Origin of the sequence: Sphingosinicella sp. LHD-64 (genome assembly GCF_031157375.1) — a bacterium.
Taxonomy (GTDB): Bacteria; Pseudomonadota; Alphaproteobacteria; order Sphingomonadales; family Sphingomonadaceae; genus Allosphingosinicella.
Genome location: NZ_JAVIFV010000003.1, coordinates 1 through 114194 on the forward strand (window position 1 = coordinate 1; position 114194 = coordinate 114194).

Annotated in this window: 105 protein-coding genes, 1 tRNA gene and 2 pseudogenes (1 of these 108 running past the window's edge); 62 read left to right on the plus strand and 46 right to left on the minus strand. The window is 65.0% G+C overall.

Annotated features, from left to right (window positions below):
* Positions 1–325: 325 nt before the first annotated feature.
* The 6 genes from RCO27_RS07920 to RCO27_RS07945 all read left to right on the plus strand — a co-directional run bounded on the left by RCO27_RS07920 (position 326) and on the right by RCO27_RS07945 (position 6222).
* Complete coding sequence (locus RCO27_RS07920) at positions 326–799, plus strand: Rrf2 family transcriptional regulator (protein ID WP_309002136.1); 474 nt, start codon at positions 326–328, stop codon at positions 797–799.
* Complete coding sequence (locus tag RCO27_RS07925; protein ID WP_309002137.1) at positions 796–1479, plus strand: class I SAM-dependent methyltransferase; 684 nt, start codon at positions 796–798, stop codon at positions 1477–1479. Before RCO27_RS07920 ends, RCO27_RS07925 begins: the two co-directional genes overlap by 4 nt.
* A 91-nt stretch (positions 1480–1570) precedes the next feature.
* A complete protein-coding gene (locus RCO27_RS07930; RefSeq protein ID WP_309002138.1) occupies positions 1571–1858 on the plus strand; it encodes a zf-TFIIB domain-containing protein in 288 nt (95 codons plus the stop codon).
* Between the two features lie 139 nt (positions 1859–1997).
* Positions 1998–2444: a preQ(1) synthase gene (queF, locus tag RCO27_RS07935; RefSeq protein WP_309002139.1), complete on the plus strand. Its 447-nt coding sequence runs from the start codon at positions 1998–2000 to the stop codon at positions 2442–2444.
* On the plus strand, positions 2437–3489 hold the full coding sequence (locus tag RCO27_RS07940) for a 2-dehydropantoate 2-reductase (protein WP_309002140.1): 1053 nt from the start codon (positions 2437–2439) through the stop codon (positions 3487–3489). Before queF ends, RCO27_RS07940 begins: the two co-directional genes overlap by 8 nt.
* A gap of 78 nt (positions 3490–3567) precedes the next feature.
* Positions 3568–6222 (plus strand): M1 family metallopeptidase, encoded by a 2655-nt coding sequence (locus RCO27_RS07945; RefSeq protein WP_309002141.1) that lies wholly within the window; start codon positions 3568–3570, stop codon positions 6220–6222.
* 105 nt (positions 6223–6327) lie between these two features.
* Here the strand turns inward: RCO27_RS07945 and RCO27_RS07950 are convergent, their stop codons facing one another.
* From RCO27_RS07950 to hflK, 6 genes are all read right to left on the minus strand, one after another.
* Entirely contained in the window at positions 6328–7833 is a 1506-nt protein-coding gene (locus RCO27_RS07950) for a hypothetical protein (protein WP_309002142.1), read from the minus strand.
* A 219-nt stretch (positions 7834–8052) separates the two neighbouring features.
* Positions 8053–10023, minus strand: a complete 1971-nt coding sequence (locus tag RCO27_RS07955; RefSeq protein WP_309002143.1) for an OPT family oligopeptide transporter — start codon at positions 10021–10023, stop codon at positions 8053–8055.
* Position 10024: 1 nt separating this feature from the next.
* Entirely contained in the window at positions 10025–11569 is a 1545-nt protein-coding gene (locus tag RCO27_RS07960; RefSeq protein WP_309002144.1) for a helicase HerA-like domain-containing protein, read from the minus strand.
* Positions 11570–11719: 150 nt separating this feature from the next.
* Positions 11720–13309, minus strand: coding sequence for a Do family serine endopeptidase (locus RCO27_RS07965; protein WP_309002145.1), 1590 nt, complete (start codon positions 13307–13309; stop codon positions 11720–11722).
* A gap of 119 nt (positions 13310–13428) precedes the next feature.
* Positions 13429–14292 (minus strand): protease modulator HflC, encoded by an 864-nt coding sequence (locus RCO27_RS07970; RefSeq protein WP_309002146.1) that lies wholly within the window; start codon positions 14290–14292, stop codon positions 13429–13431.
* Positions 14289–15386 (minus strand): FtsH protease activity modulator HflK, encoded by a 1098-nt coding sequence (hflK, locus tag RCO27_RS07975; RefSeq protein ID WP_309002147.1) that lies wholly within the window; start codon positions 15384–15386, stop codon positions 14289–14291. The genes RCO27_RS07970 and hflK overlap by 4 nt, the downstream gene beginning before the upstream one ends.
* Before the next feature lie 70 nt (positions 15387–15456).
* On the opposite strand from hflK, the gene RCO27_RS07980 reads away from it, so the two are divergent.
* On the plus strand, positions 15457–16452 hold the full coding sequence (locus tag RCO27_RS07980) for an Mrp/NBP35 family ATP-binding protein (RefSeq protein WP_309002148.1): 996 nt from the start codon (positions 15457–15459) through the stop codon (positions 16450–16452).
* A gap of 21 nt (positions 16453–16473) precedes the next feature.
* Positions 16474–16902, plus strand: coding sequence for a CoA-binding protein (locus RCO27_RS07985; protein WP_309002149.1), 429 nt, complete (start codon positions 16474–16476; stop codon positions 16900–16902).
* On the opposite strand, the gene RCO27_RS07990 is transcribed toward RCO27_RS07985, so the two are convergent.
* From RCO27_RS07990 to ubiA, 5 genes are all read right to left on the minus strand, one after another.
* A complete protein-coding gene (locus tag RCO27_RS07990) occupies positions 16899–17066 on the minus strand; it encodes a Flp family type IVb pilin (RefSeq protein WP_309002150.1) in 168 nt (55 codons plus the stop codon). The two genes, RCO27_RS07985 and RCO27_RS07990, sit on opposite strands and share 4 nt — an antisense overlap.
* A 46-nt stretch (positions 17067–17112) precedes the next feature.
* Complete coding sequence (locus RCO27_RS07995) at positions 17113–18090, minus strand: aspartyl protease family protein (RefSeq protein ID WP_309002151.1); 978 nt, start codon at positions 18088–18090, stop codon at positions 17113–17115.
* 100 nt (positions 18091–18190) lie between these two features.
* Positions 18191–18952, minus strand: coding sequence for a 3'(2'),5'-bisphosphate nucleotidase CysQ (locus RCO27_RS08000; protein WP_309002152.1), 762 nt, complete (start codon positions 18950–18952; stop codon positions 18191–18193).
* Positions 18945–20291, minus strand: a complete 1347-nt coding sequence (locus RCO27_RS08005) for a TldD/PmbA family protein (protein WP_309002153.1) — start codon at positions 20289–20291, stop codon at positions 18945–18947. Before RCO27_RS08005 ends, RCO27_RS08000 begins: the two co-directional genes overlap by 8 nt.
* 37 nt (positions 20292–20328) lie before the next feature.
* The gene (gene ubiA, locus RCO27_RS08010) at positions 20329–21267 is read right to left on the minus strand and encodes a 4-hydroxybenzoate octaprenyltransferase (protein ID WP_374990372.1); all 939 of its coding nucleotides are present in this window, start codon (positions 21265–21267) and stop codon (positions 20329–20331) included.
* Positions 21268–21284: 17 nt separating this feature from the next.
* Between ubiA and RCO27_RS08015 the strand changes: the two genes are divergently transcribed.
* From RCO27_RS08015 to RCO27_RS08025, 3 genes are all read left to right on the plus strand, one after another.
* A complete protein-coding gene (locus RCO27_RS08015; protein WP_309002155.1) occupies positions 21285–22055 on the plus strand; it encodes a 16S rRNA (uracil(1498)-N(3))-methyltransferase in 771 nt (256 codons plus the stop codon).
* 25 nt (positions 22056–22080) lie between these two features.
* On the plus strand, positions 22081–23049 hold the full coding sequence (gene pip / locus RCO27_RS08020; protein ID WP_309002156.1) for a prolyl aminopeptidase: 969 nt from the start codon (positions 22081–22083) through the stop codon (positions 23047–23049).
* 92 nt (positions 23050–23141) lie between these two features.
* On the plus strand, positions 23142–23885 hold the full coding sequence (locus RCO27_RS08025; protein WP_309002157.1) for a hypothetical protein: 744 nt from the start codon (positions 23142–23144) through the stop codon (positions 23883–23885).
* Between the two features lie 4 nt (positions 23886–23889).
* Here the strand turns inward: RCO27_RS08025 and RCO27_RS08030 are convergent, their stop codons facing one another.
* Entirely contained in the window at positions 23890–24543 is a 654-nt protein-coding gene (locus RCO27_RS08030) for an extensin family protein (protein ID WP_309002158.1), read from the minus strand.
* Positions 24544–24691: 148 nt separating this feature from the next.
* On the opposite strand from RCO27_RS08030, the gene RCO27_RS08035 reads away from it, so the two are divergent.
* The 6 genes from RCO27_RS08035 to RCO27_RS08060 all read left to right on the plus strand — a co-directional run bounded on the left by RCO27_RS08035 (position 24692) and on the right by RCO27_RS08060 (position 29638).
* Complete coding sequence (locus RCO27_RS08035; protein ID WP_309002159.1) at positions 24692–25855, plus strand: phosphoserine transaminase; 1164 nt, start codon at positions 24692–24694, stop codon at positions 25853–25855.
* A 102-nt stretch (positions 25856–25957) separates the two neighbouring features.
* Positions 25958–27535, plus strand: a complete 1578-nt coding sequence (serA, locus tag RCO27_RS08040; RefSeq protein WP_309002160.1) for a phosphoglycerate dehydrogenase — start codon at positions 25958–25960, stop codon at positions 27533–27535.
* 136 nt (positions 27536–27671) lie between these two features.
* Positions 27672–28217 carry a hypothetical protein gene (locus RCO27_RS08045; protein ID WP_309002161.1) on the plus strand — a complete coding sequence of 182 codons (546 nt, stop codon included), beginning with the start codon at positions 27672–27674 and terminating at the stop codon, positions 28215–28217.
* Positions 28218–28302: 85 nt separating this feature from the next.
* Positions 28303–28593: a DUF1778 domain-containing protein gene (locus tag RCO27_RS08050; protein ID WP_309002162.1), complete on the plus strand. Its 291-nt coding sequence runs from the start codon at positions 28303–28305 to the stop codon at positions 28591–28593.
* A 3-nt stretch (positions 28594–28596) separates the two neighbouring features.
* Complete coding sequence (locus RCO27_RS08055; protein ID WP_309002163.1) at positions 28597–29106, plus strand: GNAT family N-acetyltransferase; 510 nt, start codon at positions 28597–28599, stop codon at positions 29104–29106.
* Between the two features lie 97 nt (positions 29107–29203).
* Positions 29204–29638, plus strand: a complete 435-nt coding sequence (locus tag RCO27_RS08060; RefSeq protein WP_309002164.1) for a hypothetical protein — start codon at positions 29204–29206, stop codon at positions 29636–29638.
* Here the strand turns inward: RCO27_RS08060 and RCO27_RS08065 are convergent.
* The 3 genes from RCO27_RS08065 to RCO27_RS08075 are packed head-to-tail and all read right to left on the minus strand — an operon-like array spanning position 29604 to position 31830.
* Positions 29604–30077 (minus strand): CHRD domain-containing protein, encoded by a 474-nt coding sequence (locus tag RCO27_RS08065; RefSeq protein WP_309002165.1) that lies wholly within the window; start codon positions 30075–30077, stop codon positions 29604–29606. The genes RCO27_RS08060 and RCO27_RS08065 overlap by 35 nt on opposite strands.
* Positions 30074–30955 (minus strand): NAD(+) diphosphatase, encoded by an 882-nt coding sequence (nudC, locus tag RCO27_RS08070; protein ID WP_309002166.1) that lies wholly within the window; start codon positions 30953–30955, stop codon positions 30074–30076. The genes RCO27_RS08065 and nudC overlap by 4 nt, the downstream gene beginning before the upstream one ends.
* Before the next feature lie 29 nt (positions 30956–30984).
* Positions 30985–31830 carry an alpha/beta hydrolase gene (locus RCO27_RS08075; protein ID WP_309002167.1) on the minus strand — a complete coding sequence of 282 codons (846 nt, stop codon included), beginning with the start codon at positions 31828–31830 and terminating at the stop codon, positions 30985–30987.
* Between the two features lie 678 nt (positions 31831–32508).
* On the opposite strand from RCO27_RS08075, the gene RCO27_RS08080 reads away from it, so the two are divergent.
* The 10 genes from RCO27_RS08080 (at position 32509) to RCO27_RS08125 (ending at position 41471) form a co-directional block, all read left to right on the plus strand.
* The gene (locus tag RCO27_RS08080) at positions 32509–33129 is read left to right on the plus strand and encodes a TetR/AcrR family transcriptional regulator (protein ID WP_309002168.1); all 621 of its coding nucleotides are present in this window, start codon (positions 32509–32511) and stop codon (positions 33127–33129) included.
* A complete protein-coding gene (locus RCO27_RS08085; RefSeq protein WP_309002169.1) occupies positions 33126–34610 on the plus strand; it encodes an AMP-binding protein in 1485 nt (494 codons plus the stop codon). Before RCO27_RS08080 ends, RCO27_RS08085 begins: the two co-directional genes overlap by 4 nt.
* A 66-nt stretch (positions 34611–34676) precedes the next feature.
* Positions 34677–35630, plus strand: coding sequence for a 2OG-Fe(II) oxygenase (locus tag RCO27_RS08090; RefSeq protein WP_309002170.1), 954 nt, complete (start codon positions 34677–34679; stop codon positions 35628–35630).
* Positions 35627–36376: an NUDIX domain-containing protein gene (locus RCO27_RS08095; RefSeq protein WP_309002171.1), complete on the plus strand. Its 750-nt coding sequence runs from the start codon at positions 35627–35629 to the stop codon at positions 36374–36376. Before RCO27_RS08090 ends, RCO27_RS08095 begins: the two co-directional genes overlap by 4 nt.
* 2 nt (positions 36377–36378) lie before the next feature.
* Positions 36379–37107: an extensin family protein gene (locus RCO27_RS08100; protein WP_309002172.1), complete on the plus strand. Its 729-nt coding sequence runs from the start codon at positions 36379–36381 to the stop codon at positions 37105–37107.
* Positions 37108–37240: 133 nt separating this feature from the next.
* Positions 37241–38035, plus strand: a complete 795-nt coding sequence (locus RCO27_RS08105; protein WP_309002173.1) for an AraC family transcriptional regulator — start codon at positions 37241–37243, stop codon at positions 38033–38035.
* Positions 38036–38187: 152 nt separating this feature from the next.
* Entirely contained in the window at positions 38188–39324 is a 1137-nt protein-coding gene (locus RCO27_RS08110) for an alpha/beta hydrolase (RefSeq protein WP_309002174.1), read from the plus strand.
* 115 nt (positions 39325–39439) lie between these two features.
* Positions 39440–39931, plus strand: a complete 492-nt coding sequence (locus RCO27_RS08115) for a DUF2165 family protein (protein WP_309002175.1) — start codon at positions 39440–39442, stop codon at positions 39929–39931.
* A gap of 236 nt (positions 39932–40167) precedes the next feature.
* The gene (locus RCO27_RS08120) at positions 40168–41283 is read left to right on the plus strand and encodes a hypothetical protein (RefSeq protein WP_374990373.1); all 1116 of its coding nucleotides are present in this window, start codon (positions 40168–40170) and stop codon (positions 41281–41283) included.
* Complete coding sequence (locus tag RCO27_RS08125) at positions 41280–41471, plus strand: hypothetical protein (protein ID WP_309002176.1); 192 nt, start codon at positions 41280–41282, stop codon at positions 41469–41471. Before RCO27_RS08120 ends, RCO27_RS08125 begins: the two co-directional genes overlap by 4 nt.
* Positions 41472–41729: 258 nt before the next feature.
* Here the strand turns inward: RCO27_RS08125 and RCO27_RS08130 are convergent, their stop codons facing one another.
* Complete coding sequence (locus RCO27_RS08130) at positions 41730–42773, minus strand: rod shape-determining protein (protein WP_309002177.1); 1044 nt, start codon at positions 42771–42773, stop codon at positions 41730–41732.
* Positions 42774–42943: 170 nt separating this feature from the next.
* Positions 42944–43156: a hypothetical protein gene (locus tag RCO27_RS08135; protein ID WP_309002178.1), complete on the minus strand. Its 213-nt coding sequence runs from the start codon at positions 43154–43156 to the stop codon at positions 42944–42946.
* Positions 43157–43700: 544 nt separating this feature from the next.
* Here RCO27_RS08135 and RCO27_RS08140 point away from each other — a divergent pair.
* Positions 43701–43937 carry a hypothetical protein gene (locus RCO27_RS08140; protein WP_309002179.1) on the plus strand — a complete coding sequence of 79 codons (237 nt, stop codon included), beginning with the start codon at positions 43701–43703 and terminating at the stop codon, positions 43935–43937.
* Positions 43938–44245: 308 nt separating this feature from the next.
* On the opposite strand, the pseudogene RCO27_RS08145 reads toward RCO27_RS08140, so the two are convergent.
* Both RCO27_RS08145 and RCO27_RS08150 read right to left on the minus strand, forming a co-directional pair.
* Positions 44246–45202: pseudogene (locus tag RCO27_RS08145) on the minus strand (PQQ-dependent sugar dehydrogenase); the annotation flags it as partial.
* 457 nt (positions 45203–45659) lie between these two features.
* Positions 45660–46496: a LytTR family DNA-binding domain-containing protein gene (locus RCO27_RS08150; RefSeq protein WP_309002180.1), complete on the minus strand. Its 837-nt coding sequence runs from the start codon at positions 46494–46496 to the stop codon at positions 45660–45662.
* Positions 46497–46665: 169 nt separating this feature from the next.
* Between RCO27_RS08150 and RCO27_RS08155 the strand changes: the two genes are divergently transcribed.
* Entirely contained in the window at positions 46666–48681 is a 2016-nt protein-coding gene (locus tag RCO27_RS08155; protein WP_309002181.1) for an amidohydrolase family protein, read from the plus strand.
* Between the two features lie 411 nt (positions 48682–49092).
* Here RCO27_RS08155 and RCO27_RS08160 read toward each other — a convergent pair whose 3' ends face one another.
* On the minus strand, positions 49093–50700 hold the full coding sequence (locus RCO27_RS08160; RefSeq protein ID WP_309002182.1) for a ferredoxin reductase family protein: 1608 nt from the start codon (positions 50698–50700) through the stop codon (positions 49093–49095).
* Positions 50701–51089: 389 nt separating this feature from the next.
* Here RCO27_RS08160 and RCO27_RS08165 point away from each other — a divergent pair, with 389 nt between their 5' ends.
* The 5 genes from RCO27_RS08165 to RCO27_RS08185 all read left to right on the plus strand — a co-directional run bounded on the left by RCO27_RS08165 (position 51090) and on the right by RCO27_RS08185 (position 55678).
* Positions 51090–51473, plus strand: a complete 384-nt coding sequence (locus RCO27_RS08165) for a VOC family protein (protein ID WP_309002183.1) — start codon at positions 51090–51092, stop codon at positions 51471–51473.
* Positions 51470–52651: an ankyrin repeat domain-containing protein gene (locus RCO27_RS08170; protein WP_309002184.1), complete on the plus strand. Its 1182-nt coding sequence runs from the start codon at positions 51470–51472 to the stop codon at positions 52649–52651. The genes RCO27_RS08165 and RCO27_RS08170 overlap by 4 nt, the downstream gene beginning before the upstream one ends.
* Positions 52652–52868: 217 nt before the next feature.
* Entirely contained in the window at positions 52869–53171 is a 303-nt protein-coding gene (locus RCO27_RS08175) for a hypothetical protein (RefSeq protein WP_309002185.1), read from the plus strand.
* A 148-nt stretch (positions 53172–53319) separates the two neighbouring features.
* Complete coding sequence (locus tag RCO27_RS08180; protein WP_309002186.1) at positions 53320–53649, plus strand: DUF3060 domain-containing protein; 330 nt, start codon at positions 53320–53322, stop codon at positions 53647–53649.
* 301 nt (positions 53650–53950) lie between these two features.
* A complete protein-coding gene (locus RCO27_RS08185) occupies positions 53951–55678 on the plus strand; it encodes an FAD-binding oxidoreductase (protein ID WP_309002187.1) in 1728 nt (575 codons plus the stop codon).
* 150 nt (positions 55679–55828) lie between these two features.
* Here RCO27_RS08185 and RCO27_RS08190 read toward each other — a convergent pair whose 3' ends face one another.
* A complete protein-coding gene (locus RCO27_RS08190; protein ID WP_309002188.1) occupies positions 55829–58927 on the minus strand; it encodes a TonB-dependent receptor domain-containing protein in 3099 nt (1032 codons plus the stop codon).
* 552 nt (positions 58928–59479) lie between these two features.
* Here RCO27_RS08190 and RCO27_RS08195 point away from each other — a divergent pair.
* Complete coding sequence (locus tag RCO27_RS08195) at positions 59480–60760, plus strand: hypothetical protein (RefSeq protein ID WP_309002189.1); 1281 nt, start codon at positions 59480–59482, stop codon at positions 60758–60760.
* 169 nt (positions 60761–60929) lie between these two features.
* Here the strand turns inward: RCO27_RS08195 and RCO27_RS08200 are convergent, their stop codons facing one another.
* Positions 60930–61058, minus strand: a complete 129-nt coding sequence (locus tag RCO27_RS08200; protein ID WP_309002190.1) for a hypothetical protein — start codon at positions 61056–61058, stop codon at positions 60930–60932.
* Positions 61059–61234: 176 nt separating this feature from the next.
* Entirely contained in the window at positions 61235–61636 is a 402-nt protein-coding gene (locus tag RCO27_RS08205) for a VOC family protein (RefSeq protein WP_309002191.1), read from the minus strand.
* A gap of 173 nt (positions 61637–61809) precedes the next feature.
* On the opposite strand from RCO27_RS08205, the gene RCO27_RS08210 reads away from it, so the two are divergent.
* Together RCO27_RS08210 and RCO27_RS08215 are read left to right on the plus strand one after the other, a co-directional pair.
* Positions 61810–63042: a heparan-alpha-glucosaminide N-acetyltransferase domain-containing protein gene (locus RCO27_RS08210; protein WP_309002192.1), complete on the plus strand. Its 1233-nt coding sequence runs from the start codon at positions 61810–61812 to the stop codon at positions 63040–63042.
* A 140-nt stretch (positions 63043–63182) separates the two neighbouring features.
* Positions 63183–63512, plus strand: coding sequence for a metalloregulator ArsR/SmtB family transcription factor (locus RCO27_RS08215; RefSeq protein ID WP_309002193.1), 330 nt, complete (start codon positions 63183–63185; stop codon positions 63510–63512).
* A gap of 122 nt (positions 63513–63634) precedes the next feature.
* Here RCO27_RS08215 and RCO27_RS08220 read toward each other — a convergent pair whose 3' ends face one another.
* The 6 genes from RCO27_RS08220 to RCO27_RS08245 form a co-directional block, all read right to left on the minus strand.
* Positions 63635–65041 (minus strand): ankyrin repeat domain-containing protein, encoded by a 1407-nt coding sequence (locus RCO27_RS08220; RefSeq protein ID WP_309002194.1) that lies wholly within the window; start codon positions 65039–65041, stop codon positions 63635–63637.
* Between the two features lie 651 nt (positions 65042–65692).
* The gene (locus RCO27_RS08225; protein ID WP_309002195.1) at positions 65693–66121 is read right to left on the minus strand and encodes a VOC family protein; all 429 of its coding nucleotides are present in this window, start codon (positions 66119–66121) and stop codon (positions 65693–65695) included.
* 175 nt (positions 66122–66296) lie between these two features.
* A complete protein-coding gene (locus tag RCO27_RS08230) occupies positions 66297–66479 on the minus strand; it encodes a hypothetical protein (protein WP_309002196.1) in 183 nt (60 codons plus the stop codon).
* Positions 66480–66811: 332 nt separating this feature from the next.
* Complete coding sequence (locus tag RCO27_RS08235; RefSeq protein ID WP_309002197.1) at positions 66812–67312, minus strand: SRPBCC domain-containing protein; 501 nt, start codon at positions 67310–67312, stop codon at positions 66812–66814.
* Entirely contained in the window at positions 67302–67643 is a 342-nt protein-coding gene (locus RCO27_RS08240) for a metalloregulator ArsR/SmtB family transcription factor (protein WP_309002198.1), read from the minus strand. The genes RCO27_RS08235 and RCO27_RS08240 overlap by 11 nt, the downstream gene beginning before the upstream one ends.
* 86 nt (positions 67644–67729) lie before the next feature.
* On the minus strand, positions 67730–68290 hold the full coding sequence (locus tag RCO27_RS08245) for a dihydrofolate reductase family protein (RefSeq protein WP_309002199.1): 561 nt from the start codon (positions 68288–68290) through the stop codon (positions 67730–67732).
* Positions 68291–68743: 453 nt separating this feature from the next.
* Between RCO27_RS08245 and RCO27_RS08250 the strand changes: the two genes are divergently transcribed.
* The 4 genes from RCO27_RS08250 to RCO27_RS08265 all read left to right on the plus strand — a co-directional run bounded on the left by RCO27_RS08250 (position 68744) and on the right by RCO27_RS08265 (position 71602).
* Positions 68744–68977 (plus strand): hypothetical protein, encoded by a 234-nt coding sequence (locus RCO27_RS08250; RefSeq protein WP_309002200.1) that lies wholly within the window; start codon positions 68744–68746, stop codon positions 68975–68977.
* Positions 68978–69342: 365 nt separating this feature from the next.
* Complete coding sequence (locus tag RCO27_RS08255) at positions 69343–70275, plus strand: flavodoxin family protein (RefSeq protein ID WP_309002201.1); 933 nt, start codon at positions 69343–69345, stop codon at positions 70273–70275.
* Between the two features lie 112 nt (positions 70276–70387).
* Positions 70388–70759, plus strand: a complete 372-nt coding sequence (locus RCO27_RS08260; RefSeq protein WP_309002202.1) for a hypothetical protein — start codon at positions 70388–70390, stop codon at positions 70757–70759.
* Positions 70760–70963: 204 nt separating this feature from the next.
* A complete protein-coding gene (locus RCO27_RS08265; RefSeq protein WP_309002203.1) occupies positions 70964–71602 on the plus strand; it encodes a methyltransferase domain-containing protein in 639 nt (212 codons plus the stop codon).
* A 179-nt stretch (positions 71603–71781) separates the two neighbouring features.
* Here RCO27_RS08265 and RCO27_RS08270 read toward each other — a convergent pair whose 3' ends face one another.
* A complete protein-coding gene (locus RCO27_RS08270) occupies positions 71782–72852 on the minus strand; it encodes a serine hydrolase domain-containing protein (RefSeq protein ID WP_309002204.1) in 1071 nt (356 codons plus the stop codon).
* A gap of 86 nt (positions 72853–72938) precedes the next feature.
* Here RCO27_RS08270 and RCO27_RS08275 point away from each other — a divergent pair, with 86 nt between their 5' ends.
* Entirely contained in the window at positions 72939–74534 is a 1596-nt protein-coding gene (locus RCO27_RS08275) for a LytTR family DNA-binding domain-containing protein (protein ID WP_309002205.1), read from the plus strand.
* Positions 74535–74594: 60 nt separating this feature from the next.
* On the opposite strand, the gene RCO27_RS08280 is transcribed toward RCO27_RS08275, so the two are convergent.
* The 4 genes from RCO27_RS08280 to RCO27_RS08295 form a co-directional block, all read right to left on the minus strand.
* Positions 74595–75470: an alpha/beta fold hydrolase gene (locus RCO27_RS08280; protein ID WP_309002206.1), complete on the minus strand. Its 876-nt coding sequence runs from the start codon at positions 75468–75470 to the stop codon at positions 74595–74597.
* 165 nt (positions 75471–75635) lie between these two features.
* The gene (locus RCO27_RS08285; RefSeq protein WP_309002207.1) at positions 75636–78893 is read right to left on the minus strand and encodes a TonB-dependent receptor; all 3258 of its coding nucleotides are present in this window, start codon (positions 78891–78893) and stop codon (positions 75636–75638) included.
* A gap of 147 nt (positions 78894–79040) precedes the next feature.
* Positions 79041–80096 carry a FecR domain-containing protein gene (locus RCO27_RS08290; protein WP_309002208.1) on the minus strand — a complete coding sequence of 352 codons (1056 nt, stop codon included), beginning with the start codon at positions 80094–80096 and terminating at the stop codon, positions 79041–79043.
* A 32-nt stretch (positions 80097–80128) separates the two neighbouring features.
* The gene (locus tag RCO27_RS08295; RefSeq protein ID WP_309003187.1) at positions 80129–80659 is read right to left on the minus strand and encodes an RNA polymerase sigma factor; all 531 of its coding nucleotides are present in this window, start codon (positions 80657–80659) and stop codon (positions 80129–80131) included.
* Between the two features lie 233 nt (positions 80660–80892).
* Here RCO27_RS08295 and RCO27_RS08300 point away from each other — a divergent pair, with 233 nt between their 5' ends.
* The 6 genes from RCO27_RS08300 to RCO27_RS08325 all read left to right on the plus strand — a co-directional run bounded on the left by RCO27_RS08300 (position 80893) and on the right by RCO27_RS08325 (position 88240).
* The gene (locus tag RCO27_RS08300; RefSeq protein WP_309002209.1) at positions 80893–82938 is read left to right on the plus strand and encodes a M13 family metallopeptidase; all 2046 of its coding nucleotides are present in this window, start codon (positions 80893–80895) and stop codon (positions 82936–82938) included.
* Positions 82939–83072: 134 nt separating this feature from the next.
* Positions 83073–84080 carry a beta-propeller fold lactonase family protein gene (locus tag RCO27_RS08305; protein ID WP_309002210.1) on the plus strand — a complete coding sequence of 336 codons (1008 nt, stop codon included), beginning with the start codon at positions 83073–83075 and terminating at the stop codon, positions 84078–84080.
* A gap of 130 nt (positions 84081–84210) precedes the next feature.
* Positions 84211–85665 (plus strand): amidohydrolase family protein, encoded by a 1455-nt coding sequence (locus RCO27_RS08310; RefSeq protein ID WP_309002211.1) that lies wholly within the window; start codon positions 84211–84213, stop codon positions 85663–85665.
* Positions 85652–86170 carry a hypothetical protein gene (locus RCO27_RS08315; RefSeq protein WP_309002212.1) on the plus strand — a complete coding sequence of 173 codons (519 nt, stop codon included), beginning with the start codon at positions 85652–85654 and terminating at the stop codon, positions 86168–86170. The genes RCO27_RS08310 and RCO27_RS08315 overlap by 14 nt, the downstream gene beginning before the upstream one ends.
* A gap of 40 nt (positions 86171–86210) precedes the next feature.
* Entirely contained in the window at positions 86211–87113 is a 903-nt protein-coding gene (gene bla, locus RCO27_RS08320) for a class A beta-lactamase (protein ID WP_309002213.1), read from the plus strand.
* A 200-nt stretch (positions 87114–87313) separates the two neighbouring features.
* On the plus strand, positions 87314–88240 hold the full coding sequence (locus RCO27_RS08325) for an NAD(P)/FAD-dependent oxidoreductase (protein ID WP_309002214.1): 927 nt from the start codon (positions 87314–87316) through the stop codon (positions 88238–88240).
* Positions 88241–88320: 80 nt separating this feature from the next.
* Here the strand turns inward: RCO27_RS08325 and RCO27_RS08330 are convergent.
* From RCO27_RS08330 to RCO27_RS08345, 4 genes and pseudogenes are all read right to left on the minus strand, one after another.
* Positions 88321–89463, minus strand: a pseudogene (locus tag RCO27_RS08330) (phospholipase D-like domain-containing protein); the annotation flags it as partial.
* A 137-nt stretch (positions 89464–89600) separates the two neighbouring features.
* Positions 89601–92036: a TonB-dependent receptor gene (locus RCO27_RS08335; protein ID WP_309002215.1), complete on the minus strand. Its 2436-nt coding sequence runs from the start codon at positions 92034–92036 to the stop codon at positions 89601–89603.
* A gap of 246 nt (positions 92037–92282) precedes the next feature.
* Positions 92283–93293 carry a FecR domain-containing protein gene (locus RCO27_RS08340; protein ID WP_309002216.1) on the minus strand — a complete coding sequence of 337 codons (1011 nt, stop codon included), beginning with the start codon at positions 93291–93293 and terminating at the stop codon, positions 92283–92285.
* Positions 93290–93823 (minus strand): sigma-70 family RNA polymerase sigma factor, encoded by a 534-nt coding sequence (locus RCO27_RS08345; protein WP_309002217.1) that lies wholly within the window; start codon positions 93821–93823, stop codon positions 93290–93292. The genes RCO27_RS08340 and RCO27_RS08345 overlap by 4 nt, the downstream gene beginning before the upstream one ends.
* 628 nt (positions 93824–94451) lie before the next feature.
* On the opposite strand from RCO27_RS08345, the gene RCO27_RS08350 reads away from it, so the two are divergent.
* Complete coding sequence (locus RCO27_RS08350; protein WP_309002218.1) at positions 94452–95864, plus strand: hypothetical protein; 1413 nt, start codon at positions 94452–94454, stop codon at positions 95862–95864.
* A 127-nt stretch (positions 95865–95991) separates the two neighbouring features.
* The gene (locus RCO27_RS08355; RefSeq protein ID WP_309002219.1) at positions 95992–96363 is read left to right on the plus strand and encodes a hypothetical protein; all 372 of its coding nucleotides are present in this window, start codon (positions 95992–95994) and stop codon (positions 96361–96363) included.
* Between the two features lie 405 nt (positions 96364–96768).
* Here RCO27_RS08355 and RCO27_RS08360 read toward each other — a convergent pair.
* Both RCO27_RS08360 and recJ read right to left on the minus strand, forming a co-directional pair.
* Positions 96769–96843 (minus strand) — tRNA-Glu (locus tag RCO27_RS08360).
* 41 nt (positions 96844–96884) lie between these two features.
* The gene (gene recJ / locus RCO27_RS08365) at positions 96885–98657 is read right to left on the minus strand and encodes a single-stranded-DNA-specific exonuclease RecJ (protein WP_309002220.1); all 1773 of its coding nucleotides are present in this window, start codon (positions 98655–98657) and stop codon (positions 96885–96887) included.
* A 137-nt stretch (positions 98658–98794) separates the two neighbouring features.
* On the opposite strand from recJ, the gene RCO27_RS08370 reads away from it, so the two are divergent.
* Positions 98795–99190 (plus strand): hypothetical protein, encoded by a 396-nt coding sequence (locus RCO27_RS08370; protein ID WP_309002221.1) that lies wholly within the window; start codon positions 98795–98797, stop codon positions 99188–99190.
* Positions 99191–99206: 16 nt separating this feature from the next.
* Here the strand turns inward: RCO27_RS08370 and glpX are convergent, their stop codons facing one another.
* Positions 99207–100190, minus strand: a complete 984-nt coding sequence (glpX, locus tag RCO27_RS08375; protein WP_309003188.1) for a class II fructose-bisphosphatase — start codon at positions 100188–100190, stop codon at positions 99207–99209.
* Positions 100191–100471: 281 nt separating this feature from the next.
* Here glpX and RCO27_RS08380 point away from each other — a divergent pair, with 281 nt between their 5' ends.
* Together RCO27_RS08380 and RCO27_RS08385 are read left to right on the plus strand one after the other, a co-directional pair.
* A complete protein-coding gene (locus RCO27_RS08380) occupies positions 100472–100630 on the plus strand; it encodes a hypothetical protein (RefSeq protein ID WP_309002222.1) in 159 nt (52 codons plus the stop codon).
* Between the two features lie 89 nt (positions 100631–100719).
* The gene (locus RCO27_RS08385; RefSeq protein ID WP_309002223.1) at positions 100720–101193 is read left to right on the plus strand and encodes a peptidylprolyl isomerase; all 474 of its coding nucleotides are present in this window, start codon (positions 100720–100722) and stop codon (positions 101191–101193) included.
* A 56-nt stretch (positions 101194–101249) separates the two neighbouring features.
* On the opposite strand, the gene RCO27_RS08390 is transcribed toward RCO27_RS08385, so the two are convergent.
* The 4 genes from RCO27_RS08390 to RCO27_RS08405 all read right to left on the minus strand — a co-directional run bounded on the left by RCO27_RS08390 (position 101250) and on the right by RCO27_RS08405 (position 105322).
* Entirely contained in the window at positions 101250–102011 is a 762-nt protein-coding gene (locus tag RCO27_RS08390) for an SDR family NAD(P)-dependent oxidoreductase (RefSeq protein ID WP_309002224.1), read from the minus strand.
* 104 nt (positions 102012–102115) lie between these two features.
* Positions 102116–102892, minus strand: a complete 777-nt coding sequence (locus RCO27_RS08395) for an SDR family oxidoreductase (RefSeq protein WP_309002225.1) — start codon at positions 102890–102892, stop codon at positions 102116–102118.
* Between the two features lie 96 nt (positions 102893–102988).
* Positions 102989–104074, minus strand: a complete 1086-nt coding sequence (locus tag RCO27_RS08400; protein ID WP_309002226.1) for a Zn-dependent alcohol dehydrogenase — start codon at positions 104072–104074, stop codon at positions 102989–102991.
* Between the two features lie 3 nt (positions 104075–104077).
* On the minus strand, positions 104078–105322 hold the full coding sequence (locus RCO27_RS08405) for an acyl-CoA dehydrogenase family protein (RefSeq protein ID WP_309002227.1): 1245 nt from the start codon (positions 105320–105322) through the stop codon (positions 104078–104080).
* A gap of 232 nt (positions 105323–105554) precedes the next feature.
* Between RCO27_RS08405 and RCO27_RS08410 the strand changes: the two genes are divergently transcribed.
* The 8 genes from RCO27_RS08410 to RCO27_RS08445 all read left to right on the plus strand — a co-directional run bounded on the left by RCO27_RS08410 (position 105555) and on the right by RCO27_RS08445 (position 111864).
* Complete coding sequence (locus tag RCO27_RS08410) at positions 105555–105800, plus strand: hypothetical protein (protein WP_309002228.1); 246 nt, start codon at positions 105555–105557, stop codon at positions 105798–105800.
* Between the two features lie 106 nt (positions 105801–105906).
* Positions 105907–106908: an N-acetyl-gamma-glutamyl-phosphate reductase gene (gene argC / locus RCO27_RS08415; protein ID WP_309002229.1), complete on the plus strand. Its 1002-nt coding sequence runs from the start codon at positions 105907–105909 to the stop codon at positions 106906–106908.
* On the plus strand, positions 106905–108068 hold the full coding sequence (gene argJ / locus RCO27_RS08420; protein ID WP_309002230.1) for a bifunctional glutamate N-acetyltransferase/amino-acid acetyltransferase ArgJ: 1164 nt from the start codon (positions 106905–106907) through the stop codon (positions 108066–108068). The genes argC and argJ overlap by 4 nt, the downstream gene beginning before the upstream one ends.
* On the plus strand, positions 108065–108199 hold the full coding sequence (locus RCO27_RS08425) for a hypothetical protein (protein WP_309002231.1): 135 nt from the start codon (positions 108065–108067) through the stop codon (positions 108197–108199). The genes argJ and RCO27_RS08425 overlap by 4 nt, the downstream gene beginning before the upstream one ends.
* A complete protein-coding gene (argB, locus tag RCO27_RS08430; protein ID WP_309002232.1) occupies positions 108196–109068 on the plus strand; it encodes an acetylglutamate kinase in 873 nt (290 codons plus the stop codon). Before RCO27_RS08425 ends, argB begins: the two co-directional genes overlap by 4 nt.
* Positions 109065–109931 carry an ornithine carbamoyltransferase gene (argF, locus tag RCO27_RS08435; protein ID WP_309002233.1) on the plus strand — a complete coding sequence of 289 codons (867 nt, stop codon included), beginning with the start codon at positions 109065–109067 and terminating at the stop codon, positions 109929–109931. The genes argB and argF overlap by 4 nt, the downstream gene beginning before the upstream one ends.
* A 121-nt stretch (positions 109932–110052) precedes the next feature.
* Positions 110053–110535 carry an arginine repressor gene (argR, locus tag RCO27_RS08440; RefSeq protein ID WP_309002234.1) on the plus strand — a complete coding sequence of 161 codons (483 nt, stop codon included), beginning with the start codon at positions 110053–110055 and terminating at the stop codon, positions 110533–110535.
* Positions 110536–110637: 102 nt separating this feature from the next.
* A complete protein-coding gene (locus RCO27_RS08445; protein ID WP_309002235.1) occupies positions 110638–111864 on the plus strand; it encodes an argininosuccinate synthase in 1227 nt (408 codons plus the stop codon).
* Here RCO27_RS08445 and RCO27_RS08450 read toward each other — a convergent pair.
* Positions 111821–113368 carry an MFS transporter gene (locus RCO27_RS08450; RefSeq protein WP_309002236.1) on the minus strand — a complete coding sequence of 516 codons (1548 nt, stop codon included), beginning with the start codon at positions 113366–113368 and terminating at the stop codon, positions 111821–111823. The genes RCO27_RS08445 and RCO27_RS08450 overlap by 44 nt on opposite strands.
* A 116-nt stretch (positions 113369–113484) precedes the next feature.
* On the opposite strand from RCO27_RS08450, the gene RCO27_RS08455 reads away from it, so the two are divergent.
* Positions 113485–114194, plus strand: the 5' portion of a protein-coding gene (locus tag RCO27_RS08455) for a LysR family transcriptional regulator (protein WP_309002237.1). It continues 172 nt past the right edge of the window; only the first 710 of its 882 coding nucleotides appear in the window; it begins with the start codon at positions 113485–113487; its stop codon lies off the right edge, out of view.

Sequence of the window (114194 nt, forward strand, 5' to 3'; positions counted from 1 at the left end):
GGGGAGAGGGTTGGGGTGAGGGGGTTCTGCCTCCGAGAATGGTCCCAAATGCCCGACACCCTCACCCTGCCCTCTCCCTCAAGGGAGAGGGTACAAAACTGAATGTCGATCCGTCCTAGGGGTGGGTGCGAGCGCAGCGAGCCTCTGATCTCCAAAGGAGCGCCCTCGGCGCTACCCACCCCAGACCCCTTCCTTCCAGGGAGGGGAGTAACGTCCGCAATGGTCGAAAGCAGACTCCCTCGATTGTTGGATACAAATAGGACTTCGTCTGATCGCCGCGACTCGGGGCTTGACGATCGACAGAACATGTAACATGTAAAGTTACATGAAAAGAGACAGCCGATTGTCCGGCGTGCTCCACGTGCTGTTGCACATGGCCGAGCACAAGGGCCCGATGACGTCCGAGGTGCTCGCACAGGCGATGTGCACCAATCCGGTGGTGATCCGGCGGATCATGGCCGGCCTGCGGGACCGGGGTTACGTCCGCTCGGAGAAAGGCCATGGCGGCGGCTGGACGATCGCCCGCGATCTTTCGACCGTGACGCTGCGCGACGTCTACGAGGCGCTCGGCCGTCCGCCGCTGCTTGCCATGGGCAATCGCACCGAGGCGCCCGGCTGCCTCGTCGAGCAGGCCGTGAATGCGGCGCTCGGCGAGACGTTCGAGGCGGCGGAGACGCTGCTGCTGTCACGCCTCGGCGAGATCACGCTGGCCGAACTCGGCGCCGATTTCCATCGCCGCCTCAGCGCGCGAGGGGGTCGCGAGAACCTGGACGCAATCCATCCGGCGCCTGCGGCATGAGCGCGTTCCTCGCCCATTTCTCCGATCCCGACGCCGTCGCCCGCTATGCCGAGGGCCCGCCGCGATACGTGCCGGGCCTCGCCGATCTGCACCGGATGACCGCCATCCTGCTCGGCGAGCGTGCACCGGCCGATGCACGGGTCCTCGTTCTCGGCGCCGGCGGCGGGCTCGAGCTGAGGGCTCTCGCCGAAGCCCGTCCGGGCTGGACGTTCGACGGCGTCGATCCGGCCGCCGAAATGCTGAAGCTGGCCGAGCGAACGCTCGGGCCGATGGCCCCGCGCGCCACGCTGCACGAAGGGTATATCGACTGTGCGCCGGACGGACCATTCGACGCGGCCGTCTGCCTGCTGACCTTGCATTTCCTGGGGCGGGAGGAACGCCTGCGTACGGAACGCGAGATCCGCCAGCGGCTCAGACCTAGAGCGCCTTTCGTGATGGCCCATTCGAGCTTCCCGCAGGACCCCGCCGAACGGGATGTCTGGCTGTCGCGCTATGCGGCCTTCGCCATCGCCTCGGGTGCCGATCCGGATCAGGCCCGGGGCGCCCGCACGGCGGTCGCGGCGCATCTGAACCTGCTCGATCCCGAAGAAGACGAAGCGGTTCTCCGCGATGCCGGTTTCACCGGCGTCCGTCTCTTTTATGCCGCGTTCACGTGGCGCGGCTGGATCGCCTGCGCCTGATCCCGCCCGCCTCACGGCATCGCTCATGCGCCCTGGCGCCGGACCCAGCGTTCGGCTTGACACCTCTCCTCTCCCTCTCCACATCCACCTCATGGCCAACGAACCGATGCTGTGCCCGATCGACCGCTCGCCGCTCACCATGTCGGAGCGGCAGGGAATCGAGATCGATTATTGCCCCACTTGCCGGGGCGTCTGGCTGGACCGCGGCGAGCTCGACAAAATCATCGAGCGCAGCGCCGCCGCGCCGCCTCCGTCACAGCCGGAGCCGCGTCACAGCCGCGAACCCTATCGCGACCATGACGACCGCCGCCACTACGGCGACCACGGCCGCGGCTATCCGAAGCGGCGCAAGTCGTTCCTCGAGGAATTGTTCGACTAGGACTTCGGCGGCTTCCGCTTCTCGTCATTCCGGCGAAAGCCGGAATCTCACTGCCTGTCGGACAAGAGAAGAGGGATTCCAGCTTTCGCTGGAATGACGGTGTTTCTTTTCCCCGGCCACACGCTCTAAGTAGGCGGCCATGGCACTCACCCATCTCGGCCAGACCAGCGCCCTTCCGGCCTCGCCGGACGAGGCGGTGCTCGACTATGTCCCGAACCCGCGGCCCGGGCGGCCGTATCTGGTGCGCTTCACCGCGCCGGAATTCACCTCGCTGTGCCCGGTCACCGGCCAGCCCGATTTCGCCCATCTCGTCATCGACTATGCGCCCGGCGGGACGATCGTGGAATCCAAGTCGCTGAAGCTGTTCCTCGCTTCGTTCCGCAATCATGCCGGCTTCCACGAGGCCGTCACGGTGGGGATCGCCGAGCGGCTGACGCAAGAGATGCAGCCGTTGTGGCTGCGGATCGGCGGCTACTGGTACCCGCGCGGCGGCATCCCGATCGACGTGTTCTGGCAGTCGGGCGCCGCGCCCGAGGGCCTGTGGATTCCCGACCAGGGCGTCGCGCCCTATCGCGGACGTGGCTGAGCTTCCCGACAACCCCAGAATCGTCATCCACGGCGCCGGTTCGATCGGCTGCTGGATCGGCGGCGCGTGGTTGGCGTCGGGGCTGGATATCACGCTGCTCGGCAGACCGTCGGTCCGCGACGAGATCGCCGCCAACGGCCTGACCCTCACCGACAGCGAGAAGCGGCGGATCGAGCTGAGGCCCGACGAGGTCGAGGTCGGCGTCCATCCGAAGCTGCTGCGACAGGCGGACGTCATCGTCCTCGCGGTCAAGAGCACCGGCACGGCGGTGGCGGCGAAGGAGATCGCGAAGCACGGCCGCAAGGGCGCCACCGTGATCAGCTTCCAGAACGGCGTCAGCAATGTCGAGACGCTGAAGGCCGCCCTTCCCGGCTTCACCGTGCTGCACGGCATGGTCCCGTTCAATGTCGCCCACATGGGCAATGGCCGCTGGCACAAGGGCGTGGCAGGCACGCTCTGGGCCGAGGATCATCCGGTGACCCGCGTGCTCGCCGAACGGATCGGCGCGAAGCCGGGCGGCCTCACCCTGTCCGGCAACATGACCGGCGTCGCCTGGGGCAAGCTGCTGGTCAATCTCAACAATGCGGTGAACGCACTCTCCGGCCGGCCGCTGCTCGAAGAACTCGGCAACCGCGACTATCGCCGGGTCTGGGCGGCAGCGCAGGTCGAGGGGCTGGAGCTGCTGAAGGCGGCCGGAATCGAGCCGGCCAAGATCGGCCCCTTCCCGCCCCATCTCTTCCCGCACATCGTCGCCGCGCCCGACTGGCTGTTCAACTCGACGGTACTGAAGCTCTACAAGATCGACGCCGATGCCCGCTCCTCCATGGCTGACGATTTCGCCGCCGGCCGCGCGACCGAGATCGAGTACCTGAATGGCGAGGTGGTCAGCCTCGCCCGCCGGCTCGGGCGCGAGGCGCCGGTCAACGCAGCGATCGTCGATCTGGTCCGGCAGGCGGAGGCCGGCGTGGAGCGCGCCTGGGACGGCGCGGCGCTGCGCCGGCAGGTCCTCGCCGGCCATCGGGGAGCCGCAGGTTTCGGCTATTGAGCGCGCCTGCGAATTGACAGCCGCGCGGGTCGGGCGCATCGCCGCCCTACCACAGCCATACACCAGTGAGTCCCGCCCATGCGCCTGCTGCCGATCGTCTCCGCTCTTGCCCTCGCTACCGCCATCGCGCTTCCGGTCTACGCGACGGCGCAGACCGTCGCGCCGGCGGCGGAACGATCGGACAGCCGGCCGGAAATCCCGACCCAGCTGCCGCGCACCGCCCGCCCGCTTCACTATGCGATCAACGTCGTGCCGGATGCCGCGAACCTGCGCTTCACCGCGACCGCGAGAATCGACATCGAGATATTGCAGCCGACTGACACGATCACGGTCAACGCGGTGAACCTCACCTTCAATTCGGTCCGGATCGACGCGCTCGGCCGCCCGCCCTCGGCCACCGTCACCACCGACGAGGCGGCGCAGACCGCCACCTTCCGTTTCCCGCAGGCCCTGCCCGCCGGCCGCCATCGCCTCGCCATCGACTATGCCGGCCGGATCGAGACCCAGGCCGCCGGCCTGTTCGCGCTCGACTATCAGGATGGCGAGACGCAGAAGCGCGCGCTCTTCACCCAGTTCGAGGCGCCGGACGCACGCCGATTCTTCCCCGGCTGGGACGAGCCCAATTTCCGCACGCCCTACGACCTCACCGTCACCGTGCCGGCCGGCCAGACTGCCGTCAGCAATATGCCTGAGGCGCGGCGGCAGGCGCGGCCGGACGGCAGCGCGGTCGTCACCTTCCAGACCACCCCGGCGATGTCGAGCTACCTGCTCTTCCTCGGCATGGGCGAGTTCGACCGGATCACCACCCAGGCCGGCGGCGCCGAAATCGGCATCGTTACCCGCCGCGGTGCCGGCGAGCAGGGCCGCTGGGCGCTGGAGAGCGCGGCGCGCATCCTGCCCTGGTACAACGACTATTTCGGCACGCCCTATCCTCTGCCGAAGCTCGATAATATCGCCGGGCCGGGCACCAGCCAGTTCTTCAGCGCAATGGAGAATTGGGGGGCTATCTTCAGCTTCGAGAACATCCTGCTGGTCGATCCGGCGATCACCACCGAGAGCCGCCGCCAGGCGATCTTCGAGGTCGCCGCGCACGAAATGGCGCATCAATGGTTCGGCGATCTCGTCACCATGGCCTGGTGGGACGATCTCTGGCTGAACGAGGGCTTCGCCTCGTGGATGGCGACCAAGGCGACGGCGGCGCTGCATCCCGAATGGGAGCCTTTGCTCGGCCGCATCGACGGGCGCGAATCCGCGATCCAGCTCGATTCGCTGAGGACCACCCATCCGGTCGTCCAGCACATCACCACCGTCGAGCAGATGAGCCAGGCGTTCGACGCCATCACCTACCAGAAGGGTGAGGCCGTCATCACCATGCTCGAGGACTATGTCGGCGACGAAGGCTGGCGCAACGGCGTGCGTGCCTACGTCGCGCAGCACCGGCTCGGCAACACCCAGAGCGACGACCTCTGGGAAGCGATCGAGCGTGCCGCCAACCGCCCGGTTACCGCGATTGCGCACGATTTCATCATGCAGCCCGGCGTGCCGCTGATCCGCGTCGAAGGCGGCCAGTGCACCGGCGGCCGGACGCAGTTGGCGCTGACGCAGGGGCAATTCAGCCGCGACAACCGGGAAGGCCAGTCCCTTCGCTGGCGCGTGCCCGTGATCGCGGCGGCAGGCGGCGAGGAGCTGCGCACCCTGGTCGAAGGCGGATCGGCGAACGCGACCGTGCCGGGCTGCGGCCCGCTCGTCGTCAACTATGGCCAGGCGGGCTATTACCGGACGCTCTACAGCGCCGATCTGCTGGGTCGGCTGGTCCGCGATTTCCGGCAGCTGCGCCCGATCGACCAGATCGGCCTGCTCGCGGACAATTGGGGCCTCGGCCTCGCCGGCTACCAGTCGGCATCGGTCGCGCTGGATATGGCCGATGCAGCCGCGCCGGACGCCAATGGCCGGGTCTGGCTGCGCGTCGCCGGCATCCTCGCCTCGATCGACGGCATGTACGAGGGCGATGCGGCGCACCAGGCGCTGGTCTCGCGCTATGCCACGGCGAGGCTCGGGCCGGTGCTGGAACGTCTCGGTTGGAGCGCTCGGCCCAACGAATCGGCCAATGACGCGGTGTTGCGCGACGAGCTGATCGGCACGCTCGGCCTGCTTCGCGACCCGGAGGTCGTTTCCGAGGCCAACCGCCGCTTCGCCGCCAACGATTCGTCGGTCACAGCCGGGCCGCTGCGCCAGACCCTGCTTTCGATCGTCGCCTACAATGCCGACGCGGCGACCTGGGATCGGTTGCGCGTCATGGCACGGGACGAACGCAACCCGCTGGTCAAGGGTCAGCTCTACCAGCTGCTCGGCGGCGCGCAGGACGAAGCGCTCGCCCGCCGCGCGCTGGAGCTGGCGCTGACCGAAGAGCCGGGCGCGACCAATGCCAGCCAGATCATCTCGTCGGTCGCGACGGTCCATCCGGATCTCGCCTTCGATTTCGCCCTCGCCAACCGGGAGCGGGTCGAGACCCTGGTCGATGCCTCCTCGCGCTCGCGCTATCTCGCCGGCCTCGCCTCACGCTCGGCCGATCCGGCGATGGTGCAGAAGCTCGGCGCCTATGCCGACCAGCATCTGACGCCGCAATCGCGCGCACCGGCCGACCGCGCCATCGCCTCGATCCAGGATCGCGTGCGGGTGCGCCGCGAGCGGCTGCCCGATATCACCCGCTGGTTCGAGGCGCGGCGGGGCTGAGGCTCATCCCGCCGTCACTGCGAGCGCCGCAGGCGCACGGCAATCCAGACGAGGTGAGTCTGGATCGCCGCGGCGCTACGCGCCTCGCGATGACGGATGTATTTTTCAATCGACCAGGATCAGCTCGCCAGCGGCGGTGAACGCATATTCGAAGTAGAACCATTTCTTGGTGTCGGACTTCGATTCGATCTTGAAGGCGGCGATCAGCCGGTCGCCGTCGGTCTTCACGTAGATCGCGCCATAGACCTCGATATTGGTGCGGGCGAGCTGCCTGACCTTCGCCTTGAGGTCCTCGCGGGCGGTCTCGGTCGCGCCGGCGGCGACCCGGTCGATGCCGTTCAGGACCGAATCGACCAGCGTCTTTTCCTCACGCTCGCGGGCCGAGCGCTGGAGCTCGGTCGAGAGCAGCACCGGCGAGGCGCCGCGCCCGAACTTTCCCAGCCGGCCGAGCAGATCCGGGCGCGGATGGACATGGCCTTCGTCGTCGCCCGAGGAGATGATGAAGCAGGCCGGGTTGACCGTTTCCAGGAAGGCGTCGGTCACCTTCTCCGAGCCGTGATGGCAGACCTTCATCACGTCGGAGCGGAAACGCTTGCCCGCCTCGGCGATCATCAGCCGGTATTCGGCGGTGCCGGGGAACGGAAAGGCGCTAAGCCCGGCATAATGCTGGAGCAGGAAGCGCTCGGCCCGGTCGTTGAGATCGCCGCCGAAGAAGATGCTGAACTGGCCGTAGACCAGGCGCAGCAGGATCGAATGACCGTTCTTGGTCTCGCCATAGTCGCCGATCTTGCGCAGCCGGGGCTTGCCGGCGCCGTTGCGCTCGACGACCGGCCCCAGGACCTCGACCGTATAGCCGCGCGCGTCCGACGGCGCGAAGCCGGGCATGTAGGACTTGCCGGCCTCGACGGTTCCGTGCCCGGTCGAGAGCATCCGGTAGGATTTGACCTTCGGGTTCTTGATCGCCGCGTTCAGGACCTTGGGATATTTGAACGCGCCGATCGCGGCTGGATTGCTGAAGATTGCCTCGATCGCCGCATCGTCCTCGGGCAGGCCGGCGAGATATTTCTGGCTGCTGCCCGGATCGGAGACGAGGCCGCCGAGCTTCGGCCATTCGCCGGCGACCGGCCGTTCGACCAGGCCGTTATGATAGATCGCGCGAAAGCCGATATTGGGATTGGCGAAGACCGGTAGGAAACCGAGATAATGGTCCTGGTCCGGATGGGTGATCACCGCCGCCTCGAAATTGAACGGGCGATAGGTGCGGAAGCGGCCGCGCAGGAAGCGCTCCATATTGTCGTCCTCGCCCGCGTCGATGACGATGATGCGCTCGTTCGCGCCGGTCTCGGGCGTGATCAGGACCGCGCCGTCGCCCTGCCCCACATCGACGAAGATGATCTCGAGCGGCCGCCGCTCGATCGTCTGGGCCTTGGGGATGAACAGCTCGCGCTTCTTCACCGGATCGCGGCGCGCCCAGATGACCTTCAGCCAGCCATCCGGCTCCTCGCTCTCGACGTCGAGGAAATCGCCCCACAGGACCTGCCGGACCTTCTTCTCCCGGTCGGCTTCATACAGGAAAATGTTTCTGCCAAGCCCGACGAACCGCGTCGCCATCCGCCCCTCTCCCGCCAGAGGACCAAGTGGTTTGTAGCATAACGTCGTTCGACAACGGACTCTTTACTTGTCCGTTACAAAGCAACCTCACCCCCGTCGTGCGAGGAGCGAAGCGACGAAGCAATCCAGCCCGCTTCGGAGGCCGAACTGGATTGCTTCGCGGAGTTCATCCTGAGCGACGCCGCAGGCGGCGTCGAAGTGCTCGCAATGACGGCCTGATTAAGCGGCGATCTTTTTCGTCCGGGCATAAAGCCAGGCGATCAGGCCGATGAAGGCGAGGAGGCCGATCCAGGTCGCCACGCCTTCGAACCCTTCGCCGACGACGGCGAGCGGCGCATCGCTGCCCGACCCGGCGACGATGCCGGCGAAGGCGACGCCGAACAGGCTTTCGCCGACGATGAGGCCGGTCGCCGCAAGGACGCCCATGCGCTTGGCGAATTCGGGGCTGCGGGCGCGGTCCGCCCAGCGCTCATAGGCATAGCCGATGAACGCACCGACGGGGACGAGCACGGTCAGCGCCATGGGGAGATAAATGCCCATGCCGACCGCAAGCGGCGGCAAGCGCATCTTGCCGAGCTTGCCCAGTATCTCGTCGAGGATGATGACAACGACACCGATCACCGCGCCGTAGAAGATCAGATCCCACCTTATGTCGCCGCCGAGCACGCCCATGGCGAGCGAGGAGATCAGCGCCGCCTGCGGGGCCGCGAGCGCGTTGGGGCCGGCGCCGGGCACGCCCTGGAAGCCGAAGGCGGTGTTGAGCAGGTCCAGCACCGGTGCGATCACCAGGCTGCCGAAGATCACGCCGATCACCAGCGCGACCTGCTGCTTCCACGGCGTCGCGCCGACCAACTGGCCGGTCTTGAGGTCCTGCAGGTTGTCGTTGGAGATGGTTGCGATCGAGAAGACCAAAGCGGTCACGAACAGGGCATAGGCCGCCAGCGCGCGCGAGGTCTCGGGCCCGCCGTCATGGCCGTAGAACAACGCAAGCAGCACCGCCGCGCCGAGCACGGCGAGGATGCCGACACCGGAGACCGGGCTGTTCGAGGCGCCGATCAGGCCGGCCATATAGCCGCAGACCGAGGCGATGATCGCGCCGATGATGAGGACGTAGACCAAGGTCAGCCCGATCACCAGCGGTGCGTCGGGCGCGATCGGGCCGTCGCCGATGAACAGCCAGAGCAGCAGCGCGATCGGCAGGAACGAGAGCAGGATCGTGCCGGCGACGATGCGGATCGAAAGGTCCCGATCGGTGAGCGCCAGCACCTCGCCGCCGGCGCGCGCCCGGGCCGAGGCCATGGCGGAGCGGATGCCGCCGACGATCGGGCCGATGATCTTGAGCAGGGTCCAGACCGCCGCGACGCCGATCGTGCCGGCGCCGACGAAGCGCACCTGATTGCGGAACACCTCGCCCACCACGGCGCCGACGTCCGCCCCTACGCCCTGCGCCGCGGTCAGGGCCGGCATCAGGCCGACCCAGGCGATCAGCATGCCGAACAGCATGGCGAGACCGACCGAGACCCCGACGAGATGGCCGACGCCGATCAGCGCCATCGACAGGCTGGTCGAGGCGCCGCTCGCGCCCGCACCGACCCGAAACGCCGTGGCGATCTCCGACACCGCGAGCTTCATCGCGGCGAGGATGGCGAAGCCGGCGGAGACGAGCGAACCGGCGAGGATCGTGGCGAGGCCCCTGGCATTCTCCTCGGCGCCCGCGGCCGAGCCGAAGCCGACCTTCAGCACCTCCGCGGCGGCGACGCCTTCCGGATAGGGCAGGTCCGACCCCGTCACGAGCGCGCGCCGCAGGGGTATCGAGAACATCACGCCCAATGTGCCGCCGATCGCGCAGACCGCGACCGTGGTCCAGTAGTTGAAGCCCTGCCACCAGCCGATCATGATGAGGCCCGGCAGCACGAAGATGATCGCCGCCAGCGTGCCCGCCGCGCTCGCGATCGTCTGGACGATGTTGTTTTCGAGGATGTTCGAATTGGCGACGAAGCGCAGCAGCGCCATCGAGATGACGGCGGCCGGGATCGAGGTCGCGAAGGTCAGGCCGACCTTGAGGCCGAGATAGACGTTCGCGGCGGTGAAGATCAAAGTGATCGCGCCACCCAGGATGACCGCGCGCAGGGTGAATTCGCGCATCTCGCCTGCGCGACCCATGGGCGCCCCGATTGCCGTGTCGCTCATTCTACCTCCCCCGGAACAGGCCGCCGAGCAGGCCCCGCACCAGCGAGGTCGCGACCCGGTTCACCACCTGGCGCTGCACCGTGCGCCCGACCTGGTTCATCATCTGCTCGCCGAAGGACGGATTGCGGCGACGCTCGCGCTCGGCCCGCTCCACCTCGCGCCGCTGCCGGTCCGCTTCCTTCTGCGCCGCGGCCTGTGCCTTGGCGGCATCCTCCGCCGCCTGCGCCTCGGCCGCCGCGCTCGCGGCCTGCTCGGCGCGTCCCTTCAATATTTCGTGCGCGCTCTCGCGATCGACGGTCGCATCATATTTGGTGCCGACCGGAGACGTGGAACGAATGATGTTGCGTTCCTCGGCCGTCAGCGGCCCCAGCCGCGAGCAGGGCGGACGGATCAGGGTCCGCTCGACCGGAGTCGGTGCGCCCTTCTCATCGAGCACGGAGACCAACGCCTCGCCGGTCTTCAATTCTGTGATGACGGTCTGCACGTTCACGTTCGGGTTGGTCCGGAAGGTCTCGGCCGCCGCCTTGATCGCCCGCTCGTCCTTGGGCGTGAAGGCGCGCAGCGCATGCTGGACGCGGTTGCCGAGCTGGCCGGCGACGTCCTCCGGAATATCGATCGGATTCTGCGTGACGAAATAGACGCCGACGCCCTTGGACCGGATCAACCGGACGACCTGCTCGATCTTGTCGGTCAGAGCCTTGGGGGCATCGTCGAACAGGAGATGGGCCTCGTCGAAGAAGAAGACGAGCTTCGGCTTCTCCGGGTCGCCCACTTCGGGCAGGTCCTCGAACAGCTCGGACAGGAGCCAGAGCAGGAAGGTCGCGTAGAGCCGCGGGCTCTGCATCAGCCTGTCGGCGGCGAGGATGCTGACCATGCCGCGGCCCGTCTCGTCGACGCGCATGAAATCGGCGATTTCGAGCGCCGGCTCGCCGAAGAACATCTCGGCGCCCTGGCTTTCGAGCTGGAGCAGCTGGCGCTGGATCGCGCCCACCGTCGGCCTGGTCACGTTGCCGTAGGTCGCGGCGATCTCGCTCGCCTTGTCCGCACAGAAGGCCAGCATCGATTGGAGATCGTCGAGATTGAGCAGCAGCAGGCCCTGCTCGTCGGCAATCCGGAAGGCGATCGAGAGAACGCCTTCCTGCGTCTCGTTCAATCCCATCAGCCGGGCGAGCAGCAGCGACCCCATCTCCGTCACGGTGGTGCGGATCGGATGCCCTTGCTGACCGTACAAATCCCAGAAGATCACGGGATTGTCGGCATAGGCATAGCCGGCGAGCCCGATTTCCTGGGCGCGCGACACCAGCTTGTCGTGATTGGGCGCGGTCGGGGAGCCCGCCATCGCCATCCCGGCGAGATCGCCCTTCACGTCGGCCATGAACACCGGCACGCCGGCCTTCGAGAAGCCTTCCGCCAGACCCTGCAGCGTCACCGTCTTGCCGGTGCCGGTCGCGCCCGCGATCAGGCCGTGCCGGTTGGCGAGCTTGAGCAACAGGCTCTGCGGCCCGCCGCCGCCTGCTCCCAGGAAGATGCGGTCGGTTTGCTCCATCGGACTACCCCTCCCTGTTCACCGGCTCGCCGGCGGCTCGACGGTACACTCTCTCACACCGTCATTGCGAGGAGCAAAGCGACGAAGCAATCCAGTTCTGCCGTCGAGGCCGCACTGGATTGCTTCGCTACGCTCGCAAAGACGGTGTCCCTACTGTCGCGCCCGCGCCAGCTCCACGCCGATATAGATGGGCGGCGCGTTGCCGCGGCGGACGAGCAGCAGCACCGTGTCGCGGCCCGTGCGGCGCGCGGCGGCAACGATGCTGTTCACCTGCTCCGCCGTCGTCGTCGCCTGCTGGTTGACCGACAGAACGAGGTCGCCGGGCTGGAGGCCCTTCTGGCCGGCATCGCTGTTCGGATCGACCGCGGTGACCACCAGGCCGCGCACGCTTGGATCGGTGATCTGGAGCCGGCGGGCGGTGGCCGGGGTGAGCGGCTGCAGGGTGAGGCCCAGGCTCGCCCGCGCCGTTTCCTGACCCGCGACGGGCTGGTCGGCGCCCGGCTTGCCTGCCGCGTCGGCGCTGTCCTCTTCCGGCTCGGCGCCACCAAGCCGCGCCAGTTCCTCCTCGGTCGGCCGCTCGGCAATGGTGACGTTGGCGGTACGACGCTGGCCCTCGCGGATATATTCGAAGGGCACGCGCGCGCCGACCTGCTGCTGGGCGACGAGATAGCCGAGCGTCTGGTCCTGCGTTACCGGCTGGCCGGCCACGGCGACGATGACGTCGCCCTGGCGCAGGCCGGCCCGTTCGGCCGGGCCGCCCGGCGTGATGCTGCGGATCAGGGTGCCGCGATTGCGCTCGATGCCGAGCGCAGAGGCGACGCCTTCGTCCACGTCCTGCATCGCGATGCCGATATAGCCGCGCCGGACGCGCTCGCCGCGGCGCAGCTGCTCGACGATCGGCCGCACCTGCTCGGCGGGGATGGCGAAGCCGATGCCGACATTGCCGCCGGTCGGCGAGATGAGCGCGGTGTTGATGCCGATCACGTTGCCGCCCAGATCGAACATCGGGCCGCCCGAATTGCCCGAATTGATCGAGGCGTCGGTCTGGATGTAGCGGTCGTAGAGGCCGGCACCGATATTGCGGTGGAGCGCCGAGACGATGCCGGCGGTGACGGTGCCGCCGAGGCCGAACGGATTGCCGATCGCGACCACCCAGTCGCCGACCCGGGTGCGGGTCGAATCGCCGAAGCGGACGAAGGGCAGCGGCTGACGTGGATTGACCTTCAGGACCGCGATGTCGGCGACCTGGTCGCGCCCGACCACCTCTGCCTCATATTCGGTGCGATCGGACAGCGTCACGGTGATCTGCTCGACCACCGCGTCGGGCCGCGCCGGCGCGACGACGTGGTTGTTGGTGACGATATAGCCGTCGGCGGAGATGATGAAGCCGGAGCCGAGCGACCCACCCCGCTGGGTGACGGTGCCGTCGCCCTGCCCTTGGCCCTGGCCCTGACCCTGGCCGCCGTCGGGAACCGGCGCGCCGAAGCGGCGGAAGAATTCCTCGAAGCCCGGCGGCAGGCGGCGCTGCTGGACCTGCACGCTCTGTCGGGTCGAGATGTTGACCACGGCCGGCTGGAGCCGCTCGACCATGTCGGCGAAGCCCGGTGCGCCATTGGGCCTGGGAACGGTGATGGCGCCCGGCTCGTTCTGCGCCGTTTGTGCGCCCACCGGATTGAGAGTGAGGGTCGCGGCGGCACCGCCCAAAAGCACGGCGGCGGTGATCCCGTAAACGTAACGCACGCGTCTGATCCTTCCTTAACTGTCGTCAGGCGACCGCCGGGCCCGCGGCGGCTGCCCTGGCCGGCACGCTAGAATGGCCGGCTGAACGCCAATTGAATGACTGCGACAAATGTCGCGCATCAGCGCTGTCCCCGGAACTGGCGCAGATATTCGTTGTCGGGCGACAGGATGATGCTGGTGCGTCCGCGCGGATTCTCGGCGGTGCCGCCGCCCGAGAGGCTCGTGTCGTAGGACTGCATCGCCCGGTAGAAATCATAGAAGGCCGGATCCTGGTTGAACGCCTGGGCATAGGTCGCCGCCGCTTCGGCATCGGCCTCGGCCCGGATGATCTGCGCCTGTTTCAGACCCTGCGCCTGGATCGAGCGTGCCTCCTGCTCGCGCGCGGTGCGCATCCGCTGATAAGCCGAATCGAGCGGGGTGCCGTCCGGCAGGTCGGCGCGCTTGATCCGCACGTCGACGATCTGCGCGCCATATTGGGTGGCCACCCGGTTCAGGGCGTTCTGGATATTGTCCATCATCTGGCCGCGTTCGGGGCTGAGGAGAGCGGCGAACGGACGGCGGCCCAGCTCGTTCCGCAGCGCCGAGCCGAGGATCGGCCTGAGCGCATCGCTGACCCGCTCCTCGGTCCGCGCCGCCTTGTACATCTGCAGCGGGTCGACGATCCGGTAGCGCGCATAGGCATCGACCTGGAGCCGGAGCTGGTCGGTCGAGAGCACCTGCTGGTTCTCCATGTCGATCGAGAGGATGCGTTTGTCGATCCAGACAATCTGCTCGAAGAACGGCAGGCGCGCGGCAAGGCCGGCGCCGCTGGCGCCGAACGTGTCACCGGGGCGGTAGCGGTTCAGGATGCGCTGCGGTTCGCCGAAGCGCACGATCACCGCCTGCTTGGTTTCCGGGACGATCGCGAAGGTGCTGCCGACGATGATCAGCAGGATGATCGCGATGAAGGTCAGCGCGATCGGGTTGCGGACATAGGTGTTCATCGCGCCTGGGCTCCCTGCTGGGGCTGGGCCTCGGGCTGCGGCTCGGCCGGCCGGCGGCGGTTGACTTCGGGGAGCGGGAGATAGGGCGTCACGCCCGGCGCCTCGACGATCGTCGTGTCGACGCGGGAGAGCACCCGCTCCATCGTCTCGTAGTACATGCGTCGGCGGGTCACCTCCGGCGCGGCACGATATTCGGCATAGACCTTCTCGAACGCCGCCGCGTCGCCCTGCGCCTTGGCGGTGATCTGCAGCGCATAGGCACGGGCATCGTTCATGTAGCTCTGCGCCTGCTGCTGCGCGGCCGAGACCTGCAGGAACGCCTCGTTGACCGCCGAGGGCGGGGCCGACTGGCTGATCGCGACGCCCTGGATGCGCACGCCCGCGCCATAATCGTCGAGCAGCTGCTGCATGTTCTGCTCGACATTGGTCTCGATCTGCGAGCGGCCGGCGCCGATTGCGTCGTCGAGGCTGACTCTGGCGACGACGGCGCGCATCGAGCTTTCGGCGACGTCGCGGATCGTGTCTTCGGGCTGGGCGATCTGGAACAGGAAGAGCTGCGGGTTCTTGATGTTCCAGCGCACCGAATAGGCGAGATCGATGACATTCTGGTCGCCGGTGAGAATGAGGTTTTCGCTGCCGGTACTGGAGGGGACGGAGGTGGTGCGGATGTTCTCCACATCCACCTTCTGCACCGCGCCGAACGGCGCCGGCCAGGAAAAGCCGATGCCGGGCTGGAGCGTGCGCGTGTAGTAGCCGAAGGTGGTGACGACGCCGCGCTCCTGCGGGCCGATGCGGTGGACGCTGGTGAAGATCACCCACAGGACGAGGAAGGCGATCAGGCCGTAAAGCCAGTAGGGCCTCCCGTCGGCACCGGGGAAACGGCCGCCGATCCGCTCGCGGCTCTTCTTCAGGAAATCGTCGAGCGAGGTGACCTCGCCCGCGGCGGAGGGCTTGCGCTTGCGCGGCCCCTGCCCCCAGGGATTGCGCGGGCCGCCGCCCGAGCCTCCTCCCGAACCGCCATCGTCGCCGCCACCGCCGCCGCCCCAGGGGCCGCCGCGATTGTCACTCAAAACCCATCCGAACCATCGTGTCATGGCGCCTTTATAGGTGGCGTTTTGCGGAAAAACAGTGCCAAGCCGCGGATCATTGCCTACGGACACGCCCATGACCGACGACAATGACCGGATTGCCCCTGCCCTTGCCGGCATCGCCGATCCCTCCGGGCGGGGAAGTCTCGCCGAGAGCGGGCGCATCGCAATGACCCGCCTCAAGGAGGGCAAGGCGACGGTCGTACTCGATGCGACCGGTCTCTCCGCTGATCAGCGTGCGCAGCTGGAACGGCAGGTCCGCGCAGCGATGATCGCCGTCGAAGGCGTCGAGGACACGCGGGTCGCGATGACCGCCGAGCGGCTGGAGCGCATGATCGTGGCGATCGGGAGCGGCAAGGGCGGCGTGGGCAAATCGACGGTCTCGGCCAACATCGCCGTGGCGCTGGCGCGAATGGGCAAGAAGGTCGGCCTGGTCGACGCCGATATCTATGGCCCCTCGCAACCCCGGATCATGGGCCAGGCGGGCCGGCCGGAAATGATCGACGAGCAGATCGTCCCGCTCCCCGCGCATGGTGTGCGCATGCTCTCGATGGGTCAGCTGATCGAGCCGGGCACCGCGGTCGCCTGGCGCGGACCGATGACGGCAAGCGCCTTCGCCAACCTGATGGACGCGGACTGGGGCGATTGCGAGATCCTGATCGTCGACCTGCCGCCCGGCACCGGCGACATCCAGATGTCGCTGATCCAGAAGTGGAAGCCGGCGGGCGCTGTGATCGTCTCGACCCCGCAGGACCTGTCGCTGATGGACGCGACGCGCGCGATCGACATGTTCCGCAAGATGGACGTCGAGGTGATCGGCCTCGTCGAGAACATGGCCGGCTATGCCTGCCCGCATTGCGGCGAGGTCAGCGACCCGTTCGGGACGGGCGGCGCCGAGGCAGCGGCCGGCGTGATGAGCGTCCCCTTCCTTGGCCGCATCCCGCTCATTATCTCGATCCGGCGCGAGTCCGACGCCGGCCGGCCGCCCGCGGCGGGCGACGGCGACGAGGCCGCCCTGTTCCGCGAGCTCGCCCAGAAGCTGCTGGAGCAGCTGAACCGGAAGGCTAGCTAGCCGCCGATCAAGGAGACGACCATGCCGCTCACCCGCGACGAGGACATTTACGCGCTGCTCGCCAATACCCGCACGATCGCGATGATCGGCGCTTCCGACGGTCCCGATCGGCCGAGCCATCGCGTCATGGCCTTCCTGCAGGGGCAGGGCTACCGCGTGCTGCCGGTCAATCCGCAGATCACCGGCGAGCATGTCCACGGCGAATATGTCTGGCGCGAGCTGTCCCAGATCGGTGAGCCGATCGACCTCGTCGACATCTTCCGCCGCCCGGGAGCGGCGGGCGAAGCGGTGGACGAAGCGATCGCCGCCGGCGCGAAGGCGGTGTGGATGCAGTTGGGCGTCATCAATGAGGAGGCGGCCGCCCGCGCCGAGGCCGCCGGCCTCAAGGTCGTGATGGACCGCTGCCCGGCGATCGAGATTCCCCGCCTCGGCGTGCCCGCGGTCGGCTAGGCGCCGCGCATCGCGTTGGTCGCGGTCGTGAAGATGTCGACCAGCGACAGGCCGAGGCTCTGAAACGCGATGATGCAGGCGAGCGAGATCAGGGCCGCGATCAGGCCATATTCGATCGCCGTCGCCCCGCTTTCATCATTCGAAATCCATCGCAGTGCACGCATCCCGGCCTCCCGGCCGACATGATCGCCGCCAAGCGTTGCCGTCCTCTTAACGGCGGGCGCGACCAGGCGCAGCGGCCGCGAATCGTCTCGGCGGCGGCGCGCTCGACGATTCCGGCATCAGCAGGCGCACGCGGCGATTGGCGAAATCGACGGAGACCCGGTCGAACAGGCGCAGGGCATCCATGCCAAGCAGGATGGCCGGGCGGTTGGTGAGCCGCAGCTGGCGGAACACATGTGCATCGGCGAACGCGACCGGCAGGTGCTCGATGGTGAGGCCGCCGAGCTGGACGCGCTGTGCGACCGCCGCATCAGCCCTGAGCTCGCCGCCGGTGACGCTGACCAGGCCGACCGGCACGGTTGGCCCGAGCCGCCCCCGCCGCTCGAGACGCCGGCGCAGCGCATCGTTGCCGATCGTGAATTGCGCGCCGGTGTCGACGATCACATAGACCCGCTGGCCGTCGACGGACGCATCGACCAGGATGAGCCGGCCGAAACGATTGCGCGCGGTGATCACGATCGTGTCCCCGTCCCATCGCTCGTCCCGCCGGCGCGAGGGCGTGACCGTCATCTCCTTCCGCTCGAAATCGAACACGACCCGCTGCGACTGGAGGCTGTCGACGCCCAGCATGCCGACGGCGCCGAGATTGGTCTGCGCCAGCGCAGGCGCATGGATGTCCCGCATCCGCCGCGATCCGACCTGGAGCTCGTCCAGCACGACGGTGGGGATCCGACTGGCCTCGGTCATGCTGTGCACCATCGCCGGGCGGCCAGGGCCGAGCCGCAGCGTCTGGGCAAGCTCGCGCGAGATCACCGTGCGTTCAGAGCCGGTGTCGATGACGAACGGGAACGGCCCCTGCCCTCCGATGCTGACCGGCACCGTCAGACGCGACGCGGCGTCGTCGCTGGTGCCGAGGGTCTCCGCCGTCTGCTGGTCGGGCAAAGGTGAAGGCGGCGACGGGGGCGCCTGCCCCCAAAGAGGTGCCGCCAGGGCCAGCAGGCCGCCCACAAGCAGGATCGCGCGCACGTTCCCGACTCCCTCTCCGCATTGTTTCGCCGGCAAAAATACCGCGAAACGGGACAAAGGGGAAACGCTTCGACGAATGGCGCCCGGCGTTCTGCGAACGTCAGACCACGGCCAGCGCGCGCTCCCGCAGCCGCTCGACCGCGGCGGCATGGATGCCCGGCGTCGAGATCAGCACGCCGAACGCCTCGCCCGAGGCGGTGTTGAAGGCGAGCGGCTGGCCAAGCGCGCCGGTGACGGTGGCGCCCGCCTCCTCGGCGATCAGGGCGGCGGCGGCGATGTCCCATTCGAAGCCCCAGCGCAGGGTGGCGAGCAGATCGGCCTCGCCGGCCGCGACCATGGCGATGCGCAGCGCGATCGAATTGGGCTTGGCGACCGGCACGAGGTCGCGGTCGACCTTGGGCAGCGAATCGGCCGGCACCCGGGCGCCGGTCAGCTCGGTGCGGGCGCTGACGCGGAGCCGTGCGCCGTTGCGCCAGCTCCCCTGTCCGCGCGAGGCGGTCCACAATTCCTTGCGCAGCGGCGCCGCCAGCGCGCCGAGCACGGGCACGCGGTCCTCGATCAAAGCCACCGACACGCACCAGCCGGGACGGCTGCGGACATAGTCGCGCGTCCCGTCGATCGGATCGACCACCCAGAGCCGCCGCCGCTCGATCCGGTCGGAGAGGTCCACAGTCTCCTCAGAAAGCCAGCCCGCTTCGGAATCAAGCGCGTTCAACTGGTCGCGCAAGAAGGCGTCCACCTCGAGATCGACGTCGCAGACCGGCTGGCCGGGCACCTTCTCCCAGCGGCGGAAATCGGTGCCGAAGCGGGCGGCGGCGATCTTGCCGGCCGCCTCGACGATCTCGGCAACCTCCTCAAGCACCGGCGACGGTCATCCCTTCGATGCGCAGGGTGGGAACATTGATCGTGCGGCGATGTTCCAGGTCGTTCGCCACAGCAAGGTTTCGATACATGTCGATGAGGTTGCCGGCGATGGTGATCTCCGCCACCGGCGTGGTGATCTCGCCATTCTCGATCAGAAAGCCGGAGGCGCCGCGGCTGTAGTCGCCAGTCACCGCATTGACGCCGCTGCCGATCATCTCGGTGACGTAGAGGCCGCGGCCGATGTCGGCGATCAGCTCGGCCGGGCTGAGGCTGCCCGGCTCCAGATGGACGTTGGTCGCGCCCGCGCCCGGCGGGCCACCGACGCCGCGCGAGGCGTGGCCGGTCACTTCCAGGCCCAGCTGGCGCGCCGAGGCTGCGGTCATCAGCCAGCCGGTGACGCGGCCGCCGTCGACCAGCCGGCGCGGTGCGGTCGCCACGCCTTCGCCGTCGAACGGCTTCGACCTGAGGCCGCGCGGCCGGTGCGGATCGTCGACGATGACGATATGCTCGGGAAAGAGCGTCTCGTCCTCGCGGCCGATCAGGAAGCTGTGCCGGCGGGCGATCGCCGGGCCGTTCATCGCGCCGACCAGACTGCCGACCAGCCCGCCCCCCACGCGCGGATCGAACACGACGGGCATCGTACCGCTGGAAAGGCGGCCGGGATTGAGCCGCTTCACCGTCCGCTCGCCGGCCAGCCGCCCGACCTCCTCCGGCGAATCGAGATCCGCATAATGGCGTGCGCTGTGGCTGGCCTGGTCGCGCTGCATGTCGCCGCCGGTGCCGGCGAGCACGCTCGCCCAGATCCCGTAGCCGCTGGCCGAATAGGCGCGGGCGAAGCCGGCACTGGTCGCGAGCGCGATCACGGTGCGTCCGGCGCTCACCCCGCCGCCCTCGCTGTTGGTGACGCCGGGAACGGCGCGGGCCGCGTCCTCCACCGCCAGCGCGCCTTCCTTCAGCTCGGCCGGAGACGGGTCGGTGCCGTCGTCGGAATCGATCGCGGGCAGATCGCCGCGCAACAGGCGCTCCGCCGGCGCGAGCCCGGCATAGGGGTCCTCCGGCGCCTGGCGCGCCATCGCCGCGGCGCGCTCGACCAGCGCGCCCAGCGCGTCGCCCGAAAGATCGGATGAGGAGACGCTCGCCGAACGCGTTCCGATGAAGACCCGAAGGCCGATTTCCTCGCCCTCCGAACGCGTCACATCCTCGAGCGCGCCGAGACGGACCTGCACGTTGGTGGATGCGTCACCGAAATAGAGCACGTCGGCGGCATCGGCCCCCGCCTTGATCGCGGCATCGACGAGCGCGGCGGCGCGCGCCTCGGCTTCCTTCACACTGAGCATCAGGAGCACCTAGGACCGTACGTCCCAAAAGCAAGCCTCAAGCCGTTCCGACCACGAAGCAGGCGGCGAACATGAGCAGCCCTGCGAAGCGGTTGGCGCGGAACTTGGCGAGCGCGTCGGCGCCGTCGTCGGGCTTCAATGCCGCGACCTGCCAGACGAGATGCAATGCGATCGGCAGCAGTGCGAGCAGCGCAAACCATTCGATCCGCACCTCGCGGACGGCGGCAGCCCACAGGGCGAGCGCGAAGGCGTAGCACAGGATGACTCCGGCCCGCGCATGCCGCCCCAGCGCGCGCGCCGAGGACTTCACCCCAACCAAGGCATCGTCCTCCTTGTCCTGCAGCGCGTAGATCGTGTCGTAGCCGATCACCCAGAAGATCGACCCGGCATAGAGCAACAGCGCCGGTGCTTCGATCCGCCCGGTCACAGCCGGCCAGCCAACCAGAGCCGCCCAGGAAAAGACGAGGCCGAGCCAGGCCTGCGGCCACCAGGTGATCCGTTTCATGAAGGGATAGGCAGCGACCAAAGCGAGGCTGCCCAGCGACAGGACCTGGGCAAGCGGATCGAGCTGGAGCAGCACGACGAGCCCGATCAGGCTCATCGCCACGAGCAACGCCCAGGCGCTTTTGAGCGACACCCGGCCGCGCGCCAGCGGGCGCAGGCGCGTGCGCTCCACCTGCCGGTCGAGATCGCGGTCGACGATGTCGTTGTACACGCAGCCCGCGCTGCGCATCGCCCAGGCGCCGAGCCCGAGCCAGGCGACCAGCGCCCAGCCCTGCACGCCGCGCCCGGCGCCCTCGCCGCCGGCCAGCGCCACGCTCCACGCCCCAGGCCAGAACAGCAGCCAGGCCCCGATCGGCCGGTCGAGCCGGATCAGCGAGGCGAACGGCCGGATGCGCGCCGGCAGCGCGCCGATCAGGCCGCGTTGCTCGCTATCGGGGACGATGTCGTTTTCGGTTGCGGACACGGCCCCCACTTGCCGTAGGTAGCGCAATGCCCGCAACCCCCGCCTGGCCGCCGGCAAGCCTGCCGCGTCTGTTCGTCGAGACCGACCTTGCCGAAGGCCTGACGCTGACCCTGGACGGCACGGCTGCGAACTATCTCGCCAATGTCCTGCGGCTCGGCCCGGGTGCGCAGGCGAAACTGTTCGACGACCGGACCGGCGAATGGCTCGCCGAGATCGTCGAGGCCGGCCGCAAGCGCGTGACGCTCAGCGTCGCCGCGAAGCTCGGCGAACGCGAGACGGTGCCCGATCTCTGGCTGCTGTTCGCGCCGCTGAAGCGCGGGCGGATCGACTGGTTGGTCGAGAAGGCGACCGAGCTCGGCGTCGACCGGCTCGTGCCGGTGATCACCGAGCGGACCGTCGTCGACCGGCTCAACCTGGAGCGCCTGCGCGCCCACGCGATCGAGGCGGCCGAGCAGTGCGAGCGCACCGCGCTCCCGGCGCTGATGCCGCCGCGCAAGCTCCGCGAGATATTGAAGGACTGGCCCGCGGACCGCGCGCTCTATTTCGCCGATGAGGGCGGCGGGACGCCGCTCAGTGCGGCCGCAACGCCAGGCCCGGCAGCGATCCTGATCGGCCCGGAAGGCGGCTTCACCGATCCCGAACGCGCTGCGATCCGCGCGCTGCCACAGGCCCGCGCCGTCGGCCTCGGCCCGCGCATCCTGCGCGCCGAAACCGCCGCGCTCGCCGCGATCGCGCTGTGGATGGGCGCGGCCGGCGACCACGGGCTTCCCCCGCGCCGGACGGCGTGCAAGGATTAGCCAAACCGACAAGGAGGACGCCCGCATGGCCGATGCGCCGACTGCCCCACGCCGCACGCTCTATCCGCCGATCGAGCCCTATCGCACCGGCCGGCTCGACGTCGGCGACGGCCACAGCCTCTACTGGGAACAATGCGGCAACCCGGACGGCAAGCCGGTCGTCTTCCTCCATGGCGGCCCGGGCGCGGGGATCAGCACCGATCATCGCCGGCAGTTCGACCCGGCTCGCTACAACATCCTGCTGTTCGACCAGCGCGGCTGCGGCCAGTCGACGCCACACGCCAGCCTCGAGGCGAACACGACTTGGCATCTCGTCGAGGATATCGAGCGCCTGCGCGAGATCGCCGACGTCGAGCGGTGGATGGTCTATGGCGGCTCCTGGGGCTCCACCCTTGCGCTCGCCTACGCCCAGACCCATCCCGACCGCACCACCGAGTTGGTGCTGCGCGGCATCTTCACCTTCCGCCAGAGCGAGCTCGACTGGCTCTATCGCCAGGGCGCCAACGAAATCTTCCCCGACAAATGGGACGAGTTCCTCGAACTGATCCCGGAAGCCGAGCGGGACGATCTCGTCGCCGCTTATCATCGCCGCCTGACCGGCGACGATCCCGCGGCGCAGCTCGCCGCGGCCAAGGCCTGGAGCAAGTGGGAGGGCGAGACGGTCACCCTACTGCCCAATCCGCATTTCATCGAGGAGTTCACCGAAGACCGGTTCGCGATCGCGATCGCGCGGATCGAGAACCACTATATGATCAACAAGGGCTGGCTGGCGGAAGGCCAGCTCATCGCCGATGCGGGAAAGCTCAAAGGCATACCGGGCGTGATCATCCAAGGGCGCTACGATTGCTGCACGCCGCCCGCCACCGCCTGGGATCTCAAGAAGGCCTGGCCGGAGGTGGAGCTCAATTTCGTCCCCGATGGCGGCCATCTCTACAACGAGCCCGGCGTGCTGGACGGCCTGATCCGCGCCACCGACAGGTTCGCGGGACGCTGATCCTTCCGACATGTGTCGGGCTGGCGTGGCGGCCGGCCGTTCCCTACGATCCCGGGCATATCGATTCCTGGGCTCAATCGGGGGAAACTCGCATGCGTCTCGCTCTTGCCGCCTTGGCCGCACTGGCCGCACTCGCCCTTCACGCCGCGCCGGCGCTCGCCCAGTCCGGCGAGCCGATCCTGTCCGCGCAGGGCAGCCTGACCGGCTGCGATCCCGCCCGCGGCGACCATCAGGTGCGGCTCGAATCCGGGCGGCGCTATTATCTGCGCGCGGCCTCGGAGGATTTCGACACCGTTCTCAGGCTCTACCGCAGCGGACAGGGCGACGTGATCCAGGAGAATGACGATTCGGAGGGCAGCACCAATTCCCGCATCGCCTTTGCCCCGTCGGGGACCGGCGACTATTGCCTGCGCGTGACCGCCTATGGCGGCGGCGGCGGCGCGGGCAACTACACCGTCACCGCGGAAATGGCCCCGCCCCTGCCCGACGCGCGCAGCCGCCCGACCCGGATGGTCCGCGCCACCCAGCGCATCTACGAGGGCGATCTCGGCGGCGGCGCGGGCGAGGACGGCGGGTCCGAGCATGACTATGCGATCACCCTGCGCGCCGGCGAGGCCGTGCTGATCAGCGCCGAATCCGAGGCCTTCGATCCGGTCGTCCGCGTCTACCGCGCCGACCAGCGCGAGGGCGATCCGCTCGCCACCGACGACGACAGCGGCGCCGGCTTCAACGCCCTGCTCGCGTTCGCGCCCGAGGAGGCCGGAGACTATATCGTCCGCGTCGCCTCGTTCAGCAGCGACCGCGGCGGCGCCTACACATTGCGCGTCACGGAGTAGGCGCTCACCGGCAATAGGGCCCGCGGCCCATGTCGAAGTGCATGTGATTGTAGTGGAAGCGGTTGGCGTCGGGGCCGAGCGTGATGTTGAAGCGCCGGCACCCGGCCTCGTGGATCGTGCGCAGGAACTGGCGCACGTCGCCATCGTCGCCGTCCCAGCCCGCCTCGACCGTCACCCGCCGACCGTCGGCGAGAACGAAGCCCGACACGTCGACCGCATTGGCGAAGGCATGTTCGGACAGCCGCGCCCCCGCCTGCCCGTTGACCCCGCGGCAGGCATAGGTGCCGAACGTCTCGATCCGGACGACGCGCGAATCGAGGAAGCGGCTGGCGGCGGGCTGCACCGCCTCGCGCGTCCAGCGGGCGAACTGGCGCGCGAGCGGGCAGGTCATCGCTTCGAGATTGGTCGTCGGCGTGCCGATGTCGAGCAGCTGCACCGCGCCGATCGCCGAGCAGCCGCCGGAATAGCGCCGGTCCTCGAGCAGACGGAACTCGACCCGCTCGTCCCTGAGCTCGGAAAGGCATTGCCGGGTCGTGGCGCTTGGCGGCTCTTCCCTTGGCGGACGCTCGGGGCGCGGACGTTGCTGGGGCGGCGGTTCGCTGCGCGGAATGCATCCCGCGAGCGCCAGCATCAACGCCAGGATGAGCCCCCGCCGCATGATGGAATCCTGATTCGGCCATGCGTCCGGGTCAATATCGACGAGTCGAAACGCTCCCCGCTTGCGGCGGACCGAACTCTCCCCTAGGGCCGTCGACGGGCCACGCCGCCCCAACGCGGTGCGGGCTCTCTGGAAGGAGAGTCATGACATGACTGACGTGAAGACCGACACCACAGGTGCGCCTGCGCGCCTGGAAAAACCCCGGGAGCGCCCCGCGCGTCCCTATTTCTCCTCCGGCCCCTGCGCGAAGCCGCCGGGCTGGTCACCTGAAAAGCTCGCCACTGGCAGCCTCGGGCGCTCGCACCGCTCGAAGCTCGGCAAGGCGCGCCTCCAGCATTGCATCGATCTGATGCGCGAGACGCTGCACCTGCCGGCGACGCACCGGATCGGCATCGTCCCGGGCTCCGATACGGGCGCCTTCGAGATGGCGATGTGGACGATGCTCGGCGCCCGCCCGGTGACCGCGCTCGCCTGGGAAAGCTTCGGTGAAGGTTGGATCACCGACGCGGCCAAGCAGCTCAAGCTCGACCCGACCGTCATCCGCGCCGATTACGGCCAACTCCCCGACCTCGAGCAGGTCGACTGGTCGAACGACGTCCTGTTCACCTGGAACGGCACCACCTCGGGCGTGCGCGTCCCCGACGGCGACTGGATCCCCGACGATCGCCAGGGCCTGAGCTTCGCCGACGCGACCTCGGCCGTGTTCGCCTATGATCTGCCGTGGGACAAGATCGACGTCGCCACCTTCTCCTGGCAAAAGGTGCTGGGCGGCGAAGGCGCGCATGGCGTGCTGATCCTCGGCCCGCGCGCCGTCGAGCGGCTGCAGAGCCACACGCCCGCTTGGCCGCTTCCGAAGGTCTTCCGCCTGATGTCCAGGGGCGCGCTTGCCGAGGGCGTGTTCAAGGGCGAGACGATCAACACCCCCTCGATGCTCGCGGTCGAGGATGCGATCTTCGCGCTCGAATGGGCACGGATGCACGGCAGCCTCTACGGCCTCATCGCCCGCAGCGATGCCAATGCGGCAGCGCTCGATGCGATCGTCGAAAGCCGCACGTGGCTCGGCCACCTCGCCGCCGATCCGGCCAGCCGCTCGAAGACCAGCGTCTGCCTCACCGTCGAGGGGGCCGACGAAGCGCTGATCAAGAAGATGGCGGCGCTGCTCGAGGCGGAGGATGCCGCCTACGACGTCGCCGGCTATCGCGATGCTCCGCCGGGTCTCAGGATCTGGTGCGGCGCCACCGTCGACACCGCCGACATCGAGGCGCTCGGCCCTTGGCTCGACTGGGCCTACGAAACCGCGAAGTCGTCCTGACCCAAATCGTCACCCCGGCGCAGGCCGGGGTCCCGGCGCGGAAACGCGCTGCTTCCTTCACCCCACGAGATCCCGGCTTTCGCTGGGATGACGGAGTAGAAAATGCCCAAAGTCCTGATCTCCGACCAGATGGACCCCAATGCCGCCGAAATCTTCCGCGCCAACGGCGTCGAGGTCGACGAGAAGCCCGGCCTCAGCAAGGACGAGCTGAAGGCGATCATCGGTCAGTATGACGGCCTCGCCATCCGCTCGGCCACCAAGGTCACCGCCGACGTGCTGGAAGCGGCGACCAACCTGAAGGTCGTCGGCCGTGCCGGCATCGGCGTCGACAATGTCGACATCCCCGCCGCCACGGCACGCGGCGTGGTCGTCATGAACACCCCGTTCGGCAACTCGATCACCACCGCCGAACACGCGATCGCGCTGATGTTCGCCCTCGCCCGCGAGCTGCCGCAAGCCGACGCCTCCACCCAGGCCGGCAAGTGGGAGAAGAACCGCTTCATGGGCGTCGAGCTGACCTCGAAGACGCTCGGCCTGATCGGTTGCGGCAATATCGGCTCGATCGTGGCGGACCGGGCGCTCGGTCTCAAGATGAAGGTGATCGCCTACGATCCCTTCCTCACGCCGGAGCGTGCCGTCGATCTCGGCGTCGAGAAGGTCGAGCTCGACCAGCTCCTCGCCCGCGCCGACTTCATCACGCTTCACACCCCGCTCACGGATCAGACCCGGAACGTCCTCAGCCGCGAGAATCTGGCGAAGGCCAAGAAGGGCGTGCGCATCATCAACTGCGCGCGCGGCGGCCTGATCGATGAGGCGGCACTCCAGGACGCGCTGGAGAGCGGCCAGGTCGGCGGCGCGGCGCTCGATGTGTTCGTCGAAGAGCCGGCGAAGGCCAACCCCCTGTTCGGCGCGCCGAACCTGGTCGCTACGCCCCATCTCGGCGCCTCGACGACCGAGGCGCAGGTCAATGTCGCCATCCAGGTCGCCGAGCAGATGAGCGACTATCTGGTGCGCGGCGGCGTCACCAACGCACTCAACATGCCGTCGCTCAGCGCCGAGGAGGCGCCAAAGCTGAAGCCCTATATGGAGCTGGCCGAGAAGCTCGGTTCGTTGCTCGGTCAGGTCGAGGGTGATCATGTCCAGAAGGTCTCGATCGAGGTCGAGGGCGCCGCGGCGGAGCTCAACCAGAAACCGATCACCGCGGCCGTGCTCGCCGGCCTGATGAGCGTCTATTCCGACACGGTGAACATGGTGAACGCGCCGTTCCTGGCGAAAGAGCGCGGCCTCGACGTGCGCGAGGTGCGCCACGCGTACGAGGGCGACTATCACACCCTGCTGCGCGTCACGGCCGCGACCTCCAACGGGCCGCGCACCGTTGCCGGCACCCTGTTCGGCAATGCGTCCCCACGCCTCGTCGACATGTTCGGCGTCGCGGTCGAGGCCGATCTTGCCGGCGAGATGATCTACTTCGTCAACGAGGACAAGCCGGGCTTCATCGGGCGCCTCGGCACCGCATTGGGCGAGGCTGAGGTCAACATCGCGACCTTCCACCTGGGGCGTCGCGACGTGGGCGGCGAGGCGGTGGCCCTGGTTTCGGTCGACGGCCATATCGGCGGCCCACTCGTGGAGACGCTCAATGCGCTGCCGGGGGTCAAGCGGGTCACGCCGCTTCGGTTCTGAATCGAACCCGCCGACGATGCTTCGCGTAGCGACAAGAGGCGGCAGAAGGTCCTGACGAGGGCCGCGCCTTCGGTTTTCGGACCGGATGCGCTATGAGCTTACTCGGATCCTCGTGAAGTCCGCAGAAAGGATTCCGATGATCGTCGTGCAGATCATCCTCTCGATCCTGACGCTCTGGCTGCTCTACCATTTGATGGTTTGGGCGATCCCGATCGTGACGGCGCTGGCCCTCGGTTATCTCGCGCTCCAGAGCGGCTCGGGCTGGCTCGCCGCGATCGGCGTAGGGTTCCTCGGCGCGGCACTGGCACTGGGCATCATCCATCTCGGCATGGCTTGTCGATCGCTGTGGATCAGGCTGCCGATTATGTTGGCTTTCATTGGCCCCGCCGCCTGGGGCGGTGCGATCGCCGTCCATTCGATGTCGATCCAGACCGGCGCGCAGGGGCAGATTTGGCCGATCGTTGCAGGCGCGTTCGGCGGCCTTGTTTTCGGCGTACTGGCCTTCATCCGGCTGATCGGAATGACCGGCAACTCGGCTGCACCTGCGCGGTCTGTTGCGATGGCGCCGAAGAGCGAGCAGCAACCGCCGGAGCCGAAGGTAGTCTATTATCATCCGATCCAGCCTGTCAGACCTCGACTCGCCGATGCGCGGAGCGAGAACGGTCCGACCATTGATCTCTAATGCCGGCGGCGGCTTACCCAGGATCTCAGAATAGATTGAAATGCACGGCGTTATGCCGTACATTGGCAGAACTAGGAGCGCAGCCATGCCTGCAGCCTCGAATCGTCGGAAGCCAGACCGTGAAATCAAGCGCGAGCGGATCGAATTGCGCGTTAGCGCCTCGGCCAAGGAGCTGATCCAGCGGGCGACTGTCGTAACCGGTCTGACTGCCGGTGACCTCGCTTATGAAGGCGCCCGCCGGGTGCTGGACGAGCATGAGCGGATGGCGCTGACCGGCGCGGATAGGCAAGCCTTTCTCGACGCGCTGACAAATCCGCCCGAGCCGCCTGAGAAGCTCATAGCCGCCCTGCGCCGCCACCGCGACCTCGTGGGCTGAAACTTGGCCATCGTCTTCGAGGCGCTTGGCAAGCAACATGATCGTTCGACCTTCTCGTGCGGGCAGGCCGACCTCGATGACTGGTTCCGCCGTAGAGCCGGCCAGGATGAGCGTCGCAACGTCGCGCGCGTATTCGTCGCGGTGGACTCGGATCTGGGTGTTGTCGGGTTTTACAGCTTGAGCGCCTTCAAGCTGGAAATCGGCGATCTGCCTAAAGAAATTGCCCGAAAGCTTCCCCGATATGATGATGGCTTTCCGGCCGCGCTAGTCGGACGCTTGGCTCGCGACTTGCGTATGCACGGCAAAGGTCTTGGCGAGCTTCTGGTGGCCGATGCGATACGACGTATTCTCGGTGCCGCTCGAGCGCTGGCGGTGCTCGCCATCATAGTCGACGCCAAAGACGAGCGGGCGTCGACCTTCTACGAAGGGCTTGGCTTCCGTCGCTTCCCGTTGCGGCCGAGCCGGCTGTTCCTGTTGGCGTCATCCGCAATGAGCGCGTTGGCAACAATGTAAGTGCTCGTTAGCACGACGATTTGACAGACGAACTCTGCTAGGCTGCATTGAAACCCTGCATGTGTGTTGCTATCATAACACACGAAGGAGAGCGGGCATGGCGAAGGCGAAGCTGAAGATCCCGAAGGAAGTGGCGGGGGTCAGGCTCCCCAAGGAGCTGCGCAGGGAAGCCAAGCGGGCGCTGAAGCTCGCCGACTCGCCGACGGTGCGGGAGCTGGCGGTGGCCGGCCTCACGATCGCTGCGCAGGCGGTGCTCGACAAGGCCCGCACCCGGCGCACGCGATCGGACTCTGCCTCGTCCCGACCTGCCGCTGCGGCGCGGCCGGCCGACCTCGACATCCTCGAGCTCGGCGACATGCTGCGAGCCGCGGCGATGGAGGGCGCGCGCCGCTTCCTGGAGGGCTTCGACGAAGGTCAGGCCGTGCGTCCGGCGGCCGCGGCATCGCCTGGTGTGGCGCCCAAGCCGAAAGCCAGGGCCAGGCCGAAATCGAAAAAGGCTACCGCTCGCCGCCCCGCCGGCGTGACGGGCTGACCATCGCACCCCCACGCAGCTGGCCGCGGATCGCGCCCTGCGGGTGCGGCCCGGTGTGGATGTTCACGTAGAAATTGTGGCTCTGCGTTGCGATCTCGCGCGCGAGCTGGGGCTCGACCGTCACGCAGCCCTGACTGCGGCCGGCCGCATCGGGTGTGGTGATGGTGACCACGGGCGGCCCGGCAACGCCCGCTGCGCCGCGGTGGATATGGGCGGCGGTCGCCGGGTCGATCTGGCGCGCATAGACGTTCCAGCAGACCTGGTTCTCGCTCGGGTCGACCCTGATCTCGGCCGTGCCGGTGCCGTCCGGATCGCCGGGACCAGGCACTTCCTGCAGGCCGGTCAGCGTTACCTGCAGTTCCGTCGGCCTGTTTTCCGGTCGCGTCGCGCACCCGTTCAGCGCCAGAATCGCGATCGCCGCGGCCCAGATCGTCTTCATCGCCGTCCTCCCTCGATGTCCGCCTCAATCCAGCGCGTCAGCAGCGTATTGGCAATGGCAAAAGGTGGCGGCGCCTGGAACGGCGCATCCGGTTCAGCCGCCAGCGCCGCCTCAACCCCCGCACGATCCACCCAGATCGCATCCTCGAGTTCGTTGGTGTCCAGGGTCAATGTGTCCGATCCCGCCCGCGCGAGGCAGGCGATCATCAGCGAGCCCGGAAAGGGCCAGGGCTGGCTGGCGACATAACGCACATCGGACACGGCGATCCCCGCTTCCTCCATCAGCTCGCGGGCCACCGCCTCCTCGATCGATTCCGCCGGCTCGACGAAGCCCGAGAGCGCCGAATAGCGCCGCGGCGGATAGCCCGGTCCCCGCGCCACCAGCACGCGATCCCCATGCTCGGCCAGCATGATGACGACCGGATCGACGCGCGGGAAATGCTCCATCCCGCACTTCGGACACAGCCGCCCCCAGCCGGCGCGGAAGCTGCGGGTCTCCGTCCCGCAGACGCCACAATAGACGTGCCGATTGTGCCATTCGTTGAGGCTGCGCGCCGCGGCCCAGATCGCCGCATCCTTCGGGCTCATCGAGGCGAGCAGCCGGAACACGCCCCAGGCGCGCTGGCCGAGCGCGGTCGTCCGGATCAGCGGCGCGAAGCGCGGTGCCCCGTCTTCGAGGCCGAGGAAAATGGTGCCCTCGTCCTCCCCGGCCAACGCCGACCAGGCAAGCGCGCCGGAATCGTCGAGGACGGGATCGAGCTCGGCGAGACTGAGCAGCCGTGCTTCGGCGTGGAGGCGGAGCACGGCCAGTTCCTGTTCGTCGAGGCGCAGATGGTCGGCGCGGTCCAGCCCCGCTCCGGTGAACCCCGGCTCCGCCACGCACCACGCTCCTTCAACGCCGACCCGACTCAGCGCCGCTCTATGGACCCGAAAACCTCCTGGGCAAAGGCGTCGGTGAGCGCCGTCGCGCGATGCCCCGGCGTGCCCCACTCGCGGAAGATCTGCGCATGTGTGCCTTCGACGGCCGCCACTTCGGCCTGCGTGCCCGCGCGCCGAAGCGCCGTGCCAAGCGCCTGCGACTGCGCGCCGGAATCATCGGGCCGGCTGGCGATGTGGAGGATCAGGAAGCGCTGTGCATTGGGCGCCGCGGCATGGGCGATCGGAGAGACCTGGTGCTGGGCGGCTGGGTCGTCGCCGAAGGCATTGGTGTAGAGCCTGCGCAGGAACTGTCCCGACTGCGCCATCTGCCGAGGCACGTCATAGCCCGCGCCGTCGAGCGCCGCCACGCCGCCGATCGCGGACAACGGGATGCGGTGCGCGGCGAGATAGGCGGGGTCGCTGCCCGCCAGAGCGACGAGATGCGCGCCCGCGCTGTGACCGATGAGCAGGATGCGTCGGGGGTCGACGCCCGGTTCGCGCATCACCCGCGCCAGCGCGGCCGCCACATCCCCGGCCTGCTGGGCGACGGTGGCATCCGGCACCAGCCGATAGTTCGCGGCCGCAAAGGCGAAACCCCGCCCGCGGACATAGGCGGCCATATGCGCCGCCATCCGCTTGTCGCCGCGCCGCCAGCCGCCGCCATGGACGAACAGGACCAGCGGCGCCTCCCGGCCGGCGGCGGGCGTGAAATCCAGCCGCTGCCGCGGATGAGGCCCGTACGCGATCTCCGCCGTGCGCGGCGGCGTTCCGTCCGACTGTCCGAACGCGGGCATCATAAGAATGATCAGCAGCGCGAACAGCCCGATGAGCCGCATTGGCAAACTCCACGTATCTTTCGCGCCTAACGCACCATCCTTCACGTTCCTTCGACCCGCCGACCCGGCCGAGCCAGCCTGTCCGAAAGCGATCACCTGTTCGGAATCGGCCAACCACGCCTTGGCGGATTTCGCCGAATTTTAGCAGGCCGGATTCGGCCTTACTTACGGTTGGAATCGGAAAACCTATGTTTTCCGCCGTTTTCTGCATTTGGCACGCCCTCTGCTCAACTGTTTGGCATGACCGCCGGATGGTCCAGCGGCCAGATTGAAGGGAGACTTACAATGACTTTCGCGTTCGCCAGCATGCAGAACATCGCCGCTTCGGTCTTCGGTGCCCTGATCGTCAGCGCCCTGTTCATCTCCGCCGCGGGTTCGGTTCCGATCGCCTGATCGGGCCGTCCCGCCCTTTTCCGGGGCGGGCATCGCCAAGACGAAGATCACGAACAGCCGTTCGATTGCAAAATAGGATTTCTTCTGGTTCATGCTTCCCGATGGAAGCGACAGGATCCCCGAATGCCGGCGCGCTGCGCCAGACCTTCGAAGCCCGAAGTTTCAGCCCCGGTTTTTTGCTCCAGGGAAGCTGAAACTTATGAAACTTCCGCCGAACCTTCCGCGCCCAGGCGGGCCCTTGCGGAAAGTTGAAACGAGGTTCAGGTTCATGCCCGGGAGAGGGACATGAACGATCTGGGGCAAGCCGCGGTCTCTGCCGACAAGGCGCCGCGCACCGAGCGGGGACGACGCACCGTCCGCAAGTTGCTCGAAGCCGCCGCGCGCGAATTCGGCGAGCGCGGCTTTCACGAGGCGGCGATCACCGGCATCACCGGCCGCGCCGGCGTCGCGCTCGGCACCTTCTACACCTATTTCGAGAGCAAGGAGGAGCTGTTCCGTGCGCTCGTCCGCGACATGAGCCATGCGACCCGCAGCCATGTCGCCGAGGCCGTCGCCGGCGCCCCTGATCGCCTCGCCGCCGAACGGCGCGGCCTTGCCGCCTTCATCGCCTTCACCCGCAAGCATCCCGAGCTCTACCGGATCGTCGAGGAGGCGCAGTTCGTCGCCGACGACGTCTATCGCGAGCATTACCGCTCCTTCGTCGAGGGCTACCGCCAGGGCCTCGCCACCGCCAGCGCGCGCGGCGAGATCGTCGAAGGGCCGGACGAGCTGCGCGCCTGGGCGCTGATCGGCATGAGCGTCTTCCTCGGCATGCGCTACGCGATCTGGGGCAAGGACATGCCGCCCGAAGCGGTCGCCGACCATGCCATCGACCTCGTCTCGGAGGGCCTGAGGAAGCGGCCATGATCCCCGACATGCCCGATCTCCTCGCCAGGCGGGCCGCGCTCAGCCCGCGCGCCATCGCGCTCGAGGAGGCGGCGACCGGCCGGACCTTGAGCTATGCCGAACTGGACGCGCGGGCCACGCAGGCCGCCGCGATGCTGGCGACGCAAGGGGTCGGCGAGCGCGACCGGGTCGCGATCCTCTGCCGCAGCCGCATCGCCTTCTTCGAGCTCTTGTTCGCCTGCGCCAGGCTCGGCGCAGTGCTGGTGCCCCTGAACTGGCGGATGCCGCCTGCCGAGCTCGACGGCCTGCTCGCCGACTGCGCGCCCCGGCTCCTGCTCTACGGCGCGAGCGACGCCGATACCGTCGCCCGCCTCGCCGCGCCGCCGCCCGCCATCGGTCTCGACGACGGCTATGAAACGGCGCTCGCCGCCGCCCCTCCGTTCCGCGCCCGCCTGCTCTGGCCGGCAGCGGCGACCTGGTATCTGCTCTACACCTCCGGCACGACCGGCCGGCCGAAGGGCGTCATCTACACCTACCGGATGGCGCTCGCGAACTACGTCAACATCGGCTCGGCGACCGGCCTCAATGCCGCCGACACGACGGTGAGCTTCCTCCCCAATTTCCACACCGCCGGGATCAACCTCCACGCCCTGCCGACATTGATCGCGGGCGGGCGCGTGATCCTGCTGGAGGGGTTCGAGGCCGAGGCGCTGGTCGGCCTGATCGAGGCGCGTCGGCTCGACACCGTTTTCGCGGTGCCTACCGTCTATCAGGCCTTGCTCGACCATCCCCGCTTTGCCGCCGCCCCGCTGGATCGCGTGCGGCATTGGGGCTGCGGCGGCGCGCCGCTCCCCGACGCCTTGGTCGAACGCTACCGCGAGCTCGGCGTCCGGGTCTGCAACGGCATGGGCATGACCGAGACCGGGCCGACCGCCTTCCTCGTCGATCCGGCCGACGCCTGGGCGAAGATCGGCTCGGTCGGCAAGCCGCAGCTCCTGTGCAGCGCCCGCATCGTCGACGCCCAGGGCCGCGACGTTCCCGACGGCGAGGTCGGCGACCTGCTCTTCGCCGGCCCCGGCGTCACCCCGGGCTACTGGCGCAACGAGGAGGCGACCCGCGCCGCCTTCACCGCCGACGGCTGGCTGCGCTCCGGCGACCTCGCCCGCCGCGACGCCGACGGCTTCTTCTACATCGCCGGGCGCCGGAAGGAGATGTTCATCTCGGGCGGCGAGAACGTCTATCCCGTCGAGGTCGAGAATGTGCTGGCGGCGCACCCGGCGGTGATCGACGCCGCCGTCCTCTCCTGCCCCGATCCCAGATGGGGCGAGGTCGGCCGCGCCTTCGTCCAGCTCGCCCCCGACCGCCGCGTCGGCGATGCCGAGCTCTCCGCCCACTGCCGCTCGCGCCTCGCCCCCTACAAGGTGCCGGTGAGCTTCGAGTTCGTCGCCGAATTCCCGCGCACGCCAGGCGGCAAGATCCGGAAGCACCTGCTGCAAGGATGAGGCTGCCCGCCGCGCGGTTTGCACCAGCTTGCCGGGCGGTTTGGGAGCACCTAGGGAGGCGCCACCATGACGGTGCTCGTCCGCGCGCAGCAATTGTTCGATGAAGGCCGCCAGGCGGACGCGATCGCGCTTGTCGAGCACGCCGCGGCGGCTGGCGATTCGGAAGCGCTGTTCGCGCTCGCCAACTGGCGGATGTTCGCCCTCTATGGGGAACGCGACCTGCCCGCTGCCCACGCGGCATTGGCGCGCGCCGCGGGTTCCGGCCACGTCGATTCGATCCGCGTCCGCGCCTTCCTCATCGCCAACGGCACCGGCTGCGCGCGCGATCCGGATCTGGCGCTCTCCCTTCTGGCCGGGATCGCGTCCTCGGATTCCCACGCCGCGTTGCAGGTCCAGTTCCTGCCGCAAATGATGGCGCCGGACCTCGTCCGCGCAGCGCCGCGTGAACGCCTCTCCGAGGATCCCTTCGTCGAGCTGGTCCGCGGCCTGCTGACCCCCGAGGAGCGTAGCTACGTCAGGACGATCATCGCGCCGAACCTGAGACCTTCCTGGGTGATCAATCCCGCAACGGGCGAGCGGATCCCGCACCCGGTCCGGACATCCTGGGGCACCAGTTTCGGCCCCACCCAGGAAGATCTGGTCATCCACGCACTCAACTGCCGGATCGCCGATGCAACCGGTACGGCTGTCGAAATGGGCGAGCCCCTGCATATCCTTCGCTATCAACCCGGCCAGGAATACCGGCCGCATATCGACGCGCTCCCCGGCGTCGACAATCAGCGCATCCGAACCGCGCTGGTCTATCTCAATGACGACTATCGTGGCGGCGAAACGACCTTCCCGGAACTCGGCCTCACCGTCCGAGGACAGGCCGGCGACGCGCTGATCTTCCACAACGTGACGTGGGACGGACGCCCGGACCCGCGCACGCTCCACGCCGGGCTTCCCGTGGCCGAAGGGGAGAAATGGCTGGCGACCCGCTGGATCCGGCAAGCGCCCTATCACCCCTGGGCCGTATGAGCGACCTGCCCGAACCCATTCCTGCCGCCACGCTCGTGCTGATGCGCGAACGGCCCGGCGGCCCGCCCGAGCTGCTGATGACCGAACGGACCGGCACCATGGCCTTCGCCGCCGGCGCCCTCGTCTTCCCCGGCGGACGGATCGATCCGGCGGATCACGCAGCCGCCGCAGCCTGGCCGCACCTGCCCGACGCCGCGGCACGCATCGCCGCGATCCGCGAGACGATCGAGGAGACCGGCCTCGCCCCCGGCGTCACGCCCGCGCCCGACGACATCCCGGCGCTCCGGGTGGCACTCGCGCGCGACGAGGATCTCGGCCCGTTGCTCGCCCGCCGCGGCCTCGCGCTCGATCTCGATGCCCTTACCCCCTTCGCCCGCTGGTGCCCCAATTTCCGCGAGGCCCGCCGCTTTGACACCCTTTTCTTTCTCGCCGAAGCGCCCGCCTGCGCGCCCGAGCCCGAGGTCGCCGCCGAGGAGGCGGTGCGCGCGCTGTGGGCGAGTGCCGCCGACATCCTCGCCGAGATCGCCGCCGGCCGCGCCCATGCCATCTTCCCGACCCGACGCAACCTCGAGCGGCTCGCCCGATACGGCTCGATCGCCGAGGCCCGCGCCGACGCCGCCCGCCATCCGGTCGAGAAGATAGTCCCCTGGGTCGAGGACCGCGGCGGCGTGCCGTGGCTGCGCATCGCCGACGGACTCGGCTATCCAGTGACCGGCGAATTGCTGGAGACCGCACGGCGGCGCTGACCATGAAGCGCCTCCGCCGCACCGTCGTGACCCTGATCGTGCTGGCGGCGCTCGCGCTTGGCGCCCTCCTCCTCTACGGCCATGCCCGCCGGCACCCCGAGGACATGCCGTGGACGGCGCTTGATCTGACCCAACCGGTGGGCGCCTTCACTGGCCGCAAGCTCGCCGGCCTGGTCGACGACGCACCCCGCTGCCGCGCTTTGCTCCGCCGGGCCGGCGTCACCTTCACCGCGCTCCCCGCTCGCCGCGATGGCCCGCAATGCGGTTATGACAGCGCCGTCCGGCTCACCGGCGGCGCGCAGGACATCGCGTATCGCCCCGCCGGGCTCGGCACCGAATGCGCCGTCGCCGCCGGCCAGGTCCTGTGGGAATGGCATGTCGTCCAGCCCGCCGCGCGCCGCCATTTCGGCCGCGGCGTCGCCCGCGTCGAGCATTTCGGCAGCTACAATTGCCGCCGCATGTACGGTCGCGACGAGGGCAACTGGAGCGAGCATGCCCGCGCCAATGCAGTCGACATCGCGGCCTTCGTGCTCGACGACGGCACCCGCATCCGCATCGTCGACGACTGGGAGGGAGGCGGCCCCCGCGCCCGATTCCTCCGGGAGGTCCGCGACGGCGCCTGCGACCTCTTCGCCACCGTGCTCTCGCCCGACTACAACGCGGCCCACCGCGACCATCTCCACCTCGACCAGGCGGATCGTGGCACGCTCGGTTGGCGCGCATGCCGATAGGGAAGGACAGGCTCGCCCACTCAGATTCTGGCGCCTCATGAGCGCAAGTTGAAGCGGTGTCGCCACGCTGGTAGGCTCGTCGGAACCGGGCCATCATGGCCTGTTCTGCACACCTGTACCCAAGCGCGAACGGATGCGACAGGCAGCTTCCTCGGTTCGTTTTTCCAAGCCGACCGCCCTTCCCGGGATCGAGTTGGTGTCGGTCGCATATCCAGAGCGTGCCTTTCCGCCCCATTCGCATCCGGAATTCGTCATCGGCGTCGTCATCGGGGGCGCGGAGACGCTCCAGGTCGGCCGGCAGGTCAGCCTGGCACCATCCGGCACCACGCTGCTGCTTCACCCCGATGAGGTCCATGCCAATTCGAGCATCGGCCCCGAACCCCTTCGCTACCGTGTCATGTATGTGCCGCGCGAAACGATGTCGGCCTGGCTCCCCGAGACACTGACCTTTCCCTCCCCGGTCAGCCGGGCCCCCTCCCTGTTCGACGCTGTCCTGAGATCGCATCGGATCCTGGACCGGCCGAATGACCGCCTCACGCAGGAAGCCGCGTTCGCGGCGCTGCTGGACGAGCTCGCGAAAGGCGCGGACCTTGCCGAAAGAACATCGGATGGGAAGACGCATTGCGGCGTCGCACGGGTCCGGGACTTTATCGACGAATGCTCCGCGGGCGACTTCAGCCTGGACGATCTCGCCGCGCTCGCCGGATTGAGCCGCTTCCACTTTCTCCGCATCTTCAAGCAGGCCACCGGACTCACGCCCGTCGCCTACCGCAATCAGCGCCGCGTCGAGGCGGCGCGCCGGCTGCTGCGTGGCGGTCTCCCGATCGCAGAAATCGCGCTCGCGACCGGCTTCGCGGATCAAAGCCACCTGACCAGGCAGTTTCAACGTCTGGTGGGAACCTCGCCCGCGCGCTACCGGCAGCAATAACGTTCAAGCCGATCCGCGCGTCTCCGGGCTACGGACGAGATATGAAGCGCCTATCGATTGCCCTGGCATGTGCGACCTTTGTGCCGTTCACCCCCCTTCTCGCCTGCGAGCCTGGTCTCTATCGGTCGCCCGACGGTTCGGCCCGGGTTGCCGTGACGAGGCCGGCGGACCGGCTCCGCTACACCTTTGCCGACGGCCGGAGAGGCGAGGTCGGTGCCGCGGAAAGTCCGCTGCGGTGCGATCGCGATCAACTGGTTGGCGCGGGCGACAGGTCGGCGCCTTGGGTGCGCGTCGCTTTGAATCTCACCGAGACCCAGTTCACCAGCCATGGTCAGAGCCTGCACGGGGTCCTCATCGAGCCTCCCGGCGCTACAGCCGCGTCCCCGCTTGTCGTCCTGGTGCACGGGTCGGAGCGGACCTCTCCGACGACCGGATCCTATCCCTATATCCTGGCCGCCCTCGGGCTGCGCGTCTTCGCCTACGACAAACGCGGGACCGGTCAGTCCGAGGGTGAGTACACCCAGAATTTCGAGCTGCTCGCGGACGACGCGGCCGCAGCCTTTGCCGAGGCACGGCGCCTCGCGGCCGGACGGTTCACCGAGATCGGCTATTTCGGAGGAAGCCAGGGAGGCTGGGTCGCACCGCTCGCCGCCACGCGCAGCGACCCGCAGTTCGTGGCCGTGGGCTTCGGGCTTATGGCCAGTCCGATCGAGGAGGATCGCGATCAGGTCCTGACCGAACTGCGCGGCCAGGGGGCAAGCGCGCAGGTGCTGGCGGCTGCACGGGAGGTGACGGATGCCACCGCGACCCTCGTCCGGTCGCATTTCACCGAGGGGTTCGACGCGCTTGCGGCCGTCAAGGCCCGCTATGGCGACAGCAGCTGGTTCCGATCGATCCGCGGCGAATATACGGGCGGCATTCTCGCCTCGTCGGAGGCCGATCTCCGGCGGATCGGCCGCGCCCGTTTCGACAATCTCGAGCTCATCTGGGACTATGACGCGATGGCGGCCCTGCCCCGCGTTCGCGCCCGGCAGCTTTGGATCCTGGCGGAGGAGGATCGCGAAGCGCCGCCCTCAGTGACGCTGGAACGCCTGTCCCGGGTCAGGCGCGATGGCGCCGATCTCGAAATCTACAGCTTCCCCGGCACCGACCATGGCATGGTCGAATATACGCGGGCGCCCGATGGCTCCCGGTCCTATGGCCGGATCACCGACGGATATTTCCGCCTGCTCGCGGACTGGATCGCGGGGCGGATCTCGGGGAGGTACGGACGGGCGCGGCAGCGATGACGCCGTGATTACCGTGCGAAGATCGGACACGCGCCGATAGCAATAACGTTCAAGCCCGTATGGCCATCTTCATCTATGGGCGACACATCGTCGCGCCGAACGAGGAGGTTGAGCCATGCTCGAACCGCTCCTGCTGTCGAAGCTGGTGTTGATTGGCGGGCTTGCCGTCTGGCTCAGCATCATCGTCCTCAACAACGCGCGCAACTTTGCCGGCGGGGCGGCCGCCATCGGTCTCATGATGAGCATGCGACTGTTCGAGGAGCCGCCGGCGATCGAGACACCGCTGCTCTCCCGGCGCGTGACCTCGCCGTCCTGGCACAAGGCGATCCTCGGCCTGGTGCTCGCGATCGAGATCGTCGTCGCCCTGGCCCTGTGGGCGGCGGCCTACGCCTTGCTGAGTGCTCTCAATGGCTCCATCGCCGCCGCCGAGGCGGCGAACGGCGCCACTTTTGCGCTTACGGGTTTCCTGATGCTCATCTTCGTCATGGCGTGGGGAGGCGCCTGGTTCGCCTATTATGTCAAACAGGAGAACGCCCAGATCACCCATTTCGTACTGCTGTGCGTGGGCCTCGCCGCCATCATCGTCGTCAATCTGCCCGTCGGTTGACATCGAACGAGGCCAGCGAAACACACCGATCGCCCGCATCGCTCGGACGCCAGGTCCCGAAAAAGACTGGTGACCCCTACGGGAATCGAACCCGTGTTTCAGCCGTGAAAGCGGACCCTTTGAACAACAATGGACACCCATGGAACATTGATTTTTCAGTGACTTAGCGGTAGATTTGCCATCAAGGTACGGGCACGTTTGTGGCCGCATGTTTAATACGTATTGAATACGTTTCGGTGCTTTTGATGGCAGGAGTCACGAAAGAATTTCGAATTCACGAGCGCAGCGTTCGCGCGCGCCTGACGCCGCGTCAATACCCCTATTGGCGCACGATTTCCGAAGGGTGCCACCTCGGCTACTACCGTGGAACCCGGCGCGGGACGTGGATCGCTCGCTATCGAGAAGCGGGATCTGCGGGTCCGGCGGTTCGCAAATCAATCGGCGATGCCGACGACGGCTGCGAGGCGAACGGTTCGACCATTCTGAACTGGAAGCAGGCGCTGGATGCAGCGACCAGTTGGTTCGCGCTCCAGGAAGCCGGCGGAGACGGCGATCTTGATCCAAACATGACCGTTGCAGACGCGGTTATCGCCTATATCGAAATGCGCGATGCTCGGGAGACCGCGCGGGTCGGCAGAAAAGCTCGATCCACCGCATCGTTCAAGCTGAACTCGCATGTCTTGGCCGACCAAAAACTTAGCGGCGTGAAGCTATGCGATCTGAACGAGGCGCACTTGCGCAGCTGGCAGCGGAGGCTTTCCTGCGCGAGGGGTTCGAGCAAGCTGCGCGTGCTCTCCGAGCTCAAAGCTGCACTCAATGACATCTATGCCGAACATCGTAAGGCGCTTCCGCGAGATTTCCCCGTCACGGTAAAGTTCGGTTGTCGCCCCGTTTTCGCGGATGACGCAGCGAGCGAATCCGTCGCGAGGAGCAATCAAGTTCTGCCGGACGAGAGGATCAGGAAGATACTCGCGGCAGTGCAAGATCAAGATTCTGACGGAGACAACTCGATTCTCGCGATCCTTCTCGCGGCGACGGGCGCGCGCTTCTCGCAGGTCGTCAGAATGTTCGTGCGCGATGTTGAACTTGACCGGAACTGCGTATTCGTCCCGCCGTCAAGGAAGGGGCGCGGAAAGAAGATTGGACCGCACATTCGTGTGCAGGTGGGTGAAGATGTAGTGGCGGCGCTTCGCTCCCACGTTGAGAACAGGGGTCCGAACGAGCCGCTGCTGCTGCGCTGGCGATATCGGCAGGTCTCGCCGACAAAATGGATACGCGTTTCTCGCGCGCCCTGGAAAACCCCGTCGGAAATGCAACGGTGGTGGCCGAAGCAGCCGGGGTTCCAGGCGTGATCCCCTATGCGTTGCGCCATAGCTCCATCGTCCGCGCGATCAGGGCAAGCATCCCGATCCGACTCGTTGCCGCCCTGCATGACACATCCGTGGCGATAATCGAGAAGCACTATTCACGCTGGATTACCGAGAGCCTTGACGACATCGCCGCGCGAGCGATCGTGCCCCTCCTCGCCAAAGCCGCCTGATTTGCGCGCGGAGTAAGTCGAGGCCTCGGCCACAAGTTACGCAATAGAAACATAGGTGATGGATTGATTTCGCTGAAGCCTGGGCGGCGGCACCTCCCTTTGCATTGGTGGCCGCAAACGAACGGATCTCGGCGCCGGCGGAGCTTTCGAGCGACGTCCGGACCAGCCGGCCCGCGAAGCGCCGGAGCTGCGCCGGCATCCGGACCACGACTAGACTGCCTTAGCCGTCGCGTGGGTCGCGGCTTCGGAATGTGGCCGTCACGCGGTGGTCAGCACACCGCGATAGACTGGGTCCTCAAGGGCGCGCCCAGCGCCGAGGGCCACGCAGGTCAGGGGATCGTCGGCGACCACCACCGGCAGGCCGGTTTCATCGGATAACACCTTGTCGATATCCCGCAGAAGCGCGCCGCCACCTGTCAGAACGATGCCATTGTCGACAATATCGGCAGCGAGTTCCGGCAAAGTATTCTCCAGCGCGGTTCGCACGGTCTCCACGTTGCGGGCGACCGGCTCGCTGATCGCCTCGGCGATCTGCGCTTGGGTGATCGCAATCTCCTTGGGCACGCCATTGACGAGGTCACGGCCCTTGATGTGGACGGTGAGCCCTTCTCCGTCGGCCGGGATTCGCGCCGTGCCGACTTCCTTCTTGATCCGCTCGGCGGTCGCTTCGCCGATCAGCAGGTTATGGTTCCGCCGGATCGAGGAGCTGATCGCATCGTCCATCTTGTCGCCGCCGACGCGCACGGAATTGCTGTAGGCCAGTCCGCGCAGGGAGAGGACCGCGACCTCGGTGCCGCCGCCGCCGATATCCACGATCATGCCGCCGATCGGTTCGGTCACCGGCATCCCGGCGCCGATCGCGGCCGCCATCGGCTCCTCGATCAGCCACACCTGCGCTGCGCCGGCATTGGAGGCGGCGTCGCGGATGGCCCGGCGCTCGACCGAGGTGGAACGCGACGGCACGCAGATCACGATCTCCGGCCAGCGCGGCAGGCGACTGGTTCCGCCATGTGCCTTGCGGATGAAATATTTGATCATCTGCTCAGCGACATCGATGTCGGCGATCACGCCGTCGCGCAGCGGCCGGACGGTCTCGATACTGTCGGGCGTCTTGCCCATCATCAGCTTGGCGCCGTCACCCACGGCTTTCACGCGCTTCACGCCGTTGATCGTCTCGAGCGCGACCACCGACGCCTCGTTGAGCACGATGCCGCTGCCCCGCACGTAGACGACCGTGTTCGCCGTGCCGAGGTCGATCGCCAGATCCCGCGACGTCAATTTGAACAGGCGGCTGAAGACCATGTTGGCGGGATATCCTGGCGGCATCGGTGCAACAGCGCCGCGCCCGCGCTCGGACGCCGGAGGGGAGGCACCAGGGGGGTCGTCCTGTGAGCCGTCTGTGGGGCCAAGTCAATTGACCGGCAACGATGGCGTGCACCCATACCGGACGCGAAGCCTCTCCACGGACCGGGCTAGGTGCTCCAGATCCCGTCCCCCGTGCGGGTCGCGACAAGACCGATTTCATTGAACAACTGAAGAACCGCCTTACCACCGCCGGCACGCTGGGCGGCTTCGTCAGCGCGCTCCTTGGCGCTGGCAAGGCCGATGCCTTCGATCATCAACTTCTCGGGTGCGTCCTGCCTCGATTTCGCCTTGGTATGGAATTTCACCAGATAGTAGGACATCAGCTCCCAACATTGGGTTCGAGGATTGAAGAGCACAGGCTTGGGCGTCAGAGATTAAGATCTGCTCCGAAGCAAATCGTGACGCGCCTCAGCAAACCAAAGCTGGCGGCCAATTTGATCTGGCCATCCGGCCTCCAATGTCGCTTCGGGTCAGTGACCGCGATTAAGATCGCTATGTCGTCGCGCACCTGCTAGATACAGGAAATCACCTGCGCCCCCGCAAGCCGCCCGTGACTGAGAGACGCTCCGTGCTCCCGCTTGCTCGGAGGATGTGACACTTCATGGAAAAGATCTACCGGATCGGCCGCCGGCGCAAAGCGGCAGCTTCAGAGGCGAGGCTCGCCCACCATGTCGCGTATCTCAAGAACAGCCACTGGGATGCGGTCCACTTCGTTACCCATGGCACCAAATGCAGCGGGGAGATGATCAAGAGCCCGGCCTGTCGCGACGGTGCGGCCGGTCTCGATCTGAACCGTGCACCCACGCGGCGCAGATGCCCTGCGTCAGCGTCTTATCGTTTCAACACGCTTGTCGGAGAACCTGGATGTCGCGTGCGCTCAACATCAACGCCGCAGAAGGCGATATCGTCGTCACCTGCGAAAAATTCGGCATCCAGATCAGCATGATCGAACGCCTGCACTCGGGCGGAACCCGGATTGTTCTCAACAACGCCACGGATACCGCGTCGATCGCGAAAGCCTATGGCCCGAAGCTCCTGACCGGCCCCGTCACGCGCATGCAGACGCGCCTGAATCGCGGATATCGCGGGGCCAGCGGGTAAAGCTCGTCGGTCCGAAATACGTATGACCGGACTTGGTCGCTGGCAACTCCGCTCCGCCATATAGACGCGCCTTCTGAACTGCCGCACAGGGAGCAGGCGGGTGAGCCGGTATTCGCATGAACGTCTGTTATCCGGCGCGGGTCGTTCGAAATATGCCAGTCCGCTCTCGGCCAAAATCGGATCCGCTGGGTCACGCGAAACTACTAAGACCGAGAATAGGCGGAGAAGGGCGGCCCAGGCGCCAACTGAGACGATTACAGCTTTTCCTACGCGGATTCTCACCGCCCGTTCCATTCACACACAGCCGATTAATGTTGAGTTTGGCGCGCCAAGCGCAAAATTCGGCCGTCTTGTTCGTCAGTCAATAGATAGAGCGTGCCATCGGGCGCCTGCTTTACATTACGCAGCCGCACCGGCGTATCAGTCATAAGATACTCGACGCCAACAATCTGCCCGCCTTCGAGATCAGCCCGCATCAGGTTTCCACCCGCCAGTCCGGCTATGATCAGGTCACCCCTCCATTCGGGGAATGCCGGTCCGGTATCGACCGTGAGACCTGTCGGGGCGACCGTCCGATCGGCCCATGACCACACAGGCGCGGTATAGACTGTGTTGGGAAGAGTCTGCGCGGGTCGATACTCGGCATTGCGGTAGCGGCCACTGGTCTGCACCGGCCAGCCATAATTGGCGCCCGGGATGAGAAGGTTGATTTCGTCGCCGCTGGTCGGACCGTGTTCGGTCAGCCAGATGCGTCCGCTGTCCGGATTTTGGGCAAGTCCTTGCGATGCACGAATGCCCATCGCATAAAGTCCAGGCACACCTTCGGGCCCGAAACTGGGATTGCCGGGAGCCGGCTCTCCCTCCAACGTGAATCGATAGACCTTGCCATGCCGGCTGGACGGATCTTGGGCGACCGGCAACGGCGGGTTGTCCCACTCATGAAAATGGCGCTCGCCGACCGTCATATAGATATGACGGTCGCGGCCGATCAGGAGGCCGCCACCATAATGATAGCGCTCGGCAGTGTAGGGCGTTGCGTCGAAGAGGGTGGTAACGTCCACCAGCCGATCGTCGACAAGCCGCGCGGTCGCGAGGCGCGTCGTGGTGCCGCCTGAACCCCGGGCAGTGTAGGTGAAGTAGAGCGTTCGATTTCGCGAGAAGTCAGGATGAAGCACCACGTCGAACAGGCCGCTGTTGTCGCTGGCGGTTTGTCGGACATTGTCGAGATCCGCCGGCAAGCCGCTAACCGGAAATTTCGTTCCGTCGCTGGTGACCCGAACAAGGCCCCATCCTTTTCAGTGACGAGGAAGTCACCCGTCGGCAGGAATGCCAACGACCAGGGATGGCGAAGCCCGGACGCGACTGTGACCGTTTCTATCGGCGTGGACGAAGGCGCAGTTGACGCCAAGGCAAGGGCAAGCAGAATCATTCTCTACTCCTTCCGCGCGGAGGGCGCTGATGCGGCCCCCAATTACCTTGAGACAATCACGTCCAACACTGTATCGCCGTTTTGCGACAGTGAATGCCTCGATCCGACTAGGTCAAGGCAAGATGGGCATTCAGTCATGTCGAAGACGTGCCGGTGCGGCCACAGCGGCAATCCGCTAGCATATCAATCGACCGAAATGACGGCCGCGCCCACCTGAAGACGTCGCAGTCTAATGGCGCCACTCTACATCTCAGCAGCAATTCTGTCCGTTGCGACTGGAACGCTTGCCATCCTCAGCCGGACTCACCTCCTGAGGCCTCAGCGGCGAGCTTTTGCCGTACAACCTTCCCCATCGGCCGACTAACTCGCGCCTCAAGTCCTGTCCTCAGACGAACCCGCCACGCGGAGCCGGCTCGCTGAATGCCTTCGATCGCGGCCAGTCGCACGATCGCCGAGCGATGGACCTGCAAGTATCGGTCATTGGGAAGGCCTGCCGCCAGGTCCTTCAGTCTGCCTCGCACGAGATAATGCTTTCCCGGGACGTGCAGGCGCACATAATCACGCTCGGCCTCGAACAGGAGCACCTCGTCGAGCGGAACCTTGACCCGCCATCGTCCCTCGCCCGACCAGAATGTCGCGGAGTCTGGAAAGGGGGCGCTCGGGGGATCCTGGCACGGCGCGGCGCTCCGCGTTTCGCCGAACAGCAACAGACATAGCGCGGCCCATAGCGCGAACGTCCAATCGGCCCCTTGCAGCCCGGTGAGAACGACCTCGAAATCGAGCGGCCCCCATAATGGGCGGTAAAGGTGAAAGACACAGAGCCTGACGATAAGGTGGGCAAGATAGGCGCAGGCGCTCACCCCGAGCGCGATGCCGATCCGTTCGGCAAGCGGCCTCGAACGGGCGCGCCAAAGAAAAGGCGCCATCGCGAGGCATAGCAAGAAGCCCGCCGTGCATGTCACGATGCGGCGCAGGATCCGTTCCGACGGATGGTCGATCGGATTGGTCAGCAAGCCAAAATTCAGGCTCGCATAGGCTGTGACCCAGATGGCCAGTCCGCCGAGAATCAGCCAGCGCAGGTTCGCACCGGCGCCAGCGTCATATTCTCTCCAGATAATGCGTGAGATCATATCTACCGCCCGTCGAATTTTCTCTACCGGCCGTCGCCAAGCCAGTGGCGCGGAACCTAGCTTTCGGTCCTGTCATTCACGCGCCGACAGGGCCGGGTTGTCATGAAACAAGCAATGGAAACGAAACGCAATTCGATTTCGCGGCAACGGTACAGACGGGGAGCGGGAGATGACACACGTGATGCGATTGATCGGCCGGATGGGGCATATTTGCATGGCACTCGCGTTTCTCGTCGCAGGCCAGGTCAGTTGGGCTGCTGATTATGTCGTCCTGGCCTCAGGCGTGCCCAGTGGCGAGATGTCGGTGACGGTAACGCCGACGCACCGCGAGATCAGCTATCGCTTCAATGATCGGGGGCGTGGGCCGGACTTGCGCTCGCGCGTGGCATTGGACACGGATCTGATTCCGGCAAATCTCAGCGTGAACGGCGTCGACTACTACAAGCTGGAGGTGGCCGAGCGCTTCGAGCAGGGACAAGCCTCCGCAACATGGCGCGCGACGAACGACAGCGGCAGCTCGTCCACGCGCGGTTTCTATCTTGCCCGCGACTACGCGCCGGAGCATCTCGCCATCCTGGCACGCGCGCTGCTGCGAGCGCCCGGTCGAAGGCTTTCCCTGCTGCCGGCGGGTGAAGCGCGGCTTGAACCGGTGATGGAACGGACGTTCCTGTTGAGCGGAGCTCCGCGACGAGCCCGTCTCTTCCTCATCACCGGCATTGACCTTGAACCCAGCCCGATCTGGCTCGACGATCAGGGCGAATTGCTTCTGGATGGCAGCAGCTGGTTTGTCACGGTTCGACGCGATGCCGTGGAGCTGGCGAGCGAGATCGTGCGTGTTCAGACAGAGGCCCTGGAAGCACGTGATCTCGCCCGGTCCCCGGCGCTGATGCGCCGGCCACTGGGCCCCATCCTGTTTCGCAACGTCTCTCTTTACGATGCGGAAAATCGGCGCATGCGGGCGCACATGACCGTCGTCGTGCGCGGGCAGCGCATCGAGACGGTCGCGCGCGACGGAGAAATCACGGCGCCGGCAGATGCGATCATCATCGAGGGCGCCGGCCGGACCTTGTTGCCCGGCTTCTGGGACATGCACACCCATATCACCTCGAACCGCGAGGGATTGCTGCATCTGGCGGCAGGCGTCACCTCGGTGCGCGATCTTGGCAACAGCATGGAGGAGACTCTGCAACGCCAGCGCCGGTTCGACGCGCTGGATCTTGCCGGCCCACGGATGACGCTGGCCGGCTTTATCGACGGCCCCGGTCCGCTCGCGGGGCCGATCCGGGTCTATGCGGCCAACGCCGAGGAGCTGCGTGCTGCGATGCGCAACTATGCGGATCACGGCTATCGTCACATCAAGCTCTACTCCTCATTGGATCCGGCACTCATCCCGGTGGCCGTCGAGGAAGCTCGCCGCCTCGGCCTGAGGCTCAGCGGGCACGTGCCGGCGAACATGACGATGCGCCAGGTGGTCGAAGCCGGCTTCGACGAAGTCCATCATCTGAACTTCACAGCGCTGAATTTCATGGGGCCGGACATCAACGAGCGAACGAACGGGATCAGCCGGATCACTGCGATCGCGGAACATGCCTGGGAGCTTGATCCCGGGTCTCCGCAGGTTGGCGAGTTCATCCGGTTCCTGAGAGCGCGGCGAACGGTTGTCGACCCGACGATGAACCTCTACGAAAGTCACCTCCTCGGTCGACAAGGCCGGCCCGATCCGGCCTTGGCAGCTGTGATCGACCGTTTGCCGCCGGTGGTCCAGCGCGCGTCACGCAGCGCCGGACTCGCGCAGAATGAGGCGGAGGTGCAACGCAATGCGGCTTCCTTCCAAACCATGCTCGGCCTGCTGAGGGCGCTATTCGATAGCGGCGTTCCGCTGGTGGCCGGGACCGATGCAATGGCGGGGTTCACCTATCATCGCGAACTTGAGCTCTATGAAATGGCCGGAATTCCTCCCCCGGACGTGCTCCATATTGCAACCCTGGGCGCAGCCCGGATTGCAGGAAGGGACGTAGAGCTTGGCTCGATCGCGCCGGGCAAACTGGCGGACCTCGTACTCGTGGTGGGCGCACCCGCGGAGAGGATCAGCGATGTGCGTAATGTCGCCCTGGTGATGCGCGACGGGGTGCTCTTTGATCCGGCAGTTCTGCTGAGTGACTTTGGGATCGGAAGCGGGAATTGACGACGCTGCCGGCCCGGACGATCAGGGTTGCATCAGCCGATAGAAAATGCCGCCTAGAAAGAACCAGATCTGGCCTTCTGATGCGGACGCATGGTATCCCGGTGCGGCCTATTCCCGTGCGACGTTGTCCTGGCAAATACGGCGTCAGTAATCGCACTCCTCTTTTTTGGCGCTGTTTATGTCTGGCGAGGAAAGTCCGCTTTCGGCCAATTTTTCGCCTGCCTGGCGCGAGGTCGCGAAGGCTGATGGGGGTGGGGAGCGGACATTAGCGGTGCGCGTCGAAGAGCCTCCGCTGAGCATCGTTTATGAAGCGCTCATCCCAATCCACCTCCCGCATTGAAAAAGGGAAGAACTCGCGGAGCGGCCCTGAGACGTGGGATTCTAAAGCGCCACATCAGATCATCGCCTTTGCTAGATAAATTCGCTTCGGATCAGGATGAAGGCTACTGAAAGCCCCACCAGGATCAGCGCGGCCGCAACCGCGCGCTTCATCACCGGAGCGCGGGTTTCGTCGGTGCGGATGGTGAAGTCTTCGAAATGGATGTGCTTGGAGCTAACATCGAGAGACCGCAATTGCGCGCCGATCTCAGCCATAAAGAGCGGCGGTCCGCATAGTAGGAAGTCGGTCTCGGCGATGTCGACCCCGCCGAGTTGCAGGGTTTCGACAGAGAGGTGGCCGACATTTGGACGGACGCGAAAGTTGGGATTGCGCCTTGCAATCTCGGACAGCTCGGCCAGGAATGCGGCCTCGCCCTCGTCGCCGATGGCATAATGCAAATCGACGTCGTAGGTCCGATCTTCGGTTTCGTCCAAATGCCTCGCCATCGCGAGGAACGGAGTGATGCCGATGCCACCGGCGATCCAGTGCTGCCTCCGATTTCGGATCGCCAGATGACTGAAACCGCCGAATGGCCCTTCCACGCGCACCACAGCGCCTGGTGGAAGGCAGGGCACGGTGCGCGTGAAATCCCCGAGCGACTTGATACCGAACCGAAGGTGGTCGTCGCCCGGACCGGAGGAGATCGAGAACGGATGCGGCCGGCCGGCCATGCCCTGCAGTCGTATATCGAGGAACACGAACTGACCCGGTGCGAAGCTCGGCATCTTGCCAATGGGCCGAAGGCTGAGTTCGGCAACGCTCCCGGTCACCGCGCGCACCGCTTCAATCGCGAACACGTGTTCGTGTCTGCGATAGAGTTTCAGGATCGTGCGCCAGAACAGGGCTGCTGCGCCGAGCAGCACATAAGCCCCCAAGATCGGGTTCAGTCCATTGATGAGCCCATGCAGGCCGCCAATGAAGAAGGGGAGTGCCAGCCATTGATGGGAGAGCCGCCAGGTCTCGTATCTCCACCGGGCAAAGAACGTAATTCCGAGCAAGGTGACAAGCAGGCCGAGCGCGACCATTCCAAGGAGGTTCTGCCAAACCGAGATGTTGAACAGGAAGCGCGCGGTCGCGGTCCAGGATTCCGGCGCATATCTGAGCGCCATCTTCAGTGGATGGAGCACCAGCAGGATCAGGGCCAGACCGCCGACCAGATGATGGACGCGATATTGCTGATCGAGCGGGATCATCCATCGCTCGATGAGCTTCCACCTGGCGACGAGCACCAGATTGAGCGCGAACAGCGCCAGACCCATGGTGGCCAGGCCACGCCCCTTGAGGTCGAGTGCCCGGCCAAGATCACGGAAATTGTCCAGCAGCGCCGGTATGATGAAATAGGGCAGGAACACAGGCAAGGCAGCCAAAGCCAGCATCAGATAGAGGCCGAAATTGCGGCTACGGGGTGAAGCCAGCTTCGGTATTGCTATGCTGAGCCTCGGCCGCTGGGTTTTGCGGACCTGCTCCACGTTTTGCATGAGGGCGGCCCAGCTTGGCGCACCATATTGAGCCGCGAGCTTCCGTTGGGCGGCATTGAGCGCCAAGTCCTCGTTCTTCGCCAGACGCTTGGCCTGCTTGCGCAGGTGCTCGCTTGATGGGCGCCGCGGGAGCTGGCGGTGCGGACTTGGTTCCTCAGACATCGCTGTTTGTTCGCCCTTCTGCAGGTCTCGTCCTGGCGATCCGCAACGCCGGCAAGGCTAACACAAGAGTCCGAAGTGTCCGAAAGCGCTTGCCTGCGACCTCATTCTCAACGATATGCCTTATTAAGGCAAGGCTTGCGTTATGCAGTTTCGGCGTGTTGGTTGATGGCTTGAAGGCTGATCTTGTGATTCAGAAGAACGTGCGTTGCTTCGTTTCCTCCCGCCGCCGCCCAGGATAACCACCGGTCCCAACCGGTTGGCTTCGAGTGGTGTGTGGTGAGGCGGGGTCGAGGAAGTCGAAGCGTTCGTCAACGCAGGGAGTTGGCTGGCCCCGGATTCTGACATATGGCGCAGACGCCTGCGAAGGTTGCGAGTGAGGTAGTCCTGACATGCAATTTCCTTCCATTTGTCCAGAAGTCCCTGTTGTCAGATTGGCGCCAGCGCTTGTCTATTATCGAGACCAGCTCGGTTTCACAGTGGACTGGTCAGACGAGGAGCTTGGCCTCGCCGGGCTTTCGCGTGATGAGTCGCGGATATTTCTGAGCGCGATCGAATACCGATCTGCCTTGGGCAATCGGAGACCGATTGTTCTATGGTTGAATCTGCCCAACCGTACCGAGGTCGACGCGCTCTACAAACAATGGGCGGACGCGGGAGTGAGCATCTCGAGCTCTCCGGAGGCAAAGCCTTACAGTCTCTACGAATTTTTTGCGCGAGACATGGACGGGAATGTTTTTCGTGTGTTCTACGACTTCGGCTGGGAGGAGAAGTGATCCGTCGATTCCGGAGAAACGGCATCTTCGCAGCTGCCCGCAGCGGGGATGTCGAACGCCTGCGCGATATGCTACGCCGCGATCCCATGCTGGTCCGGGCGCGGGACGCGGCCGGCGCCACGGCGCTTCACCTCGCCATTGCCTCACCGCCAGCCGTGCGGTTGCTGCTCGAATTCGGGGCAGAACCGAATGCTCGCGACGAGAGCGACAATGCACTCCCTCTTCACTACGCAGCGAGCGGTGGAAATCTCGAGACCGTCAGGGCGCTGCTCGACGCCGGCTCCGATGTGCAGGGCGAAGGCGACATTCATGCGCTGGAGGTCATTGGCTGGGCGACCTGCTTCGACGAGCCCCGGCGCGAGATCGTGGACCTCCTGGTCGCGCGCGGCGCTGGGCACCACGTCTTCTCGGCGATCGCCTTGGCCGACCCCGAACTGCTGCGAGAGGTCGTCGCGCATGATCCTGGCACCCTCCAGAGGCGACTGGCGCCGTCTGAGCAGGAGCAGACGGCGCTCCATTATGTGATCGCGCCACCCGATGGTCTGGTCGGCGGCCGGTTCAGGACCGGCGGCCACTACGATCTGCTTGAGCTCTTGATCGAACTCGGCGCGGATCCCAACGCCGCCGACGCCAAAGGCCGAACGCCGCTCGTCCTGGCGACCTTGCGCGGCGACCGGCAGGCCATGCGGATCCTGCATGACGCCGGCGTCAGGCTCCCACCGCCCCCGGAGACTCCGGCGGAGGCGCCTTCCTCCTTCGGCGCTTCGGTCGGCCCCGTGACCCCCATGCTCGCGGCGACGGACATGGACACGACCCTCGCCTGGTATCGCGCTTTGGGTTTCGAACTGGCCGGCAGCCACGGCGGCGTCGGCCGGATCGATTGGGCATTCCTGCGCTTCGGGGAAGCGGAGATCATGATCTCGGCCGTAGATCCTGGAGGCGCAGACGCCCCGTCTCCCATGAGCCTGTGGATCCGCACCGAACGCATCGATGACCTGTACGCCCTGCTGAGGCGCCGTCAGCTGGAATGCGGGCAGGCCTTTCTCGCCGGCCGATCCGATGAAAGGCCCGACATCGCGTTCGCGCAGGATCTCCACACCGCCTTCTACGGGCAACGGGAGTTTTGCGTGCGCGACCCGGACGGCGTCGCGATCAATTTCTACCAGCCGATCCCCTAGCCGCGGAACGGGTGCATCCGCGCCTTTGCGGTAGGCGGCAGTGCTTGCAAATAAAGTAGCAATATTATAAAGTGTATTCTTAATTTATTTGTCTTCGATACGTGGATACTCCTCCACGATCCTGGCCAGCCGTCTGCCGCTCGGGGCACCGGTGTGGCAACGACCCGCTGGGGCGCTACGCTCATGTCCCGGCGGGCATGATGGAAAGGCGAGTCAAATGAACGTGCATCTGGTTCACCGCCACCGCGCGCCGCTGAGCATCGCCGCGGCGCTTTCCTGCCTTCTTGCAGCCTCGTCGCCAGCAATCGGCGCGCAAAGCGGGATGCTCTTCGAGGGCGCGGGCTTTGGCCCCACGATCGAGGTTGCCGTGCAAAGCGCATTCTGGGACGCCGAGGCGTCCGCCAGCGCTTATCAACTCTTCACGTGCCGGCTCGTCGGCGAGCCTCGGATATTCCCCGGCCCAAACCCAACGCGCAATCGCAACTTCCGCGCGCAGGTGACAGTCGCGTGTACGCCTTGACGGCAGAGTGCGAGCAGGCTGCTCCCCAATACGGACATGAAAACAGCTTCATCGGCCCCGGCGAAACAAGGTCCTGGATCGCTTGAGAACAGAGCAATCATCCCATGAAAACCATGTTCATGAGAGCATCTCGATGCGTGGATGCCTCTTGGCGATCTTGGCGAGCTGCCTCCTGGTCTCGAGCGCCGGCGTTGCGGCGCAGGCCCGGTTTACAGGCTCGAACCGCCAGGCAATTCTGGATTGCCGGGGCGGGACGATCGAGGTCGTTGGTGCTCGCAACGACCTCGGCGTCCGGGGCCCGTGTCGAAAGGTATCCGTGACCGGCGCCGGCAATATCGTGGTGATCGAACGCGTGTTGTCCATCGAAGTATCGGGCGCGATGAATCGCGTGACCTGGCGCGAACGAATGGATGGACGTTCGCCGCGTATCTCCAGAACCGGCGTCGGAAATACGGTGGCCCGGGTACCTTCTCGATGACCGGACGAGACCGGCGGGTGCGTTGTCCAGCCGCCGCCACCCGACCTGGGAATCCGGCAGAACCGTTTCCTCGCTCCATCCGGCATCCGACCAGACGCGTCGCGCTGGGCTCATCGAAGCTGGATGTCAGAATGTCCGGTATTCCGCCCCCGGTGAGATCGTCCACTGCACGTGATGGGCGCCGGGGTGGGTGAAATAGGATGATCCGGTCGCCGGGAGGTGGGAGGTCCAGCGGCTCCTCAGAATCGAGACGGCGCCACCGGTCGCCGCAAAGATATCGCACCAATCAAGGAGACGTCTTTTGCGAAGAAGGACCATCATCAAGTCGGTGGCCGGTGCGGGTGCAGCGATCGTTACGCAGCCGGCATTGGCGTTGAACGCCCTCCTCGCGCCGGATTGGTCGGCTCTCACGGCGCAGCTTGGCGATAGGTTGATCCGCATCCGCTCGCCCCTGGTGGACTGCGCGCGGGCAGGTGGTGAAGGCGCCGAAGCGCTGTTCGAGCGCATCAATAACCCCTATTATTTGGGCGACGAACCAGGCCTCACGCAGACACTGGGATGGACCGGCGCGTGGACATCGCAGCCCAGCGACTTTGCCGTTACCGCCGAAAGCGCTGCGGATATCGCCGCGGCCGTCGATTTTGCCCGACGGCACGGCATGCGTCTCGTCGTCAAGGGCGGGGGTCACAGTTATTTCGGCAACTCCAACGGGGCCGGTTCACTTCTCGTCTGGACCCGGCGCATGCGCGCCATCGAACTGCATGACGATTTCGTGGGTCAGGGATGCCCGGCCAATCCCTCACCCATCCCGGCGGTGTCGGTGGGCGCGGGCGCGATCTGGGGACAGGTCTATGACGCGGTCGCCGTGCAAGCCGGCCGCTATGTTCAGGGCGGCGGCTGCCTGACGGTTGGCGTTGCAGGCTTCGTCCTGGGCGGCGGCTTCGGTAGTCTCTCCAAGGCATTCGGCACCGGGGCGGCCAATCTTCTCGAAGCGGAGGTGGTGACGGCCGACGGCCAAGTGCGCATCGCCAATGCCTGCCACGAACCCGAACTCTTCTTCGCATTGAGGGGTGGTGGCGGCGGCAGCTTTGGCGTCGTGACACGGCTTACGCTACGCACGCATGAGCTTCCCGCGACGATCGGCGCCGTGCTGTCCTCGATAACGGCGCGCTCGGATGCAGCCTGGCGTGCTCTGGTGGGCAGAATCATCGCCTTTTACGCCGAAGCCCTGTTCAATCCGGCCTGGGGGGAACAGATACGCTTCAGCCCCGGACGGCAGCTGTCGGTCTCGATGATGTTTCACGGTCTTGGGCGCGACGAGGCGCAAGCCGTCTGGGCGCCGTTCCTGGCCTGGATCGGGGAGCGGGGAGATGATTACGAGATGGCCGGGGAGCCGGTGATCATTGCTGCAACCGGCCGCCAGTTCTGGGATCCGGCCTATCTGGAAACCTTGCCCGGGATCGTCCTCCCCGATGATCGGCCGGATGCGCCGTCATCCAACGTCTTTTGGGCTGCCAATCTCGGTGAGGCGGGTCAGACCCTGCACGCTTATCAGTCCGCCTGGTTGCCTGCCCGGCTACTGGGGGTGGATCAGCAAATTGCCCTCGTTGATGCGCTCGTTGCGGCTTCCTCGATCTGGGGCGTGGCGCTGCACACGAACAAGGGTCTGGCCGGTGGAACTCCTTTTGCACTCGCCCGGACACGGGAAACGGCGACCAATCCAGCAGTGCTGAACGCGTTCGCATTGCTCATCTGCGCGGCGGATGCGCCACCGGCTTGGCCCGGCATTCCCGGTCACGAGCCGGACCTCGAGACCGGACGACGCCGAGCGGCGCGCGTTACCGAGGCGATGGCACCGATCCGCCGGCTCGTGCCCGATGCCGGGGCATATGTGTCCGAGTCCGACTATTTCGAGAGAGACTGGAAACGGGCATATTGGGGAGAGCATTACCGCCGCCTATCGGCGGCAAAGCGGCGATATGATCCATCGAACCTGTTCAGGGTCCACAATGGCGTCGAGCAATCATGACATGTGACTTGTGGCTAACCTCATGAAAAGATGAGTCAGGATTCATTTCCGGTGATGTCTCACGTGCCCGTCCGCGTGCCGGCAGCCATCGAGCGGATCCCCGTCAGCGAGGGTGAAGGCATGCCTCCCGAAAGCTCTTCGACCGTTTTCCTAGAAACGGTAGTCCAGGCTGACGGTGAAACGCCGGCCCAGCATGTCGTAAATGCCGAAGGCCTGAGTGCTGAGCGGGAAAGGTGCCAACTGGTCGGTCAAGTTGCTGACCGTGAAGCGGAAGAAGGTTTCGTCCTTGATTCTCCAGCGGAACGATGTGTTCAAGATCAGAACGTCCTCGACTTTGAGGATGTCGAGCGAGTCCGCCGTATTGAGATTGTTGAGTTTCGCTTCGCCGGTATAGTTTGCCTGCAGATCGATGCCGAAATCATTATAGCTGAAGCCGATATTGAACTGGCCGGCGTGGCGGGGCGACGCCAGCTCGCCCTGGTTCGGGTCGATCGTCACCGCATTGTTCGATAAGCGCAGGCGATGCGTGTAGAAATACAGCGCAGAAAGATCGATGCGGCCGCCATTGAGACCGAGGCCATCGAGTGGGAAGTTATAGTTGACCTCCGCGGTCAGGCCTTTGAACTCGATGAACGCCCCGTTGACGAATATCCCCCGCAGGCCTGGATTGGCGGGATCATTGACAAGCTGGCCGTTATTGGGGCCGCCGCGCACGCGCGTGAACAGGGTACAGAAGGTATTGCCATTGTCCGGATCGTTGAGATCGAAGTCCGGATTGTCATAGCAGCCTTCCGCGATATTCGCCGGCGTCAGCGCGGCGATGTTTCCGGTGATCCGGATACGGTTCCAGTCGACGGCCGCCCGGAAGCGCGGGATGAAGGAAGGTTGCAGCACCACACCGAACGTATAGGCGCGGCCCTCTTCATTCTCGAGATTGGGATCGCCGCCAGTCACCACCGGGATAGTCGCTACGCGCGCCTGGGAATCGAACGTCGTTGCGCCGTTCACGATCCCGTAGGATTGATAAAATGCGTCGCAGTTCCGGCGACGAACGGTCGGATTTGGTCCCTGCGCGATATTGGCGCGGTCACAAGGGTCAGGGAAGAAATTGAAAGCCGGAGACAGCGGCGTGAAGAGTTCGGTCACGGACGGCGCGCGAAGCGAGCGCGTATAGTTGCCGCGAAACTGGATGTCTCGGACGGGCGAGAGGCGCCCCCCTACCGTGTAAGCGGTGAAGCCGCCGTTCACCGTATTGTGTACGTAGCGGGCCTTGCCTTCCATCTGGGCGGAGTAAATTAGCGGGATGTCATTCTGCGGCGACACCAACGGAATTAGAAGTTCGCCAAAGACTTCATCCGTGTTGAACGAGCCCTCATTCGCACCGATGGGAACCGAACGGCCCCGCCCGAGCCGCTGGAACTCGTCGGGTTCGAACCCGCCAAATTCGTAACGATGCTCGTAGCCAACAGCTACCCCGACTGGTCCGGCACCCCACAGATCGAACAGGTTGCTGCTTGCATTGACGTTGTAGACCTGTTGCCGCAGCGTCGAAATCGCACGCGTACGGTCCGTTACATATTCGAGTGCGGCCGCGCTGGCGCGACCTCGTCCGAATACGTCAAGCGGGACGCATTGTGGATCCACGACAGGGTTGATGCCGCCCGGTGCGACATTGCGCGCCGGAGTAGGATCGCAAACGATCTGGCCTTGCGCATTGGTCCGCACGTTGATCGCGTTCACGAAATTCTGCTGATTGAGAGCGGTTGCATCGAAATAGCCTTTGCTCTCGCCGATATTCGCAGTCGCTTCCCAGAACACGCCGGCGCCTGCAATGTCGAAGTTGCCTTCCAGCCCGACAACACCGCGATAGACGTCGGTACGCGAGCTGGAGTTGTTGACGACCAGATCGGTCGAAGCCCGCGACAGGCGAAAGTCGGTAACGCCCAATGCGGCGAGCTGTGTCCGGGCCTGCGGGCTGAGCCGCGGGTCGGTTGCCGAGAATGTCAGCACCTGGCTCACACCGCCGAACAGCGTTGCGTTGAAAATCGGCTGATCGGAGAGCTCTGTTGCATAAGCCCGATACAACGTGCCTTCGACGAAGAGGCGGACGTTGTCCGTGACGTCGTAGCGGGCGGTAAGGAATGCTGTGTAGCGCTCGAGATCCGCCGTCAGTTGCTGGGCCCCGGCTATGCTGAAGCCGTCGCCGCCGCTGCCGTTCTGCGTTCCGAACGGAAAGCCAGGATTGTAGGGAATGAGGTTTCCATTCGTATCGAACTGCAGGCGCGTATTGCCGCCCGGCCCAAAACCGTTCGGAACTCCTGCGGCATTGTTGAAGGCGCCTGTCAGCGGATACAAAAGACCGCCCTCGGTGAGCGAGAAAATGCGCGTGTCCCTGATGAAGACGGAATTGGGAATACCGTCGGTCGCGCCACCATTGCATGGAACATCGGGACTGACGCGCCCGTCTGTTGCCGGGGTGCGGCCGGGAATGTTTGCCTGGGCCGACCCGCAGATCGGATTGGTGCCGGTTTGGAGGAAGTCGCGAAACATCGGCCGCTCGACGCCGAGCACGCCCTCCGCGCGGTCGTAGCTCAGCGCCAGCGTGACATTGCCCTGACCGCCGCCGAAGTTCACGCCGCCCAGCAGCGACGCGTTGACACGAAAATTGTCACCCCGCTCGGTAATGCCGCTGGTGACCGAGGCGTGCAGGCCTTCGAAGTCCGTCTTGAAGATGACGTTGACGGTTCCCGCGATCGCATCGGAGCCGTAAGTCGGGGCGCCCCCGATCGCGATATTCTCGATCCGGTCCACCAGTTCGGATGGAAAAATGTTGAGGTCGACCTGAAGGCCCGGTGCCCCGCTGCCGAAGATAGAGGGCACGTTCGTCGATACGAAGCGGCGGCCATTGAGCAGGGTCAAGGTACGCGCGGAGCCGAGGCCGAAACGGCTCACGAAATTCTGACCTACGCTGAAAGCGGGCTGTCCGCCCTCTGGCGTGACGCCGACGCCGAAGCTCGGAATTTCGTTCAAGGCGTCGGCCACATTGGTGAGGCCGCGCGTTTCCAGATACTCGTCGGAGACGACCACCGCCGGTTCAAGCGTATCGAATCCGGCGCGGCGAATACGTGAACCGGTGATAACGATTGTACCTTCCCCCTCCTCGGCATCGGCCGCTTCGATCGGTGCGTCCTCATTTTCGGAATTTTGTGCGTGAACGGGCGCCGCAAACGCGGCGAGACCCAGAAGCATGGCTGGGCGCACTGCGCTCGATCTGAGCAAGCGGTGAAATTTCATGAACTTACCCCCTGTTTAAGCGCTCGACAAGATTCTAAACTACTAACTTTCTAAGTAATATACTTTATATTTGAAAATGCAAGCGCCTCCGGAATCTTGGCAGTTGCGATCAGGGGGCTGGGTCAGGGAGCTCCCTCTGCTTGCGGCGGGAGAGCAGTCGGCGGAGTGTACTAGCTCGTATGGCGTGGGGCCCGCCCACGAGTTGAAGGTGTTGATCCTTGGATGCGAGCCGCCCTTTTCGCTTCTGGCCTTTTGCTACGAGCCAGTCGCGGACCGACGGATGCGCGATGCGGCCTACCTTCTGTGCGAGATCGTAGCTTGTGGGAGACGCACGCGTTTGAGCTTGACCTATCTCACATTCGAATGTGGTCCGGATCAATTTCTGCGAGCGGCATCCGACAGTTGGGGACACAATAACGCTCATAAAGGCAAAGCTTGTCTTGATTATTTAAGATTTTGCCTTATCAATTTCTGAATTGACCTATGTCACCGACACGGAGGAATGTCATGAAAAGGCGGATTCTCAGGTGCTGGGCCTTCGCCTCTCTGCTCGGCTTGGTCGCGACCCCGCTTGCCGGACAGGATGCAAGATGGTCGATCGCCGGCACCGCGTCCGTCGAGAGCTCAGGCTATGACAACCCTTATGTGCTCCTCGCTGAACCTGGGGTACAGCAGATCGCCGAGCAGGCATTGACCGGACCGCTTGTGCGCGCACAAATCGACCGGCTCCTCAGTGGAACCGGAATCACGCTTCGACACCTGACCCAGGCTGATGTCATTCGTCCGCTGGACGGCAACCGCTTCGCACTCTCCTTCACGGTCATCACCGCTGCGGACAAGCGTTTGATCCGATCGGTCGCAGATCCTGCCGGTAGACAACTGGCGGCCGCGATCGTCGCGCACCGTGCGCGATTCGACGCCATCTTGTCGCGCTATGACCTGCCGAGGGTTCGACGCGACCTCGTCGCCATGGCGATCATCGGCTGCGTGATCCTTGATTGGGACGGTCTCGATATCACGGCGCGGCTTGGCTATCGCCGTCCGCCCGAACCGAAGCCAAATGGCGACATATTCGCCATGACGATGATGGAGAACGGACCGGGCCTATCCGTTCGCGGCCTCTATTGGGGCAGCCACAACACGGTTGTCGCAGATGGCGCGATCACCATGACCACGTTCGGCGATCACGAAAACCCGGAGCGCTACGCTTTCCCCGACCTTACCGGGCGCATCTCGGCCACGCGGCTGGCCTCGCTCGTGCCGCGCCATACTGCCAGCATGCTTGCACAGGTTCTGCGTGAGGCGCTGGCACGCCATCAGGAACATGCCGCGCGCATCATGACGAGGCTTCGGCAAGGACCACAGAGCGAGGCGACCCTATCGGCTGCGACATCGGCAACGAGCGAAGAGATCCGCACCACGCTCCGGCTTCTCGAGGCCATCCGCTACGTCGAACGAGATGGCGACCGCTATCTGGCTCGGGTTCCTGTCTTTACCGTCGAGCACGATCGCGAGATGCTGACCGAGGCGCGTGCGCTGGGCGCCGAGATCGTGCAGGAATGGCTCCGGCAGGAATATCCGACGACAAGAGCGCAGCTTGTCGGTCTCTCCGCCGTCAGAGCGGGCGTTCCCTTCGAGATTATGTTCACACAGCTCTGGCACGACCTGTTTGGCTGGACAAACTATCATCTGGCCGGCGAAGGATTCTTCTACGATCCCTACGGACCGAACGCAGATTTCGTCGGTTTCATGCCCTTTGTTGCCGAGACGGAGCTTGGTCTGCTGTAGCGTGCGCCGTTCCGGCCCTCGGACGAACCACCCTCTTGTCCCGACAATGGCTCGCGCCCAACGGGATCTGCCCTGCCGGCCAACGCCCGCGCACCTTGGTCGTCAAAGGCTCCGATCAGCCGCAAATGGCCGTCGCCAATCTTGTCAGTCAGCACCGGCGACGCGACGATCACATCGCCACCCGGACGTCGACGATGTGCCTCGGGCTGCACGGGGAAAAAGGACCCAGCGCTTCGGCACTCGTCGCGGTGCGTACGACATCCATCACCGGATCGGTGCCGGCTCCTCCATCGTCCATATCAGGGGCGCCCAGCGATAAGAGATTCAGGACCACCATCTCTAATGGTAGACGCAGGCGGTCACTAGAAGATCCTTTGGTTGACACTTATCAACCTATTACTTTATAATATATTTACTTTCGTCCTATAAGACTTGCTGGCATGCGCGGACAGGAATTCCCTGTCGTCGGCGCGCCTACGCCTGGTGTTGGAAGCACAGCACGTATCCGTCCGGATCTTGGAGATAGAGTTGCCGCATCCCATAGTTGCGGGTCGTCGGCGGGGACACCGCAAGGCCCCGGCCCGCAAGACTGGAGTAGGCCGCATCGACATCGGCGCAGTAGAAGAAGAGTCCGGTATCACGGTGCGCAGCGCACCGGACCGGATCAGGCTCGGCCGGACGCTCGCCGGTCTCATAGGCGCTGTTCAGCATGAGATCTGCAGGTCCAAGCCGCAGCAGCCCCCAGTCGAAATCGTCGCCGTCGCCGGAGCTGGCGACGACTTCGAAACCAAGCAGGTCGCGATAGAAGGCCAGCGATGTCGGCATGTCGAACACCTGAATCAGCGGCGTCATGTTCTGGATTTCCACGTGTACCATCACCTCCTTTCGGCCCTCGTGAAGCGATTTCTACCGGACACTCGATCCCCGAGCTATTGAAAGCATTTACTTTATAAGATAATCACTGATACCGGCGCAAGTCGAGGCCGCCCATAGCCGCCGATTTGGCACCAGGGGGAAGCCTTGTACTTCTGCGGGAGCGGAAAAGGGAGATGATGGAACTGGTCGAACAACCGTTGCAGGATCAGCGGCCTCCTCCAGACTCGGGCAAAGCGCCGGCATCGGTCGTTCCCATTCCCATGTATGCGGCCCGAGACATCTCGCTCGACGTGTCGCGGGGGCTGATCATTGCCCTGATGGCCCTTGATCACGTCCGTATCTTCTTCAGCGCGGCACAATTTGATCCCGTTGATCTTGATCAAACGACGGCCGGCTACTTTCTCACCCGCTGGGTGACGCATCTCTGCGCTCCCGGTTTCTTCTTCATCGTCGGTCTCGGCGCCTGGCTGATCGGGCGTAAGCACGGCCGGCTCAAGCTGGCCGGGTTCCTCGCCCTCAGGGGGCTCTGGCTGGTCGTGCTCGAATTCGCCTTATTCGGCTTTGCTTGGTCCTTTCATCCCGGTTGGACCTGGTTTGGCGTCATCTGGGGCCTCGGTGCGGGCATGATCCTCCTGTCAGTCCTGCTGCTCGTCCCGCGCCCGGCCCTGCTCGCAGGCGCCGCACTGTTCATCCTGCTGCACAATGCGTTCAGCATTCCGAGCGGAGGCGCGCTCGCCCAGATCCTCTATACCGGAGGCTGGGCGCAATTGCCGCTGTTCGGTGGAGAGGTGATTCTTTATCCAATTCTGCCCTGGGCGGCGCTGATGATGCTTGGCTATGCCATAGGTCCGTGGCTGATGCCGGCCGGTCAATCCGCGGCCAAACCCCTGGCCTTCGCCGGCGCGATCGCGCTCTTGCTGTTCGTCCTGGTGCGCCTCGCCGGTTACGGACAATCCCCGGGAGGAGGATTTGAAGGCCAGCCCGACCTCGGCTGGACGATTCTCAGCTTCCTCAATGTTCAGAAATACCCCCCGTCACTGCAATTCGCGCTTGTGACGCTCGGCCTGCTATTGCTGTTTCAGGCCTGGACTGCAGGGCGACAGGCCGTCACCGGCCCCCTCAGCCTCCTTGCCACATACGGGCGCGTGCCGTTCTTCTTCTATGCCTTCCACCTTTTCCTGATCCACGGCGCGGCGCTGCTCGTCGCTTGGCTTCTCGGCTGGCCGATCTCCTATCTGTTCTGGACGGGCGAGGGCCCGAATCTCGTGCCACCAGAGGGGTTCGGCTTTGTGCTCGTCGGCGTCTGGCTGACCTGGCTGGCGGTGCTTGTGGTGCTTTACCCCGCGTGTCGTTGGTTTGGGAAGGTGAAATCAGGTTCCGGCCATATCTGGCTGCGCTTCCTATAAGGCTCGGCGATCGGGTTCGTGGATCACGGCTGGCGAGCGCGGGCGCGACAAACATCATGTTTGCGCGCGACCTTTGGAGTCGATCGCGGTCCGGTGCGATCACATTGACTTGCTAAAGAACGGGCTTTAGGTGAATGGCTATGCAAGCTTTCGCCGCGCTCGCCGATGAGACCCGTCGACATATTGTCGAGATCCTCGCGAAGGGCGAACGACCGGCTGGCGAGATCGCCAGCCAATTCGACATGACTGCCCAGGCGGTCTCCCAGCATCTGAAAGTCCTCAAGGAAGCTGGGATCGTGCAGTATCGCGCGGAGGCCACCAAGCGGCTATATATGTTGGACCAGCGCGGCCTCGCCGAGGTCGACGAGTGGATGAGTCGGGTGCGCGAATTCTGGACGGGCAGACTCGACAGCTTCGAGCGAGAATATCGCGAGCAAAGAAAGAAGAAGCGCAGTCCGAAGAAATCCTAGGCTCCCGGACGATGCCGCCATTTCCGTGCGCACAGCCCTGACACCGGACATGATGGCGCTCGGAAAAGAGAACAACTGACCCCACCGGCCGAACCCTTCGAAACTGGCGGCTCTGCAGCATCCTAATCGGTGCTCGAGAGGCCGGCGAGGCGTGCCCGACTGATAGGCTTGCCTTCATGGATGGCCCACTCCAGAGGCGTGCAGTTCCACATCTGGTCGCGTATGTCGGGTTGCGCTCCGCGAGTGAGGAGAAGGTCAATCAGCGCCGTATCGTCCAGCAGTGCGGCCTGATGCAGCGGCGTGCTGTGCGCGTGCACGGGCATGAAGCGGTTTGGATCGGCGCCGGCGTCGAGGGCTACGCGCGCGGTGTCCGGTCGTCCATTGATGACCGCCTGGGCTAACGCCATCTGGATCTCGTCGAGCGACGCCGTAGCCAGCCGCCGCTTTAGTGCCTCGCAGTCGCCAAGCGCCGCTGCGATCGCAACCGTCAGCGGCGCGCCAGCGGCCAGCAAGGCCCGTATCGGATCGATTTCGCGGTGGGCGAGGGCCATGGCGATTGAGCGATCGGAAGGCCTTGCTCCCGCCGCCAACAGAAGACGCATTAGCGGAAGCTGCTGGCCGTGCTCGCGCGCCGAGGCGCCGGTCATCACCAGTTCCAGCGCATATTGGAGATCTTCCGGTTCGACGCCACGCTTCAGCATTGCGTTCGCGATCTGAATTATGTTGGACGGCATTCTTTGCACCAACCGCGGATTGTTGGCGATGAACCAGAAGAGTTTAGGATCCTTAAAATATTGGGGCCGCGCCGCCTGCCGGTAACAGTCCGGCTCAACGGCGCGCATGCGCAGCAGCTGAGGCGCGGCGTCGAGGTGCCGCGCAAGTTCCGCCACCTCGCCGGCCTGAATAGCGGCAACCGCCGCGCGGAAGGCCGGATCGACGATAACCGGTCGATTCAGCAGGATCGCGATCGCGTCGCGATCGGGGGCCGAGCCGTTTCGAGCGGCGTCGAGCGAAGACCAGCCGCGGCTGTCTTCCTCCCATTCGATTCCGCCATGCGCGATCAGCAGCTCGACCAATTGCAGCGGGCCGCGGGCCGCAGCGGCGTGCAAGGGAGTGGAGCCCGGGACACCCCTACGCGCATTGGCCCCCGCTGCGAGCAGAGCTTCGCAGATTGCCAACCGCGTCCCGGGCGGCGCATCGGCAACGCAGGCAAGCCAGAGCGGCGAAGCTTCATCCTCCGCATCGCCATCGGGCGCGCTTGTTTTTCCCAGCAGATCTCGCACGGCAGCGACGTCGCCAGTCTCGGCTGCGCGGGCAAGGCGCGACCTCGCCTTCGGGGAATGCGAGCCCATCGCTGCGACCCGACGCATGAGCTCGGCCCATGAGCTTTCACCATATTCTGCGGCGAGAAGACGTTGTGCGATCGAAAGCTGCAGACCCCGCTCACGAGCCAGACGCTTGGCTTGCTTGCGAAGATGCTCCTGAGAGGGGCGCGGCGGAAGCGTGCGACGCGCCCGCGGATCAGCCATGAGACGGCTCCGCTGCGTGCGCCTGGGTCTTCTTCACCCTGTCTTCCGGCACAACAGTGAGGAGGAGCCGAACCATGTCACCCACAGCCAACAACTCGACCGTCACAACGAACCGCCTTGGCTTCAAAGCCTGATGACTCCAGCTGAAGACCAACAGACGCGGCGGCCTGAGGTCGCACAGCTTACCGCGGCAGGTTCCAGACAGCGGCGCTCTTAGCCCACAGGTCAGGAAACGCTCGATCTGGTCCGCACTGGTGAGGAAGGCCCACACTTCCTCCGGACGACCGGGTAGCCAGCGTTCAATAAGAAGGCTGGCTTCGGCAGCAGCGAAAGGCGTCCGCCTGACAGCCGCCGTGTTTTGGTTGGGAGGAAACTCAACATCGGATCCGCGGCGCGCGCCGCCGTACGTTGACATAGCCGGTACCTTTCCGTCGGCGCCCGGCGTCCGCTGACGGGCAGGAAAGGTCGGCGACCTCCAATCGATCTTGCAAGGTGGGCTAGGCCCTTCCCGCGGACGGGCGGCCGCCAGTCGGCCAGACATGCATGCTACGACCGTCTCGCCAATCAGGTCAAGCGGTCACGACGCCCTCCAGAAACCTCGAAACAAGGCCGCAGGGTGCCGCGATGCAGATTGCCCACATCGCCGGACGCCTACCAATGAGCTGGTCCACAGGGATCAATTGCTGCCGTCAGCTCGGTCCCTTCCTGGACAAAGCAGAGTGAGTTTCCGAACGGATCGGAGACGTAAAAGCTTCGCTCGCCCCACGCCCGGTTCTGGATTTCGCCCGGGTTTCCCACCTGCGGATCCACCTGCGTCGAAAACGCCGCGCCCAGCAGGCAGCATCTTCGATAGACGTCAACAAGATCGGGAACCGAGAAATAGAGCGGCTCGCTCGACGGCAGCGGTCGAGACGCGTCGCCGTCCGCGAGCGCATCGTAACACGCCAGTATGACCCCGCCGCAGTCATAGTAGAGCCGGCCTGGGGAGACGCGCCGCCCGACCTGATCGGTGACGCCGGAGTAAAAAGTGTGTGCAACACCGATATCAGTGACCGGCAGAACCACACGGAAGACCTTCATCGCGATTTCCTACCGGATAGCCTGTCCTGGATCTTGCGTCAGCCGATCGAGGGGCGGTCGACATCGCCCCTCTCACTCCAGTCGATTTTCCGCAGCCAAGGTACGGCGTCCGGTGCCGGGTGCGCACCTGCGCAGTCGTCCGCACGATGCCACCCTTCGTTTCCCAACGCCTGACCTATGTCTTGCGGCGCACGGTCCTCACAGCGAGCGCCCATGCGACGATCAGCAGCAGGATACCCAGCAGTGAGGCGCCGGGCGCATCGTCGGTCTCCCCGATGTAGATGCCGGTGGCGGCAATGGCTATGCCGATGGCGACTAAACCGAGGGCGATAGCTGCGTTCCTGGCAGAGAGGGTCATTGATGCCTTCCATTCAGATCAATCAGTCTGCCTCGGGAGGATCATAAATATCATACCTTATAAAGTAAAGTGCTTCGGTTGATGGCGAGCTGGCGCCCGCGAAAACTACTCGAGCACGAAAACCGCGGACGGCAACCAACGCGCTCTCCATGCGAGTCCATCCTCACCCAGCCCTGTCCCACAAGGGGATTGAAGAGCGCGCTTTCCACCCGTAGCGAGCGCCTAAACTAGGCCAGTCACTCGGTTGGAGATGCGGCTTAGCGCCGGCATTAAGGTCGGCCGCCGCGAGAAGGTGCGCTTCTCCATCTGCTCAAACTCGCCGACGATTCCTGCTAATTGATCAGTCCAAACCGTATATTCAGCTTCTCTAGCTGTTGCGCAAAACCAACCGCGGACAATTTAGTCGTCAGTCGATCATGGTGGGCGTCGATCGTGACTCTCATCTTCGCCCGGTCGCCCTGCTGAACAAACTCAACGGTGATCGAATGGGGATGGGGCGCTACGCCGGGAATGAAATCGATCATGTGTCGAATGACAAGACGCCTAAGTGGAATCAGCTCAACGAACTCTGCTTGCGTAAAAGTTGATGCCTCCCGCCCAAGCTGGTTCATTGAGGCAATGAGCGCGGGATCGTCGGTGTACATGTCGTAGCGCAGCACGCCGCCGATCCGTGGATCGATAGTTTCGACATGAACCTTGAAGCCATGGGATCCCCACCAGGATTCGAAACCTGCCTTTGTGGTCCATAAATCCCAGAGCTCTTCTACACGCGCTTGATAAGTACGCTCGAAGGTGAGCGAGCTCTGCCCGCGAATCCGCCCGCTATTCATCATTGAAGCGCTGCGAGCATGGCGGAATCTGGTTTGCGTTGAGCGCTGCTTCGAAGCGCTCCAGCCGTTTCTCCCACCAGAGTCGAAATCCCCGAATCCATTCTTCAAGTTCCCGGAAGCGTTCTGCTCGAAGTGAATAAAGGCGGCGCTGTTGATCTGGCCGCATTGTTACAAACCCTGCATCGTGCAATATCCGAAGGTGTCGTGACACACCTGACTGGTGCACGCCAGCGATCTCGACGATTTCATTAACCTGTCGTTCGCCGGTTCGTAACGCTTCCACGATCCGTCGACGAGTAGGGTCGGCAAGCATCTGAAATGCATCGTTACTCATCTGCCGTGCGATGCTCCAACAATATTGCCTCTCGGTTCGTTCGTAAGGTTGACGTTTTAGAGAGACTGACTGCAGCTTCCCCAGGCTCAGCCGCAGATCATATAGCTCAGGTAGGCGAAGCCGCTTCTAAACCGGCGTTCGTCGATCAGCTTCAGATTCTGACGGGCTCCCTCTGGAAGAAGCTTTTTGCCGCCGCCGACGATAACGGGTGCAAAGAAGAAGCGATACTCATCAACAAGCCCGGCCCGGATAGCCTGCGACGCCAAGTTGGCGCCGCCGATGGCGATGTCATGCGGCGACGCTGCCTTCATCTGCCGGATCACAACGACATTGAAATCGCGCTCGACCCGGGTTCGCTTCGTCGAAGGCTTGTCCAACGTGGATGAGATTACGATCTTGTCCGCTGCCTGCCACGTTTTGGCAAAAGCACCCATGTTCGCTGATTGCTCAGCCAACGAAGGGTCGGTCTCCCAGCCGATCATTATGTCGTACATGCGGCGCCCGTAGAGATAGGTTCGTATCGAGCGCTCCTGCTCGTTGATGAACGCAAAAACCTCGTCGTCTGGTTCGGCCCAATCGAATTTGCCGCTCTTGTCGGCGATGTAGCCGTCAAGCGAGGCGAGGTAGGAATAGATCAGTTTTGCCATTCTGACCTCCGCGTATATGCATTGACATAAATATACATAGTTGCGCATATCTTTGTCAGGGTTCCGCCGTGGATCCCAGATGATCGTCAATACCGGACCGAACCTCGAGGAAAGGATGACCACGTCCGCTGAACCTCAAATGCGGGCCGGACCGCGCGCCATATCGAGGCGACGCTTCGTTGGAACTATGAGGGCTGCCGCCATGGTGGCTAACGGGTTGGTCCGTACAGAGGTCCTGGCGGCGCCGGCCTTCTCGATCCCGTTCCGGTTTCATGCACCGCAGTCGGCGCTCGATCATCTCCAAGATCGACTCGCCCACGCCCGCTGGCCGGAGCTGGAGACGACGGGGCAAAAGGTGAAATGCGCCATGCCGATAGCTGCAGCTATGGGTCGATAACGGACGGGCAGAAACCGACCCATTGCGGCGCTCAGCTGTGATGCGATCATCTTGACATGGATAAGCATGAAACGTGGAGCAGATTAGAAGTACTGTTGACCTCGGCACTCGAAGCCGAACAACATCACCTTCCGGCACAAGACACTGAGACCGTTCGAGAATATATTGAGAATCGGGAATACGGCTTGGCATATGAGCATCTTAGTGACACGCTGGTAGCTAAGCGCGTTCTGGTCACCGAGAAAACAAATCTAGCCTTACAAACGGCAGCTACCCTCATGAACCTTTAGATCCGCTTTCCACCCATAGCGGAAGTCGACGCCGCTACCTGACAACCGTAGCTTTTCGCCGATCTGACCTGAAAAGCCGCCGTTGGGCTATCGGCCAATTTCGGCATTCAGTCGGGCGGTTGGCACCGGGGAACCGATGCCACTTCAAGGGGAGCGCTGGCAAGTTCAGCCGGAAGCGCACCTTTGCAGGATTTTTCGCTGCGGAACGCGAGCCTCGATCGCCCATTAGCGAACAATGAGCAGCGCAACGTCTAATGTCCGATAAAGCACCGGCGCCGCGGGAGGGCATGCCAAGCGTCAAGCTGGACGAGGCCGAGTTCAAGTGTCGCTTCAGAGCCCAGTTCACCGACCCAGCCTTCGACTGCTTGTCAGAGGAACTTGAGTGCATCGCCCACGCGGCCTGGGACGGTTATGCCAATGAGCGCAAGTCGCCGCGCACCGAGAAAGCGGGGCACGGCTATGCCGACCCCGATTACGACCTCGCGACCGACTGGATAGCGGCTCATGACGCGATCCGCCAGGCGCAGGCCGAGCATGAGGACCCGTCGCAGCCGCCTTGCATCCTGATCGTCAACGGCTCCTCGCGCTCCGAGCATACGTGTCCCGGCGAAATGTCGAAGAGCTGGCGGCTGCTGGAGATCGCGTCGGAGATTTGCGGGGTCGAGGGCGTGAAAGTGAAGACACTTAATCTCTCCCGCCTCGCCGCCGAATACGGCAAGCATATCCATCCCTGCAAAGCCTGCTTCTCCACCGCCGCAGCGCTCTGCCACTGGCCCTGCTTCTGCTATCCGAACCATTCGCTCGGCCAGACGCAGGACATGATGAACGAGATCTACCCGCTCTGGGTCCGAGCGCACGGCATCATGCTGATCACACCCGTCAACTGGTATGCCACCTCGTCGCCGATGAAGCTGATGATCGATCGGCTGGTCTGCGCCGATGGCGGCAATCCCGATCCGACCTCAACGCAGGGCAAGGATGCGCGGAAGGCAAAGCAGCTGAAGCTCGATGGCTGGCCCTATCCCCGCCATCTGGAAGGGCGCCTGTTCTCGATCGTCGTCCACGGCGATGTCGAAGGCGCCGAGAATGTCCGACGCAGCTCGCCGACTGGCTGCGCTTCATGCATCTCGTTCCGGCCGGCGTCCCCGTCGAGCTCGACCGTTATATCGGTTATTGGGAGCCCTATACGACCAATCACGAGGCGCTCGACAAGGACGAGAAGCTCCAGGACGAGGTCCGCAACGCCGCACGCACTCTGCTCGAAGCGGTGCAGGCCCGGCGCGCCGGACGGCTGGTAAGCGCCGGGATCGACCTCAAGCAGCCCCGTCAGAAATAATCGAACCGGATAAACTGTCCGTCTATCTTCTTAGCGTCCGTTCGAGGCCGGAGAAGGCCGCACGCTCCGGATCGATGGCGCTTGAGATTCGCGACCGGCAGCTTTTCGGTGGCTTCATTCGAGAGCTGACGTTCCCATTTCGGCCACTTCTCGAGCAAGTATCGGCGAATGACAGTTTTCCTCATATGCATGCCCGCCGCCTGACCGGCCAACGCTCGTCGAGCGAGAAGAAAATTGCTTGTGCAGAACACGAAGGTGTCGTCATACTGCAGCTAAGGGCGGTAGCTACTCTATCCGACCAAGGACTCTACGGCCTTACGCCCATATTCACGACAGGGCTTCGCGCGTTGATCCCGGCTAGCTCGTGCGACGAGGCGCGCGCACGGCGCCTGAGCGTTCAGCGCATCAGTCCGGCCGCCTTCAGTGCCTTCTCGATCACCGCCTGAACCCCGTTCGCCGACTCCAGCCACGCCCGCGCCGCCGGCCGCGGCCGCTCGGGACCGGACTTGGGGATATCCGACAGCAGATTGTTACGACCGTAAGCGCGTTCCAATAGACTGTAACCCCAGAGACTCCCGTCCCGAGGTAACGAAATTGCCGGTTTCTTGGACATCCCTTGCCCGTCGCATATGCTGGGGTCTGGAGGGCACATGAGCCTCGCAAGCGACGCCCGCTTTTGGGATAGATCTTCCCGTCGATATGCCGAGTCCGCGATCGTGGACCCGGACGGATATGAGCGCACGCTCGAATGTACTCGCGCCCTTCTGGGATCCGAAGCAAGCCTGCTGGAACTGGGTTGCGGTACTGGGACTACGGCGCTGAGACTTGCAGGGGACGTACGGCGCTACCTGGCGACGGACATTTCTGCCGGAATGATCGCGATCGCCGAAGGAAAGATCGAGGTCAAGTCGATACCCACCCTGTCCTTTCGCGTTGCCACCGCTGAAGAGTTGGTCCGCGAAGAAACGCGGTTCGATGCCGTTCTGGGCTTCAATTATCTGCATCTGGTGCGCAATGTGAAGAGTACGCTGCGCAGCATTCACGTCCTGCTAGAGGACGGAGGCCTATTCATTTCCAAAACGCCTTGTCTGGGAGATATGAATCCTTTGATCCGGCTGCTCGTGCTGCCCGCAATGCAAGCCGTTGGCAAAGCGCCTCATGCCAGCTCTTTCGGAGCATCCACGCTGGAGCAACAGATCCTCGAGGCCGGTTTCGACATCGTGCTCATTGAAAGCCACGCCAGCAAGGGCGCCGACAAACGCCCCTACATCGTCGCTCGCAAGCGATGATAGAAATTTCAGCGCCCGGCCGATTCAATTTTTGCCTCGGTTACGAGCCGCGCCAGCTGACCCACATCCTGTTCCGGTTCGCTCACCTAATACCCTCGACGCTCGGACTTTTCATTGCCGCTGAACTTCTGGCAATAGTTCTATATTTTGATAGATTTCGCCACATGCCTTCTGTTTTGCTACCCTAGACGAAGCAGCGCTTCCGCGAACTCGTCCATCGTTCGCTGCAACATCGCAGTATTGTTCAGTATTACGACCTCCCCTTGCCCATCGAGCCGATGGCCGAGGACGGAACGATATCCCGCCAGGTTGCCGGTCTCCCAAGCGGCGGCGACTGTCGTACCCTCCACCGGGACTTGCCGGATGCGCCCGCCAAGAGCGTAGGAATCGCTCGCGACTTCCAATCTCGTGAGCGCCAACCGCGATGCGCGTGACAGAAAGCCGGTGTCGTAAACACGGTGGGCGAAGCGCAGCAGGTCGCGCGCGGTACTGAAATAGCCGCCGCTCGCCGCGCGATAGGCTGGACGACTGTCGAGCCATTCGATCGACGGGGATACGCTGCGATAGGACTTGGCGGTGCGCGGTGACGGATCCAGCGTCGTCGCCACGAGCTCGAGCGGCTCGATGACGAGCGCCCGCATCGCTTGCGCGAAGGGCGTGCCAGTCACGGCCTCGATGATGCCGAGGACAATGAACCAGTTGGTGGGCGTATAGTCGAATCGTGTGCCGGGCTCGAAGGCGAGGTCTCCCGAGGCGAAACGTCGGATCGCCTCCCGCGCGGACATCTCGGTCGCCATGAGGGACCTGTCGGCTCGGAGGGCGGTGCGGAAAAGATTGGGTACGCCGCTGCTATTGGAAAGCAGATGGCGCAGCGTTACCCGGGCACCGGTATCGGGCCGGTAATCGGGAAGATAGGCGGTGATCGGTTGGTCGAGCGCCAGGCGGCCGCGCTCGACCAGCCGCATGACCGCGACCGCGGTAAGGCGCTTGGAGATCGACGCGATCCCGAAAGGAGTCTCCACCGCGACGGCGATCTGGCGTTCGATATCGGCGGAGCCGACCGCGTGGGAGAATCGCGGCAGCCCGTCCCGACCGATGACGACCACCCCCTGAAAGCCATACTGCCGGACCATCTCGTCGATGATCGACCTCGCCGATCCGGTCAGGTTGCGCGCTGGCGCTGCCCAGGCCGCCGTCATTTCGGTCGCAAGCAAGGCGCCCGTAAGCACGGTTCGACGGGTGACGCTCATGAAACTGTCCGCCCCCATGTCGTATTTGCTTTCCCGCCTGCTCTAACTCCTTGCCAATGCGGTGCCGTGTGCGGAAGAAATCCGCCATGATGCACATCACCCCATTGGCTTCGGCCGGGTCTGCCGACGCATCGCGCGGCGAACCAAGCCGTTTTCGGTGGACGACCATTGGGGTCGGTGAACCGGGGGGCAGGCCATATGTGGCGGGCGCGTTGATCATTGCGGGCTTGGTCGCCCTGCTGATTGGAATGCTGACGCCGGGGGGCGAAAGGGAATCAGTAGCGCTCGACTGGCTCTGGTGCCCAAGCGAAACCCACTGCAGGTCGGTCGACGTCTCGGCGCTTGAGTTGATTGGGCCGGCAGGCACACTGAAGACGGTCTATGTCGGCGCCGACCGGATCCCTCACTTGCCACTTGCTGTCCACATCACTGCGATGGCAAGCGCCGAAGTGCGCTGGAACGGTGTTCTGATCGGCCGGAACGGGTTGGTCGGCGACAGCCGAGCGGAGGAAACACCGGGACGTTTCGACGCCGTCTTTCACGTTCCGACAGCGTTGGTACATCCTGGCACGAACATCGTGACGGTTCACCTGTCCGCGCATCATCTCTGGTTGCCGGTGGCGCGGCCGATCCACCGCCTGTCGGTCGGACCGCTCGATGCCAGGTCGAGCGGCGTGTTCCTCCACTATTTGCCGACGCTGATCGTCATCGGACTGCTCATCGTCGCGTTCGCGACGAACCTGTTCTTGTATCTGCTTCGCCGAAGCGCCATCGCGGCGGTCTTCGCGCTGCTTGCTGGCGCAATCGTGCTGCAGGCAGCGGTCGAGACCAGCAAGCTGACGCTCACTTATCCCTATCCATGGCAGCTTGCGCGTTTAGTCGCGCTGACCGGGCTTGCGGCGTTCGCAGGTCTGGTGGTGACGATCGCCGCGCTCTCTTGGGTGCGAGAAGCGAGGATGCGTGCGGCGATCCTTCTGATGGTCATCGCAGGCTTCGCCAGCGCCTGGCTGCTGCTGCCATGGTGGGACGCGAAAGCGCTTTGGGCCTTTCGGATCGGCGTGCTCGGTGCGCTGGTCGCGTCTGCAATCGGCACCGTCCGCGCCGCGCCGCATGCGCACCTTGCCGGGATCGCAGGCATTGCCGCGCTGGCGCTTTCAGGGATTCCGGGTTTCCTCGACCTGGGCTATTATCTGACCTTCGTCGGGCTATTCGCATGCCAGATCCCGCTCGCGGTCCGGGCCATGCGTCCCGCGCCGCGCGTCGCGACCGTCCCGCCGGCTGTTGGCGATGGAACCGAACTGATCATCATTCCGAATGGAGGCTCGCAGCAACGCGTCGCCGTCCGCGACGTCCTTTATGTACGGGCTGACGACGACTACAGCGTTGTCCACCTCGTCGATGGTCGGCAATTGCTCGCAACGATGAACCTTGCTGCGCTTTTACGGCTGCCCCGTGCGCGTCTGCTGCGGATCCACCGCAGTCATGCGATCAATCCCGACAAGGTGGAGGCGGTTCACCGGGCAGGGAGGCTCGCCCGAACCGTGGAGCTCGTGGGGGGAACCTGTCTGCCGGTGGGGCGCACCTATTGGGACGCCACAGCGAACATGTTGACCAGCCACGGTGCGGACGGGAGGAACGCCCTGGCTCCGGCCTCTGCTGAGACCTCCACCCAGATTAGGTAGCGTCCCGGATATTGCGATCTGAAACCCTTAGGGCCGAAATGGCTTCGGCCATGGCAACGATCAGTCGACCGTTTCCAGTTCATCGAGCCATGAGACTACGACCCCGGCAAGGGCGATACGACGATCCGTGAAGCTATGGTCGGTCTCGATCTCGACGACCGTAAGGTCCGCGCCGCCTAGGCCATGGATCGCAGCGGTCAGGGCGCGATTTTCCGCAGCGCCGCCATGTGTAGCATACACGTTCAGAACTTGGCCTCGTGCAAGGGCAGGCGCCGCATCCATCAGGTTCCAGTCGGTACGATGTGCCGCGATCTCGTCCGCGAGGCTGGCCGGAGTTGCACCGTTCAAACTGTGCCCGAGATCCATGGAAGCCTCGAATTGGCTGCGCCATTGCGGGCCGTTGCGAACGAGTTCGTCGCCGACAAGGGCGGCGTTCCAGGCGTCGATCAGGACGATGCCGTGGACCGGGCGCCCGCGACGGGCGAGCAGGGCTGCGGCGAGCCCGCCCATTGAGTGACCGGCGACCACGATACGTTCGGCGTCAACATTGTATCGTGCAGCGGCATCGGGGCTACGAAGGAAGGAGAGGGCCGCGTCCGCGTCCTCGATTGCGCCTGCGATCGAGAATGTTCCCGGCGAGCCCCAAGCACCGCGATAGGTAAAGGTCAAAACATTCCACCCGGCACGGCGAACCGCCTGAGCCAAGTCGAGATTTCGCTCGTTGCCCGGCAAACCGTGTAAGAGAAGCATTGTCGGCCTTCGCCCTTGGCCGGCCGCCCGCAAGAACAGGGCGTTCATGCCGACACCTTGCGAAGGCAGCAGCAGCTGGTCGTTCCGCGCCGGGTGGACCCGGTCGCGTGCCGGGTCGGCGATCACGGCGGCAGGAATTTGAGCCAGCGGGCTGCGCAAAGCCAATGCTGGAATCGACCCGCTCATCAGAAAGGCAATCGAGAAACAACCGAGGGTCCGCGAAATGCCGGCGGCATTCGTCCGCCGGGGCGACGGTCGAATCTTCCGGCCACAGATCCTCGAAAGCAAATCTTCCTCCGCGTGTGAACTGGGCAATGCGGAGGTGTGCATCATCGCCTTGCACGTCATGGGTCAGAACCTTGCAACCGCACCCGCGTAGAAGAAACGCCCCACGTTGTTGTAGATGCCGCCGGCATTGTTGATTCCGTTCAAACCGTACGGCGGTAGCCGGTCGGTCAGATTATCGACGCCCATGTAGACGTTGAGGCGGTTGCCGATCTCGATCGACATCCGAAGATCGTGATAAAGAACGTCGGGATAAAAGCGGATCGAAAAGGCGTCCTCATTTTCCGGGGGCCTGCCTTGCACCGAGCGAATGTTCTCGATGCTGCCGCCGGCCGGCGTCATTTTGCCGATGTAACGCAGCTGATAACCGAACGTCACCGGCCCGCTCTGCAGTTGAACGTCCCAGTTGAATGCGTTCTGCGGATCGCCGAGTTCGAGCAGCACCTGATTGGCACGGTCGGGATCCGTGGGGTCAAGGAAGGTATCGTTCTGGAGCACATGGGTGAAGGTGAACCGTGTCCTGAAGCTGCCGATGTCCGGCAGGCTGCGGCGGTAGCTCGCTTCGATATCGATGCCGCGCACCTTGAGAGCGGCAAAATTCACGGGACTGAGACGCAAGCTGTCCTTGAGGATCTGGCCCGGTCGTTCGCCATTGGGCCCCGCGCCGGGGCCCCGGAAACGTTCGAAGAGCCCGCAAAATGCATTGTCGGTATCAGAAGAATCATAGCATGTGTCGACCAGTTGCTGGAGCTGGGGCGTCGCGATGACGTTGTCCACCGTGATGCTGTAATAGTCTGCCGACAATGACAGGCCCGGCAGGAACCGCGGTTGGACAACCGCGCCGACCGTGAGCGAATCTGACCTCTCTGCCTCGAGGTCGGGATTGCCGCCGGCGCGATATTGGAAGGATGATCCGACATAGGTCAGATCGAAGCCTTCAGGCACACCGTCGGCGCGGCAATTGGCGACCCGGTTCGCCGAACCCGACCCGATATTCTGGACCGCGCATGGATCGGTGAGAGCGCTGAAACGGGCCCCGAACGGAGCGAAAGTCTCAACGAGATTGGGCGCGCGCACGGCGCGGGAAAAGTTCGCGCGAAGGCGAAGCCCGCTTGTCGGGGTCCATTGCGCGCCGGCATTCCGGGCCAGCACGGTCCCGGTCCCGCCGCCATAATCCGCCAGCCGGGCGGCGGCGGTGATGGTCAGCTCTTCGGCGAAGCGCCGCCGGGCGAGCAAGGGGAGTCGGATTTCCCCGAACAGCTCCTTGACCTCGAACGGCGGCGGATCAAAGCCCGGCTGGGCATTGTAGAATGTCAGCCCCGCCTGGACGATCGGATCCTGACTGCTGAAGAACGTCTCGCGGCGATATTCGGCGCCCAGCGCCACGCCCACCGGCCCGCCCGGCAGCTCGAACCAGCGGCCTAGATCGCCGCTTACGAATGCATTGGCCACGAACTGCGTGATATGAAAACGGGTGGACGTGTCCTCAAGGATATAGTCGGCCGCGGCATCGGAGATATTTCCTTCGCCGAACGGATTGAGCGGCACACATGCAGCGACATCCTGAGCCAGCCGGGCTTGCGCGTAGCTCGGGTCGGTTGCCCCCTCCAGCGCGATGCGCGCCGCCGGATCTATGCGCGCACGGCACACGATCTCGCCGCTCGAAGGGTCGCGCACCGAGTCGAGCGCAAGCAGGTAACGTTGCACATTGACATTGCCGATGATCCGCGCCCGCGAAGCGAGATCCGCATAGTTGGCGGAAATCTCGTACGACCAGTCCTGATCGATATCGCCGCGAGCGCCGACAACCACGCGATGCGTGTCGCGTCGCGCATCTTCCTGGCGGGTGCCCAACTCGAGAAAGTTGCGGCCGAAGAAAAAGCTCGCCTCCTCGCCTTCGGCGAGACCCAGCGAGCTGCGGATCAACTGCCGCGCTTGCGGATTTAGATAAGGATTGTCGGTGAACACCGCTGCCCTCGGCACGAACTCGCCCAGGGTAAAGAACGGACCGGTCGAGCTGCCGAGCGAATCGGTGCGTACGAACTTGGCTTCAACGAAGGGCTCGAAGGCGTCGCTTAGCTCGAAATGGGCGATCAGATTGGCGCTGAAACGTTCGAGGCGAGGGTAAATGCCGAGCTGGCGCCCTTCCTGGATTGTCGATCCATCTCCGCCGATGGTGAAGCCGACGGGGGGAAGGCTCACCCGTTCACCCGTCTGGGGCCTTAGCGTCCCGTCCGGCTGGAAGTTGAAGGCTGGAAGATATCCATCCGCGCCTGGCGTCGGGCCCAGGAACTGGCCGCCATTGCTGAACCCAATATAGCGGATGTCCTCGAAGAACTGCTGATCGGGAATGCCGTCGCTGCCATTGGGAAGACCGGGTTCGTCGAAGTCCACCGGCAGAAATGATCGCACGGTCCGGTAGCCTCTTCTCTGGGACGCATACCAGTCTTGCTGCAGGGTATATTGGAGGTTGACTGCAACGTTGCCGCGATCATCGCCAAAGTTGGTGCCGGCGAGCAGGCTGACGTCGAGCTGGCCGGCATCGCCATGTTCGCTGACGCCACCATGTCCGCGCAGCTGGATTCCCTCATAATCGCGCTTCAGGACGAAGTTGACCACGCCGGCGATGGCATCCGAGCCATAGATCGCGGAACTCCCGCCGGTGACGATATCGACGCGCTCGATGAGATCGACCGGAATAGTGTTGATGTCGGGCGCCGTGCCGGATGGCGAGCCGCTTATGTGGCGCCTGCCATTCTGCAGGACCAGGGTGCGATCGACGCCGAGGCCGCGAAGATCGAGCTGGCTCAAACCCGGCGTGCCAAGCAGCCGGCTCGAGTTGGTCTGGCCGACGGTCGTGCGCAGGGCAGGAAACTCGTTCAGAATATCGCCGACCGAGGTCTGGCCGGTCTGGCGGAACTCTTCGGCATCGATCGTCGTGACCGGCACCACGGAGTCGAGATTGGGACGGCGAATTCGCGATCCGGTCACCACAATCGGAGCATTTTGCTCCTCATCGGCCAAAGCTTCGGGCGGCGTCTGAACGGCAGGAGAGACCCGTGGCTCATGTCGCTCGATGACATATGCGCCTTGGGCCGTGCGTCGATAGCGCAGCCCCGTCCCTGTAAGCAGGCGATCGAGGCCTCCCTCGACGGTGAATGCGCCGCGGACCGCCGGGATACGCAAGCCCCGGACAATCAGCGGGGTGAATATGATCTCAATTCCCGCCTGGCGTCCGAACCGATTGAGCGCGTTCGAGAGGCTCTGCGGGGCAAGGTCGACACGAGTGACAGTCTGTGCGCTCGCAGGAATGGTGATCGCCATACTCGCAGCCGCACCGGCCAGCAGGCCTGCATATCTCGCCATGTGGGCCATCGCGGATTCCCCCTCCCCAAGTGACGCCCTCTGTAACGGGGCTCTACCGTCGGAAACGCGGGCCGCCGCCGAATCCACACCGGGACGATGAGAAAATTACGGTCGGGTGTCTGTTGATCGCAGCAACGACAGTTCGATACGTCCGCCGGCGACGGCTCGGGCATCGATCGGCAGGATCTCACGGAGCGTGTTGACGAAACGATCAGGGCTGCCGGTACGATATATGCCGCTCAGCCGAAGCGCGCCGACGCCATCGTTGCTCAGTATGATCGGCCGGTCCGTATATCGGTTCATCTCGGCAACCGCGTGGGCCAGGGGCTCATCGTCAAACTCGATGAAGCCATCGCGCCACAGCGTCTCTCGGGCGGGGTCTACGCTTGTGACCTGCAGCGCTGCACCCAGCTCCGCGACATACTCTTCTCCCGGACGAAGGGTGGCCGGCTCTATCTCGGCTGCTCCCGGTGTAGGCAGGCTGGCGCGCTCGATCACGACCTGTCCTTCGACGAGGACAACCTGCACACGGCCGGGATCGACCCGCACATCGAAGGTGGTTCCAAGCGCCGTTATGTGACGATCGGCGGCTTCGACGATGAAGGGGCGACTGCTGTCATGGGCGACCTCGAACAGCGCCTGGCCATGAACCAGACGGACCAGCCGGCGCCCGCCGGTAAACGCAACGACGAGGCGTGAGCGGGTGTTCAACATGACGCTGGAGCCGTCGGGTAGCCGGATGGACCGACGCTCACCTGCCGCGGTTACGTAAACCCGGGAGCCATCGTCCCGATCGATCGGATCTCGGTCACTCTGTGCGATCGTCGAGCGATCGGGGGGCACCCCGAGGCTTGTTGAAAGATCAAGCACACCGATCGCGAACATGGCGATCAGGATGCTGGCCGCGAGACCTGCGATGAGGATCGGGATGCGGTGCCGCACGGTCGGTGCCGCCTCTAGCGCCGCCTGGCGCAACGCCAGCAAGTGGGGGTCAGTGCCGTCGTCAAGATCAAATACGGTCAGGGCTCGCGTCGCCTTGGCATAGGCAAGAACATTGTTTGGTTCGGCGTGCCATAGCGCGAACTCGGCGCTATCGGTTGAGTCCAGATCGCCGCGCTCATGCGCCGCGAGCCAATAGGCCGCAGCTTCAGAGGGCGACATGCCCCGCGTTCTTGGAAAGACACGCAGGCGCATCATTCCTCCAGTCGCTTCGCGAGATGGGCGATCGCGCGCTGCATATGTTTCTCGACCGCGCTCACCGAAATGCCCAGGCGCGCGGCAATGTCGGAATATCTCATTCCCTCCAAGCGCCTGAGTACGAAAATCACGCGCGTCCGTTCCGGAAGCTCGAGCAGTATCGCGGTCGCTCGTGCAAGCTTCTCTCGCCCAAGCAAAACGTGCTCGGGCGAAAAGTCCACATCGCCATGCCGATGTTCATCAAACAGGTCGTGCGCGTCCGCATGGTGGCTGCGGCGTTTGCGGAATCGATCGGCCAGCACGCTGCTTGCAGTCTCGAATACATAGCCGCCGGCATGTTCGAGATTCGCTATATTGCCACGCTTCAGCAGCCGCTCGAACACCTCCTGAACCATGTCTTCGGCCTCGACCGGGTCGCGGACTCGTCGGGAAAAATACCGACCCAGCGATGCGCGAAAGGTCTGGCTCAGCGCCTCGATCGACGCCTGCTCCTCCGCTTCGGCTCGTGGTGTCGCTAGTCTCTTGATCGCTGCTCTCCTCGCATGCCCGCGCGAGGGTGAGCCTGGACATCATCGGGATCAAGCGACCAGCGACATCGGCTTAGCAACCCCTCGAAATACCTCACCCAGATGTGGTTTTGCGACCCTGTTGCGTTCCTGCATCCGAGGGCCCGCATGACGGGCGGCAGGGAAGGGGGGACGCCGCGATGACCAGGAACGTGCGCCGTATGCCATATGGGCGCGCCGCATGCCTCTGCGGCGTGGCTCTGATCGCCGGACCCTTCGTCGCTGGTTCGATCGGCAATGCCAGCCGCGTCGACGCAGCGCCGCTCAGTGAGCCGAAAGCCGCTGTGTCGCAGGCGGCGCAGATTGGCCCATGGGGCTTCGACCTTGCCGGCATGGACCGCTCGGTCGGGCCCGGGCAGGACTTCTTCCGGTTCGCCAATGGCGGCTGGCTGCAAGCGACGCCGATACCGGCTGATCAGGCGTCGTTTGGAGTATTTGACAGGCTCGAGGAGTTGTCGGCGCGGCGCACTCGGTCGATACTTGAGGAGGCAGCTCGCACACCGGGCTCCAGGATCGGCGACTTCTATGCGAGCTTCATGGATCGTGAGTCGACCGATGCCCGTGGGTTTGCCGCGCTCGCGCCGATGTTGGCGCGGGTCCAAGGCGCTGGCACGCATGCCGACCTCGCGGCGATCATGGGCGAGCTTGCCCGCATGGGAGTCGACGCCCCTTTCGTGACGTGGGTCGATTCCGACGATCAGGACCGCACCGTCGCAGTTTTCCGGGTCGGCCAGGGCGGCCTGGGGTTGCCCGATCGCGATTTCTACCTTGGCGACGCACCCGACCAGGTCGCCAAACGCCGGGCTTACCAGGCCTATCTCGTGCGACTTTTGGAGCTCCTCGACGCGCCCGGGGCGCGGCATCGCGCAACAGCAGTTCTCGAACTTGAGACAAGAATTGCTCGGGCACATTGGTCGGCGACCGACAGCCGCGATGCCGCGAAAACCTACAATCGCAGGTCGCCGGTGCAGCTTGCGCGGGCGACTACGCGTTTCAACTGGCGAGGCTATTTCGACGCGATCGGAATTGGCGATCGACGGACCTTGATCGTTCGCCAGCCGAGCATGGTCGATCAAACCGCGGGCATCCTCGCCTCGGCGGACATCGCGGTCCTCAAGGACTATCTGCAGCTTCAACTGCTCGACACTTATGCGCCTTACCTCGCGCAGCCCTTTGTCGAAGCCCATTTCGCGTTCCACGGTACCGTGCTGAGCGGAACGCCTCAGAATCGGCCGGAATGGCGGCGCGCCGTGGACCTGGTTTCATTGGCGCTGGCAGATGATGTGGGCAGGCTCTATGTCGACCGACATTTCACGGCCGAGGCGAGAAGCGAAGCGGATCGTCTGGTCCGCAACGTCATCGCCGCGCTCGACCGACGGCTACAGTCCCTCGCCTGGATGGCACCCGCAACCCGCACCCGAGCGCGCGCCAAGCTGGCGGCTTTCACGCCGGAAATCGGAACGCCGCCGATCTGGCGCAACTATGATGGCTTGCAAATCCGTCGCGACGACCTGGTCGGCAATGTCATCCGCTCCAACCAGTTCGAACATCAGCGGATGTTGAACATGCTGGATCAGCGGATCGAGCGCGGCGAATGGTATCGGATCATGACCGCGATGACGGTCAACGCCTATGCCAATCCGAAATGGAACCAGATCGTCTTCGGAGCAGCGATTCTCCAGCCGCCCTTCTTCGATCCTCATGCCGACCCGGCGATAAACTATGGCGCAATCGGTGCGGTGATCGCCCACGAAATCAGCCACAATTTCGATGATCAAGGTGCGAAATATGACGAGGCTGGTGCGTTACGCGATTGGTGGACACCGGACGATGTCGCGCGCTTTAACGCGCTCACCGAGCGGCTCGTTGAACAATATGATCGCTACGAGATATTCCCCGGTCGGTTCGTGAACGGTCGGCTCACGCTTGGCGACAATATCGGCGACCTCGCGGGCATCACGATTGCTTACGATGCCTACCGCGCCTCCCTGGGCGGCCGGGAGGCGCCGGTCCTCGACGGCATGACCGGCGACCAGCGCTTTTTTCTCGGCTGGGCGCAGATCTGGCGTGGTGCCTTGCGCGACGAAGTTCGCCAGCAAAGACTGGTGACCGATCCGCACGCCCCTCCCGAGCAACGCGTGTGGACCGTACGCAACCTCGACGCCTGGCACGACGCCTTCGACATCGGTCCGGACGATCCACTCTATCTGCCGCCCGAGCAGCGCGTGCGCATCTGGTGACGTCCAGCCATCCACGCCGAAGCAATCTGCAGGGCCTCGTCCGCAACATGTGCAAAAGGGGAAAGTGAATGGTTCACAGATGTCCGCCATTGGTATTGGTTGCGCTTGCAATCGCCACACCCGCGAATGCCGAAGTGCGTGAATATCTCTATGTCGAGAACACCAGCGGTGGGGATGTGACGGTTATCTCGATCCCACAGCATGAGGTCGTCGGCACGATTCCGGCAACGATCGTCGGAGGCCATCCGGACGATGTCGTCGCCTCCCCGGACGGGCGGATGCTGTTTATCAATCGCCTCGAAGGCCAAGATGTCGTCGCTCTCGATGCGCGCACCGAACAGGTTCTCTTCACGGTCCCCCTGGGCGGAGTTCCCCATCACATGACGATTTCGAGGGACGGGCGGTTTCTCTATGTGCCGATGTTCAACGGCTCGGTTCTGAAGGTTATTGACCTTACGCGCCGTGAGGTCGTCAGGGAAATTGATATCGGTCTTGGCGCACATGCGACCAGGCTCTCACCCGATGGACGCCGGCTTTACGTCGGCCATATTGTCCATCAGGCGGTGATGATCATCGACCTTGCAAGGAACGAAGTCGTCCAGACGATCAACTTCGATCGAGGGGTAAGGCCCTTCGCCATCTCACCCGACGAAACCACGCTCTACGTGCAGACGTCCAACATGAGCGGCTTCCATGTCGTGGACATCGCCACGGGCAGGATCATGCAGACCGTCAATATGCCGACGGCGCCGCAAACCATGCCGACGAGCTTCCCGCACACCGTCGACCACGGCCTGGCACTGACGCGGGATGGGCGCCGTCTGCTCGCTGCGGGCGCGCTCTCGGGCCGTATCGCCATTTTCTCGGTTCCTGACATGCGGGTCATCGCCGACATACCCGTTGGACGCGAGCCCAACTGGATCACGCTCAGCGACGATGAGCGCTTCGCCTATGTGAGCAACCGAGTCGACGACACGATCTCGGTGATTTCAATGGACACTTTTACCGAGATCAAGCGGCTTCCTGCAGGCGATCTTCCGCAGCGCATGACCACCGCGCGGGTCGATCGACTGACTGAGGCGCAGCAGGATGGCGCCGCCAGTACCGCTCGCTCGCGCGGCAATGTGGTTGACCGCCATTGATGCAGGCAACTGACAACGGCGCGATGTCGGCAACACGGCGCAGGACCGGCGGTCCATCCAGATGCCGCCACCCGCGTCGATCGGTCCGCGTCCGCTCCCGGCGGAAACTGACGTTGTGAGAGATTATCGAATGTCGTTCATCTCGCATCTCCTTCTGATCGTCCTCGCCTTCGCCGCGCCTTCTTCAGCACGCGAGGCAGGCGCCGGATCGGTCATTGCGATTGTAGGCGCCGACGTGCTGCCGATGACGAGAACAGAGCGGCTCCAGGATCAGACCGTTATCGTCAGTGGCGACCGGATCGTCACGATCGGGCCGCGTCCGGTTGTCGCCATCCCTGCGGGTGCGACGCGGGTTGAAGGCGCGGGTATGACTTTGATGCCGGGTCTGGTGGATATGCATGTCCACGTCCCCGCAATGCCCGGCGTGCCCGGCGATGAAGCTCAGCGCGCATTTGCGGTGATGCTGGCTCACGGCATTACGACGGTACGCGGAATGGCCGGGTCGCCGGACAATCTCGTAGCGCGGGCGGCAATCGAGGGGGGGACGCTGGCCGGACCGCGCTTTTATGTGGCGACACAGCCACTCAACGACGAGAACGTACCTGACGTAGCGAGCGCCCGAGCGGCGGTGCGAAGCGCTGAAAATGCCGGCTTCGATTTCATCAAGGCTCATCATATCACGTCGGTCCCGGTCTGGGAAGCGCTGCAGGACGAGGCGCGCCGCCAAGGCCTTCCGACCACCGGACATGTCACCAACGAAATCGGAGTCTTGCGAGCGGCGGCCGCCGGCCAACAGGTCGAGCATCTCGACGGCGCCATTTTCGCGCTGCTGCCTGACGGCGCGCCCGAACGGCAAATTCCCTTCGGGCAGCTTCCGCCTCCAGCCATTGTTGCCGCTGCGGCGCGTACACGCGATGTCGAGCTTGCAGGCTTTGCACAGCGGATCGCCACTGCCCGAAACTATCAGGTGCCGACGTTGGCCCTGTTCGAGCGACTGCTTGCATTCGATCGGCCGATTGACGAACTGATGCGCGCTCCGCAGATGCGCTTCGCATCGAAGCGACAGCGACATGAATGGGCCACGCAGCGCGAGCAGATGCTGAGGGCCGGGATCACGGTTGCGCAGGCACGGACCTTCCTTGACCTGCGCAGGCGGATCGCCCGCGCCTACGCGGCCGCCGGAGTGCCGCTGATGACAGGCTCAGACACGCCCAAGGCTTTTCACATATGGGGCATTGGTCTGATCGATGCGGTCGAGGCCCTGGTGAGAGCGGGACTGACGCCACTGCAGGCTTTACGGGCTGCGACCGTCAATCCTCGCGACTATCTCCGGTCGCTTCCAAATCGTGGATCCAGCCTCGGATGGGATGCTGATTTCGGCACTGTCGAGCGGGGAGCGCGGGCGGACCTCATCCTGTTGCGAGGCGACCCGCTCCGCGACTTGCGGGCTCTCAGGGGGCCGGAAGCCGTGATCGCCGGCGGCAGGCTTTATGAGCGTGCCGATCTCGAGGCGCTATTGAACGATGCCGCCGCCGGGCAGGCGGTCGCTTCATTGCCCCTGGGAGTCGACGATGACGTCGATTAGACTTGCTGTTCCCATTCTGGCTTTCTTCGTCGCGTTCGAAAGTCGCGCGGCGCCGATTGCGGCCGTCGAAGCGGAGATGAGTTTTGAAACACTCAAACGTCTGGAAGGAGATTGGACCGGCACAGCGCCGAGTGGGCGAAACATACGGGTGACATATCGATCGATTGCGGCCGGCAGCACTCTCGTCGAGACTTGGGCGCTCGGGCCGGGTCGCGTGTCGATGACAGTCTATCACATGGACAATGACCGATTGATCGCGACCCATTACTGCCCGCTTGGAAATCAACCACGGCTCCTGTTGTCCGGACATGATGGACGCGGTAGCTTCGAGTTTAGCTTCCTCGACGCAACCGGCCTGACGTCGGCAGTCGAGGCGCATCAGGACAGCTTTAGGATCACTATGCATGGTGCCGACACCTTCGCCCGCAGCGAAACCTATATCGAAAACGGGGAAAGAGCGTCCGAGATTATCCAGTTCCAACGCGTTTCGGGCGCAGACCGGTAATATATATGAGCAATCGGATACAGCGCTTCACCGGTACGAGATGACTGTCTCGACCAAACTCTCGCAAGATGCCGGCTTGTCGCGGCGTTCGGCAATGTTTGGCATTGGCGCGTTCACGATATTGCCCGTGTGTACCGCAGCGGCAAGGGCTCCAGCGGGTTGGGATCTGGGACGCATTGAGGCGACGCTGGGCGGCCGCATCGGAGTATCGGCCGTCAATCTGCAGACCCACCAGAGCCTGGCCCACCGAGAGCACGATCGGTTTGCAATGTGCTCCACTTTCAAATGGGCACTTGCCGCGCAAGTGCTGGCTGAGGTCGATCGCGGAGAGGCAGATCTCGAAGAACGCCTCTCATACTCCCAAGACGACCTCGTTCCCTATTCCCCCATTACCGGGCCGAGAGCATCTCATGGGTTCATGACGATCGGAGACCTTTGCGCCGCTGCTGTTACGATCAGCGACAACACGGCGGCGAATCTCCTGTTACGTCGGTTCGGTGGCCCGATCGCCTTCACGGCATTTCTTCGGCGCGCGGGAGATGATGTGACCCGGCTCGATCGAATGGAAACCGATTTGAACGAAAATGCAGCAGGCGATCCGCGCGATACCACCACACCAGCAGCTATGGTCGGTACGATGTCGCGTTTCCTGTTCGGCGAGCTGCTGAGTACAGCCAGCCGCAATCTGCTCCGGACTTTGATGCAGTCTTCAACCACCGGCACAAACCGATTGAGGGCGGGGTTTCCCCTTGGGTGGACAGTTGGCGACAAGACGGGGACGAGCATCAATGGAGCGAGCAACGATGTGGCGTTCGCCCTACCGGGGAATGGTTCGGGTCCGATTCTGATCGCATGTTACATCGATGCTCCCGACGCGACCGCCGAAGCGCGCAATGCCGCGCATGAGCACATCGCGCGCAAGGTAGCACTACATTTGGCTTGACAGTTCTCTATTCATGGGACGGCTCGGGGCCCCTCGAAGGCTCGGCAACGAGGAAGGCGTGACGCAGGCCGCGTAGCGCGCCCGAGCGCCCTGATAGCCGCCAAGTCAACTCCACGCACCGTGCCGTCGGCCGCATCGATGATTCGATCTCCCGACGAAGACGACCGGAACCAATCCGACCCGATATCGCTCAGAGTCGCATGCCGGATTCCCAAATCGATTGCCTGATCATAGGCGGAGGCCCCGCCGGCCTTACCGCCGCGCTCTACCTTGCCCGCTTCCATCTGGACGTGGCGGTGGTCGATGAAGGGCGCAGCCGAGCGGGCTGGATCCCGACCTCGCGCAACGTGCCAGGCTTTCCCGACGGGATTTCGGGCGAGCAGCTCCTGGAACGGATGCGCGAGCACGCGCAGCGCTATGGCGGGGCGATCAACGTCGGAAGGGTGTCGCGGCTCGATCGCGGCGAGCATGGCTTCGTCGCTGAATGGGGCGCCGGGCTGGTGGCCGCACGCACCGTGTTGCTGGCCACCGGAGTCGCCAATCGGCGCCCCGAAATGGATGAGGCATTGCATAAGACGGCGCTAGCGCGCGGTCTGATCCGCTACTGCCCGATTTGCGACGGCTTCGAGGTCACGGACAAGAAGGTCGGGGTGATTGGGAGCGGCACCCATGGGGTCGCCGAGGCATTGTTCCTGCGTGGATACACCGCCGATGTCACACTGATCGCGCCTGGCGATGGCCACATGTTGAACCGCGGCGACCGGGAACGGCTTGCGGATGCGGGCGTGACGATCTTGGAGGGGCCTTCTCGAGTTTTGGCCTTGGACGCCGATCGCATCGCGATCGAGACGGCCGGCGGGCAACATCATTTCGACAGTGTCTACCCGGCCCTCGGATCGGATATTCACAGTGAGTTGGCGGTGCGGGCCGGTGCCGCCGTAGCCGAGCTGCGTGGGTGCATCGTCGTCGACAGCCATCAGCGCACCGACGTTCCTGGTCTCTATGCTGCGGGGGATGTCGTGCTGGGCCTGGACCAGATCAGCCATGCGATGGGTGAAGGCGGCGTCGCGGCAACCACGATCCGAAACGACCTCGCCCAGACGCGACCGTTGCTACGGGGCAGCTGAACCTGAGCGCAGGAAGGCCTATTCTTCATCGCGTCGGCAACCGGGCGATCCAGACCGAGGAAGGACATCGGCGCGTAGCGCTAACGACTCTGCCCGTCTTTGCCGCGGCGACGAAGGCGACCGAAGAGGCCGGGCTTGCTCAATATTTCGAACATATCCTCGGGTTGCTCGGGATCGAGAACCTCATTGTCGGCGAGCCACCTCTCCACGTCCGACAAATCCGGGATTTCATAAGGCACGAGCGTACGGCGCCGGTCGTGCGCGTTCTTGCGGCCGGTAAAGCGCAGACGCTCGATGGTGGCGATGAGCGAGCCGGTGCTGGCGATACTCGCGGCGACTTTCCTCGGCAGGACGCCGAGATGCTCGGCAAGCAGGTCGTCGCGGATCGCGGCAACTCTCTCGGCTGACTCTCCGTTTTCGCCGGCCGCGCAATCGATCACGACATCGCATTCCGTATCGAGCCGCATCGAGCGGTTGTTCATGTTGGACGAGCCAACCCGCAGTATCTGATCGTCTACGATCAAGATCTTGGCATGACGTAGATCGGCGCGCGGTTCCGGGTGACCGGATGATAGAGCCGCAGGCGATCATGCTTGTCCCGCTGACGCAGCGCGGCAACCAGCCGCGCGCGCCGTGTCCATGGCGAGCGGCTCCAGCCATCCTTGCGCGCTTTCCGGATTGACGATGACGATCTCGGGTCCATCGGCTTCGTCGAGACGGCGCGCCAGGGCCTGGGCGATACGTCGCGATGCGAAATATTGGCTTTCCGCGTAGATGAAGCGTTTGGCGCGCGCGATCTGCTCCAGGTAGAGTCGCTCGATCTCCCATACTGCCCGTTGACCCGGCATCGCCGGGACCGTTCGCGCGATCGTGACATCGACGTCGGAAAATTGAACCGGCAAAATATCGGGCCAGCAGTCGTGCCGAACTCTCACGGCGGGGAGCGAGGCCCCTCCGGCACGCTTCCAGCGATCGCGTGCGAGCTTGCCAAGGGCGGCCGCCGCCGGTCCTTGAAGGGCGCTGGTCGCGTCATGCCAAGGCGCGTAGGCCGAACCGCCGGGGAGGACGCGCCCGGGCTGGTCGTCCTCATGGTCGCGCGTGTCCCAGCGCGCGCCCGTCATGTCGATGCCGCCACAAAAGGCGAAGCAATCGTCGATGACGATGATCTTTTGATGATGCGAGGCCCCTGTCGGGTGGTGACCGTCGAGCTTCACGGTGAGCCGCCTGGGTTCGTCAGTCCCGGGGGTCCATTCATAGATTGCAGTCGAGCCCTCCGCCCAACCCTCACGCCGGAAAAAGCGTACGTTCCCGGTCGTGGTCCACCAGGGCCGCATGCCGACAATGAGCGGCGGGATCATGCTCACCATCTTTTCGTGACCGAAAAACTGACGAAACGGCCGATCGCGGACTGGTTCGTCGAATCATACGGGATGGCCGCGGGGTCGGTCGTGCGGATGATGTCAGGCTGCTCGTTCAAGAGGTTGAGCGCCGAGAGACGGAATTCCATGTTTCGAAACGGCCCGCTGGTCGCGGTCGTCCGTGCAGAGGCGGTCAGATCGAGGGTAGTGAACGACCCAACCCCGCCGGACGTGGCAAGGCGATTGTCTCGCACGCTGCCGACATAGTTCAAGAACGCCGATAGCTGGACGTTGTCGCGTTCCCAGTTGGCGCCGGCGCGAAAGCGCCATTCGGGCGGCGAGAAGATGACGCCCGAGCGTGGGACTGCCGGCAGTCCCATTCTGATCTGGCGCGTCGCGTCCAGGTAGCTCGCCGACGTAGTGATGAGGAGGCGGTCTTGTGCAGTCAGGTTCGTCTCGTAGCTCATAGCGAGGTCGACACCTCGCGCTCGCTCGCGGGCGGTGTTGCGCAGGCGCGCGTCGACAATCGCGCCGACGCGCGCGGGGTCGAAGGGCTGCCCTGTCACGTTGGTGATCGGTTGCGGCAGCGCCTCGACGATCTCGATCACCTGCTGCGCGGAAGGTCTGAGCAGGACGAAGTCGGCGAACGCTGGATTGGCGAGCACCGAAAGCGTGTCGCTGATGGGGATGCCAATCCGATCGCGGTAGTCGATGTCGAAGTAGCTTGCTTCGAGCTGCAGACCTTCCAGGATGCGGGGCCGGACCTCGACCGTGGCTGTCCAGGTCCTAGCGCGCTCCGCCCGCAGCTGCGGATTGCCACCCGTGAGGACGAGAACGGTCGCGCCGCTCGGAAGAGGTGGCAAGGGCAGAGGGACGAAGAAGTTGCCGGGAATGATGCCGCCGGCCTGAATCTCGTTGACCTGGTCGAGGGTTGGGATCTTGAACGCGCGCCCCCAGCTCAGCTTGAAGGTGACGTCCCGGTGCGGCTCATAGATGAGCCCGAGCTTGGGCGTCGCGACTTCTTCAATGCCTTGATAGCGCTCGTATCGTACCGCGGCGCTGAGTTGCAGCGCATGGAGGAACGGCGCGCGATTTCCTGGGCCGACGAAGGGGATGGACACCTCGCCATAGGCGAACTGGCTTTCTCGTTCCTCTGTCGCATCCCGGCGCACCTGCCTCACGCCACCAATAGTGCGAGTGACGTTGATGCCCAGCTCGAACGCTCGATATCCGGCGCCCACGGCCAGCCTGACCTCGCCACCAGGTGCCGCGAACAACGGGCCCTCCCCATTGACCTCGATGTTCCACAGTCGATTTTCGTACGATGCCCGCGCGGGTGTTTCGACGCCGTTTCGAAATGAACGGGTCCGGATGATCGTCTCGCTAACGGAACGCGTCGTCTCGAGTGTCGCTGTCCAGTCCGAGGGAAGGTCGAGGCGCAGGAGTGGCGTGATCGCGTAGGAGCGCACGCTAGGATGGGTGGTGGACCCGTTTACGATCGGGTCGGCCAGCGTAAACGCCGTGGTCTTGCGCATATCGCGGCTCGCGAACTGGGCGTCGAGCTCGAACGTGACGCCCTCGCCGATGCGCTGATGGCCGGCCAACACCGCCGAAATTTGATGCTGCCGCGCCGTCAGCATCTGCGCGTCGTTCAGGCGACGCGTATATTCTCGCTGCGGCGCCAGAATCGGGGTTATGCGGTTGTAGTCAGCGGCGAGCATGAAGCCGCCCGACGACCAGCGTGAGCCGCCGACAATGGTGTATTGTTGCTGGACATTGCCGCCATCCGTCGAAGCGCCGAGGCGCGCGGTTGCCTGAACGCCGGAGAAGTCACGGCGGAGAACAAGGTTTGCGACTCCAGCGACGGCGTCGGACCCGTAAAGGGCCGAGGCGCCGTCGGTGATGACCTCGACGCGGTCGATCGCCGCTAAGGGAATGGCCGAGATATCGATGCCTTGGAGCAGCGCATCATAGGCAAGCCGGTGGCCATTGATGAGCGTGAGGGTCGCGTCGGGGCCAAGGCCGCGCAGGTTGAGCGTCGTCGAATTGTTGATGTTGCTTTGGCCGCCCTGATCGCCAGCGCCAGCCACGCCAGGATTTTGCCCGCCGGTGTAGTTCTGAGCGATGACGCGGGAGAATCCGGCCATGTCGTTCACGCCGGCGTTCTCGAGCGATTGGCGAGTTGCGACGATCCGCGGAGATGGCGTGTCTCTGCCGCGAATTCGGGTGCCCGTGACGAGAATCTCCGTCTCGCTTTCCATCCCCTCGGTCACCTCCTGCGGGGACGATTGCGATCGCCCCCGGACAAGAACCGTCCCTCCACGATATTCGGCAGCGAGGCCGGTTCCAGGCAGCAGGCGATCAAGTGCCTGGCGGAGGGTGAACTCGCCGCGAAGCTCCGGCGCGGTGAATCCGGCAACATCGCTTGGCGTGAACATGATCTCGACGCCCGCGATCTGCGCGACGCGGCGCAGCGCACTTCCGAGATCCTAGGCGGGGACGGAATACTGTGCCTTGGTGGTGGGCTGCGCGGACGCAGGCGTCGCAAGCGCGAGTGCCGAGCAGGCACCTGCCCACCCCAAAAGAATGCTCCTCAATTTGGTCAACTCGTCCTCCCCAAATGTTTTGCCATTTGAGAGGGACGACGAGGCTGCCGGCCGCGTCGGTAGTGCCGACGAAAAAAATCAGTTGCGGCGGATCACGAGACGGGCGGGTTCCTCATCCACCTTCAGGTTCAGCAGGCTGACCGCGTTCGCGGCGAGACGATCGGGATCGTTGATGCGGAACCGCCCCGAGAGGGTCAGCTGGCCGATTTCCGGTTCGGCGATGACGATTGGGCGGTTGGCGTATCGATTGGCGCGGGCGACCAGCTCGGCAAGAGTTATACGTTCGAAATCAGCGATGCCTTGTGGCCAGGATGCGCCGTCCGCCCCTGTGGTATGTGACACCGAGACGGCGCCGCGCGCGTATATAGCCTCCTCGCCGGCAGCGAGGCGTCGTGTTGCCACAGCTCCGGCGCTTTGCCCGGATGCGGGCGGGACGACATCGACCGACCCGCTCAGCAACACCACGCGGACCCGTCCGTCCGCGTCGAGCATCACGTCGAATTCCGTGCCGCGCGCGATCACGGCTCCGCCCGCGGCGGTCACGGTGAACGGCCGCCGATCGTGCGCGACCGAGAAGCGGGCGCGCCCACTTCGCAGCGTGATCCGCCGTTCCGCAGCGCCCAATTCGACAGCGATGACGCTGTCGGTGTCCAGCGTCACGCGCGAACCGTCTGCGAGGTTCACGGTGCGGATCTCGCCCCTGCGCGAAGCTACGGCTGTTACGGCTTGCTGGGAGGCGACCGCATCTTTGGGGCGATCGCTGGGAGAATCGAGCTGCTCGTTCCAGGCGAGCGGCATCAGCACGAACGCCAACGCTGCGGCAGCGGCAAGCGCTGCGAGCGGCCAACGGTTCGTCCGCGTTCGTTGGACGGCGTGTTTGGCGGAGGTACGCAGAATCGCCGCGCCCTCGAACCGCCGCGATATACGGTCATAGACTTGCCGGTGACGCGGATCGGCGGCGAGCCAAGCCTCGAGATCGGCCCGGACCTCGGGTGAAGGCTCGTTCTGCATGCGCGCGACCCATCCGGAAGCCTCGTCGCGGATGCGCTCGGATTCCGGATCGGGCCCGACGCCGGCGCCGTCGGTCATATCTTTTCGAAGCTCCGGTCGATATGCGCGATCGCCCGCTTCATATGATGCTCAACCGTCCACAATGGTACACCGAGCCGCTCGGCAATCTGGCGATAGGTCATACCTTCGGCGCGCTGGAGGAGGAAGATCGTACGCGTTCGTTCCGGCAGCTCAGCAACGACTTGCTCATAGAGGCGCAGGAGGTCGGCGGCGATCATTCCGTCCTCCTGCGTCGCAGGCGCAGGCGCGTCCTGGTCTTCGAGCGGAACGTAGACGCGACGCGAGAGGCGGTCGGCGCGGACGCGATCGATGACGAGATTGCGGGCGATGCGCTGGAGATAGGCGCCGGGGTTCGCCACCTCGCTCGCCCGTCCGATGCTGGCGAGCCGAAGGAAGGCATCCTGAACCATATCGGCAGCCGACGGGCAGTTGCCGGTCCGCCGCCGGAAATAGCGCAGCAGGCGCGGCGCCTCCTCCTCGTAGAGGCGCTCGAGCGTGGCGGCCGCGGCCAATGCGTCGCCGCGGGCGACCTCGCGCGCGTCGCTCATGGCGTGCCGCTGAAGGCGCGGCCGGGAAGATCGGACATGGCGGGGCAGCCATGCGGGCGAGACACATCAGCCGGCGAAGGCCGGTGTGCGATTTAGCGAGGGTTGCCGCCGTTGAGACGCTGGGTCCCTGGTCCGGTTTGGCCGCCTGTCCCACGATGGACTGGCGTGTTTAATGCCTGGCAGGAAAATCCCACAGTCCGCGTGCCAGCATTCGCAGACTACATCCCAAACATGCCGGAGCGAATAAATGGATGCAAGAGCGTGGAATGGGTCCTGTAGTCCTCGGTGCGGTAACCGCTCCTATCCAGCCTGATGTGAGATGCCGGAAATTGGCATGTTTTGATGCGATCTCCACCCGATGCTCGACAGCTCATGCGAGCTTGAGAGCAGCCCCTCCGCCGCCCTTATGTGGCTCCGGCAGAATATGGGACAACAAATCTATTCGTTCTCAGAGATCGACACGGTAGTTTTCCTATATTGTTTTGCTCGCACTAAAGTGGATTCTACTCTCCGTATTTGCCACCGAGATGAAGAACCGTAGGCGTAGTCTATCGGTGAACCCTATTTTCGTTCCGTATCCGTACAGATGCTCAATTCGTCGAACGGAATATCATCGATGGAATTTGACATGGACGACACGATTGTAATCACCGGTCGCAGGTTTCCCGAGATGTATTACGACTTTTGGTTCCTCCGTGGTTGGGCAGAGAACGGCTTTTCCTCATACACTATTTGGGATTCCGTGGGCGGAGGCGGTTCGGTCGGCAATGTCGAATCTGAAGTTCCTTCGGACACAACCACGTTCGATATTGTGATCCCTGCCACCGAGGACAGGCCAAGGATCGAGCTGAATGACCTTACTAAGGCACAGGCTGAGAAGGTCTTCGACTTCCTCGATCGTGTCGGCAGGGATTCAAGATTGGACGCCGCGCTCGAGCAAATGGCCGATCGGAACGTGACGCTCAAAATCACTTTCGCCGACTCACTGCCCTCGGGCGCCGATCCTACAGCGAGAGCGGTCGTCCAATTCACGCCGATGCTGGAGCCCGACCTCCAGACAGAGGGCTTCCAGCCAAATAGCACCGTCCAGATCACGATTGATCGCGACCAGATAAACAGCAGTAGCTGGGAAAGCACGATTGAAGGCATTCTGGCGCATGAATTCACGCACTTCTATCGTGACGCGACCGGACGATTCATCGATGACATCTACAATGGTGAAACACCAGGGAATAGCGTTCAGGACTTCGATGATGGCGTGTATCAGAATCTATATGGCACAGCCATAGATGGACATTATAACGACAGTTTTGATATCATCTATCCTTCGCTTTCTCTTGGCCAATTGGTGAACGTCCAAGGAACGGACGGTAACAATCACATTGAGTTTGAAAATGACATGTCGGACGCGACGGTTCATACCGGAGGTGGAAACGACTTTGTTTTTACCATGGATGGGAATGACACAGTTTGGGCGAACATCGGAGGAGGCGTTAAGGCGGTCTACGACCGGGGAACGGGATATGACATGGTCGCGGTTCCTTGGGGTTTCCTCGACATTAAGCTATCAGTCATCAATAGCGACCTTTACTTGACGAGCAAGCAAAGTACCTATTCTCCTGTTGATGATCCAAACGCCGTCATCTTTTTAGACCATAGCGATACCCTCGGGATCGAGTATGTGAGATCCCAAGATGGCAGCCTTCTTGATCTGCCGTGGCTCTGGTCGATTCAATCAACGGCTCCGAAATCCGTCAACTTTGCTGAGCTGCCAAAAGAGATCGCAGCAGCCTACGCGGCTGGAGCCGTTGGCACCGCCACATTGGCGGGAACCGAGGCTATCCCCGAGCATCTGCAGCACTTAGTAGGCGGCGCGACGACAATGACAGTCTATGAAGTCGTGCCTCCCGGCAAGACCGGGTTTGATGTCGTGGACGAGGCTGTCTTTGCAGAGGCCCATCAGCGCAGCAATCTTGCCGTAGACTACTTCGTTGGGGGAACGATGGTCGATTCCTATTTTGCACAGGTTGCATGTGTCTAGGTCAGGTCTACCGAACTCGGTGCGCGTTCGAACACGAGGCGCGGCGCTGGCTCTGGCGTGCACGAGCGCGCTGCTGTTCACGGCGCCAGCCGCCGCGACATCGTGCAATGAGAGAGCGATTGCCGCAATGTCAGTCGAGGAAGCCGCGGAATCAATCTGGTCCCACTCCGATGTTATCGGCTTCGGCTACGTCTCTACGATCGACAATCCTGAACAGGAGCAGCAGTTCATCGACATGGTTCTGGCGCTAAAGGGTGCCGCCGACCGGAGATACGATTATGCGCCGCTACGCAGGGGCCGTATCCGATCAGTCGGGCCGGGGCTGTATAGGCTTCCCGCCCGGCCGGATGAGATCGTGTTCGTCTCTTTAGTGCGTACCCCCGATGGGTACGTTATCCCCGCTTGTCGCGAACTGGTGTTTGCCAAGGACAGAATGGCGATCATCCGGCGGCTCGTCGCGATAGCGCGGCAAGGGCATACTTCCACGGCGGCGCACTGATTAGCCATCGAAGCTGCTCCGCTGCTATTCGATAGTGCCTTATGGGTAGACAAGCGATCCAAGTTTTACCAGCTCATGGAAGAAGGCGTGATCGTCCGGAAAAAGGAAGGGCGAGCCACCCTCGTGCTCGTCTCCAGCCTTCACGAGTATGTCGCCTCCCTCCCTGACGGAGCGGTACGGCGAAAGTCTTAGTCTGAGCGAGGGAAAGCCTGAATTGGCGGCACGCGAGCGTGTCGCCTTTGATTCGCGATTCGCGGAGATCATGTGCGCCGATAGCGGAGGAAGCCCGACGGCGCGAAAAAGCGTCCACCGGTGTGCAAAAAAGTCCGCCGAAAAATCGTGAATACGTATTGAATACGTTCTCGGTTTGATCCGATTCAATGTCAGTTAAGTCATTGAAAACCTTGGTGACCCCTACGGGAATCGAACCCGTGTTTCAGCCGTGAAAGGGCCGCGTCCTAACCGCTAGACGAAGGGGCCGCCGAAGCGAGGCCGCGCCTTACGGGCTGGGGCCGCGCCGGTCAAGCGTCGGCCCAGGCGGCATCCTCGAGGTGCAGTTCGGCGGTCGCCCGGCCGTTCCATTCGTCGCGCTTCATCCGGCCGGCGAGCCAGAGGCGGCGGTGCGGCGGCGCGGCGAGCATCGCCTCGCCCAGTGGGCTGTCGGCCATGCGGAAGGCGATCGCCTTGATCCGCCTGCCGTCGTCGCCGGCGGCGATGACGCGCAGATGATTGGTGCCCACCACATCCGCCTTGACCACGCTGACGGGTCCCGCGGCGACGCGCGGCCCGGGCCATCCGGCGCCATAAGGGCCTGCCGCATCGAGCGCGTCGCAGAGATCCGGCGAAACCCCGCCGGGCGCCAGCAGCGCGTCGAGCAGCAGCGCCCGGTCGTCGCGGCTGCGCGCAACGTCGGCAGCGAGCCGCTCGTCGAGAAACCCGGCAAAGGCGTCGATCCGGTCGGCTGCCACGGTGAGCCCCGCCGCCATCGGATGGCCGCCGCCGGCGATCAGCAGGCCGCTGTCCTTCGCGGCCAGCACCGCCGCGCCAAGGTCGACGCCGGAGATCGAGCGGCCCGAGCCCTTGCCGAGGCCGTCCTCGCCGAGCGCGATGACGACCGCGGGCCGGTGCAGCCGCTCCTTGAGCCGGCTCGCGACGATGCCGATCACGCCGGGATGCCAGCCCGGCGCGGCGACCACCGCCACCGCCCGATTGCCCTGGGTGGCGGACAGCGATTCCGCCGCCCCGGTCACCGTCGCCTCGATCGCCCGGCGTTCCTCGTTGAGCCGGTCGAGCTCGGCGGCGATCGCCTCGGCTTCGGCCGGATCGTCGGTGGTCAGCAGCCGGACGCCGAGATCGGACTTGCCGACCCGGCCGCCGGCATTGATCCGGGGGCCGAGCGCGAAGCCGAGATCGGTGGCGGTGGGCGCGCGCGTCAGCCGCGCCGCCGTCGTCAGCGCCGCAAGGCCGGCGTTGCGGCGCGTCGCCATCACCTTCAGCCCTTGCGTCACGAAGGCGCGGTTGAGGCCCTTGAGCTGCGCCACATCGGCGACCGTTCCGAGCGCCACCAGATCGAGCAACTCGATCAGCTTCGGCTCGGCCTGACTGGCGAAATAGCCTCGACTCCGCAGCGTTCGGAGCAGCGCCGCCCCGAGCAGAAAGGCGACCCCCACCGCGGCAAGATGGCCGTGCGCAGCCGCCTCGTCAGCCTCGTCGAGCCGGTTCGGATTGACGATGGCGAATCCGTCCGGAAGCCGGCTCGCGCATTTGTGATGATCGACGACGATCACGTCGACGCCCGCCGCCTTCGCCATGGCAAGCGCCTCGAACGCCTGCGCACCGCAATCGACCGTCACGATCAGGCTGGCGCCACGCTCGGCGATCCGGACCAGCGCTTCGCCCGACGGGCCGTAGCCTTCCATCAACCGGTCGGGGATATAGGCGTCCGCCGCGAGGCCGAGCATGGCGAGCAGCCGGATCAGCAAGGCGGCCGAGGTCGCCCCGTCCACATCATAGTCGCCGAAGACGGTGACCCGCTCATGCGCCTCGACGGCATCGGCGAGGCGCGTAGCGGCCTTCTCCATGTCGCGGAAGATCGCGGGATCCGGCATGAAGCCGCGCAGGGTCGGCTGGCGATGCCGTTCCAGCTCGTCGCGCGCGACGCCGCGCGCCAGCAGCAGCTGGTCGACCAGGCTGTCGGGCTCGAACCCGAGATCCGTCGCCGCCTGTCCCCGCCAGCGCCACGGCTGGCCGAGGATCGAGCGCTGGACGCCGCAGACATGGGAAGAGGCCGTCACCTGGCCACCCTAGGCGATCGCCGGGCGGGCGTGAATCCCTCTCATGGTTATCGAAGCGCTGACCATCTTTCTTGTCCGCCCCTTCACGATCGTCATGCGAGAGGCGAAGGTGCCGCAATCCTGCATGGGAGGAAGACATGCGACTGTTCGCTGCACTCGGCCTCGTCGCCCTGATCGGCGCCGGCACCGCCGTCGCTCAGACCGCGCCGGCGGCTCCGCCGGCGCGCACCGTCGAGTTCGAGCTGCGCGAGGACGGCCGCCTGATCGGCGCGCCGACCCTCATCGTCCAGGTCGGCCGCCCCACCGCCGTCACCGTCGGCGGCGCCTATGCGCTGCGCCTCCGGCTCGATGCCGAGCCCGACACGGACGGCGACGGCATCGTGCCCTATGTGATCCGATCGACCTTGCTGCGTTCCGGCGACGGCGCCCGCGTCACCGCACCGGCGATGACCGTCGTCCAGGGCATGCCCGCGCGCATACGCCTTGCCGCGGCGGACGGCGCCGACCTCTCGATCGGCGTGCTCGTTCACTAACAAGGAAAGCGCGCGATCAGTCGTGCTCGCCCGGCGCCCGCCGGTGCTCGCCCTTGACCCAGCGCACCGTGCCGGTCGAGGCGCGCATCACCACGCTCTCCGTGGTGAGGCAGCCCTTGCGCCGCTTCACGCCTTCGAGCAGCGTGCCGTCGGTGACGCCGGTCGCCGCGAAGATGACGTCGCCCTGCGCGAGCTCCTCAAGGTGATAGATGCGATTGAGGTCGGTTACGCCCCACTGGGCGGCGCGGGCGCGCTCGTCGTCGTTGCGGAACAGGAGCTTGCCCTGGAATTGCCCGCCGACACAGCGCAGGGCCGCCGCCGCCAGCACGCCCTCGGGAGCGCCGCCCGAACCCATATAGACGTCGATCGTCGTGTCGGGATCGGTGACCGCGATCACGCCGGCGACATCGCCGTCCGGGATGAGGTTGATGCCGCAGCCGAGCGCCCGGAGCTCCGCGATCAGTGCGGCATGGCGCGGCCGATCGAGCACGCAGACGATGATCTCGTGCGGATCGACCCCCTTGGCGGCAGCGATGGCACGGATATTCTCGGTCGGGCTCTTGTTGAGATCGATCACGCCGTCCGGATAGCCCGGGCCGACCGCAAGCTTCTCCATATAGACGTCGGGGGCGTTGAGGAGATGGCCCTCCTCGGCAATGGCGAGCACCGCCATCGCGTTGGCGCCGGCCTTGGCGGTGATCGTCGTGCCCTCGAGCGGATCGAGCGCGATGTCGATCTTCGGCCCCTCGCCCTGCGCGGCACCGACCTTCTCGCCGATATAGAGCATCGGCGCCTCGTCGCGCTCGCCCTCGCCGATCACCACCGTGCCGTCGAAATCGAGCTGGTTCAGCGCATCGCGCATCGCCTCGACCGCGGCCTGGTCCGCCGCCTTCTCGTCGCCGCGGCCAACCAGCTTCGACGCAGCGACCGCCGCCGCCTCGGTGACGCGGACCATTTCCAATACGAGCAGCCGATCGAGTACGTGGCTTGCCTTCACCATGTCGTCTGTCATCCTCTCATCGCGATCGAGCATCTGGTCGGGCGGATAGGCGAGGGCCATGACAAAGTCGAGAAGCCGGACCCTGTGGTGCGTTCCTTCCGTCGCGATCGCCGCACCTGCGGCAGCGCCGAGGCAGCGCGTGATAGCAGAGCCAAGCGGCGACGGCATTTCACGAGCATCCCAAATATGTTAGATGTCGGCGGCGACAGACAACGACCAATGGCAGAGGTTGCAGGCGCCGCTCCGGCGCGGTGCGCATTGCCGACCAGGAGCTGAGAATCATGGAGCCGTCGAAGGCGCAGAATGGAAAGGCGGAGGCGGATCCGAACGCCGGCAAGCGGCCGGGCGGCACCCTGCTCCGGTTCAAGAAGCTGACCAACCACCTCTTCGGCCGCAGCGCCGTTTCGGACGAGGCGCCGGCCGGCAAGGATGACAAATAGACGCCCCCGCTCTGCCCTGACGACGGTTGCAGCTCCCGGAGACACTCTCTAGGTCACGCGCGAGCATTCCGTTCCCCAGGGAGAGTTTCATGTCCGACGACCTCAACACCCTCGTCCTCAACCTCGACACCGGCAACGAGGGGGGCGGCGACGTCGTCATCCGCCTGCGCCCGGACCTCGCACCGCAGCATGTCGCCCGCATCCGGGAGCTGGCCGGCGAGGGTTTCTACGACGGCGTCGTGTTCCACCGCGTCATCGACGGCTTCATGGCCCAGGGCGGCGATCCGACCGGCACCGGCGCCGGAGGCTCCGACAAGCCGGACCTGCCGGCGGAGTTCAGCCGCGAGCCGCACGTGCGCGGCACCGCCTCGATGGCGCGCACGATGGATCCGAACAGCGCCAACAGCCAGTTCTTCATCTGCCTCGACGATGCCCGTTTCCTCGACGGCCAGTACACCGTGTGGGGCGAGGTCGTCGAAGGCATGGAGCATGTCGACGCCCTCCCCAAGGGCGAGCCGCCGCGCACCCCCGGCAAGATCGTCAAGGCGAGCCTCAAGGCCTGACCGTTCGCCACCATTCCGTCACCATGCGACGGAAATCCGGCGCGGGGTGACGATCGTCAGAAAGCGGTCCGGCCGTATTCCTGGCGATAGAAGGGATGCGACGACGACAGGCCGCCGTCGACGACCAGTGCATGGCCATTGACGTAGCTGGCTTCGTCGGAGGCGAGGAACAGCGCCGCGCGCGCGATCTCGTCCGGCTCGCCGCCGCGCTTCATCGGGTTCAGGTGGCCGATCATGTCCTCGCGGCCGGCGGCGCGGGCGTTGTCGTAGATGCCCTTCGTCATGCCGGTCTCGATGAGCCCCGGGCAGATCGCGTTGACGCGGATGTTGGCGCCGGCGGTCTGGGTGGCGGCGACCTCGACCAGGCTGATCACGCCCGCCTTCGACGCCGAATAGGCCGGGCCGCCCGCACCGGCGCGCAGGCCCGCGACGCTGGCGGTGCAGATGATCGAACCGCCGCCGCGCTCCTTCATCACCGGCGCCGCGTGCTTGATGGCGAGGAACGGGCCGATCAGGTTGACGCGCAGGATTTCCTGCCAGTCCTCCGGCGTCTGTTCGAAGATCGCGGCGAGGCCGCCGGAGATACCGGCATTGGCGAAGAAGATGTCGAGCCCGCCATGGTCGCGCACCGCCATGTCGATCAGGCCGCGCACGTCGTCCTCGCGGCCAGCATCCGCGGCGACGACGCTCTCGGAGCCCGCGACGTCCGCCGCGATCACGGTTGCGCCTTCCGCACGGAACAGCGCCACGGTCGCCTTGCCGATCCCCGACGCCGCACCGGTAACGATGGCGATCTTGTCCTGAAGCCTTCCGGTCATTTTCGCTTTCTCCGTCATTCCAGCGAAAGCTGGAATCTCAGTTCCTTAGCCCCCGGCCCAAAAGGCAAGGGGATTCCAGCTTTCGCTGGAATGACGGGTAAGGCTCACAGCCCCGCCCCTGTCGTCGATCCGCCGTCGACGATGATCGTCTGGCCGGTCATGAAGGTGGAGGCCGGCGACGCGAGGAAGACGGCGGCGCCGGCGATCTCGTGCGGCTCACCGATGCGGCGGAGCGGGGTGTGGCGGGTGACCGCCTTCAGCGTGTCCGGATTTTCCCAGAGCGCACGGGCGAAATCGGTCTTCACCAGGCCCGGCGCGATGCAGTTCACCCGGACGCCCGACGGGCCGAACTCGGCGGCGAGGTTGCGGGCGAGCTGGAAATCCGCCGCCTTGGAGATGTTGTAGGCGCCGATCATCGTCGAGCTGGTGAGGCCGCCGATCGAGCTCACGATGATGATCGAGCCGTCCCTGCGCTCCACCATTTCCGGCGCGACCATCGAGATCAGCCAATGGTTGGCGATGACGTTGTTCTCCAGGATCTTGCGGAACTGGTCGTCGGTGATCCCCGCCATTGGGCCGTAATAGGGATTGGAGGCGGCGTTGCAGACGAGGACGTCGATCTTATCCAATTGTGCCCGCGTCTCGTCGACCAGGCGCTGCAATTCCTCCTTGGACGAGATGCTGGCCGGCACGACGATCGCGGTGCCGGCGCCATGCTTGGCGTTGATCGCATCGGCGACCTCGGCGCAAGCGTCGGCCTTGCGGCTGGAGATCACCACCCTGGCGCCCTGATCGGCCATCGCCTCGGCGATCGCCCGGCCGATGCCGCGCGACGATCCGGTGATGATGGCGACCTTCCCGCTGAGGTCGAACAGCGACATTTTTTCCTCCGTCATGCCAGCGAAGGCTGGCATCTCAGAGAGACCAACCGCCGCGTTTTTCATCCGCCGAGACCCCAGCCTTCGCTGGGGTGACGACTAATTGAATACCATCACCGATCGCGCAGCCTCGCCCGTCTTCATCTTCTCGAACCCTTCGTTGACCTGCTCCAGCGGGATCGTCTCGGCAACGATGCTGTCGAGATCGAGCAGCCCGCGCAGGTAGAAATCGACGAGGCGCGGGATATCGACCGGGAAGCGGTTGGCGCCCATGAAGGCGCCTTGCAGCTTCTTGCCCGACAGCAGGTCCATGGCGCCCAGGCCCACCTGATGATCGAGCGGCATCATGCCGAGGATCGTCGCGGTGCCGCCGCGGCGCAGCGCCTTCACCGCCAGCACGCCGGACGCGGGGCGGCCAACCGCCTCGATCGCGTGATCGACGCCGCCCTTCGTCAGCTCGACGATCTGCTTGGCCGCGTCGTCGGCCAGGGGGTCGATCGTGTCGGTGGCGCCGAGCTTTTCGGCCAACGCGCGCTTCTCGGGAACCGGGTCGGCGGCGATGATCCGCCCGGCCCCGGCGATCTTAGCGGCGTTGACTGTGGCGAGGCCGACACCGCCGCAGCCGATCACCGCCACCGTCTCGCCCGGCGTCAGCTTGGCAACGTTGAAGATCGTGCCCGCCCCGGTCGTCACCGCGCAGCCGATCACCGCCGCCTTGTCGAGCGGCATGTCCGGATCGATACGGACGCAGGCGTGCTCGTGGACGAGCATTTCCTCGGCGAAGGCGGAGAGGTTCAGCATCTGCGCCACGGGCGTGCCATCGTCGCGGGTGATGCGCGGCGGCGCGCCTTTCGGGCGTCGGGTGTCGCCCCCCTGACAAAGCGCCATCCGCCCGGTAACGCAGAATTCGCAGTGCCCGCAGAACGCGGAGAGGCAGGTGACGACGGCGTCGCCCGGCTTCACCGTGCGGACCTCACTCCCCACCGCCTCGACGATCCCCGCCGCCTCGTGGCCGGGGATGCAGGGCATCGGGTGCGGATAGGTGCCCTCGATGAAGTGCAGGTCCGAGTGGCACAGGCCGCAGGCGACGGTGCGGATGCGGACCTCGCGCGGACCGGGATCGTCCAGCCGGGCCTCGCCGATGACGAGCGGCTGGCCCGCCGCCTCGAGAAATGCCGCCTTCATGCCTCAGTCCTGCGGCGCGTGCTTCGCATATTCGAGCTTGGCGATGGCACGCGCATGGACCTCGTCCGGCCCGTCGGCGAGGCGCAGGGTGCGGATGCCGGCATAACTCGCGGCAAGGCCGAAGTCCTGACTGACGCCGGCGCCGCCATGCGCCTGGATCGCATCGTCGATGACCTTCAGGGCCATGCGCGGTGCCTTGACCTTGATCATCGCGATCTCGGCCTGCGCGGCCTTGTTGCCGGCCTTGTCCATCATGTCCGCGGCCTTGAGGCAGAGTAGGCGTGAGCATTCGATGTCGATGCGCGCCTCCGCGATGCGCTGCTCCCAGACACTGTGCTCGGAGATGCGCTTGCCAAACGCGACGCGGCTTTGCAGGCGCCGCGCCATCGCCGCGAGCGCCTCTTCGGCCGCGCCGATCGTGCGCATGCAATGGTGGATGCGGCCGGGCCCGAGCCGGCCCTGCGCGATCTCGAAGCCGCGGCCTTCGCCGAGCAGCATGGCGGACGCCGGCACGCGGACGTCCTTCAGTTCGACCTCCATATGGCCGTGCGGCGCGTCGTCATAACCGAAGACGGTGAGCGCCCGCTCGACCGTCACGCCCGGCGCGTCGAGCGGCATCAGGATCATCGACTGCTGCTGGTGCTTTGGATTGTCGGGGCTGGTCTTGCCCATCACGATGGCGACCTTGCAGCGCGGATCGCCCGCGCCGCTGGACCACCATTTGCGGCCGTTGATGACATAGTCGTCGCCGTCGCGCGCGATCCGGCATTCGATATTGGTGGCGTCCGAGGACGCGACGGCCGGCTCGGTCATCAGGAAGGCGGAGCGGATCTCGCCGTTCATCAGCGGACGGAGCCAGTCCTCCTTCTGCTCGCCTGTGCCGTAGCGGTGGAGCACCTCCATGTTGCCGGTGTCGGGCGCCGAGCAGTTGAACACCTCGCTCGCCCAGGGGATGCGGCCCATCTCCTCGGCACAGAGCGCATATTCCAGATTGGAGAGCTGGGTGCCCTCGAACGTAAAGGTCTCGTCGACATGCTTGAGCGCATGGCCGGGCGGCATGAACAGGTTCCACAGGCCTGCCGCTTTGGCCTGAGGCTTCAACTCCTCGATCACCGGCAACGGCTGCCAGCGATCACCAGTGTCGAGCTGCGTCTTGTAGTCGCCGACACGTGGGCGAATCAGCGTCTCGACGAAGTCGCGGACCCGGTCCCGGAAATAAGCTTCGCGTTCCGTAAGGGAAAAATCCATGCCGGCGTCTCACCCTCCTTCAGGCCCTCTTCCTCACTGTCAGAAAGGGACGTTTTGCGCCAGACGTACCGCAGTTCTACGGGGTTCCAGAGAGGCTTACCGCAATCTTACGGCGCGTTTCGCACGGCTCATCCGCCGCGGCGCAAAAAATGTAATGGAAGTTTCGCGAAGATTATGTAATGCGACCTCCTGGGTGCTTCGCCCGAAGCACCTGTTTCGCAGGGAGGAAGTAATGCTTTCCAAGAAGCTGGCGGCTCTTGCCGCCCTCTCGCTCATGACCGCCAGCACTGTGGCTCACGCTCAGTCTGCGCAGTCGCTCAGCGTTGCCAGCGCCGCCCCCCGGGCCGGTGCTGACACGCAGGACGCGAACCAGATGGCCGGCGGCGCCGGCATCTGGGTCATCGGCGCGATCGTGCTCGGCCTCGCCATCTGGGGCATCATCGAGCTCACCGACGACGACGAGCCCAGCAGCCCGTAGGCTCCTGGCTCACGCTGTTAGAACGGCGCTCCGGTCCCTGCGGCCGGAGCGCTTTTCTTTTGCATCAGGTATTGCATAATTATGCACTAATGCGCATACGTGCCGCATGATCAAGGCCGCGATTTTCGGTGCGTCAGGATTTGTCGGGGCGGAGCTGCTGCGGCTCTGCGCCGGACATCCTTCTATTCGCCCTATGCGACTGTTTGGCGACAGCCAGGCGGGCGCTGCCCTGCCGAGCGTCCACCCGCATCTCGCCCTCGTCTATCCGGATTCGGTCGTCGAGCGTTTTGCGCCGGCGGCACTGGACAATATCGACCTCGTCCTCGCCGCTCTGCCGCACGGTCATTCCCAGCGTGTCGCGCCCGAGATCGTCGCACGCGGCATCCCTTTCGTCGATCTCGGCGCCGACTTCCGGCTGAACGACGCGGCCACCTATCAGTGCTGGTACAAGGAGCCGCACGAGGCGCCAGAGCTGCTCGACCGCTTCGTCTACGGTATCCCCGAGTTGCATCGCGACGCGATCGCCGCGTCGAAGACGGTGGCGGCTGCCGGCTGCTACCCGACGACGACGATCCTCGCGCTGAAGCCGCTGCTCGGCCTGATCGATCCGGACACGATCAACGTCAGTGCGGCCTCGGGCGTCAGTGGCGCCGGAAAAGGGCTCAAGGACGACACTCACTTCAACACGGTGGACGAGAATTTCACCGCCTACGGCCTGCTCTCGCACCGCCACACCGCGGAAATGGAGATGGAGCTCGGCGGCCGCGTGCTGTTCACGCCGCATCTCGCGCCGATGAACCGGGGCATCCTCGCCACCTGCACGGCGATGGCCAAGGGGCCGTGCGACCCGCTCGCCGCCCTCGCCGAGGCCTATGCCGACGAACCTTTCGTCCACGTCTCGGAACGGTCGCCCTCGGTCAAATGGACCTTGGGCTCGAACGCCGTCCATATCACCGCGCGCTATGACGAGCGGACCGGGCGGGTCCTCGCCATCGCCGCGCTCGACAATCTCGTGAAAGGAGCCGCCGGCCAGATGATCCAGTGCGCCAACCTCATGCTCGGCCTCGACGAGAGTGCCGGGCTGGCCCGCGTCGGAGTCTGGCCATGAGCGTCACCGCCGCCCCCGGCTTCGTCGCCTTCGGCCTCCATGCCGGCATCAAGTTCGCCAAGCCCGACATGGCGCTGATCGCTACCGACGACCGCAAGGCCGTGACCGCCGTCGCCGTATTCACGCAGAACAGGTTCGTCGCGCCGCCGGTGGTGCTCGACCGCCAGCGGCTCGCCGACACCGGCGGCAAGGCGGCGGCGATCATCGTCAATTCCGGCAACGCCAATGCCGGCACCGGCGCCGCGGGCATGGCCGATGCCGAGGCGATGAGCGCGGCCGCCGCCGACGCGCTCGGCATCGACAAGGCGCATGTCCTCGTCTCCTCGACCGGGATCATCGGCACGCCGCTGCCGATGGACAGGATCCTCGCGGCCGTGCCGAAGCTGGCCGGAGGACTGTCGGTCGCGGGCGGAGTGGAAGCTGCCAAGGGCATCCTCACCACCGACCATGTGGAGAAGGAGGCGGTGGTGAAGGGCTCGACCTTCACCGTCGGCGGCATGGCCAAGGGCTGCGGCATGATCGCGCCGAACATGGCGACGATGCTGGCCTATCTCACCACCGATGCCGACGTGCCCCGCGAGGATTTACAGCGCATCCTCAAGGATGCCGCCGACCGCACCTTCAACACGCTCAACGTCGACGGCGCGACCTCGACCAACGATACGGTGATCCTGCTCGCCAACGGCCGGGCCGGCGCGCCGGACCTCGCCGAGTTCGCCGACGCCGTCCACAAGGTTTGCGAGGAGCTGACCCTCAAGATGGCGAAGGACGCCGAGGGCATGACCAAGATGGTGATGCTGCGCGTCACCGGCGCGGCGTCCGACGCCGAAGCGCGGGCCGCGGCGAAGAACATCGCCGAGAACAACCTCGTCAAATGCTCCTGGTACGGCTCCGATCCCTATTGGGGCCGGCTGCTCGGTGCGGCGGGTTCGGCGGGTGTCGCCTTCGAGGCGGAAGCCTCGGCGGTCGCCTATGGCGGCATCGCCGTCTCGCGCGGCGGGATCGAGATCGATCATGACCGCGCCGCCGTCGCCGCCCACATGAAGAACGAGCAGATCGAGATCGAGGTGAACGTCGGCACCGGCGGCACCGGCACTGCGCAGGTGATCGGCATCGATCTCGGCCCCGGCTACATCAAGGAAAATTCGGTCACGTCATGAGCACTTCTACTTTCGTCATTCCGGCGAAGCATGTCCTGAGCGACGCCGCAGGCGGCGTCGAAGGGGCCGGAATCCAGACTGACTCCGACTGGACCCCGGCCTTCGCCGGGGTGATGGGGAGCTGGTCATGAGCAGCAGAAGCCCGGCCCTGATCGCCGAGGTCCTCGTCGAGGCCCTGCCCTATATCCAGCGCTTCGCCGGCAAGTCCGTCGTCGTGAAGCTCGGCGGCGCCGCGATCGACAAGGAGCTCGACCGCGCGCTTGCCCAGGACGTGCTGCTGCTCCGCTCGGTCGGCGTGCGCTGCGTGCTCGTCCATGGTGGCGGGCCGCAAGTTGACGCGATGATGAAGAAGCTCGGCAAGAAACCGGAGTTCCGGGACGGCCTGCGCGTGACCGACGAGGAGACGCTGGACATCGTCCGCACCGTGCTGGTCGGCAAGGTCAACCGCGACCTCGTCTCGACGATCAACCGCGAGGCCGGCGACGAGCCGGTCGCGGTCGGCGTCGCTGGCGAGGATGGCGGCCTGCTCGTCACGACCCCGCGCGATGCGGCGCTCGGCTTCGTCGGCGATGTCACCCATGTCCGGGCGGAGCGGCTGATCGGCCTGCTCAACCAGGGCCTCGCCCCGGTCGTCTCGACGGTCGGCGCCGATCCCGCGGGCCAGCCCTACAACATCAATGCCGACGAGGCGGCGATGGCGATCGCGGTGGCGATGCGGGCGGAGAAGATCGTCTACCTGACCGCCGCGCCGGGCCTGCTCGAGGATCCGGCGGACGAGGGCAGCCTCGTCACCCACCTCACCCTTTCCGAGCTGCGCGACCGGATCAGCCACGAGAGCGTATCGAAGGGCATGATCCCCAAGCTGCGCGCCTGCGCCGATGCGGTCGAGGGTGGAGTCGGCTCCGCCCACATCATCGACGGCCGCGTGCCCCACGCGCTGCTGATCGAGGTGCTGACCGACAAGGGCATCGGCACGATGGTGCAGAAGGACGCCGCATGACCGACCTGTTGACCATCGCCGATCTCGGGCCCGAGGGTGTCGCGGAAATCCTCGCGCTTTCCGAGCGCGCCGATCTCGGCCGGCCGCTCGCCGGCAAGGGCGTGGCGCTGGTGTTCGAGAAGCCGTCCGCCCGGACCCGCAACTCGACCGAGATGGCGGTCGTCCAGCTCGGCGGCCATCCCGTCTACATCCAGAAGGACGAGGTCGGCATCGACACGCGCGAGACGGCCGAGGACGTGGCCCGCACACTCGCCTGCTACCACAAAGTCATCGCTGCGCGGGTGCGCGAGCACCAGCATCTCGTCCGCATGGCAGACTCTGTCTCAACACCGATCCTCAACCTCTTGTCGGACAAGGATCATCCGCTCCAGGGTCTGGCCGATATTTTAACCATAAAGCAATTGACCGGCCATCTCGAAGGCGTGCGCGTCGCCTATGTCGGCGATGCCGACAACAACGTCGCGCGCAGCCTCGCCCAGGCCTGCGTCGCGGTCGGCGCCGAGCTGAGCCTCGCCAGCCCGCAGGGCTACCATCTTTCCGACGCCCCCGACGGCGTCCGGCAGGTCGCCGATCCGGCCGAGGCCGTGGCCGGCGCGGACATCGTCTACACCGACGTCTGGGTCTCGATGGGCCAGGACGACGAGACCGGGAAGCGTCTGAAGGCCTTCGCCGCCTATCAGGTCAACGAGGCGCTGATGGCGAAATCGAACGACGCCCATTTCCTGCATTGCCTCCCCGCCCGGCGCGGCGAGGAGGTGACGCACGGCGTGATGGAGAGCGCGAAGAGCGCCGTCTGGAAGCAGGCCGAGAACCGCATGCACACGGCGCGGGGCGCGCTGGCGTGGCTGACGGGGGTACGGTGATGAACCCCTTCTTCGTCATGCCAGCGAAGGCTGGCATCTCGGGACGGAGGGCCTCGGCATTTCCCAAAGAGACCCCAGCCTTCGCTGGGGTGACGATCGGGAACAGCGGCGAGACGGAGCGATGACCGACACCCGCTCCCGACGATTGCGGGCGCTCGCCGACCTGATCCGGGGCGATACGCTCGCCAGCCAGGAGGAGGTCACCGAGCGCCTGAAAACATTGGGCTTCGAGGTCACCCAGGCGACGGTGTCGCGCGATCTCAAGCAGCTCGGTGCGGTCAAGGTGAAGCGCGGCGGCGTCCTGTCCTACGCACTTCCGGACCAGATCGGCGCGACCGACTGGACCGCCGGCCGCCTCGCCCGCATCCTCAGCGAATGGGTGATCTCGATCGAGGGCGCCGGCCAGATGATCGTGCTCAAGACGCCGCCCGGCTCCGCCCATCTCGTCGCCTCGGCGATCGACCACAGCGACCTGCCTGAAGTCGCCGGCACCGTCTCCGGCGACGACACGCTCTTCCTGGTCGTCCGCGACGGCCATCCCCTTCCCGCTCTCATCGCTCGCTTCGAGCGGATGATGGGGCAGGAGAAAATCAGCTATGCCTGATCCCCGCGTCATCCCGGCGAAAGCCGGGATCTCAGTTTCTTTTCCCCGAAGCCGCTGAAGGCAAAGGGATTCCAGCTTTCGCTGGAATGACGGAGTGGAAGAATGACCGATAAACCCAAGAAGGTCGTCCTCGCTTATTCGGGCGGGCTCGACACCTCGATCATCCTCAAGTGGCTGCAGACCGAATATGGCGCGGAGGTGGTGACCTTCACCGCCGATCTCGGCCAGGGCGAGGAGGTCGAGCCGGCGCGCAAGAAGGCCGAGCTGCTCGGCATCAAGCCCGAGAACATCTTCATCGACGACCTGCGCGAGGAGTTCGTCCGCGATTACGTCTTTCCGATGTTCCGGGCCAACACGGTCTACGAGGGGCAATATCTGCTCGGCACGTCGATCGCCCGGCCACTGATCGCCAAGCGCCAGATCGAGATCGCCCGTCAGGTCGGCGCCGACGCGGTCTGTCACGGCGCGACCGGCAAGGGCAACGACCAGGTCCGCTTCGAATTGGGCTATTATGCGCTGGAGCCGGACATCCGGGTCATCGCTCCCTGGCGGGAATGGGAGTTCGCGAGCCGCGAGCAGCTCATCGACTTCGCCGAGAAGCACCAGATCCCGATCGCCAAGGACAAGAAAGGCGAGGCGCCCTTCTCGGTCGACGCCAACCTCCTCCACTCCTCCTCCGAAGGGAAGGTGCTGGAGGATCCGGCGGTCGAGGCGCCGGAATATGTCCACCAGCGCACCATCGCGCCCGAGGACGCGCCGGACCAGGCGACGGTGATCGAGATCGCGTTCGAGAAAGGCGACCCGGTCGCGATCGACGGCGAGCGGCTGTCGCCAGCGACGTTGCTGACCAGGCTCAACCAGCTCGGCCACGACAACGGCATCGGCCGGCTCGATCTGGTCGAGAACCGTTTCGTCGGGATGAAGTCGCGCGGGGTCTACGAGACGCCGGGGGGCACCATCCTGCTCGCCGCCCATCGCGGCATCGAGAGCATCACGCTCGACGGCGGCGCGATGCACCTCAAGGATTCGATCATGCCGCGCTATGCGGAGCTGATCTACAACGGCTTCTGGTTCGCGCCGGAGCGCGAGATGCTGCAGGCGCTGATCGACAAGAGCCAGGAGCATGTCTCCGGCAAGGTCCGGGTGAAGCTCTACAAGGGCAACGCGACCATGATCGGGCGGGAAAGCGCGCTGTCGCTCTACGATCAGGACCTCGTCACCTTCGAGGAGGGCCAGAGCGGCTACGACCATCGCGACGCCGCCGGCTTCATCCGCCTCAACGCGCTCAGGCTCCGGATTGCGGCGAAGCGGGAACGGCGCAAGGGCTGAGCGACGTCCGCCCGGCCGCGCCGGCGCGGAAGGCGAGGAAGCTCAAGCCGGCAAGGAGCCAGACGCCGAGGCCGCCATAGAGCATGATGAGGCGGAAGCCTTGGGCCAGCGCCGTCTGCACGGCGGCGCCGGTTCCCGCCTCGAGCGCGCCGGCATTGCCGGCGGCGATGCCCTCGGCGAGGGCGCGCAGCCCGGCCGGGTCGCTTTCCGCCGGCATCGCGCGCTTCAGCCCGGCGACGATCCCCTCGACCAGCAGCACGCCCATCAGTGCGATGTTGATCGCGAGCGTGATCAGCCGGGCGCTGATGTCGATGCCCGAGGCCATGCCGGCGCGGCTCGCCGGCACCGCCGCGGTCGTGGTGTTGGTGACCGGCGTGTTGGTGAGGGCGATGCCGATGCCGGCGATCAGCGCGCCGGGCAGGACGGTGATCCAGCCCGGGCTGGCGCCCATCGTGCCGATCGCCATTGCCAGAAAGCCGAGGCCGATGGTGAACAGGCCGAACGGGATGGTGCGCCCCGGCCCGTAACGCAGCGCGAGCCGCTCGCCGACCGGCGGGACGACGAGGGTGGGAAGGGTGTAGGCGAGCAGGCTGAGGCCGGCGGTAACGCTGTCGTAGCCGAGGCCGATCTGGAAGTAGATCGGCAGGTAGATCATCAGCGGCCAGTAGCTGAAGTTCATCCCCATGCAGCCGAAGATCGCGCCGGAGAAGGCCGGAATCCGGAAGACCGAGAAATCGAACATCGGATGGGCCTGCCGCGTCTCGGCGACCAGGAAGAGGGCAAGGCAGACCGCGGCGCCGGCGAGGATGGCGAGCATCACCGGGTCACCGAGGCCGCGCGCCGGCCCCTGGGTGATGCACCAGGTAAAGCCGAAGACGGCAAGCGAGAGGGTGACGATCCCGGCCATGTCCAGCCGCTTCGCCTCCGGATCGCGCGACTCGGTGACCGCGCCCCAGGCGAGCCCGATCGCGAGCAGGGCGAGCGGCACGTGAATGAGGAAGACCCACTGCCAGCCGAGCCAGGTCAGGATCGCGCCGCCGATCACCGGGCCGAAGCCGAGCCCGATGCCGGCGACGACGCCCCAGACCGCGAAGGCGCGGCTGCGCGCCACCCCGTCCGGAAACTGGTGGGAGAGGATGGCGACGGTGCAGATGAGGAGCGCGCCGCCGGCCATGCCCTGCAGGAAGCGGCCGACGATGAGGATGGTCATGTCCGCGGCGAGCCCGCAGACCAGCGAGGTGATTCCGAAGGCGGCGATGCTGACCAGGAAGACCCGCTTGCGCCCGAACCGGTCGGCGAGCGTGCCGGTCGCCATCAGCACGGTGGTGCAGGCGATGGTATAGGCGTTCATCACCCATTGCAGGCTGGTGAAATCGCCGTGCAGCAGCCGCTCCAGCGTCGGCAGGATCGCCGGGACAGAGGTGATCTCGAGCCCGAACATCAGCGCGCCGAGGCAGACGGCGATGAGGGCGATAGCGTTCCTTCGGGCATCGGGCAGGGGCATCGGGCGGCCTTTCATCGCGTGGCGGACGGATGCGGCGCTATCTGGGGGCGGCAGCGGCATGACGGAAATGATTTTATTTTGTAGTATTCATGATGGTCCGTCATTAATTGATCGCCATGGATGTGGATCCCACGCTGCTGCGCGCCTTCGTCGCGGTCAGTGAGGCCGGCGGCTTCACCCGCGCCGCGCGCCGGCTGCACCTCTCGCAATCGGCGGTGAGCCACCAGATCCGCCGGCTGGAGGCGCAGCTCGGCCGCTCGCTCATCTTCCGCACGACCCGCCAGCTGACCCTGACCGAGGATGGCGAGGATTTGCTGACCCATGCGCGGGAGATCCTCGCCGGGCTCGACGCGCTGACCCGGCGGTTCCGGCCGTCGGCCGTGGCCGGCGTGGTGCGTTTCGGCGTGCCGGAGACGTTCATGGGAACGCGGCTGCCGGCCTTGCTCTGCCAATTCTCGCGCGCCTATCCGGCGGTGCGGCTCGACGTGCAGGTCAGCTCCTATCTCGATCTCAGCACGATGATCGCGGCCGAAGAGCTGGATCTGGCGGTGGTGCTCTTCGTCGCCGGTGACCGGGACGGCGAGACCGGCACCTTCTTGAGGCGGACCCATTTCGTCTGGGCGGTGGCGGAAACCTTCGCGCTGGCCGAGGGCCACTCCCTGCCCCTCGCCTTCCATCCGCCGCACTGCCTCAACCGGCAGGTCGGCGTGGCGGCGCTGGAGGCGACCGACCTCGACTGGCACATCGCCTTCACCTCGCCGAGCGAACATGGCCTGCGCGCCGCGGTGCAGTCCGGCCTCGCCGCCGCCGTGCTGATGCGCGACGA

Excerpts from the sequence above, each read along its gene's own strand:
- argR (WP_309002234.1), top strand. The coding sequence starts at position 110,053 with ATGACCGACACCCGCTCCCGACGATTGCGGGCGCTCGCCGACCTGATC.
- RCO27_RS08225 (WP_309002195.1), bottom strand. The coding sequence starts at position 66,121 with ATGAAGGTCTTCCGTGTGGTTCTGCCGGTCACTGATATCGGTGTTGCA.
- RCO27_RS08230 (WP_309002196.1), bottom strand. The coding sequence starts at position 66,479 with ATGACCCTCTCTGCCAGGAACGCAGCTATCGCCCTCGGTTTAGTCGCC.
- queF (WP_309002139.1), top strand. The coding sequence starts at position 1,998 with ATGGCACTCACCCATCTCGGCCAGACCAGCGCCCTTCCGGCCTCGCCG.
- RCO27_RS08350 (WP_309002218.1), top strand. The coding sequence starts at position 94,452 with ATGGACGACACGATTGTAATCACCGGTCGCAGGTTTCCCGAGATGTAT.
- RCO27_RS08210 (WP_309002192.1), top strand. The coding sequence starts at position 61,810 with ATGATGGAACTGGTCGAACAACCGTTGCAGGATCAGCGGCCTCCTCCA.
- RCO27_RS08380 (WP_309002222.1), top strand. The coding sequence starts at position 100,472 with ATGGAGCCGTCGAAGGCGCAGAATGGAAAGGCGGAGGCGGATCCGAAC.
- pip (WP_309002156.1), top strand. The coding sequence starts at position 22,081 with ATGGCCGATGCGCCGACTGCCCCACGCCGCACGCTCTATCCGCCGATC.
- hflK (WP_309002147.1), bottom strand. The coding sequence starts at position 15,386 with ATGACACGATGGTTCGGATGGGTTTTGAGTGACAATCGCGGCGGCCCC.
- RCO27_RS08345 (WP_309002217.1), bottom strand. The coding sequence starts at position 93,823 with ATGAGCGACGCGCGCGAGGTCGCCCGCGGCGACGCATTGGCCGCGGCC.
- RCO27_RS08370 (WP_309002221.1), top strand. The coding sequence starts at position 98,795 with ATGCGACTGTTCGCTGCACTCGGCCTCGTCGCCCTGATCGGCGCCGGC.
- RCO27_RS08130 (WP_309002177.1), bottom strand. The coding sequence starts at position 42,773 with ATGGTCTTCAGCCGCCTGTTCAAATTGACGTCGCGGGATCTGGCGATC.
- RCO27_RS08270 (WP_309002204.1), bottom strand. The coding sequence starts at position 72,852 with ATGAGCGTCACCCGTCGAACCGTGCTTACGGGCGCCTTGCTTGCGACC.
- RCO27_RS08325 (WP_309002214.1), top strand. The coding sequence starts at position 87,314 with ATGCCGGATTCCCAAATCGATTGCCTGATCATAGGCGGAGGCCCCGCC.
- RCO27_RS08140 (WP_309002179.1), top strand. The coding sequence starts at position 43,701 with ATGTCGCGTGCGCTCAACATCAACGCCGCAGAAGGCGATATCGTCGTC.
- RCO27_RS07970 (WP_309002146.1), bottom strand. The coding sequence starts at position 14,292 with ATGAACACCTATGTCCGCAACCCGATCGCGCTGACCTTCATCGCGATC.
- RCO27_RS08165 (WP_309002183.1), top strand. The coding sequence starts at position 51,090 with ATGCAATTTCCTTCCATTTGTCCAGAAGTCCCTGTTGTCAGATTGGCG.
- RCO27_RS08265 (WP_309002203.1), top strand. The coding sequence starts at position 70,964 with ATGAGCCTCGCAAGCGACGCCCGCTTTTGGGATAGATCTTCCCGTCGA.
- RCO27_RS08235 (WP_309002197.1), bottom strand. The coding sequence starts at position 67,312 with ATGATGAATAGCGGGCGGATTCGCGGGCAGAGCTCGCTCACCTTCGAG.
- RCO27_RS08090 (WP_309002170.1), top strand. The coding sequence starts at position 34,677 with ATGACGGTGCTCGTCCGCGCGCAGCAATTGTTCGATGAAGGCCGCCAG.
- RCO27_RS08075 (WP_309002167.1), bottom strand. The coding sequence starts at position 31,830 with ATGCGGCTCATCGGGCTGTTCGCGCTGCTGATCATTCTTATGATGCCC.
- RCO27_RS08445 (WP_309002235.1), top strand. The coding sequence starts at position 110,638 with ATGACCGATAAACCCAAGAAGGTCGTCCTCGCTTATTCGGGCGGGCTC.
- RCO27_RS08005 (WP_309002153.1), bottom strand. The coding sequence starts at position 20,291 with ATGCTCAGTGTGAAGGAAGCCGAGGCGCGCGCCGCCGCGCTCGTCGAT.
- RCO27_RS08095 (WP_309002171.1), top strand. The coding sequence starts at position 35,627 with ATGAGCGACCTGCCCGAACCCATTCCTGCCGCCACGCTCGTGCTGATG.
- RCO27_RS08285 (WP_309002207.1), bottom strand. The coding sequence starts at position 78,893 with ATGGCGATCACCATTCCTGCGAGCGCACAGACTGTCACTCGTGTCGAC.
- RCO27_RS07990 (WP_309002150.1), bottom strand. The coding sequence starts at position 17,066 with ATGCGTGCACTGCGATGGATTTCGAATGATGAAAGCGGGGCGACGGCG.
- RCO27_RS08195 (WP_309002189.1), top strand. The coding sequence starts at position 59,480 with ATGAAAAGGCGGATTCTCAGGTGCTGGGCCTTCGCCTCTCTGCTCGGC.
- RCO27_RS08425 (WP_309002231.1), top strand. The coding sequence starts at position 108,065 with ATGAGCACTTCTACTTTCGTCATTCCGGCGAAGCATGTCCTGAGCGAC.
- RCO27_RS08280 (WP_309002206.1), bottom strand. The coding sequence starts at position 75,470 with ATGAGCGGGTCGATTCCAGCATTGGCTTTGCGCAGCCCGCTGGCTCAA.
- RCO27_RS07985 (WP_309002149.1), top strand. The coding sequence starts at position 16,474 with ATGCCGCTCACCCGCGACGAGGACATTTACGCGCTGCTCGCCAATACC.
- RCO27_RS07955 (WP_309002143.1), bottom strand. The coding sequence starts at position 10,023 with ATGAGCGACACGGCAATCGGGGCGCCCATGGGTCGCGCAGGCGAGATG.
- RCO27_RS08100 (WP_309002172.1), top strand. The coding sequence starts at position 36,379 with ATGAAGCGCCTCCGCCGCACCGTCGTGACCCTGATCGTGCTGGCGGCG.
- RCO27_RS08045 (WP_309002161.1), top strand. The coding sequence starts at position 27,672 with ATGATCGTCGTGCAGATCATCCTCTCGATCCTGACGCTCTGGCTGCTC.
- RCO27_RS07980 (WP_309002148.1), top strand. The coding sequence starts at position 15,457 with ATGACCGACGACAATGACCGGATTGCCCCTGCCCTTGCCGGCATCGCC.
- RCO27_RS08275 (WP_309002205.1), top strand. The coding sequence starts at position 72,939 with ATGATGCACATCACCCCATTGGCTTCGGCCGGGTCTGCCGACGCATCG.
- RCO27_RS08030 (WP_309002158.1), bottom strand. The coding sequence starts at position 24,543 with ATGCGGCGGGGGCTCATCCTGGCGTTGATGCTGGCGCTCGCGGGATGC.
- RCO27_RS08450 (WP_309002236.1), bottom strand. The coding sequence starts at position 113,368 with ATGCCCCTGCCCGATGCCCGAAGGAACGCTATCGCCCTCATCGCCGTC.
- RCO27_RS08250 (WP_309002200.1), top strand. The coding sequence starts at position 68,744 with ATGGATAAGCATGAAACGTGGAGCAGATTAGAAGTACTGTTGACCTCG.
- RCO27_RS08015 (WP_309002155.1), top strand. The coding sequence starts at position 21,285 with ATGCCCGCAACCCCCGCCTGGCCGCCGGCAAGCCTGCCGCGTCTGTTC.
- RCO27_RS08085 (WP_309002169.1), top strand. The coding sequence starts at position 33,126 with ATGATCCCCGACATGCCCGATCTCCTCGCCAGGCGGGCCGCGCTCAGC.
- RCO27_RS08025 (WP_309002157.1), top strand. The coding sequence starts at position 23,142 with ATGCGTCTCGCTCTTGCCGCCTTGGCCGCACTGGCCGCACTCGCCCTT.
- RCO27_RS08060 (WP_309002164.1), top strand. The coding sequence starts at position 29,204 with ATGGCGAAGGCGAAGCTGAAGATCCCGAAGGAAGTGGCGGGGGTCAGG.
- RCO27_RS08315 (WP_309002212.1), top strand. The coding sequence starts at position 85,652 with ATGACGTCGATTAGACTTGCTGTTCCCATTCTGGCTTTCTTCGTCGCG.
- RCO27_RS08290 (WP_309002208.1), bottom strand. The coding sequence starts at position 80,096 with ATGTCGCCCTCTGAAGCTGCGGCCTATTGGCTCGCGGCGCATGAGCGC.
- RCO27_RS07925 (WP_309002137.1), top strand. The coding sequence starts at position 796 with ATGAGCGCGTTCCTCGCCCATTTCTCCGATCCCGACGCCGTCGCCCGC.
- RCO27_RS08240 (WP_309002198.1), bottom strand. The coding sequence starts at position 67,643 with ATGAGTAACGATGCATTTCAGATGCTTGCCGACCCTACTCGTCGACGG.
- RCO27_RS07960 (WP_309002144.1), bottom strand. The coding sequence starts at position 11,569 with ATGGAGCAAACCGACCGCATCTTCCTGGGAGCAGGCGGCGGCGGGCCG.
- RCO27_RS08340 (WP_309002216.1), bottom strand. The coding sequence starts at position 93,293 with ATGACCGACGGCGCCGGCGTCGGGCCCGATCCGGAATCCGAGCGCATC.
- RCO27_RS08035 (WP_309002159.1), top strand. The coding sequence starts at position 24,692 with ATGACTGACGTGAAGACCGACACCACAGGTGCGCCTGCGCGCCTGGAA.
- RCO27_RS08135 (WP_309002178.1), bottom strand. The coding sequence starts at position 43,156 with ATGTCCTACTATCTGGTGAAATTCCATACCAAGGCGAAATCGAGGCAG.
- RCO27_RS08220 (WP_309002194.1), bottom strand. The coding sequence starts at position 65,041 with ATGGCTGATCCGCGGGCGCGTCGCACGCTTCCGCCGCGCCCCTCTCAG.
- RCO27_RS08190 (WP_309002188.1), bottom strand. The coding sequence starts at position 58,927 with ATGCTTCTGGGTCTCGCCGCGTTTGCGGCGCCCGTTCACGCACAAAAT.
- bla (WP_309002213.1), top strand. The coding sequence starts at position 86,211 with ATGACTGTCTCGACCAAACTCTCGCAAGATGCCGGCTTGTCGCGGCGT.
- RCO27_RS08405 (WP_309002227.1), bottom strand. The coding sequence starts at position 105,322 with ATGGATTTTTCCCTTACGGAACGCGAAGCTTATTTCCGGGACCGGGTC.
- RCO27_RS07950 (WP_309002142.1), bottom strand. The coding sequence starts at position 7,833 with ATGGCGACGCGGTTCGTCGGGCTTGGCAGAAACATTTTCCTGTATGAA.
- RCO27_RS08215 (WP_309002193.1), top strand. The coding sequence starts at position 63,183 with ATGCAAGCTTTCGCCGCGCTCGCCGATGAGACCCGTCGACATATTGTC.
- RCO27_RS08175 (WP_309002185.1), top strand. The coding sequence starts at position 52,869 with ATGAACGTGCATCTGGTTCACCGCCACCGCGCGCCGCTGAGCATCGCC.
- RCO27_RS08245 (WP_309002199.1), bottom strand. The coding sequence starts at position 68,290 with ATGGCAAAACTGATCTATTCCTACCTCGCCTCGCTTGACGGCTACATC.
- argJ (WP_309002230.1), top strand. The coding sequence starts at position 106,905 with ATGAGCGTCACCGCCGCCCCCGGCTTCGTCGCCTTCGGCCTCCATGCC.
- RCO27_RS08310 (WP_309002211.1), top strand. The coding sequence starts at position 84,211 with ATGTCGTTCATCTCGCATCTCCTTCTGATCGTCCTCGCCTTCGCCGCG.
- RCO27_RS08205 (WP_309002191.1), bottom strand. The coding sequence starts at position 61,636 with ATGGTACACGTGGAAATCCAGAACATGACGCCGCTGATTCAGGTGTTC.
- argF (WP_309002233.1), top strand. The coding sequence starts at position 109,065 with ATGACCGACCTGTTGACCATCGCCGATCTCGGGCCCGAGGGTGTCGCG.
- RCO27_RS08355 (WP_309002219.1), top strand. The coding sequence starts at position 95,992 with ATGTCAGTCGAGGAAGCCGCGGAATCAATCTGGTCCCACTCCGATGTT.
- RCO27_RS08335 (WP_309002215.1), bottom strand. The coding sequence starts at position 92,036 with ATGTTCACGCCAAGCGATGTTGCCGGATTCACCGCGCCGGAGCTTCGC.
- argB (WP_309002232.1), top strand. The coding sequence starts at position 108,196 with ATGAGCAGCAGAAGCCCGGCCCTGATCGCCGAGGTCCTCGTCGAGGCC.
- serA (WP_309002160.1), top strand. The coding sequence starts at position 25,958 with ATGCCCAAAGTCCTGATCTCCGACCAGATGGACCCCAATGCCGCCGAA.
- RCO27_RS08410 (WP_309002228.1), top strand. The coding sequence starts at position 105,555 with ATGCTTTCCAAGAAGCTGGCGGCTCTTGCCGCCCTCTCGCTCATGACC.
- argC (WP_309002229.1), top strand. The coding sequence starts at position 105,907 with ATGATCAAGGCCGCGATTTTCGGTGCGTCAGGATTTGTCGGGGCGGAG.
- RCO27_RS08150 (WP_309002180.1), bottom strand. The coding sequence starts at position 46,496 with ATGATCTCACGCATTATCTGGAGAGAATATGACGCTGGCGCCGGTGCG.
- RCO27_RS08385 (WP_309002223.1), top strand. The coding sequence starts at position 100,720 with ATGTCCGACGACCTCAACACCCTCGTCCTCAACCTCGACACCGGCAAC.
- RCO27_RS08050 (WP_309002162.1), top strand. The coding sequence starts at position 28,303 with ATGCCTGCAGCCTCGAATCGTCGGAAGCCAGACCGTGAAATCAAGCGC.
- RCO27_RS08065 (WP_309002165.1), bottom strand. The coding sequence starts at position 30,077 with ATGAAGACGATCTGGGCCGCGGCGATCGCGATTCTGGCGCTGAACGGG.
- RCO27_RS08390 (WP_309002224.1), bottom strand. The coding sequence starts at position 102,011 with ATGACCGGAAGGCTTCAGGACAAGATCGCCATCGTTACCGGTGCGGCG.
- RCO27_RS08260 (WP_309002202.1), top strand. The coding sequence starts at position 70,388 with ATGGCGCTTGAGATTCGCGACCGGCAGCTTTTCGGTGGCTTCATTCGA.
- glpX (WP_309003188.1), bottom strand. The coding sequence starts at position 100,190 with ATGGTGAAGGCAAGCCACGTACTCGATCGGCTGCTCGTATTGGAAATG.
- RCO27_RS08200 (WP_309002190.1), bottom strand. The coding sequence starts at position 61,058 with ATGGACGATGGAGGAGCCGGCACCGATCCGGTGATGGATGTCGTACGC.
- RCO27_RS08395 (WP_309002225.1), bottom strand. The coding sequence starts at position 102,892 with ATGTCGCTGTTCGACCTCAGCGGGAAGGTCGCCATCATCACCGGATCG.
- RCO27_RS08080 (WP_309002168.1), top strand. The coding sequence starts at position 32,509 with ATGAACGATCTGGGGCAAGCCGCGGTCTCTGCCGACAAGGCGCCGCGC.
- RCO27_RS08400 (WP_309002226.1), bottom strand. The coding sequence starts at position 104,074 with ATGAAGGCGGCATTTCTCGAGGCGGCGGGCCAGCCGCTCGTCATCGGC.
- RCO27_RS08105 (WP_309002173.1), top strand. The coding sequence starts at position 37,241 with ATGCGACAGGCAGCTTCCTCGGTTCGTTTTTCCAAGCCGACCGCCCTT.
- RCO27_RS08155 (WP_309002181.1), top strand. The coding sequence starts at position 46,666 with ATGACACACGTGATGCGATTGATCGGCCGGATGGGGCATATTTGCATG.
- RCO27_RS08115 (WP_309002175.1), top strand. The coding sequence starts at position 39,440 with ATGCTCGAACCGCTCCTGCTGTCGAAGCTGGTGTTGATTGGCGGGCTT.
- RCO27_RS07930 (WP_309002138.1), top strand. The coding sequence starts at position 1,571 with ATGGCCAACGAACCGATGCTGTGCCCGATCGACCGCTCGCCGCTCACC.
- RCO27_RS07920 (WP_309002136.1), top strand. The coding sequence starts at position 326 with ATGAAAAGAGACAGCCGATTGTCCGGCGTGCTCCACGTGCTGTTGCAC.
- RCO27_RS08160 (WP_309002182.1), bottom strand. The coding sequence starts at position 50,700 with ATGTCTGAGGAACCAAGTCCGCACCGCCAGCTCCCGCGGCGCCCATCA.
- RCO27_RS07945 (WP_309002141.1), top strand. The coding sequence starts at position 3,568 with ATGCGCCTGCTGCCGATCGTCTCCGCTCTTGCCCTCGCTACCGCCATC.